Annotated in this window: 97 protein-coding genes and 2 tRNA genes (2 of these 99 running past the window's edge); 60 read left to right on the top strand and 39 right to left on the bottom strand. The window is 59.9% G+C overall.

The window, feature by feature from the left end; all coding sequences use genetic code 11:
* The 4 genes from ACVWSC_RS07375 to ACVWSC_RS07390 all read left to right on the top strand — a co-directional run.
* On the top strand, positions 1-181 hold the final stretch of the coding sequence (locus tag ACVWSC_RS07375) for a MarR family winged helix-turn-helix transcriptional regulator (RefSeq protein ID WP_442112803.1). It extends 224 nt beyond the left edge of the window; 181 of the gene's 405 nt are visible here — the last part of the coding sequence; its start codon lies off the left edge, out of view; it ends in the stop codon at positions 179-181.
* A gap of 64 nt (positions 182-245) precedes the next feature.
* Positions 246-1448: an MFS transporter gene (locus ACVWSC_RS07380; RefSeq protein ID WP_442112805.1), complete on the top strand. Its 1203-nt coding sequence runs from the start codon at positions 246-248 to the stop codon at positions 1446-1448.
* Positions 1445-1567, top strand: coding sequence for a hypothetical protein (locus tag ACVWSC_RS07385; protein WP_442112807.1), 123 nt, complete (start codon positions 1445-1447; stop codon positions 1565-1567). The genes ACVWSC_RS07380 and ACVWSC_RS07385 overlap by 4 nt, the downstream gene beginning before the upstream one ends.
* A gap of 43 nt (positions 1568-1610) precedes the next feature.
* The gene (locus ACVWSC_RS07390) at positions 1611-2168 is read left to right on the top strand and encodes a glutathione peroxidase (protein ID WP_442112809.1); all 558 of its coding nucleotides are present in this window, start codon (positions 1611-1613) and stop codon (positions 2166-2168) included.
* Positions 2169-2225: 57 nt separating this feature from the next.
* Here ACVWSC_RS07390 and ACVWSC_RS07395 read toward each other — a convergent pair whose 3' ends face one another.
* The 3 genes from ACVWSC_RS07395 to ACVWSC_RS07405 form a co-directional block, all read right to left on the bottom strand.
* Positions 2226-3485, bottom strand: coding sequence for an OmpP1/FadL family transporter (locus ACVWSC_RS07395; RefSeq protein ID WP_442112811.1), 1260 nt, complete (start codon positions 3483-3485; stop codon positions 2226-2228).
* A gap of 146 nt (positions 3486-3631) precedes the next feature.
* Positions 3632-4114: a hypothetical protein gene (locus ACVWSC_RS07400; RefSeq protein ID WP_442112813.1), complete on the bottom strand. Its 483-nt coding sequence runs from the start codon at positions 4112-4114 to the stop codon at positions 3632-3634.
* A gap of 312 nt (positions 4115-4426) precedes the next feature.
* Positions 4427-4651, bottom strand: coding sequence for a hypothetical protein (locus ACVWSC_RS07405; protein WP_442112815.1), 225 nt, complete (start codon positions 4649-4651; stop codon positions 4427-4429).
* Between the two features lie 954 nt (positions 4652-5605).
* Here ACVWSC_RS07405 and ACVWSC_RS07410 point away from each other — a divergent pair.
* Together ACVWSC_RS07410 and ACVWSC_RS07415 are read left to right on the top strand one after the other, a co-directional pair.
* Positions 5606-6034: a tetratricopeptide repeat protein gene (locus tag ACVWSC_RS07410; protein WP_442112817.1), complete on the top strand. Its 429-nt coding sequence runs from the start codon at positions 5606-5608 to the stop codon at positions 6032-6034.
* Between the two features lie 179 nt (positions 6035-6213).
* On the top strand, positions 6214-7602 hold the full coding sequence (locus tag ACVWSC_RS07415) for a DNA recombination protein RmuC (protein ID WP_442114268.1): 1389 nt from the start codon (positions 6214-6216) through the stop codon (positions 7600-7602).
* On the opposite strand, the gene ACVWSC_RS07420 is transcribed toward ACVWSC_RS07415, so the two are convergent.
* Entirely contained in the window at positions 7574-11047 is a 3474-nt protein-coding gene (locus ACVWSC_RS07420; RefSeq protein WP_442112819.1) for a hybrid sensor histidine kinase/response regulator, read from the bottom strand. The two genes, ACVWSC_RS07415 and ACVWSC_RS07420, sit on opposite strands and share 29 nt — an antisense overlap.
* Before the next feature lie 366 nt (positions 11048-11413).
* Here ACVWSC_RS07420 and ACVWSC_RS07425 point away from each other — a divergent pair, with 366 nt between their 5' ends.
* The 5 genes from ACVWSC_RS07425 to ACVWSC_RS07445 all read left to right on the top strand — a co-directional run bounded on the left by ACVWSC_RS07425 (position 11414) and on the right by ACVWSC_RS07445 (position 18019).
* Positions 11414-14896 (top strand): T6SS effector BTH_I2691 family protein, encoded by a 3483-nt coding sequence (locus tag ACVWSC_RS07425; protein ID WP_442112821.1) that lies wholly within the window; start codon positions 11414-11416, stop codon positions 14894-14896.
* A gap of 106 nt (positions 14897-15002) precedes the next feature.
* Positions 15003-15965, top strand: a complete 963-nt coding sequence (locus ACVWSC_RS07430; RefSeq protein WP_442107591.1) for an IS30-like element ISPsme1 family transposase — start codon at positions 15003-15005, stop codon at positions 15963-15965.
* Positions 15966-15973: 8 nt separating this feature from the next.
* Positions 15974-16726, top strand: a complete 753-nt coding sequence (locus tag ACVWSC_RS07435) for a hypothetical protein (RefSeq protein WP_442112823.1) — start codon at positions 15974-15976, stop codon at positions 16724-16726.
* A gap of 49 nt (positions 16727-16775) precedes the next feature.
* Positions 16776-17264 carry a hypothetical protein gene (locus ACVWSC_RS07440; RefSeq protein WP_442112825.1) on the top strand — a complete coding sequence of 163 codons (489 nt, stop codon included), beginning with the start codon at positions 16776-16778 and terminating at the stop codon, positions 17262-17264.
* Between the two features lie 8 nt (positions 17265-17272).
* The gene (locus tag ACVWSC_RS07445; RefSeq protein ID WP_442112827.1) at positions 17273-18019 is read left to right on the top strand and encodes a hypothetical protein; all 747 of its coding nucleotides are present in this window, start codon (positions 17273-17275) and stop codon (positions 18017-18019) included.
* Between the two features lie 117 nt (positions 18020-18136).
* Here ACVWSC_RS07445 and ACVWSC_RS07450 read toward each other — a convergent pair whose 3' ends face one another.
* Positions 18137-19312, bottom strand: coding sequence for an MFS transporter (locus ACVWSC_RS07450; RefSeq protein ID WP_442112829.1), 1176 nt, complete (start codon positions 19310-19312; stop codon positions 18137-18139).
* A 186-nt stretch (positions 19313-19498) separates the two neighbouring features.
* Here ACVWSC_RS07450 and ACVWSC_RS07455 point away from each other — a divergent pair, with 186 nt between their 5' ends.
* Positions 19499-20644 (top strand): TDT family transporter, encoded by a 1146-nt coding sequence (locus tag ACVWSC_RS07455; RefSeq protein WP_442112831.1) that lies wholly within the window; start codon positions 19499-19501, stop codon positions 20642-20644.
* Positions 20645-20723: 79 nt separating this feature from the next.
* Positions 20724-22598, top strand: a complete 1875-nt coding sequence (locus ACVWSC_RS07460) for an MFS transporter (RefSeq protein ID WP_442114269.1) — start codon at positions 20724-20726, stop codon at positions 22596-22598.
* 15 nt (positions 22599-22613) lie between these two features.
* Here ACVWSC_RS07460 and sugE read toward each other — a convergent pair whose 3' ends face one another.
* Positions 22614-22931, bottom strand: coding sequence for a quaternary ammonium compound efflux SMR transporter SugE (gene sugE / locus ACVWSC_RS07465; RefSeq protein ID WP_442112833.1), 318 nt, complete (start codon positions 22929-22931; stop codon positions 22614-22616).
* Between the two features lie 256 nt (positions 22932-23187).
* On the bottom strand, positions 23188-24108 hold the full coding sequence (gene rdgC / locus ACVWSC_RS07470; RefSeq protein WP_442112835.1) for a recombination-associated protein RdgC: 921 nt from the start codon (positions 24106-24108) through the stop codon (positions 23188-23190).
* Positions 24109-24267: 159 nt separating this feature from the next.
* Here rdgC and ACVWSC_RS07475 point away from each other — a divergent pair.
* The 3 genes from ACVWSC_RS07475 to ACVWSC_RS07485 all read left to right on the top strand — a co-directional run bounded on the left by ACVWSC_RS07475 (position 24268) and on the right by ACVWSC_RS07485 (position 26283).
* Positions 24268-24343: transfer RNA gene (locus ACVWSC_RS07475), tRNA-Val, on the top strand.
* Positions 24344-24359: 16 nt separating this feature from the next.
* Positions 24360-24436: transfer RNA gene (locus ACVWSC_RS07480), tRNA-Asp, on the top strand.
* Positions 24437-24591: 155 nt separating this feature from the next.
* Positions 24592-26283, top strand: a complete 1692-nt coding sequence (locus ACVWSC_RS07485) for an Hsp70 family protein (protein WP_442112837.1) — start codon at positions 24592-24594, stop codon at positions 26281-26283.
* Here ACVWSC_RS07485 and ACVWSC_RS07490 read toward each other — a convergent pair.
* On the bottom strand, positions 26280-28952 hold the full coding sequence (locus ACVWSC_RS07490) for a DUF805 domain-containing protein (protein WP_442112839.1): 2673 nt from the start codon (positions 28950-28952) through the stop codon (positions 26280-26282). The genes ACVWSC_RS07485 and ACVWSC_RS07490 overlap by 4 nt on opposite strands.
* On the bottom strand, positions 28949-29647 hold the full coding sequence (locus ACVWSC_RS07495) for a DUF1266 domain-containing protein (RefSeq protein ID WP_442112841.1): 699 nt from the start codon (positions 29645-29647) through the stop codon (positions 28949-28951). Before ACVWSC_RS07495 ends, ACVWSC_RS07490 begins: the two co-directional genes overlap by 4 nt.
* A 326-nt stretch (positions 29648-29973) precedes the next feature.
* Between ACVWSC_RS07495 and ACVWSC_RS07500 the strand changes: the two genes are divergently transcribed.
* Positions 29974-34017, top strand: a complete 4044-nt coding sequence (locus ACVWSC_RS07500) for a bifunctional nitrate reductase/sulfite reductase flavoprotein subunit alpha (RefSeq protein WP_442112843.1) — start codon at positions 29974-29976, stop codon at positions 34015-34017.
* A gap of 38 nt (positions 34018-34055) precedes the next feature.
* On the opposite strand, the gene ACVWSC_RS07505 is transcribed toward ACVWSC_RS07500, so the two are convergent.
* Positions 34056-34262, bottom strand: a complete 207-nt coding sequence (locus tag ACVWSC_RS07505) for a hypothetical protein (RefSeq protein ID WP_442112845.1) — start codon at positions 34260-34262, stop codon at positions 34056-34058.
* Between the two features lie 28 nt (positions 34263-34290).
* On the opposite strand from ACVWSC_RS07505, the gene nirB reads away from it, so the two are divergent.
* From nirB to ACVWSC_RS07540, 7 genes are all read left to right on the top strand, one after another.
* Positions 34291-36849 carry a nitrite reductase large subunit NirB gene (nirB, locus tag ACVWSC_RS07510; RefSeq protein WP_442112847.1) on the top strand — a complete coding sequence of 853 codons (2559 nt, stop codon included), beginning with the start codon at positions 34291-34293 and terminating at the stop codon, positions 36847-36849.
* Positions 36849-37211 carry a nitrite reductase small subunit NirD gene (gene nirD, locus ACVWSC_RS07515; RefSeq protein ID WP_442112849.1) on the top strand — a complete coding sequence of 121 codons (363 nt, stop codon included), beginning with the start codon at positions 36849-36851 and terminating at the stop codon, positions 37209-37211. The genes nirB and nirD overlap by 1 nt, the downstream gene beginning before the upstream one ends.
* Before the next feature lie 176 nt (positions 37212-37387).
* Positions 37388-38320, top strand: coding sequence for a pca operon transcription factor PcaQ (gene pcaQ, locus ACVWSC_RS07520; RefSeq protein WP_442112851.1), 933 nt, complete (start codon positions 37388-37390; stop codon positions 38318-38320).
* A gap of 227 nt (positions 38321-38547) precedes the next feature.
* Complete coding sequence (locus ACVWSC_RS07525) at positions 38548-39270, top strand: FKBP-type peptidyl-prolyl cis-trans isomerase (RefSeq protein ID WP_442112853.1); 723 nt, start codon at positions 38548-38550, stop codon at positions 39268-39270.
* A 283-nt stretch (positions 39271-39553) separates the two neighbouring features.
* Positions 39554-39994 carry a YkvA family protein gene (locus tag ACVWSC_RS07530; RefSeq protein WP_442112855.1) on the top strand — a complete coding sequence of 147 codons (441 nt, stop codon included), beginning with the start codon at positions 39554-39556 and terminating at the stop codon, positions 39992-39994.
* A 99-nt stretch (positions 39995-40093) separates the two neighbouring features.
* Positions 40094-40432, top strand: a complete 339-nt coding sequence (locus ACVWSC_RS07535) for a helix-turn-helix domain-containing protein (protein ID WP_442112857.1) — start codon at positions 40094-40096, stop codon at positions 40430-40432.
* Positions 40429-40803, top strand: a complete 375-nt coding sequence (locus ACVWSC_RS07540) for a hypothetical protein (RefSeq protein WP_133215943.1) — start codon at positions 40429-40431, stop codon at positions 40801-40803. Before ACVWSC_RS07535 ends, ACVWSC_RS07540 begins: the two co-directional genes overlap by 4 nt.
* Here the strand turns inward: ACVWSC_RS07540 and ACVWSC_RS07545 are convergent.
* Both ACVWSC_RS07545 and ACVWSC_RS07550 read right to left on the bottom strand, forming a co-directional pair.
* Entirely contained in the window at positions 40779-42557 is a 1779-nt protein-coding gene (locus ACVWSC_RS07545) for a bifunctional diguanylate cyclase/phosphodiesterase (protein ID WP_442112860.1), read from the bottom strand. The genes ACVWSC_RS07540 and ACVWSC_RS07545 overlap by 25 nt on opposite strands.
* Positions 42558-42680: 123 nt before the next feature.
* A complete protein-coding gene (locus tag ACVWSC_RS07550; RefSeq protein WP_442112862.1) occupies positions 42681-44768 on the bottom strand; it encodes a carboxy terminal-processing peptidase in 2088 nt (695 codons plus the stop codon).
* Between the two features lie 139 nt (positions 44769-44907).
* Here ACVWSC_RS07550 and ACVWSC_RS07555 point away from each other — a divergent pair, with 139 nt between their 5' ends.
* On the top strand, positions 44908-45870 hold the full coding sequence (locus ACVWSC_RS07555) for an NAD(P)H-quinone oxidoreductase (RefSeq protein ID WP_442112864.1): 963 nt from the start codon (positions 44908-44910) through the stop codon (positions 45868-45870).
* Between the two features lie 827 nt (positions 45871-46697).
* Here ACVWSC_RS07555 and ACVWSC_RS07560 read toward each other — a convergent pair.
* From ACVWSC_RS07560 to ACVWSC_RS07585, 6 genes are all read right to left on the bottom strand, one after another.
* Positions 46698-47351 carry an HAD family hydrolase gene (locus ACVWSC_RS07560; RefSeq protein ID WP_442112866.1) on the bottom strand — a complete coding sequence of 218 codons (654 nt, stop codon included), beginning with the start codon at positions 47349-47351 and terminating at the stop codon, positions 46698-46700.
* 25 nt (positions 47352-47376) lie between these two features.
* A complete protein-coding gene (locus ACVWSC_RS07565; RefSeq protein ID WP_442112868.1) occupies positions 47377-48366 on the bottom strand; it encodes an ABC transporter ATP-binding protein in 990 nt (329 codons plus the stop codon).
* A 1-nt stretch (position 48367) separates the two neighbouring features.
* Complete coding sequence (locus ACVWSC_RS07570; protein ID WP_442112870.1) at positions 48368-49165, bottom strand: ABC transporter permease; 798 nt, start codon at positions 49163-49165, stop codon at positions 48368-48370.
* Entirely contained in the window at positions 49152-49985 is an 834-nt protein-coding gene (locus ACVWSC_RS07575; protein WP_442114270.1) for an ABC transporter permease, read from the bottom strand. Before ACVWSC_RS07575 ends, ACVWSC_RS07570 begins: the two co-directional genes overlap by 14 nt.
* Positions 49986-49990: 5 nt before the next feature.
* On the bottom strand, positions 49991-50797 hold the full coding sequence (locus ACVWSC_RS07580; RefSeq protein ID WP_442112872.1) for an alkaline phosphatase family protein: 807 nt from the start codon (positions 50795-50797) through the stop codon (positions 49991-49993).
* 94 nt (positions 50798-50891) lie between these two features.
* Positions 50892-51956 carry an ABC transporter substrate-binding protein gene (locus ACVWSC_RS07585; RefSeq protein WP_442112874.1) on the bottom strand — a complete coding sequence of 355 codons (1065 nt, stop codon included), beginning with the start codon at positions 51954-51956 and terminating at the stop codon, positions 50892-50894.
* Between the two features lie 357 nt (positions 51957-52313).
* Here ACVWSC_RS07585 and phnR point away from each other — a divergent pair, with 357 nt between their 5' ends.
* On the top strand, positions 52314-53027 hold the full coding sequence (gene phnR / locus ACVWSC_RS07590) for a phosphonate utilization transcriptional regulator PhnR (RefSeq protein ID WP_442112876.1): 714 nt from the start codon (positions 52314-52316) through the stop codon (positions 53025-53027).
* Between the two features lie 73 nt (positions 53028-53100).
* Here the strand turns inward: phnR and ACVWSC_RS07595 are convergent, their stop codons facing one another.
* The 7 genes from ACVWSC_RS07595 to minC all read right to left on the bottom strand — a co-directional run bounded on the left by ACVWSC_RS07595 (position 53101) and on the right by minC (position 59758).
* Positions 53101-55248, bottom strand: coding sequence for a mechanosensitive ion channel family protein (locus ACVWSC_RS07595; protein ID WP_442112878.1), 2148 nt, complete (start codon positions 55246-55248; stop codon positions 53101-53103).
* 48 nt (positions 55249-55296) lie between these two features.
* Positions 55297-55461: a hypothetical protein gene (locus ACVWSC_RS07600; RefSeq protein ID WP_442112880.1), complete on the bottom strand. Its 165-nt coding sequence runs from the start codon at positions 55459-55461 to the stop codon at positions 55297-55299.
* Between the two features lie 145 nt (positions 55462-55606).
* Positions 55607-56896, bottom strand: a complete 1290-nt coding sequence (locus ACVWSC_RS07605; RefSeq protein WP_442112882.1) for a M18 family aminopeptidase — start codon at positions 56894-56896, stop codon at positions 55607-55609.
* Positions 56897-57030: 134 nt separating this feature from the next.
* Positions 57031-57666, bottom strand: a complete 636-nt coding sequence (locus ACVWSC_RS07610) for an RluA family pseudouridine synthase (protein ID WP_442112884.1) — start codon at positions 57664-57666, stop codon at positions 57031-57033.
* 158 nt (positions 57667-57824) lie between these two features.
* Positions 57825-58079: a cell division topological specificity factor MinE gene (minE, locus tag ACVWSC_RS07615; protein WP_010224188.1), complete on the bottom strand. Its 255-nt coding sequence runs from the start codon at positions 58077-58079 to the stop codon at positions 57825-57827.
* Positions 58080-58082: 3 nt separating this feature from the next.
* Complete coding sequence (minD, locus tag ACVWSC_RS07620; protein WP_128325848.1) at positions 58083-58895, bottom strand: septum site-determining protein MinD; 813 nt, start codon at positions 58893-58895, stop codon at positions 58083-58085.
* Positions 58896-58993: 98 nt separating this feature from the next.
* Positions 58994-59758 carry a septum site-determining protein MinC gene (gene minC / locus ACVWSC_RS07625; RefSeq protein ID WP_442112887.1) on the bottom strand — a complete coding sequence of 255 codons (765 nt, stop codon included), beginning with the start codon at positions 59756-59758 and terminating at the stop codon, positions 58994-58996.
* A 111-nt stretch (positions 59759-59869) separates the two neighbouring features.
* Between minC and ACVWSC_RS07630 the strand changes: the two genes are divergently transcribed.
* Together ACVWSC_RS07630 and ACVWSC_RS07635 are read left to right on the top strand one after the other, a co-directional pair.
* Complete coding sequence (locus ACVWSC_RS07630; RefSeq protein ID WP_442112889.1) at positions 59870-60802, top strand: lipid A biosynthesis lauroyl acyltransferase; 933 nt, start codon at positions 59870-59872, stop codon at positions 60800-60802.
* 69 nt (positions 60803-60871) lie between these two features.
* The gene (locus ACVWSC_RS07635) at positions 60872-62017 is read left to right on the top strand and encodes a patatin-like phospholipase family protein (protein ID WP_442112891.1); all 1146 of its coding nucleotides are present in this window, start codon (positions 60872-60874) and stop codon (positions 62015-62017) included.
* 72 nt (positions 62018-62089) lie between these two features.
* On the opposite strand, the gene ACVWSC_RS07640 is transcribed toward ACVWSC_RS07635, so the two are convergent.
* Together ACVWSC_RS07640 and ACVWSC_RS07645 are read right to left on the bottom strand one after the other, a co-directional pair.
* Positions 62090-62875, bottom strand: a complete 786-nt coding sequence (locus ACVWSC_RS07640; RefSeq protein ID WP_442112893.1) for an MlaA family lipoprotein — start codon at positions 62873-62875, stop codon at positions 62090-62092.
* On the bottom strand, positions 62868-64166 hold the full coding sequence (locus ACVWSC_RS07645) for a serine/threonine protein kinase (protein ID WP_442112895.1): 1299 nt from the start codon (positions 64164-64166) through the stop codon (positions 62868-62870). The genes ACVWSC_RS07640 and ACVWSC_RS07645 overlap by 8 nt, the downstream gene beginning before the upstream one ends.
* Positions 64167-64409: 243 nt before the next feature.
* Between ACVWSC_RS07645 and ACVWSC_RS07650 the strand changes: the two genes are divergently transcribed.
* A complete protein-coding gene (locus ACVWSC_RS07650) occupies positions 64410-64766 on the top strand; it encodes a hypothetical protein (protein ID WP_442112897.1) in 357 nt (118 codons plus the stop codon).
* A gap of 93 nt (positions 64767-64859) precedes the next feature.
* Here ACVWSC_RS07650 and ACVWSC_RS07655 read toward each other — a convergent pair whose 3' ends face one another.
* Positions 64860-66407: a glycoside hydrolase family 17 protein gene (locus ACVWSC_RS07655; RefSeq protein ID WP_442112899.1), complete on the bottom strand. Its 1548-nt coding sequence runs from the start codon at positions 66405-66407 to the stop codon at positions 64860-64862.
* 225 nt (positions 66408-66632) lie between these two features.
* Between ACVWSC_RS07655 and ACVWSC_RS07660 the strand changes: the two genes are divergently transcribed.
* From ACVWSC_RS07660 to ACVWSC_RS07670, 3 genes are all read left to right on the top strand, one after another.
* Positions 66633-67481, top strand: a complete 849-nt coding sequence (locus ACVWSC_RS07660; RefSeq protein ID WP_442112901.1) for a glycine betaine ABC transporter substrate-binding protein — start codon at positions 66633-66635, stop codon at positions 67479-67481.
* A 191-nt stretch (positions 67482-67672) separates the two neighbouring features.
* Positions 67673-67984, top strand: a complete 312-nt coding sequence (locus ACVWSC_RS07665; RefSeq protein ID WP_442112903.1) for a DUF485 domain-containing protein — start codon at positions 67673-67675, stop codon at positions 67982-67984.
* On the top strand, positions 67981-69639 hold the full coding sequence (locus tag ACVWSC_RS07670; RefSeq protein ID WP_442112905.1) for a cation acetate symporter: 1659 nt from the start codon (positions 67981-67983) through the stop codon (positions 69637-69639). Before ACVWSC_RS07665 ends, ACVWSC_RS07670 begins: the two co-directional genes overlap by 4 nt.
* Positions 69640-69744: 105 nt before the next feature.
* Here the strand turns inward: ACVWSC_RS07670 and ACVWSC_RS07675 are convergent, their stop codons facing one another.
* Positions 69745-69897: a DUF3309 family protein gene (locus tag ACVWSC_RS07675; protein ID WP_010224169.1), complete on the bottom strand. Its 153-nt coding sequence runs from the start codon at positions 69895-69897 to the stop codon at positions 69745-69747.
* Between the two features lie 228 nt (positions 69898-70125).
* Between ACVWSC_RS07675 and ACVWSC_RS07680 the strand changes: the two genes are divergently transcribed.
* The 3 genes from ACVWSC_RS07680 (at position 70126) to csrA (ending at position 71733) form a co-directional block, all read left to right on the top strand.
* Positions 70126-70938, top strand: coding sequence for an SDR family oxidoreductase (locus tag ACVWSC_RS07680; protein ID WP_442112907.1), 813 nt, complete (start codon positions 70126-70128; stop codon positions 70936-70938).
* A 144-nt stretch (positions 70939-71082) separates the two neighbouring features.
* Complete coding sequence (locus ACVWSC_RS07685; RefSeq protein ID WP_442112909.1) at positions 71083-71415, top strand: YnfA family protein; 333 nt, start codon at positions 71083-71085, stop codon at positions 71413-71415.
* Between the two features lie 135 nt (positions 71416-71550).
* Complete coding sequence (csrA, locus tag ACVWSC_RS07690; protein ID WP_442112911.1) at positions 71551-71733, top strand: carbon storage regulator CsrA; 183 nt, start codon at positions 71551-71553, stop codon at positions 71731-71733.
* On the opposite strand, the gene ACVWSC_RS07695 is transcribed toward csrA, so the two are convergent.
* From ACVWSC_RS07695 to mnmC, 5 genes are all read right to left on the bottom strand, one after another.
* Positions 71734-71961, bottom strand: coding sequence for a YheU family protein (locus ACVWSC_RS07695; RefSeq protein WP_442112913.1), 228 nt, complete (start codon positions 71959-71961; stop codon positions 71734-71736).
* Between the two features lie 65 nt (positions 71962-72026).
* Positions 72027-73211, bottom strand: a complete 1185-nt coding sequence (locus ACVWSC_RS07700) for an osmoprotectant NAGGN system M42 family peptidase (protein ID WP_442112915.1) — start codon at positions 73209-73211, stop codon at positions 72027-72029.
* A gap of 14 nt (positions 73212-73225) precedes the next feature.
* Complete coding sequence (gene ngg / locus ACVWSC_RS07705) at positions 73226-74971, bottom strand: N-acetylglutaminylglutamine synthetase (protein WP_442112917.1); 1746 nt, start codon at positions 74969-74971, stop codon at positions 73226-73228.
* A gap of 3 nt (positions 74972-74974) precedes the next feature.
* A complete protein-coding gene (locus ACVWSC_RS07710) occupies positions 74975-76762 on the bottom strand; it encodes an N-acetylglutaminylglutamine amidotransferase (RefSeq protein WP_442112919.1) in 1788 nt (595 codons plus the stop codon).
* Positions 76763-76865: 103 nt separating this feature from the next.
* Entirely contained in the window at positions 76866-78857 is a 1992-nt protein-coding gene (gene mnmC / locus ACVWSC_RS07715) for a bifunctional tRNA (5-methylaminomethyl-2-thiouridine)(34)-methyltransferase MnmC2/FAD-dependent 5-carboxymethylaminomethyl-2-thiouridine(34) oxidoreductase MnmC1 (protein ID WP_442112921.1), read from the bottom strand.
* Positions 78858-78952: 95 nt separating this feature from the next.
* On the opposite strand from mnmC, the gene pap reads away from it, so the two are divergent.
* Both pap and ACVWSC_RS07725 read left to right on the top strand, forming a co-directional pair.
* Entirely contained in the window at positions 78953-80449 is a 1497-nt protein-coding gene (pap, locus tag ACVWSC_RS07720) for a polyphosphate:AMP phosphotransferase (RefSeq protein WP_442112923.1), read from the top strand.
* 184 nt (positions 80450-80633) lie between these two features.
* Positions 80634-81590, top strand: a complete 957-nt coding sequence (locus ACVWSC_RS07725; RefSeq protein WP_442112925.1) for a DMT family transporter — start codon at positions 80634-80636, stop codon at positions 81588-81590.
* 1 nt (position 81591) lies between these two features.
* On the opposite strand, the gene ACVWSC_RS07730 is transcribed toward ACVWSC_RS07725, so the two are convergent.
* Positions 81592-82986 (bottom strand): class II fumarate hydratase, encoded by a 1395-nt coding sequence (locus ACVWSC_RS07730; RefSeq protein ID WP_442112927.1) that lies wholly within the window; start codon positions 82984-82986, stop codon positions 81592-81594.
* A gap of 156 nt (positions 82987-83142) precedes the next feature.
* Between ACVWSC_RS07730 and ACVWSC_RS07735 the strand changes: the two genes are divergently transcribed.
* The 7 genes from ACVWSC_RS07735 (at position 83143) to ACVWSC_RS07765 (ending at position 90874) form a co-directional block, all read left to right on the top strand.
* A complete protein-coding gene (locus ACVWSC_RS07735; RefSeq protein ID WP_133215979.1) occupies positions 83143-83664 on the top strand; it encodes a DUF2059 domain-containing protein in 522 nt (173 codons plus the stop codon).
* A gap of 14 nt (positions 83665-83678) precedes the next feature.
* Positions 83679-83978, top strand: a complete 300-nt coding sequence (locus tag ACVWSC_RS07740) for a BolA family protein (RefSeq protein WP_442112930.1) — start codon at positions 83679-83681, stop codon at positions 83976-83978.
* Positions 83979-84085: 107 nt separating this feature from the next.
* Positions 84086-85024 carry an oxygen-dependent tRNA uridine(34) hydroxylase TrhO gene (trhO, locus tag ACVWSC_RS07745; RefSeq protein WP_442112932.1) on the top strand — a complete coding sequence of 313 codons (939 nt, stop codon included), beginning with the start codon at positions 84086-84088 and terminating at the stop codon, positions 85022-85024.
* 3 nt (positions 85025-85027) lie between these two features.
* Complete coding sequence (locus tag ACVWSC_RS07750; RefSeq protein WP_442112934.1) at positions 85028-85660, top strand: DsbA family protein; 633 nt, start codon at positions 85028-85030, stop codon at positions 85658-85660.
* On the top strand, positions 85653-87485 hold the full coding sequence (locus tag ACVWSC_RS07755) for an ABC transporter ATP-binding protein (RefSeq protein WP_442112938.1): 1833 nt from the start codon (positions 85653-85655) through the stop codon (positions 87483-87485). Before ACVWSC_RS07750 ends, ACVWSC_RS07755 begins: the two co-directional genes overlap by 8 nt.
* Positions 87486-87592: 107 nt before the next feature.
* Complete coding sequence (locus tag ACVWSC_RS07760) at positions 87593-90049, top strand: EAL domain-containing protein (RefSeq protein ID WP_442112940.1); 2457 nt, start codon at positions 87593-87595, stop codon at positions 90047-90049.
* Between the two features lie 72 nt (positions 90050-90121).
* Positions 90122-90874 carry a TenA family transcriptional regulator gene (locus ACVWSC_RS07765; RefSeq protein ID WP_442114271.1) on the top strand — a complete coding sequence of 251 codons (753 nt, stop codon included), beginning with the start codon at positions 90122-90124 and terminating at the stop codon, positions 90872-90874.
* A gap of 2 nt (positions 90875-90876) precedes the next feature.
* Here the strand turns inward: ACVWSC_RS07765 and ACVWSC_RS07770 are convergent, their stop codons facing one another.
* The 4 genes from ACVWSC_RS07770 to ACVWSC_RS07785 form a co-directional block, all read right to left on the bottom strand.
* Positions 90877-91617, bottom strand: coding sequence for a YciK family oxidoreductase (locus ACVWSC_RS07770; protein ID WP_442112942.1), 741 nt, complete (start codon positions 91615-91617; stop codon positions 90877-90879).
* A 98-nt stretch (positions 91618-91715) separates the two neighbouring features.
* Positions 91716-92387 carry an N-acetylmuramic acid 6-phosphate phosphatase MupP gene (mupP, locus tag ACVWSC_RS07775; protein WP_442112944.1) on the bottom strand — a complete coding sequence of 224 codons (672 nt, stop codon included), beginning with the start codon at positions 92385-92387 and terminating at the stop codon, positions 91716-91718.
* A 2-nt stretch (positions 92388-92389) separates the two neighbouring features.
* Entirely contained in the window at positions 92390-93088 is a 699-nt protein-coding gene (gene ubiG / locus ACVWSC_RS07780; protein ID WP_442112946.1) for a bifunctional 2-polyprenyl-6-hydroxyphenol methylase/3-demethylubiquinol 3-O-methyltransferase UbiG, read from the bottom strand.
* Between the two features lie 63 nt (positions 93089-93151).
* Positions 93152-94483 carry a TRZ/ATZ family hydrolase gene (locus ACVWSC_RS07785; RefSeq protein ID WP_442112948.1) on the bottom strand — a complete coding sequence of 444 codons (1332 nt, stop codon included), beginning with the start codon at positions 94481-94483 and terminating at the stop codon, positions 93152-93154.
* A gap of 108 nt (positions 94484-94591) precedes the next feature.
* On the opposite strand from ACVWSC_RS07785, the gene mtnA reads away from it, so the two are divergent.
* The 16 genes from mtnA to rfbB all read left to right on the top strand — a co-directional run.
* Complete coding sequence (mtnA, locus tag ACVWSC_RS07790; RefSeq protein WP_442112950.1) at positions 94592-95668, top strand: S-methyl-5-thioribose-1-phosphate isomerase; 1077 nt, start codon at positions 94592-94594, stop codon at positions 95666-95668.
* A gap of 278 nt (positions 95669-95946) precedes the next feature.
* Positions 95947-98574 (top strand): DNA gyrase subunit A, encoded by a 2628-nt coding sequence (gene gyrA, locus ACVWSC_RS07795; RefSeq protein WP_442112952.1) that lies wholly within the window; start codon positions 95947-95949, stop codon positions 98572-98574.
* 96 nt (positions 98575-98670) lie between these two features.
* The gene (gene serC, locus ACVWSC_RS07800; protein ID WP_442112954.1) at positions 98671-99756 is read left to right on the top strand and encodes a 3-phosphoserine/phosphohydroxythreonine transaminase; all 1086 of its coding nucleotides are present in this window, start codon (positions 98671-98673) and stop codon (positions 99754-99756) included.
* Positions 99756-100850, top strand: coding sequence for a prephenate dehydratase (gene pheA, locus ACVWSC_RS07805; RefSeq protein ID WP_442112956.1), 1095 nt, complete (start codon positions 99756-99758; stop codon positions 100848-100850). Before serC ends, pheA begins: the two co-directional genes overlap by 1 nt.
* Positions 100851-100894: 44 nt before the next feature.
* Positions 100895-103135, top strand: a complete 2241-nt coding sequence (locus ACVWSC_RS07810) for a bifunctional prephenate dehydrogenase/3-phosphoshikimate 1-carboxyvinyltransferase (protein ID WP_442112958.1) — start codon at positions 100895-100897, stop codon at positions 103133-103135.
* Entirely contained in the window at positions 103132-103818 is a 687-nt protein-coding gene (cmk, locus tag ACVWSC_RS07815) for a (d)CMP kinase (RefSeq protein WP_442112960.1), read from the top strand. Before ACVWSC_RS07810 ends, cmk begins: the two co-directional genes overlap by 4 nt.
* A gap of 125 nt (positions 103819-103943) precedes the next feature.
* Positions 103944-105620: a 30S ribosomal protein S1 gene (gene rpsA, locus ACVWSC_RS07820; RefSeq protein WP_045180061.1), complete on the top strand. Its 1677-nt coding sequence runs from the start codon at positions 103944-103946 to the stop codon at positions 105618-105620.
* A 283-nt stretch (positions 105621-105903) separates the two neighbouring features.
* Complete coding sequence (gene ihfB, locus ACVWSC_RS07825; protein ID WP_442112962.1) at positions 105904-106203, top strand: integration host factor subunit beta; 300 nt, start codon at positions 105904-105906, stop codon at positions 106201-106203.
* A 17-nt stretch (positions 106204-106220) separates the two neighbouring features.
* Complete coding sequence (locus tag ACVWSC_RS07830; RefSeq protein WP_442112964.1) at positions 106221-106460, top strand: LapA family protein; 240 nt, start codon at positions 106221-106223, stop codon at positions 106458-106460.
* A gap of 121 nt (positions 106461-106581) precedes the next feature.
* Positions 106582-108048 (top strand): MBL fold metallo-hydrolase RNA specificity domain-containing protein, encoded by a 1467-nt coding sequence (locus ACVWSC_RS07835; RefSeq protein ID WP_442112966.1) that lies wholly within the window; start codon positions 106582-106584, stop codon positions 108046-108048.
* A 261-nt stretch (positions 108049-108309) separates the two neighbouring features.
* The gene (locus ACVWSC_RS07840) at positions 108310-109368 is read left to right on the top strand and encodes an LPS O-antigen chain length determinant protein WzzB (RefSeq protein ID WP_442112968.1); all 1059 of its coding nucleotides are present in this window, start codon (positions 108310-108312) and stop codon (positions 109366-109368) included.
* A 152-nt stretch (positions 109369-109520) separates the two neighbouring features.
* Complete coding sequence (locus ACVWSC_RS07845; protein WP_442107591.1) at positions 109521-110483, top strand: IS30-like element ISPsme1 family transposase; 963 nt, start codon at positions 109521-109523, stop codon at positions 110481-110483.
* 40 nt (positions 110484-110523) lie between these two features.
* On the top strand, positions 110524-111966 hold the full coding sequence (locus ACVWSC_RS07850; RefSeq protein ID WP_442112970.1) for a Wzz/FepE/Etk N-terminal domain-containing protein: 1443 nt from the start codon (positions 110524-110526) through the stop codon (positions 111964-111966).
* Positions 111967-112397: 431 nt separating this feature from the next.
* Entirely contained in the window at positions 112398-113675 is a 1278-nt protein-coding gene (gene tviB, locus ACVWSC_RS07855; protein WP_442112972.1) for a Vi polysaccharide biosynthesis UDP-N-acetylglucosamine C-6 dehydrogenase TviB, read from the top strand.
* Positions 113676-113733: 58 nt separating this feature from the next.
* Positions 113734-114759: an NAD-dependent epimerase/dehydratase family protein gene (locus ACVWSC_RS07860; RefSeq protein ID WP_442112974.1), complete on the top strand. Its 1026-nt coding sequence runs from the start codon at positions 113734-113736 to the stop codon at positions 114757-114759.
* A gap of 100 nt (positions 114760-114859) precedes the next feature.
* A protein-coding gene (gene rfbB, locus ACVWSC_RS07865) for a dTDP-glucose 4,6-dehydratase (RefSeq protein ID WP_442112976.1) crosses the window boundary here: on the top strand, positions 114860-115343 show its beginning. Its footprint extends 608 nt past the window's final position; only the first 484 of its 1092 coding nucleotides appear in the window; it begins with the start codon at positions 114860-114862; the stop codon falls past the right edge of the window.

Consider the following 115343-nt stretch of genomic DNA (forward strand, 5'->3'; position numbering starts at 1 on the left):
GCTGGTGGCCTTAGCCGAAGGCCGTGATTTGCGTAATCGTCTGGTATTGCTGACAGCGCAGGGCCATGAACGTCTGTGCCTGGCAGAGCCAGCGTGGGAAAAGGCGCAGATCAGTTTGATCGACACCTTGGGTGAAGGCCAGCGTGATGAGCTGGTGCGTTTGCTGGAGCTGCTTGCTTGAGCTTTTTCCGACCTAAAGCGGGTATATACCCGCATAACCTTGCGGTGCTGTGGAGAAAACAATAATGACATCGGTATGGCGAACCAGTGGGTGGATTCTCCTCGGCGCAGCGTTGATTCTGGCGCTGTCGCTGGGCGTGCGGCATGGCTTCGGCCTGTTTCTGGCGCCGATGAGTGCCGAGTTTGGCTGGGGGCGTGAAGTGTTCGCCTTCGCCATAGCCTTGCAGAACCTGATCTGGGGCCTGGCGCAACCCTTTGCCGGAGCCCTGGCTGATCGCCTGGGCGCGGCGAAAGTAGTGATGGTCGGCGGCATTCTCTACGCCACCGGGCTGGTGCTGATGGGCATGTCCGATTCGGCGCTCACCCTGTCATTGAGCGCTGGCTTGTTGATTGGTATTGGCCTGTCCGGCACCTCGTTTTCGGTGATTCTCGGTGTGGTTGGCCGCGCGGTACCGGCGGAGAAACGCAGCATGGCCATGGGTATTGCCAGCGCGGCGGGGTCGTTCGGTCAGTTCGCCATGTTGCCGGGCACCCTTGGCCTGATTGGTTGGCTGGGCTGGTCGGCGGCCTTGCTGGTGCTGGGCTTGCTGGTGGCGTTCATTGTGCCGATGGTGAGCTTGTTGAAAGACCGTCCACTGCCGAGCAACGGTGCCGAGCAGAGCCTTGGTCAGGCGCTGCGTGAAGCCTGTTCGCATTCCGGCTTCTGGCTGCTGGCGCTGGGCTTTTTCGTTTGTGGTTTCCAGGTGGTGTTCATCGGTGTCCACCTACCGGCCTACTTGGTCGATCAGCACCTGCCGGCCACCATTGGTACCACGGTGCTGGCCTTGGTGGGGCTGTTCAATATTGTCGGCACCTACACCGCAGGTTGGCTGGGCGGGCGGATGTCCAAGCCGCGCCTGCTGACGGCGCTTTATCTGTTGCGCGCGGTAGTGATTGTGTTGTTCCTGTGGGCGCCGGTGACACAGTTCAGCGCTTACCTGTTCGGCATTGCCATGGGCTTGCTGTGGCTGTCGACCGTGCCGCTGACCAACGGTACAGTCGCCACGCTGTTCGGCGTGCGCAACCTGTCGATGCTCGGCGGTATCGTGTTCCTGTTCCATCAATTGGGGGCATTTCTGGGCGGTTGGCTGGGTGGCGTGGTGTACGACCAGACCGGCAACTACGACCTGGTCTGGCAGATCTCGATCCTGCTCAGCCTGTTGGCCGCAGCGCTTAACTGGCCGGTGCGGGAGCGTCCGGTGGCGCGCTTGCAGGCGCAAGCGGCATGAGCCGCGTGGCGCTGCGCGGGCTGCTGGCCCTGGCCGCACTGCTGCTACTGCTGCTGGTGTGGTGGGGCTGGCAAGAGGGCGGCCTGGCGTTGATGCAGTTGGGCATGGGCGTGTGCTAAGCGTATCCTCAATGGCAGATGCCGGCTCAAAGGAGAGACAACAATGCGCACACGCTGGATATTGGTTCCGCTGTTCACCCTGATGGCTGCGGCAGGCGCGCAGGCGGCTGGGTGTCCAGCGCTGTATGAAACGCAAGGCAGCCTGCCGGAACTGCGGGGCAAGGAGCAGCTCGACCTGTGCAAACGCTTTGCCGGTAAGCCGCTGGTGGTGGTCAATACCGCCAGCTATTGCGGTTTCGCGCCTCAGTTCGAAGGCCTGGAAAGTGTCTACAAGGCTTATCATGAGCAGGGTCTGGAAATGCTTGGGGTGCCGTCCAATGACTTCAAGCAAGAGGACACTGACGCCGAAAAAACTGCCAAGGTGTGTTATGCCAACTACGGCGTAACCTTCACCATGACCAAGGCCCAGCCGGTGCGGGGCAGTGACGCCATTCCACTGTTCAAGAAGCTCGCCGACCAGAGCAGCGCGCCGAAGTGGAACTTCTACAAGTATGTGGTCGATCGCCAGGGCAAGGTGGTTGCCAGTTTTTCCAGCCTGACCAAGCCGGACGACCCTGAGTTTACCGCCGCGATCGAGAAAGCCATTGCTTCGCAGCCCTGACATCCGCATATAAAAAAACCGCCGATATCGGCGGTTTTTTGTGTTGCCAGCGTTGAATCAGAAGCGGTAGGTGAGCGACGCACCCAGGCCGTGAGCGCTGTTCTCGTACTTGGCCTTGTAGGTGCCCTTGGTTTGGCTGGCCAGGTTGACCTTGGTGTCTTCTTCCCACAGGTAGGAGTAGGCCAGGTCGATGGTCATGTCTTCGTTCGGGCTGTAGCCGGCACCGAAGCTGATGACCTTGCGGTCGCCAGTTGGAATGCGTGGCGAACGGTCGTGGTTGTTGGTTGGCGACTGGTCGACGGTGAAACCGGTGCGCAGTACCCACTCTTTGTTCAGCTTGTACGAAGCACCGATGGCGTGAGCCCAGGTGTCGTGCCAGTTCTGGTCTTCGCTGATGGTGCCGAACTGAGGATTCAGTGGCGCAGGCACATCGTTGTTTACCGTGATCGCTTCCAGGCGGCTCCAGCGAGTCCAGGTGCTGCCCGCGTAGAGGGTCCACTGATCATCCAGCTCGTGGGTGACCGACATGTCGACCGACTCTGGGGTTTTGATCTTCAGCTCAGCGTCGAACTTGCTGCCGCTGAACGGGCCGATCAGGGCGTTGTTGATCTTGGTGTTACCTTCGAGCTTGTAATCGACCATCGAGTGGTAGGTCAGGCCGACGCGGGTTTTGTCGGTGGCCTGGACGAGCACACCGATGTTGTAACCAACGGCGGTATCGTCACCTTTGATCTTCACTTCACCATCATTGGAACCCGGGGTGAAGGGGTTGATGGTGTTGGAGCTCAGCTCGCCCTTGATCTTGTTGATGGTCGGGCCGAAACCGATCGACACCTTGTCGTTGAAGGCGTAGCTGACGGTTGGCTGGAAGGTGACGACTTCAACGTAGCTTTTCTTGCCGTAGTAGCGGCTGGCAGCAGTGCTTTCGTAGTCGGTTACCAGGCCGAATGGGACGTAGACACCGAAGCCGACGCTCCAGTTGTCATCCAGCGGCTTGACGTAGTAACCCATAGGCACGCCCACGAAAGGCACCATGTCGCCATCGGTAGTGCCGCCTGGGAAGCCGCCACCGGAGATGTCGGACTTGGCAATCACGGCTGCGCCACCAACGGTAACCTGTTCACGTTTCAGGCGCGACATACCGGCAGGGTTGCCGAATACGGTGCTGGCATCATCGGCAGAAGACGAACGCCCCGCGAAACCTGTGCCCATGCCGCTGACGCTTTGTTCGTTAAGGGCAAAGCCGCTGGCGAACAGTTGAGTCGAGGCAAGAGTGATGGCGAGGCCGAGAGACGATTTGAGCATTACTTTTTTCATTATTAGAACTCCTTGGGATCTCCGGGGCGAAAATTACCAACATTTCGCCCGCAGCGCTATAGGCTGTATCGCAGGAGATAGAGCGGTTTTGTAGGACAATCCAACCAGATTGGTAGGAGTTTTCCGAATGTGGGTTTCAGTGACTATCAGCAGGCCTGAAGAGTCACAGGGGCGATGCAGGTTTGCCAGGCGCAAGTGAAATCGCGCAGGCGTCCCTGAGGTTGGAAAGTCTGGCGCCAGATACGTGCCAGACCGAGCAGATCGTCGGCATCGGGGAGTTGCGGGGCTTGTTCTTCGATCAGCATCCAGGCGATGGCCGTGGCGTAGCGCAGGTTGACGGTCAGTTCCAGGTGCGGGCCGCTGAGGAAGGCGTGCTGGCTGGCCAGGCCGCGCACCAGGCTGGCCAGTTCCGGGTCACGGGCCAGAAATTGGTCCCAGATACTTTGGTGGCGCAACTCGCCAATTCGGTACAGCCCGTGGCCGCGTCGATCATGCAGGGCAGAGCCTAGTGCTGACTGGCTGGCTGCAACACCGAGCAACAAAGCTTCGGCGCTTGCGCAGTGGCGGCCCAGGTAGATCAGGGTCGGGCGGATGACAAATTGGCTTAACTCGCTCGCGGCGATACCCATAACACCCTCGAACTTGAATTTGACCGGCGGACGCTGGAGCTTGGCAGCTGGAGAGTCGGTCAGGTCCGCCGGAAGCGGTGCTGGCCGCTTGAGTTGAAGTGTAGTGTCATCTTCGCGCTGTAAAGGGCTGTTTTTAAAACATTTGCGGCTTTTAGTTATAAATCATATGCCGTGGAGTGATTAGCTTTGGCTTAGTGGGCTGTCCCTTTCGCGGCGCAAGGCCGCTCCCACAGTGACTGTGAATCGGCTCGAACACAGGTAATAAAAAGCCCCGCACAGTGGCGGGGCTTGAGCTGTTGCAGCGAAGCGCGATCAGGCGGTCAGGGCCTGACGGGTGCGCTCGATGACCGCTTGAAGCGGCTCGGATTGGCTGTACTGCTCGGGGTACAGTCGCTCGCTGTGACGGGCAATGCCGTGCTCGTTGACCAGGGTGAAGCTGAAGCCGCCTTTGCGCGACGCCAGGATCAAGCAGTTCAATGGGGCAAATGCCTGGGAAAGGGTGCGAATCGCAGCCTGAGTATGGATAGAGTGAGTCATAGTTATTAGATGTTCCTGCAATAGACACGGATTCGATCCGTGCACACTTAAAACGTTCCAGTAACGCCCGGATTTAGCCGTGGCGAAGAACCTGACTGGAACAGGGCAGCCAGTTTTGGGCGCATTTATAGGTGGCGCTGGGGCTGACTGGTAGGTACGTCGGAGGACAGGCAACACGCCGGGTCGAGGTTCTATGCCACGGGGTGAAGATCCTGATCATTCTGCAGGTTGGCTCGGTCAGCGTAAGAAGTGATTTACGTGGGAGCCATCAAGTGGGCCGGTCCTGGTTTCAACAGGCGCTGTTCCAAGGTGGAGCAGGGCGCTGTAAGGACTGCTTTGGCCAGAATTGACTTTCAGCTTGGTACTAACGGCGGCAAGACTACAGCACAAGCCATCAGTTGGCAAGGAATGCTGACTTGTCGTTCGAGGAGCCGGCCAGTATCTCGTGTTTTTCCCGGGTTGGGAAGGGCCTGCGCAGGAGGGAAACGCAGGGAACGTGCCAAATTCGTGCAACGAAGTGCCTTCCTTTGGGGCGGTTGTACACACTTGGCGCAATCGATGTTACAGCCCTGCAACACTCCCTGGTTAGGCTGTCGATGACTTGGCTGAGGTCTTAAGTCAATGAAAAAAAACACTTATTTTAGCTGGTGAAAAAATCGACAGTTTGAGCCGGAGCCCCATTCTATGGGGGTTTGCGGGGTCTTGGAGGGGGTTGTCCACCGAGTTATCCACAGCTTCTGTGGATTGTCCCGAGCGCTTGCTCTAGGACGGGCGTGCTAGGTTTTTCCGATGTGTCCGACAATCGTCGAACAGACTTCTGGTGGAGAAAATTTCCGTCATCGAGGTCAACAAAAAAAGCTGAAATATTTTGAAAAAAGTATCGGCCCAACTCGGGCCATTGGTCGAAAAAAGGAGTAGAGTGGCGCGCCTCTCGAGTTGCCTTCGCTGTTGGTTATGAAGTTCCGCGCCAAAATTCCTGCAATTTCTTCCACACCACCCCCTTTGCCCGAGCCCAAGCGCTTTTCGTTGAAAGTAGCCTTGTGGCTGCTCGATAGCCCTCGGCTGGGCGACAACCCTAACGTCAAACATTTTGCCGGGCGCCTGCTCAAGCAACCTGCGCGTCAGGGTGTGGTGGTTGCGCAAAGCCGTCTTGGGCAGATGCTCTGTCGTGACTGTGGCAATGCCCGCGACCGGCGTATCGGTCACGACCTGTTGCGTCAGGCTGCCCGTGCCGGCGACCGGCGTGCCCAACTCGAATACGGTCGGCTATGCGCTCAAGCGCAGATCAATGAGCCCGAACAAGCCCGCTACTGGCTGGAGCTGGCAGCGTCGCAGGGCTCGCAGGAAGCGCGACGTTTGCTCAAGCAACTGCCCGACGCCTGACTGCAGCAAGCTGACAAGGCTGATAAGCTCAGGCGTTGAATGGAGCCGGGGGAATTGGGGTGGCAATAGCGTTTGATCTGACCAGCATTGTGCTGGGCATGGTGGTGGCCGCAGTGCCAACCCTGGGCTGGGTGTTTCAACAGCAACGGCGCCTGGCCGCCCGTGAGGCGCAGGCCGCGTTGCTTGAGGAGCGCCTGAGCAGCGCGCAGATGGCTCAAGAGGGTGTGCTCGCCCAACTCGATGCCAGTCGCGACGAAATCAGCGACCTGAGCCAGGCCAATGCCGCCAAGCAAGCCACGCTGGCAGCACAGGCGCGTGAACTGGAGCTGTTGCATATCGACCGCGACAATGCCCGCGATGCCGCGCATGCCTGGCAGCTCGAGCGTACGGCGCGCGAGGCTGAATTGCGGCGTCTGGATGCACAGAGTGCAGCCCTGAGTGCCGAGCTGCGCGAGCAGCAAGACAGTCATCAGCAGCGTCTGGATGACCTGCAAGGCTCGCGTGACGAGCTGCGCGCCCAGTTCGCCGAAATGGCGACGAAAATCTTTGATGAGCGCGAGCAGCGTTTCGCCCAGACCAGCCAGCAGCATCTGGGGCAACTGCTTGACCCGCTCAAAGAGCGCATTCAGGCATTTGAAAAGCGTGTTGAAGACAGCTACCAGCAAGAGGCCAGGGAGCGTTTCTCGTTGGCCAAGGAGCTGGAGCGCCTGCAGCAACTGAACCTGCGCCTGAGCGATGAAGCGACCAACCTGACCCAGGCGCTGAAAGGCCAGAAAACCCAAGGTAACTGGGGTGAGCTGATTCTGGAGCGTGTGCTGGAGCATGCAGGCCTGGAGAAGGGCCGCGAATACCAGACCCAGGTCAGTCTCAAGAGCGCCGACGGTGAGCGCTTCCAGCCAGACGTGCTGATTATGTTGCCTGGCGATAAACAGGTGGTCGTCGATTCCAAGGTCAGCCTGACGGCCTATCAGCAGTATGTTGCCGCCGATGACAGTGAAATTGCCCAGGCGGCACTGAAGCAGCATGTGCTGTCGCTGCGTAATCATGTCAAAGGATTGTCGGGCAAGGATTACAACCGCCTGGAAGGCTTGCACAGCCTCGATTTCGTCCTCCTCTTCGTACCGATCGAGGCGGCGTTCTCGGCAGCGCTGCAGGCCGAGCCGAACCTGTTTCAGGAAGCCTTTGACCGGCAAATCGTGATTGTCAGCCCGACCACCTTGCTTGCCACGCTAAGGGTGATCGACAGCTTGTGGAAACAGGAGCGCCAGAGCCAGAACGCCCGGGAAATCGCCGAGCGTGCGGGCTGGCTCTACGACAAGTTCGTGCTGTTCATCCAGGACCTGGACGAACTGGGTAGCCGTTTGCAGCAGGTCGATAAAGCCTACAGTGCAGCGCGCAATAAGCTGTGTGAAGGGCGTGGCAACCTGATCAGCCGTAGCGAGCAGCTCAAGTTGTTGGGGGCCAGGGCCAGCAAGAGTCTGCCGGCCGATTTGCTTGAGCGCGCAATGAGCGAAGGCGACCCGCTGGCCGCCAGCGCCCTTACTGGACCAGGCTCAGATGCCGATTGAGCAGGGCGCGCAAGGCGGCCGGCTTGACCGGCTTGGCCAGAAAGTCGAGGCCGGCGGCGTGCACCTGGGCCACGGTTTCGCTACGGCCGTCGGCACTGATTACCACGCCGGGAACCGGCTCGCCCAGGCGGGTGCGTAGCCAGGCCATCAACTCGGTACCGGTTTCGCCATCGTCCAGATGGTAATCCACCAAGGCCAGGTGAGGGCGCATGCCCTTGTTCAGCAAGGCATCGCACTCTTGTTGATTGCGCGCGGTCCAGACCTGGCAACCCCAGCGACTGAGCAGGCTGTTCATGCCGATCAGGATGCTGTCTTCGTTATCGACACACAGCACCTGCATGCCCGCCAGCGGCTGACCGGCTTGTTCGGCAGGCGTTGCGGCCACGGCGGCCGGGGCGGTGGCCAGCGGCACGCTGACACGGAACACGCTGCCTTTGCCGGGCCAGGAGCGCACTTCCAGTGAGTGACCGAGTACCCGGCACAAGCCATCGGCGATCGCCAGGCCCAGGCCCAGGCCTTTTTCGGCACGGGTCTGGTGGCTGTCCAGGCGTTTGAATTCTTCGAAGATCACCTGCAGCTTGTCATCGGCAATGCCCGGGCCACGGTCCCAGACTTCCAGCCACAGCTTGCCCTGGGTGCGGCGTACGCCCAGGAGGATCGGGCTTTTGCCATAGCGGAAAGCGTTGGTGAGGAAGTTCTGCAAAATCCGCCGCAGCAGCTTCATGTCGCTGTGCACCCGCAAACGGCTGCCACGCACACGGAAGTCCAGGCCCTGTTGCTGGGCCAGCACCTTGAATTCGGCGCCCAGGGTGTCGAACAGCTCGTTAAGGGCGAAGGGCTTTGGATCAGGGGTGATCTTGCCGTTTTCCAGGCGCGAGATGTCGAGCAGGTCGCTGATCAGTTCTTCGGCAGAACGCAGCGAGCTGTCCAGGTGCTGGACCAGTTGCTGGGCGTCGGCCGAAAGCCCGTCGCCCTGGTGCGAGAGGGCGGCGGAGAACAGCCGGGCAGCGTTCAGCGGTTGCATCAAGTCATGGCTGACGGCCGCCAGGAAGCGGGTTTTCGATTGGTTGGCGGCCTCGGCGTGGCTCTTGGCTTCGGTTAGTGCCTGGTTCAGCTGCGACAGTTCCTGGGTACGTTCAGCAACCCGCTGTTCGAGGCCCTCGTTGGCATCCTTGAGCGCTTGTTCGGCTTCGCGGAACGGGGTGATGTCGGTGAAGCTCATCACGAAACCACCGCCGGGCATGGGGTTGCCGATCAGTTCGATCACCCGGCCGTTGGGGAACAGTCGCTCAGAAGTGTGGGCGCGGCCCTGGCGCATCCAGTGCAGACGGCGCGCCACATGCACCTGGGCTTCGCCCGGTCCGCACAGGCCGCGTTCGGCGTTGTAGCGGATGATGTCGGCAATCGGGCGGCCAACGCTGATCAAGCCATCCGGGTAATTGAACAGCTCCAGATAACGACGGTTCCACGCCACCAGGTGCAGGTTCTGGTCGACCACACTGATGCCCTGGCTGATGTTCTCGATCGCGCCTTGCAACAGGGCGCGGTTGAACTGCAGCACTTCCGAGGCTTCGTCGGCGATGCGCACCACGTCTTCCAGCTGCATGTCGCGGCCTTCGATCGCCGCCTTGACCACCGCACGCGTCGAAGAAGCGCCGAGGACACCGGCGAGCAAGCGTTCGGTGTGTTCGATCCAGTCACCGTCAGCGTTCTGGTTGGGGTTGAAGCCTTTGCCTTGTCGATAGGCAAAGCGGATGAAACTTTGCCGAGCGCGTTCTTCCCCGACAAAGCGGGCGGCCAGTTCAAGCAGGTCTTCGATCTGCACCGCCAGCAATGAGCGGCTGTTGGGTCGGGCGCTGGTTTGTTGGCCAATGAAACGGCCGGCTTGCCAGTGTTCGGAGACTCGGGTGCGCGACAGGATCGAGACCCAGGCGAACAGGGTGAAGTTGCCCGCCAGTGACAGTACAACGCCCTGGGTCAGCGGGGTGATTGGCAAGTCCAGCGGGTTGCCGTGCAGCCAGGCCAGGCCCGGGAACAGGTCCAGTGACCAGCCAACGCTGTGGGCGGCAATCGGCAGCACCAGGGTGTAGAACCACAGGAAGATGCCGGCCGCCAGACCGGCAAACACGCCACGGCGGTTGGCCTGTTTCCAGTACAGTGCGCCGAGCATGGCCGGGGTCAACTGGGTAACCGCAGCAAAGGCGACCTGGCCAATGGTGGCCAGGCTGGCGGTAGAGCCAAGCAGGCGGTAGCTGACATAAGCCAGCAGCAAAATCACCACGATGGTCACCCGGCGTACCGAGAGCATCCAGTGGCGGAACACTTCGAACGGCCGCTCGGCGTTGTTGCGTCGCAGCAACCATGGCAGCAACATGTCGTTGGAAACCATGGTCGACAGCGCCACCGCCTCAACAATCACCATGCCGGTAGCGGCCGAGGCACCGCCAATGAATGCCAGCAAGGCCAGCGCCGGATGGGCCTCAGCCAGCGGCAGGCTGATGACGTAAGAGTCCGGGATGACGCCCGGCAAGAGCATCTGCCCGGCCAGGGCAATGGGCACCACAAACAGTGCTGCCAGAATCAGATAGGTCGGAAACACCCAGCGGGCCAGGCGCAGATCCTGTGGCTCGATGTTCTCTACCACGGTGACATGGAACTGACGCGGCAGACAGATAATCGCCATCATCGCCACGCCAGTCTGCACAATCATCGACGGCCAATTGATGGTCTCTTTCCAGAAACCTTCCAGGCGTGGTGCCAGATGCGCTTTGCTGAACAGGTCTTCGAATCCGTTATACAGGCCGAAGGTAATGAAGGCGCCAACGGCCAGAAACGCCAACAGCTTGACCAGCGATTCGAAAGCAATCGCCAGCACCATACCGCGGTGGTGCTCGGTCACGTCCAGGCTGCGGGTACCAAACACAATCGAGAACAGCGCCAGCACCAGCGACACCACCAATGCCGTGTCTTGAACGCGGCTGCCAGTGGCGTCGGCGCTGGCACCGATCAGCAGGTTGACGCCGAGCACAATGCCTTTGAGCTGCAAAGCGATATAGGGCAGCACACCGACCAGGCAGATCAGCGCCACCACCACCGCCAGTGATTGCGACTTGCCGTAACGGGCAGCGATGAAGTCGGCAATCGAGGTGATGTTCTCCTGCTTGCTGATCAGCACCATCTTCTGCAAGACCCAGGGCGCGAACAGCAACAACAGCACCGGGCCTAAATAGATCGGCAGGAACGCCCAGAGTTGTTCGGCGGACTGGCCAACAGCGCCGAAGAAGGTCCAGCTGGTGCAGTACACCGCCAGCGACAGGCTGTACACCCATGCGCGCAGACGCGGTGGCAGCGGCGTTTTACGGCGGTCACCATAGAATGCGATAGCGAACATGATGGCCATATAGGCCAGGGCGACCATAGCGATCAGCCCACTGGACAGCGACATGACAACTCCGAAACAGAAAAATGCAGCGAACCTCGATCAATCAGTCTGGCACGCCGTTGACGCTTCGTCAGCGCCGACCATGGTAGCAGTGGCAGAGCGTCGCAGGTTGGAGGAGCGGCGTGCCTTGCGAACACGGACGAAGACCGTGCCATTCACCGCAGTGCCCGCTTCTACAGAGTCTTTATTTCCAAGTGGGAGCGGGCTTGCCCCGCGATACGGTGTGGCTGAACGATCGCTATCGCGGGGCAAGCCCGCTCCCACCGAGAGCATTTTCAGACGCGTCTGACATCAATTTTTTTTTGCACCCTGTAGCGTTTCCGTTGGCTTTGCTCAGCCCGTCCCGCAAATCGTCAACAAGGAAGCGCTATGTACCCGCCCGTAACAGAAGCCGAACTGAACCAGGCCCGGCGCAACCAGGAATTCACCAACGCGCCGCTGGGCATCGGTAAATGCGCCTTCCGCCACCCCGACGTGTCGATTTTCCCGGTGCGCTATGCACTGGACGAATCACCGCACAGCAAAGGCAGCAACCAAGGGCCCAACCCGCTGCCCAAGGGCTGGACAGGCAAACTGCCGGAACTGCATACCCGCAGCTACACCCTGCGCCAGTTGCGCGATGGCTGGCTGTATGTGTGGAACAACAGCGACCAGACCTTCCATGAATACCAGGTCAGCGCAGAGCGTTTCACCCGCCACCTGTGGACCGACGCCCAGCTGTATCAGGATGCCCGCCACAACCCGGGCGAAACCCAGCCGTACCTGCTGTACCCGCGGCGCAGCCAACTGCGCATCGCCTACTCGCCAGTGCAATGGACCTGGCGGATGTGCGAACTGATGCGCAGCAACCCTGCTGCCCAAAGCCGGTGGATGCGCGCCCTTGATCTGCCGGCCTATTGTGCCAACGGCAAAACCGAGCACGGCGGCAAGTTGACCGGATTGGGCAACAGTGTCGCGGACATTTACGTGTTCGGCGCCAGCGCACCAACCTTCACCAGCACACTGTTGCCGACCATCGCCGGCGCGCCGGGCCAGCCGTATAAACCGGCCTTCGAAGAAGCCTTGGTGCGCGGCCGGGTGCCTGAGCAAGACACCGCGCTGTACATCGCCCTGGACGACCCGTTGGCCCTGATCGACGACCTGAGCATGAACCTCTCCGGTCGCCTGCAGGAACAGCAGGCGTTCGACAGCGTGCACCAAGCCAGCCTGGAAAGCGCCCTGGCCGTCGAGCGCTTGTGTGGTTTCGATACCGAAGCCTTTATCCCCGAAACCCTGCACGACCCGCTGCAGCGCCAGGCCTACAGCGACGACCTGTACCGCCTGCTGGGCACCTTTGACGAGCTTGAACGCGCCAAGGACATGGTCCCGGCCGAGGAGGAACAGCTGGTGATGATGGGCGCGGCCAAGGAAGTCAGCGCCGCCCAGGCCCGCTTCAAGCAGACTTGGGGGCATCTGCCGGCCCACGCGGATTGGCAAGCCGCCCTGGAAGAATGGAACGCCAAGCGCTTATGGCGCGAAGACGTGCGCTTTGATGACCTGCGTCGTTACCTGAGCGAGGTCCGCGTCGAGGCGCAACAACTGCAAGCGCATTGCCAGCGCAGCGAAGCCGACCTGCTCACCTGGCTCAATCGCCTCAGCCCCAGCGCCGAAGCGGTGTACCACGACACCTGCAATCGCGAGCAGGCCCGCCAGTTGCTGGAAACCGCGCACATGCTCTACACCTTGCTCGGCAATGGCCAGCAAGGGCAACAGTGGCTGTGCCAGCAGGCCGAGCGCCCGAGCACCCTGTTTGGCCTGGCACTGTTCAACTTCAACGCGGAACTGGCCAGCCTGATCCGCACCCTGTCGCACAACTTCACCACCTACGGCACCCTTGACGACCAGGGCCGTCAAGGCGATGGCAGCAGCGGGGCGCTGACGCCGTCTTCGTCGGGCGACGCCACCAGCATGACCACCCGCGTCAATGAACTGAAATCGGTGTTCGACCTCGAAAGCGTGCGCAACAGCCGGCTGTACCAGGCCGTGAGCAGTGTCACCCGCGAGGCCATGAGCAGCCTGATCGAGGTCGCCAACCACCAGGCCCGTGAGGCCTGGCATGGCCTGAGCGGCCTGCTGCTGCCGGCGATGAAACAGCACACGGCGTTTGCACTCGTCGCGACCCAGGTACTGATCTCCACGGAAATCGCCAGCACCACCCAACTGCTGTTCAACCCCGCCTACCCGCGTGCGTTCCAAGCCTGGTTGCTGCACGTGCAAGCCCTGAATAACCAGATCGCTGGCGTCAAACGTGTGCTGCACACCCCCGGACAGGTGTACGACCAGCGCGCCGCGCGTCGATCGCTGCAGATCCTTGAACAACAGCGGCAAGCGCGGTTCCTCGAACGCCCGATCCAGATCATCGCCAAAGCCTCGGGCAGCACCCGCCTGGAAGTCAGCCTGTGGCAAATCAACCACTGGTTCGAAAACCTCGGCCAGAACGAAGTGACGGCACAACTGAAACTGCTGGGCACACGTGAATACCTGACGCGGACCAAAGCCTGGATGGCGCAGAACCTCGGCAGTGCCCTGCCGACGGTGCTGGTGGGCCTGAACGCGTGGAACCTGTGGAGCAGTGCCCAACAGGCGCAAAACGACGGGCAGTTCACTGCGGATGAATGGCGGGTGATGGGGGCGAATGCGGCGTATGCGGGGAATGCGCTGGCGGCGTTGTGGGTTGGGCCGGCTTGGAGTCGGGCGGGGGGGATGGTTGGGAAGTTGAGCGATGAAACGCTGAAAGTTGCCCAGGCAAGCTACTCGGCATGGATTGCAAAGTACAAAGCTGCCTCCGCAGGGAGCGCCCAAGCTGCGGCGGCAAACGAGCTTGCTACGGTGTCGAAAGGTCTGATTTTACGCACTGTGACGTGGGCTGCTTTGGGGGCTGTTGCGGCAGGTCTTGAGGCCTGGCAGATCTTCGAAGACGCAGGCAATGCCGCTAGTGAGATAGAAAGCTCACTACTTTGGACGAAGCTTGGTGTCGTCTCACTAATGGCCCTGGTTGCAGGCATACAAACTATCGGTGCAGGCCTCGGCTATTGGTTGGGTTTCTCCTGGGTAATGTCGACGCCAGTGACGATCATTATTGCGCTGCTGGGTATTGCCTATTTTCTGGTCTCCATGGCCGCCAACCGTTTCAAGCGCGAGGGCCTGCGTTTGTGGCTGTACCGTTGCAGTTGGGGGCGCGGGTCAATCCCAGAATGGCGAGGCGATGGCAATCATCTCAAGCAGATGCACGCGTTGCTGGAAACCTTGCAGCGCCCGACGGTAGTGGGAAGAGCTTTTTATAAAGACGGTGAGCGTGCTCTCAGGAGGTGGCTGGGCTTCTGGGTGCAGATTCAAGTGCCGGTAGCGTTGGCGGGTAAAGAGTTGACCCTACAACCGACGGTCGTGAACCGGTGGACATTGGAAGAAAACCTCACGGACTTCGAGCACAACAGGTTTTACGATCAGTTTCTAAATGGCCATTGGGTCGATCCGAAGCTACTGGGAGAGTTGCCCAGTGTTCCGGGCAGCAGCCTGCGCTTAACCGATTTCACTTACGCCCCGCAGGATCAACACCGCCTATGGCAAGTTTGGATCAATGATCCGACGGATAACCCGCTTCTTGAGCTAGAGGTTAAATACCCGTCCGGTGTGTGGCAGGGCTCAAGCGGCCACAGTTACATGTTCCGGTTGGCACTGAAATGGGCGGCGAGTGAAGCTGACCGAGTCAACGCTGCCGTAAGCGGGGAGTTGCGGGAAAAAGACCGTGTTGTGATCTATAGCCCGTGCAGCAAGCTGTTGAAGTTGTCAGTCCCCAATTCAAGTGATGGTTGAGTCTAAACATCCTGAATTCATAGAATAAGTGCAACGTTTGAAACGATAGGCAGAGAGTCAGCCACCGGTAGAATCCAGGCTCTCACACCGAAGGATTCAAGCGCAGATGACTACGCATTACCGGCAGCTGACTCAGGGCCAACGTTACCAGATTGAGGCCGGTCTGAGCGCCGGAAAAAGCCAGGCAAGCATCGCGAAACAGGTTGGCGTACATCCCTCGACGATCAGTCGTGAGGTTCGCCGCAACAGCTCCCAGAAGACCTACAAAGCGGTTGCTGCGACCCATGAAAGTGATGCCCGTCGAGCGCAGGCGCGCAAGCACTGCAAGCCATTAACGTGGTTCAGCCATTATCTGCCGCTCTGGCTAAAACACGGTATGAGCCCGGAGCAGATTGCTCAGCGCCTGAAGCAAGAGCAGCCGGAGCGCGCGGTCAGTCACGAGTGGATTTATCGGTTTATCGCCACCGACAAACACGCAGGTGGCGAGTTATACAAGTATTTGCGGCACCGCAGGAAGCTGTACCGAAAACGCTACGGAAGCCACGACCGGCGCGGACAGTTGCGTAATCGCGTATCGATAACCGAGCGCCCTGCTGAGGTCGAAGCCCGCGAGCGTCTAGGTGATTGGGAGGGTGACACGGTGCATGGCGTAGGCGGCAATCTGGTCACGCTGGTTGATCGTAAAAGCGGCTACCTGAGCGCCTATCCGGTCAAGCGCAGGACGCGCCGGCAGGTAACGCGGGCGATCAATCTGTTGCTCAAGGGGCATGCTGTTCACACGCTGACGCTGGATAACGGGAAGGAGTTTGCCGGGCATGAACGCATTGCGCATCGGAGCCAGTGCCAAGTCTTTTTTGCAGAACCCTATTCATCCTGGCAGCGAGGCACTAATGAAAATACCAACGGCCTGCTCCGGCAGTATTTTCCCAAGGGCGGCGACTTCAGCAAGCTGACCGTCGAGGCGGTCAGTCGCGTGGTAACGAAGATCAATTTACGCCCGCGAAAACGCCTGGGCTGGAAGACGCCGTACGAAGTTTATGCAGGGGCGAGCGTTGCACTTATGTGTTGAATTCAGGCATGTTTATTTTTAATAAGCCCCTTGAGCTACCGCCGCAGCTGGAGTGGAAATTTGCGCATGAGCCTGAGTTGATGGCGTGGACGATTCGGGCGCGTGATTACAATACATTTGTGGCTAATGGCATGTTTGTGGGGGTGGCTTTTTTGTCGGCTACTGTTACGTATGCACTCTACTCAGCGTACGAGGGGGTGGAGCAGCCTTGGCGAACATTATCATGTATTGTTTTTTATTTGATTGCATTGTTTGTGACGTTAACTATGACTCATCAGAGAGTGAATTTTGCCTACCGAATTGCTGAATCTGGAGTTGAGTATTGTGTTTGGAAGGATTTCCCAGAGTGGGCTTTAAAATTTTTAAAATGGATTGCAGGAATAACGGCGGTAATTTTTCTTTTCATAGCGACTATCGATCCTTCATTTTTGTTGGGTGCGTTGTTAGGTCCAGGGGGGATGGGGTTGACGTACCTCTCGATGGCGCACTCAAAAAATTACCGGGAAATGCATACCCGATACCATAATTATGCATTTAAATGGGGGGATTTTACGCAGCTTGCCATTGCAAGCAATCGAGAGGTAGTCGATTTGAAATACACAATAACCATGGAAGGCGATGACTTTGAAACCCGTTGGAGCCTGAACGTTTTTTGCAGGAGAAAGCAGAAAGAAAAAGTAGCGGAGCTCATAAGGCCTTATCTTTCTCCGGACGTTCCTTTTATCAGGGCCAAGGTCAACGTTCCGCTCAGTACTGATTGATGGAACAAACACTCCAAATGGGTACGCCACGAAGGCGACTGATTTCTGGGTGCAGATTCAAGTACCGGCAGCGTTGACCGGTAAAGAGTTGACCTTACAACCGACGGTCGTGAACCGGTGGACACTGGAGGAAAACCTCACGGACTTCGAGCACAACAGGTTTTACGATCAGTTTCTAAATGGCCATTGGGTCGATCCGAAACTACTGGGAGAGTTGCCCAATGTTCCGGGCAACAACCTGCGCTTAACCGACTTCACTTACACCCCGCAGGATCAGCATCGCCTATGGCAGGTTTGGGTCAATGATCCGACGGATAACCCGCTTCTTGAGATGGAGGTCAAATATCCGTCCGGTGTGTGGCAGGGTTCAAGCGGTCACAGTTACATGTTCCGGTTGGCACTGAAGTGGGCGGCGAGTGAAGCTGATCGAGTCAATGCTGCCGTAAGCGGGGAGTTGCGGGAAAAAGACCGTGTTGTGATCTATAGCCCGTGCAGCAAGCTGTTGAAGTTGTCAGTCCCCAATTCAAGCGATGGTTGAGTCTAAACATGTTTATTTTTAATAAGCCCCTTGAGCTACCGCCGCAGCTGGAGTGGAAATTTGCGCATGAGCCTGAGTTGATGTCGTGGACGATTAAGGCGCGGAATTACAATATATTTGTGGCTAATGGCATGTTTTTGTTCATGGCTATTTTCATACTGGGATGTGCATTCATTATGTACTCTGTGTATGAGGAGATGGATCAGCCTTGGCGAACATTATCCTGTATCGTTTTTGGCGTTATTATGTTGTCGGTGATTTCATCTATGACTCATCAGCGTATGAACTTTGCCTTTCGCTTTACTAGGTCTGGATTTGAGCACTGTAAGTGGAAAGACTTTCCGGAATGGGCGCTCACATTTTTGAAGTGGCTGGCTGGGGTGACGGCAATTATTTTTCTTTTTTTGGCAACTATAGACCCTTCGCTCCTGCTCGGGGCACTGATAGGCCCCGGCGGGATAGGTTTGACGTATTTGTCGATGGCGTGTTCGAAGAATTACCGAGAGTTGCATACTCACTACCACCACTACGCATTTGAGTGGAAAGAACTTACTCAGCTTGCCGTTGTGATCAATAGAGAGATTGTTGATTTGAAATACAGTGTGATCCAAGAGGGGGAGGATCATATAACCAAAGGAGGTATTAATATTTTTTGCAAGCGTAAACAAAAAGAAAAAGTGGCTGAGTTTATCAAGCCTTATCTGTCTCCAGATGTTCCTTGCATAAAAATCAAGGCCGACGTTCCGCAGTATTGATGGCAAAGCTGCTGCAACGACTGAAGGCAATGGGACGACCTTTTCTCATAGCGGCGGTAATACCCAGGGAGGTAGCTGTGCTTCTGCAGGCTCCAGCACCTCCCCAATCGCTGACACTCAGCGCCGAGCTCCCAGGTAATAGAACAACGCCGCCAGCACCACCGCAGCAATCAACAGATAGAAAGTCGCCACCGGCACCAGATGGGCCAGGGCAAAGCCGCAGATCACCGGCCCCAGCGCCGCCCCCAGGTTAGACAGGTTCTGCGCCCCGTAATACACCCCGCGCAGATGTTCCGGGGCGATGCTGTCGATGAACATGTATTCGGCGGGAATGACGATGATTTCGCCGAGGGTGAAGACCAGCATCGCCAGGCACCAGACCAGCAGTGTCTGCGCCACGGAGAAGCCCAGCAAACCGACCAGGAACAGCGCCATGCCGGCCAGCAGCCAGGGCATCAGCTGGCGGCTGCTGATGCGGCGGCCGATGACATACTGCAGGGCGATGACGGTGACCGCGTTGGTCGCCACCAGGTAGCTGATGTAACGCGCGGCCTCGCTGGGATTGCTGGTTACCACCAGGTACTGCGACAGGTACGCGGTGAACTGGCCGAACACCACGGCGCTGAGGGCGCCGCCGAGGGTGAAGCAGATCAAGCGGCGATCCTTGAGCAGTTGCCCGCCAATGCTGAGAAAGCCGGCTTGCGGGTTGCCTTCCAACTGAGCCCGCGCCGAGCGTTCACCCCAATGCCGGTAGCACAGGCATATCAGCAGGCCCAAGGCGGCTGAGAGCAAGAAGGGCAGGTGGCCGTCCAGTGTCACCAGCGCTACGCCAATAAAGGGGCCAACCGCATAGGCGACGTTGCTCAGGGTGTACTTGATCGAGAACACCTCGGAGCGTTCTTCCAAGGGTAACAGCGCGCAAAAACCGGCCTTGGCGGCAATGTCGACCACTGCCAGGGTCAGGTTGATCAGAACCAGGCTGATGAAGAACAGGCTCAGCTCGCGGCTGGCGATCGCGGCAATGAAGGCCAAGGTAAACACCAGGGTCGAAACAATGATCACCGTGTAGCTGCGCAGGGTATCGATCAGGTAGCCGCCATACAGGCTCAGCAGCGAGGCGACGATCAGCGCGCCGCCGATCATCAAGCCGATGCCACTGATGTCCAGGGCGAAATTTTCTGCCAGGTAAACCACCAGGTAGGGCAGGGTGATCGCCCGCGCCAGGGTCAGCACGAAGGTGGTGGCCAGCAGCAGGCGCACTTGGGGTGCATAGCGCTTTACGGCGTCGAGCATGTCACGTCCTTGTTGTGTAATTGCGTTGGGCCGTTCGCCGCCAAGCATACGCCTGGTTAGGAAGCTGGGACAATATTGGATCCATATCTATGTAATAGATAACAGATAGAGAAAATACCCGTTATATGGATATTCTTTGTGAGCATAAGATGGTCATACGTCACTGGACTACAGGAGACCCCGACCATGCCCTGCTTACAACAAACCACTTCGCCCCTGCGGCCGCTGAGCCATCTGGCTCACCCGCGGGAAGTCATTCGCCAGTTCACCCCCAATTGGTTCGCTGCAACCATGGGTACCGGCGTGTTGGCCCTGGCCCTGATGCAGATCGGCATCGACAGCCTGCATGGGCTGGCAGAATCGCTGTGGTGGCTGACCATTGCCTTGTTCGTGCTGTTCACGGCGCTGTATACCGCGCGCTGGGTGATGTTCTTCCACGAAGCCCGGCAGATTTTTGCCCACTCCACCGTGTCGATGTTCTTCGGCACCATCCCTATGGGCCTGGCGACGATTCTCAATGGTTTCTTGCTGTTCGGCATCAATCGCTGGGGTGAGGGGATCGTGCCGTGGATCGAAGCCCTGTGGTGGTTCGATGTCGGTCTTGCCCTGCTGTGCGGGGTGGCGATTCCTTATCTGATGTTCACCCGTCAGGAGCACAGCATCGACCAGATGACTGCCGTTTGGCTGCTGCCGGTGGTTGCCGCCGAGGTCGCCGCCGCCAGCGGTGGCCAGTTGGCGCCGCACCTGGTCGATGCCCATAGCCAGTTTCTGGTGCTGATTACCAGCTATGTGCTGTGGGCGGTGTCGCTGCCGGTGGCCTTCAGTATCCTGACCATCCTCATGCTGCGCATGGCCTTGCACAAACTGCCGCACGCCAACATGGCCGCCTCGAGCTGGCTGGCGCTGGGGCCGATCGGTACCGGTGCCTTGGGTATGCTGCTGCTGGGTGCAGACGCTCCGGCGATCTTTGCCGCCAATGGTTTCGGTGAACTGGGTGAAATTGCCAAAGGCCTTGGCCTGGTCGCCGGGATTGTGTTGTGGGGCGCAGGCCTGTGGTGGTTGCTCACCGCTGTGCTGATCACCTTGCGCTACATCCGCCACGGCATGCCGTTCAACCTCGGCTGGTGGGGGTTCACCTTCCCCCTGGGTGTTTATACCCTGGCGACCCTGAAGCTGGGCGCCTGGCTGGGTCTGGCGTTCTTCCAGCACATGGGCGTGGTACTGGTGGTGGCACTGGCCGGCTTGTGGATGATGGTCACTACCCTGACCGTGCGCGGTGCCTGGCGCGGTGAGCTGTTTGTGTCGCCGTGTATTGCCGGGTTGAACAAGTAGATTGCAATTACCTGAGTGATTGTGGCTTTGTGCGCGTTGGATGCCTCCAATGCTAAAGCCCCACTCAGGTACACGGATGATGAGTCAAACCTCGCAATTCAGCCTTCTTGGCAAGCAGCGGTTTTTGCCCTTCTTTATTACCCAGTCGCTGGGTGCGTTCAACGACAACCTGTTCAAGCAGTCGTTGATCCTGGCCATTCTCTACAAGCTGGCCATCGACGGTGATCGCTCGATCTGGATCAACCTCTGCGCGCTGCTGTTCATTCTGCCGTTCTTCCTGTTTTCGGCGCTGGCCGGGCAGTTCGGTGAAAAATACCCCAAGGATGCTTTGATCCGTCTGATCAAGCTGGCGGAAATCGGCATCATGGCCGTTGGTGCGATCGGTTTTTTGACCAATCATCTCGCGTTGATGTTGCTGGCACTGTTTGCCATGGGGACCCACTCGGCCCTGTTCGGCCCGGTCAAGTACTCGATCTTGCCGCAAGCCCTGCATGAGCAGGAATTGGTCGGTGGTAACGGGCTGGTGGAGATGGGCACGTTCCTGGCTATTCTGGCCGGCACCATTGGTGCCGGGGTGATGATGTCCAGCAGTCACTATGCACCTGTGGTGGCCTGTGCCGTGGTTGCCGTGGCGGTGCTGGGCTACCTCTCCAGTCAGTGGATTCCACGGGCCAGCGCGGCGTCGCCGCAGATGAAGCTGGACTGGAACATCTTTACCCAGTCCTGGGCCACCTTGCGCCTCGGGCTGGGGCAGACCCCAGCGGTATCGCGTTCGATCGTCGGCAACTCCTGGTTCTGGTTTGTCGGGGCCATTTACCTCACCCAGATTCCGGCCTACGCCAAAGACTGGCTGCACGGCGACGAAACCGTCGTCACCCTGGTACTGACCTTGTTTTCAGTGGGGATCGCCCTCGGCTCTCTGCTCTGTGAGCGCCTCAGCGGCCATAAAGTGGAAATCGGCCTGGTGCCGTTTGGCTCGTTCGGCCTGACCCTGTTCGGTTTGCTGTGGTGGTGGCATTCCGGCGATGTTCCGGCGGCGGCAACCCCTTACGACTGGTTGGCCTTGCTGGGCATGGCCAAGGCCTGGTGGATCTTGCTGTCGATTGTCGGCCTGGGCGTGTTTGGCGGCTTCTATATTGTGCCGCTGTATGCCTTGATTCAGTCGCGTACGCCCGAGCAGGAGCGCTCGCGGGTCATCGCCGCCAACAACATTCTCAATGCGCTGTTCATGGTGGTGTCGGCGATTGTCACCATCGTGCTGTTGAGCGTGGTGGAGTTGAGCATTCCCCAGCTGTTCCTGGTGGTGTCGCTGTTGAACATTGGCGTTAACACCTACATCTTCAGGATCGTTCCCGAGTTCACCATGCGCTTCATGATCTGGCTGCTCAGCCACTCCATGTACCGGGTCGAACACCGTGACTTGCAGCAGATCCCCGAGGAGGGCGCGGCACTGTTGGTGTGCAACCATGTGTCGTTCGTGGATGCGCTGTTGATCGGCGGCGCGGTGCGGCGGCCGATTCGCTTTGTCATGTACTACAAGATTTACCAGCTGCCGGTGCTCAATTTCATCTTCCGCACGGCGGGTACCATCCCGATTGCCGGACGCAATGAAGACGCCGAGATTTACGAGCGTGCTTTCAAGCAGATCGCCGCGTATCTGGCAGACGGCGAACTGGTGTGCATCTTCCCAGAGGGCAAGCTGACCAGTGACGGCGAAATTGATGAATTCAAAGGCGGGCTGAGCCGGATTCTTGAGCAAACCCCAGTGCCGGTGATTCCGTTGGCGTTGCAGGGGTTGTGGGGGAGCTTTTTCAGCCGCGATCCGGCCAAGGGCTTTTTCCGTCGGTTGTGGTCGCGGGTCACCTTGGTTGCCGGGGCCGCCATCCCGGTAGAGGCAGCGGCGCCGGCGATGTTGCGCGAGCGGGTCAGCCAGTTGCGTGGCGACGCTCGCTGAAGGGGCAGGGCAAGGTCAGCTGGCGCTGACCTTGAGGCCTACCAGGCCAGTCACAATCAAGGCCACGCTGGCCAGGCGCACCAGCGCCATGGATTCACCGAACAGGATAATGCCGGCGATCACCGTGCCAACGGCGCCGACACCGGTCCAGATCGCGTAGGCCGTGCCCAGCGGTAGCTCTTTCATGGCCAGGCCCAGCAGGCCGAGGCTGATAACCATGGCGCCGACCGTCAGCAGCGTGGGCAACGGACGGGTAAAGCCGTCGGTGTATTTCAGGCCAACCGCCCAGCCTACTTCGAACAGGCCAGCGAAAAACAGGATGATCCAGGACATGCAGGGTCTCCATCAGGGTGATGGGGCCGTCCCCGAAATGGTCACGCAAAGCGTCGTGAGGCCGTCCTCACTGGGAGGGTAGGGTAAAGTTGCACGCTTCAAGCTGCAAGCGGCAAGTAAAAGCACAGGGCTCGGTGGGGTGGGGGCGGGCTTGCCCCGCGATAGCGATCTGTCAGGCAAATCGCATCGCGGGGCAAGCCCGCTCCCACCGGGTGCTGCATTAATAGCCCGATAGCCTGGCCATCACGGGCACCGTTTAAACCCCTTGCGGAATCTCTTCGCCGCCCAGCGCTTCGAACAGCGCTGGCAGGAACTCGCCAAAGGTCAGCATCATCAGGGTGAAGCTGGCGTCCAGTTGGCCCAGGGCTTCGTCGCCGCCGTCTTCTTCTGCCTGATCCTGCAGCAGTTCCTCAAAGCGCAAGCGCTTGATCACCATCTTGTCGTCCAGCACGAACGACAGTTTGTCTTGCCAGGCCAGGGACAGTTGAGTCACCACCTTGCCGGTACCCAGGTGCAACTGGATCTCGTCGCTGGTCAGGTCCTGGCGTTTGCAGCGCACGATGCCGCCGTCTTCGTGGGTGTCACGCAGTTCGCATTCGTCCAGCACAAAGAAGTCTGGCGCCGCTTGCTGGGTCTTTACCCAGTCGGTCATGGTCGCGCTTGGGGCGATTTTTACGGTGACCGGGCGCACCGGCAGCGAGCCCATCACTTCACGCAGGGTCGAGAGCAGGTCTTCGGCGCGTTTGGCACTGGCCGAGTTGACCAGGATCAGGCCCTGCTTGGGGGCGATAGCGGCGAAGATCATCGAGCGGCGAATAAAGGCACGCGGCAGGAAGGCCTGGATGATCTCATCCTTGATCTGGTCGCGCTCCTTCTTATAGACCTTGCGCATTTGTTCGGCTTCGATCTCGTCGACCTTCTCTTTGACTGCATCACGCACCACGCTGCCAGGCAGAATGCGTTCTTCTTTACGCGCGGCAATCAGCAGGAAGTCACCGCTGACATGAACCAGCGGGGCATCTTCACCTTTACCGAATGGCGCGACGAAACCGTAGGTGGTCAACTCCTGGCTGGCGCAAGGGCGTGCAGGCTTGCTGGCCAGAGCGGTTTCCAGTGCTTCGGGGTCGAACGGGACTTCCTGGGTCAGGCGATAGGTCAGCAGGTTTTTGAACCACATGGGGTGAATCTCTCCTTACATATAAGGAGGGCATTATTCTCCGAGCGGGTGCTTGAGGCCAAGCCTGCTAAGTCGTTGGAACGCCTGAAAAAATTTTTTAAAAAAGTGCTTGCCAGAGTGTTCGGTGCTCCGTAGAATGCGCGCCACACCGAGACGAAAGGGTGATTAGCTCAGCCGGGAGAGCATCTGCCTTACAAGCAGAGGGTCGGCGGTTCGATCCCGTCATCACCCACCACTTCTCAGTGTATCGCGCAGCGGTAGTTCAGTCGGTTAGAATACCGGCCTGTCACGCCGGGGGTCGCGGGTTCGAGTCCCGTCCGCTGCGCCATATTTAGCTTCCAGGGCCCACTGAACACCCGGAAGCAACAAAGAAAGCGACCTTAGGGTCGCTTTTTTTGTTTCTGGCATTCGTCCAGAATCCACCAGCACGCTGGTACGTCGCTGCTTTCTCGGTGCCAGCCCCTACTGAGCAAGAGATCAATCATGCAGGATGCAAACAACACCCCAGCGCCTTTGCTGGGTATCGACCTGGGAACCACCAACAGCCTGGTCGCTGTCTGGCGCGATGGCCAGGCGCAATTGATCCCCAACGCCCTTGGCGATGTCCTCACCCCTTCGGTTGTCAGCCTCGATGAAGACGGCAGCATTCTGGTCGGGGCGGCAGCGCGAGCGCGCCTGACCACGCACCCTGATCGCACCGTCGCTGCCTTCAAGCGTTTCATGGGCAGTGATAAAAAACTGGAACTGGGTCAGCAGTCGTTCAGCCCCGAAGAACTCTCGGCGTTGGTGCTTGGCGCCTTGAAAGCAGACGCTGAGGCCTTTCTCGGTTGCCCGGTGAGTGAGGCGGTGATTTCGGTACCGGCGTATTTCAGTGACGAGCAGCGTAAACGCACCAGTTTTGCCGCCGAGCTTGCCGGGCTCAGCGTGCAGCGCTTGATCAACGAGCCGACTGCGGCAGCCATGGCCTACGGCCTGCATGAAAAGAAGTTCGAGCGCACGCTGATCTTCGATCTGGGCGGCGGCACCTTTGACGTTACCGTGCTGGAGTACGCGCTGCCGCTGATCGAGGTGCATGCGTCGACCGGCGATAACTTTCTCGGCGGTGAAGACTTCACTGCGGCGCTGCTGCAAGCCTGTCTGCAGGACTGGCAGCTCAAATCGTCAGCGCTGACGCCACAAGCATTGTCCAGCCTGGCCGATGCCATCGAACAGCTCAAGTGCAAGCTGGGCGAGGGTGAGCAGCAGCTGAGTTGGGACGGCGCCGGTGAAAATCGCCAATGGTCACTGGATGAAGCGCGTGCGCAAAAAATCTGGGCCGGGCTGCTGGCGCGCATTCGCGCCCCGATCGAGCAGGCCATGCGTGATGCCCGGGTCAGCCCCAAAGACCTCGACAGTCTGGTGCTGGTTGGCGGCGCCACGCGGATGCCGGCGGTACAGCAAATGGTTGCCACGCTGTTCGGCCGTTTGCCGTACCGGCACTTGGATCCGGACACCATCGTCGCCCTCGGCGCCGCCACCCAGGCGGCGTGCAAGGCCCGTGACGAGGCGATCGAAGAGCTGATTCTCACCGATGTCTGCCCGTATACCCTGGGCATCAGTGCCATGCGCGGCGAGGAAGCCGTCGGTGTGTTTGCACCGATCATCGAGCGCAATACGGTGATCCCGACGTCCAGGGTCAAGCGGTTCTACAGCACCCATGCCGATCAAACGATGATTCGTATCGAGGTGTACCAGGGCGAGCGACCGTGGGTGCGTGACAATATCTTTGTCGACGCGTTCGACATTCCACTGCTACCCAATGGCGCGATCCAGAGCCTGGATGTGCGCTTCAGCTACGATATCAACGGCTTGCTGGAAGTGGATGTAACCCTGCTCGCCACCGGCAAAAAGCTCAGCCACAGCATTGATCGCAGCCCCACAGGGCTTGATCAGAAGGCCCGCAAGGCCAGCCATGCACGGCTGGCGGAGCTGAAAATCCATCCCCGTGATGCATTGCCCAACCGCACCCTGCTGGCCCGCCTGGAGCGCGCCTGGATGCAGAGTCTGGGTGAGGATCGAGAGCAGATCGGCGGCTGGCTGGACGAGTTTTCCACGGCCTTGGCCAGCCAGCAACCGGAGCAGATCAAGCGTCAGCGCCAGCGCCTCACAGAGGCGCTGGAACATCTGCGGTTCTAGCCGTTCAAGCGTCGCAATGCAGCTTGCAGGCCGCCCTGCAGGTTGTCTTGCGAGGCGTTTTGCGGCGGTAAACCGTAGCGATTGGGCAGCGGTTCACCGCGCAACATCAGCAGCACCAGCGGCAGAAAGGGCAGGAACGGCGTCAGCGCTGCGAACACGATCAGCGTTGGGATTCCCCGGCCGATGTCGTGCAGGCGGCGCAGGCTGGCACTGACGAGCAGAGCGATGAACAGCACGCCGCAGAGCAGCTGCATCGACGCATTGGGCGCCATCAATGTCAGTATCGGGCCGAGGAGGATGCTGCCCAGCACTTGCGCGGCATAGCCCTTGCGACCGAGGCGGCTGCCCAGTTTCCACACGTGTGAGGCGGGTGCCGCCAGACGGCCGGATTTCTCCGCCAGCAACCGCTCAGACCACGACAACAACGCCATCATGGCGGCACGAATGCCGGTGTCCATGCCGGGGAAGTCTTTGGCCCGTTGCAGTTCCATGAGCACTTTGACCTGCGGCACACCGGCATGGCCGTAGCGGGCCAGGTTCTTCAAGGTGTCGAGCGCGGAGTAGATCAAGTCACTGTTGAGTAGAAAGTCTTTTTCGAGGATGTTGCTGGGTGGGCGTACCGGTTCGCCTTTGATCAGGCCATCGCGGAACGGCTCGAACCAGTCCCCGGAGCAAGTCAGGTTGGCGATGCGTTGCAGCACGTCGCGGTGCTGCTCGGCGTTCAGGCTTGGGTCGTGATAGAGCACGGCGCACAGTAGCAACAGCCCGAGCATGTCGTCTTCGAAGGCGACAGGGTCGCGTTCAAGGCAGGCGTACAGCTGCTGGTTGCTTGGCAAGATGCTGCTGTCCAGCGCTTGTTGCACGTTCGACAAGCGTTCGCCTATCAACCGCTGCAGTGGGTCGTTCTGGTCCAGCCAGCCCAGCAAGCCGTTGAGGTTACCCTGCTGCGCTTGCAGTTGCAGCATCACCTGCTGCAGGGGCATAAAGGGGTGATCTGCCGGGTAGGGCATGGCCAGCAAAGCCGGTGATGTCATGTCCAGCCAACGTTCCGGCTGATCGATCAAGGTCAGCATGAACAGATTTTGTTGGTGCCAGGTCCACACGTCGCCCTCGGCAGGCAAGGGCGGCAGTTCGACACCCGCTGCCGCCAGTTGCGCGATCAACGCAAGGCCGTACGGCGCCGGGAACAGCGATCCCGGATTGATCTCCTCGGTCAGTTGCAGCACGCCCGCAGCAGGGTAACTGCGCATACGCCGCATCCACTCGCGACACACGGCCCGGGCATTGCCTTGGAGCAACGCTTCGGGCAGCTGTGCTTGCGCAAAGGGTGGATTGATGAAGTCGGTCAGGGTCAGGGCAATCGGCGATTCGCCGAGCCAGTGCAGCTGCTGTGTGGCCTGATACTGGAAGCCTTCGATGATCAGCGCGTCGAGCGGGTCATCGCCGAGCGCCTGGTCTTTGACCTGGCGCAGTAGCTTGATGTCGCCGCGATGCAATGCCCAGGCATGACGGTACAGGTGCTGCAGGTGCGGGTCGGGGTGTTCATCCAGTAACCAGGCCAACAACGGCTGTTCATCGTTAGCGTACAAGCGCCAGCGGACGAAGGTGCCCGCAATGTCAGGCAACTCCAGGCGAGCGGCTTCGAACCAGCGTGTCAGGGTTTCCGGGCACTGCGATGGGCTGCCCCAGATCTGTTCTTCGGCGTCCAGCGCTTCTGGCCAGGTACGCACCGGCTGCAGCCGGTCGAAAGCTTGAATCAGCAGTGGCAAACGTTGTGGCTGGTGCGTGCGGCAGAGGTCCAGCAGCCAGCGTGCAGCCCGCGGATGCTGATGTTCTCGCCACAGGCGGGTCCAGCACTGGCGCGCCAGCGCTTCCTGACCACAGGCGCTGCTCTGGCAGGCCAGCAGGTACAACAGGTCGACATCGTCCGGGGCCTGGCGTTGCTGTTCGGCCACCAGGGCGCACAAGGTCGGGCTGCCAATACCGGCCTGGCTGAACTGCACCAGCACACGCTGGATAAAGCTGGCATCGTCGGGCAACGCCACGCAAGTGTGCATCGATACGAAGTGTTTGTACTCGGACAGTGGCCGATGATGGAACAGGTGTTCAAGGGAGCGGGCGTACCACAGGGTTTCCACTTGAGCTTCTGCCGACCAGTCTTTCATCAGCGAGGTGTCGAAGGGGTCTGATTCGGCGATACGCTCAAGGAAGGCTTCCACCTGCTCCGGTTGCTCCAGGTACAGCAACTGGCTGGCCCAACCCATGCGTGCGGCCAGCAACTGCACGCAGTTGTGCGACAACGGACTGGTGTGCATCAAGTCGTTCAGTAGCGGCCAACGAACCTGCTCCAGCTCATCCAGCGACAACTGATCGAGCTGTTCGATAAAGGCATGCCAGGCGGCCAGGTTGAAGCGCTGGGCCGGGTCGTTGAGCAGCTGTTTGAAGGCCGCTTTGCTGCGCTCGTGCGGTCGTTCCTCGCGGGGCGACGCGTCGTCGGTTGCTTGTTGCTCACGGGCCTGCTGCAACGCTGTTTCATAGGCCTGGCGCAGGGCCTGGAAACCTTCCGGGTCGGTTTCCGGATGGTGCTCTGGCAGGCGCGCGCGGTAGGCGCCACGAATCACGTCGGGGTCGGTGGTCGGCTCAATGCCCAGGTGGATCCAGCAACTCATGACCAGGCATCCTCTTCCAGCGTGTCAGGGCGTTCAGGCAGGTTCAACGGCAGGTCCCAGGGCAGGTTGGCGAGCAGTTCACCGGCACCGTTGTAAAGGTTGTTGAGCAGGCAGCGGTTCCAGTGCTCGTCACCTTGACGCATGAGGGTCTGGGCCAGCTCGGCGTCGTTGGCTTCCGAGCAATTCCACAGGGCCTTGCCGAAGAGGTAGCCAGCGATATAGGCGTTCCAGCTGCTGTAGTAATGCCGTGCACGCAGGGCCAGGCGACCTTGTAGCCAGAGGCTTTCATGGAGACTGATAAAGCCTTTGCGCAGACCGCTGCGCAGCAAGAAGCCCATGCGCCCCAGGTCCCACGCGCGTACGCCGCCCGGGCCGCATTCGGCCAGGGTGCGGTAGGCGAATTGGTACTGGATCTGCTGGCGCGGCTCCAGTTGCGCCACAGCCTCCTGCCACTCGCTGGGCAGGCAGCGCCCGGCTTGCCAATAGGCGTTGTTAAGCTCGGTGGCATGACCGTTGTCGGCCATGGACAGCATGTCGAGCAATTGCCGGCGATTGGTGATGCCCCACCATTTCTGCAAGTCCGCTTCGTCTTCGTCTTCGACGGCGTAATAGGTGGCGGCGGTGTAGCTGGCGCCATTGAGGGCGGCCATGGGCGCGGAAAGGGCGAAAAGCCAGTGCTGCTCTATTTCTTCCATGAAAAAACTCCGGGGCCGGGAGGCGAAGGTGCGGGGCCGGCCAAAGTGGCGTGAATTGTAAAGTCCTACAGGCTGTGCGGCAAATTCGCTATGAGCTGCCTTGGTGCAGGCACACCCAAGACGGTGCGCAGCTGACACAGCGCTGCTGCGCGCAAGCCCGCAACAGCGGGCTTCTGCTGTTCTGGCGCGGCCCTTGCAACGGCTTGCGCATTCGGCAATCAACGCAGATTGCCCCGATCACGACAAAGGCGCCGTGTTGCCCAGCTTGTTAATACAAGCCGGGGCAGCAGGGCGCCTTTTTGTTTGCGCAAGCAGGAGGTAGGCAGATGAGCAGCACTCAAGTGCGCAGTGTTTGCCCGTATTGTGGTGTGGGCTGCGGTATTGTCATGACGGTTGAGGGTAACCGGGTGAGCAAAGTCAGCGGTGACAAGCAGCATCCGAGCAACGTGGGTCGCTTGTGTACCAAGGGGCTGACCGCGCATCAACCGCTGCGCGAGTCCGGACGTATGGAGCATGCTTACCTGCGTGAACTGCGTCAGCGTGACCCGGTGCAAAGCGCAATGGATGCAGCAATCGAGCAGACTGCCCAGCGTTTGCGCGCAACTCTTGAGGCGCATGGCCCAGATGCCCTGGCGTTCTATGTGTCCGGGCAGATGTCGCTGGAAGCCCAATACCTGATCAACAAACTGGCCAAGGGCTTTATTCGCAGCCGTCACATCGAGTCCAACTCGCGCCTGTGCATGGCCAGCGCCAGCAGTGGCTACAAATTGTCGTTGGGGGCCGACGGCCCGCCCGGCAGCTACCAGGACTTCGAGCGCGCCGAGGTGTTTTTCGTCATCGGTGCGAACATGGCCGACTGTCATCCAATCCTCTTCTTGCGCCTGCTCGACCGCCGCAAGGCCGGTGCCAAGTTGATCGTGGTTGACCCCCGACGCACCGCCAGCGCCGACAAGGCCGACCTGTTCCTGCAGATCAAGCCAGGCACCGACCTGGCGCTGCTCAATGGCCTGTTGTACCTGCTAAGGCTCAACGGCCACTGCGACGCGGATTTCATCGCGCGCTACACCGAAGGCTGGCCCGCGTTGGACGAGTTTCTCGATGACTACACCCCGGAGCGGGTCGCGGCCATCACCGGGCTTGCCGAAGCGGATATCCGCCAGGCGGCCGAGTGGATTGGCCAGGCGCCGGAATGGATGAGCTGCTGGACCATGGGCCTGAACCAGAGCATCCATGGCACCTGGCACACCAATGCCGTGTGCAACCTGCACCTGGCCACCGGGGCGATCTGTCGGCCAGGCAGCGGGCCGTTTTCCCTGACCGGCCAGCCCAACGCCATGGGCGGGCGCGAGATGGGCTACATGGGCCCCGGCCTGCCTGGCCAGCGCTCGGCCCTGGTCGACAGTGACCGCGCCTTCGTCGAGCAGCTCTGGCACATCCCCGCTGGCAGCCTGCGCCGTGAAAGCAGTGACGGCACAGTGGCGCTGTTCGAGCAGATGGCGGCCGGGCAGATCAAGGCCTGCTGGATCATTTGCAGCAACCCGGTGGCCAGTGTCAGCAACCGCCAACAGGTGATCGACGGCCTGCAGCGAGCAGAGCTGGTGATCACCCAGGATGCTTTTCTCGACACCGAGACCAATCGCTACGCCGATGTGCTGTTACCTGCCGCGCTCTGGGCCGAGGGTGAAGGGGTGATGATCAACTCCGAGCGCAACCTCACGCTGATGGGCAAAGCCATCGAACCACCGGGTGAAGCATTGCCCGACTGGCAGATCATTGCCCGGGTCGCCTGCGCCATGGGCTACGCCGAAGCGTTCAGCTACAGCAGCGCCGAGGCCGTGTTCGAGGAAATCCGCCAGGCTTGGAACCCCGCCACCGGTTACGACATGCGCGGTATCAGCTATGCCGGCTTGCGCCAGGCGCCGCAGCAATGGCCTAGCGCGCCTGGTCGCCGCGACACGCGCAGCCCGGTGCGCTATCTCAACGATGGCAGCAGCCAAACGCTGCACCGCGACGCGGATGGCCAGGCACCGGCCATCGCCTTTGCCACACCCACCGGCAAAGCGCGGTTTTTCGCCCGGCCTTGGCTGCCCAGTGCAGAACTACCTGACGATGAGTATGCGCTGGTGCTCAACACCGGACGCGTCCAGCACCAATGGCACACCCTGACCAAGACCGGCAAAGTCGCGACCTTGAACAAGCTCGATCCCGGCCCTTACGTGGAACTGCATCCCGACGATGCCCAGCGTCTGGGCATTGCCGAGCATGATCAGGTCCAGGTGCGGTCGCGCCGAGGCCAGGCGCTGTTGCCGGCACGCATCAGCACGCGGGTGTTGCCGGGTAACTGTTTTGCGCCGTTTCACTGGAACGATGTCTACGGCGACAACCTGGCGATCAACGCGGTCACCAGTGATGCCATCGACCCGCTGTCGCTGCAGCCTGCGTTCAAGTATTGCGCGGTGGCCTTGAGCCGGGTCGCAGGTCCACGAATCCCCGCCACACCGATTGATCAGGAGTACGCCCCGATGCCGACCGACCCCCTGAGCCGCTTGCTCGGCCTGGAAAGCAGCGTTGAACTGGTGCTGGCTGAGGATGAAAAACACTACATGCACGGCTTTGCCCTTGGCTTGCGCAGTGCACAGACGAGCGTAGCGGGTGTGCCCACCTTGCCGCTCAGCGCGCCCTTTACCGCGGCACGGCGGCTGCTGATCGATGGGCTGCTGGCAGGCTTGTACTCGCGTTGCGCTGAACCACAAATGCCGACACTTGAAGCGCCCCGGCAGTCGCGGCATTGGCTGCTCTGGGCCTCGCAAACCGGCAACGCTCAGGCCTTGGCAGAACAGAGCGCCGAGCACCTGCGCAACGCGGGCTTTGCCGTGCAATTGAGTTGCATGGAGGCGGTCACCCTCGAACAATTGCAGGACGCCGCCAGCCTGTTGCTGATTGCCAGCACTTTTGGTGACGGTGACGCCCCCGACAGCGGTGCAGCGTTCTGGCAGGCGTTGCAGGGCCAGCAGGCTGCTCGCTGCGCAGGCGTGCCCTATGCCGTGCTGGCGCTGGGCGATTCCAGCTACGACCAGTTCTGCGGCTTTGGTCGCAAACTTGATCAGCGTCTGGCTGAGCTGGGTGGGCAGCGCTTGCTCGAGCGGGTCGAGTGCGAGGGGGACATCGAAGCGCCCACGGCGCAGTGGCTACAAGCGCTGCTCGACAAACTGGGAAGTACCACCTCGGTGGCTCCAGCGCCCAAGCCGGTCGCCGCCGCATCGGCTTTCAGCAAGCAGCAACCGCTGCAGGCACGGCTGTTGGAAAACCGCGTGCTCAACAGCCCGGGCGCCAGCAAAGAGACTCGGCAGATCGTGTTTGAACTGGCCGACAGTGGCTTCAGTTATCAAGCGGGTGATGCCCTGGGGGTGTGGCCGCGCAACTGCCCGGCGCTGGTCGACGAACTGCTGACAGCGGCTAATCTGCACGGCGGCGCAGCGGTCAGCCTCAAGGGCCATGCCGACATGCCGCTGGCCAAGGCCTTGAGCGATCATCTGGAGATCGCCCGGATTACCCCGGTAATGCTCGAGCACTTTGCGCAAAACCGTGCTGACAGCGTGCTGCACGACTTGCTCAGACCGCAGAACAAAGCAGCGCTCAAGGACTGGCTATGGGGCAAGCAACTGATCGACCTGGTACACACCGTCAAGCCTGAGCTCGATCTCGACACCTGGCTGAGCCTGCTCAAGCCCTTGCAACCACGGTTGTATTCGATCAGTTCCAGTCCTAAATGCCACCCGGATCAGGTGCACCTGACCCTGTCCACCGTGCGCTATGGCCAGCGCAAAGGTGTTTGCTCCAGCTACCTGGCCGACCGTGCGGCGCAGGCTGAAGTGGCCATTTTTACCCAGTCCAGCGCGCACTTTCGCTTGCCCAAGGACAGTAATGCGCCAGTGATCATGGTCGGCCCCGGTACCGGCATCGCGCCGTTTCGGGCGTTCTTGCAGGAGCGTCAGGCCGAGGGCGCCAAGGGGCGTAACTGGCTGCTGTTCGGCGAGCAAAAAGCGGCCAGTGATTTCTACTACCGTGATGAACTGCTGGCCTGGCAACGCGAGGGGCATCTTACCCGACTGGATACCGCGTTTTCACGTGACCAGCCGCAAAAGATCTATGTGCAACAACGCATGCTCGAACACGGCGCCGAACTCTGGCGCTGGCTGCAAGAGGGTGGCCACTTCTATGTGTGTGGCGATGCCGAGCGTATGGCCCGCGATGTCGATGCCGCCCTCAAGCAGGTGGTCGCTGCGTACGGTGACTTGAGCGCTGAGCAGGCCGACGCCTATGTGACGGAGCTGAGTCGCAGTAAACGCTACGTACGCGATGTGTACTGAGCGCCCCATAACAGGGAACGCTGCACCAGGCTGGGTCGTCATTGACTGGCTGAAACAGTAGAAACCGCCGTTTTAAAGGCTTTGGCAGTTGGCACGCTCCCTGCTTTTGTACCGTTACAACGTTCCCGCAGGTCAATGGCGATCTGCAGGTGGAACCACATAAAACGACCAGGCAAAGGCGCCTGGAGCTTCGGCTCCAGGCGCCTTTTTTGTTTTTTCGGGGCACGCCCCAGCAGCACCGCCACCGTGAATGGCCTTGAGTGAGGATCGGCTATGAATGCAGCAACAACCATCGCCCAACGGCAAAAACTGATCATCGTCGGCAACGGCATGGTTGGGCATCACTGCGTCGAACAATTGATCGAGCGGGGCGCCTTGAGTCGCTACGAACTGCGGGTGTTCGGTGAAGAGCCTCAGCGTGCCTACGACCGTGTTCACCTGTCTGAGTACTTCAGCGGCAAAGACGCTGAAACCCTGGCCCTGAGCAGTGCCGGGTTGTATGCCGAGCATGGCGTTACCCTGCACCTGAACGAAGCGGTGCTGGAAATTGATCGCCAGCGCCGCGAGGTGCTGACCTCGCGGGGGCGCTACCGGTACGACCAACTGATTCTGGCTACCGGCTCTTATCCCTTTGTGCCACCGATCGATGGCTGCGAGGGGGCGTCGCGTCTGGTGTATCGCACCCTTGATGACCTCGATGCCATCCGCGCAGCGGCAGCCAACGCCCGGCGTGGGGTGGTGGTCGGCGGTGGTCTGCTTGGCCTGGAGGCGGCCAATGCGCTGAAGTCGTTGGGCCTGCAAGCCCATGTGGTGGAGTTCGCCCCGCGTTTGATGCCGGTGCAACTGGACGCTGAAGGTGGCGCGGCCTTGCGGGCGCAGATCGAGGCGCTGGGCGTCGGCGTACACGTATCGCGGGCGACCCAGGCCGTGGTGGCAGGTGACGAGTATCGCTACCGCATGAACTTTGAGGGCGGCGAATTTATCGAGACTGACCTGATCGTGTTTTCCGCCGGTATTCGCCCGCAAGATGCCCTGGGCCGCAGCAGCGGCCTGGAAGTGGCCGCCCGCGGCGGCGTGGTGATCGACAGCGACTGTCGCAGCAGCGATCCGCGCATCTACGCCATCGGTGAGTGCGCCTCATGGAACGGCAGTGTGTTTGGCCTGGTGGCGCCCGGCTACAGCATGGCCCGCAATGTCGCTGCAGCCTTGGCCGGTGAGAGCGGCGCCGGTTTTGCAGGCGCCGATATGTCGACCAAGCTCAAACTGCTGGGCGTCGACGTTGGTTCGATTGGTGATGCCCATGGCGCAACACCGGGGGCGCGCAGCTACCGATTCATCGACGAAGCCAATGCGGCTTACCGCCGCCTAGTGGTCGATGCCAGCGGTAAACGCGTGCTCGGTGCGGTACTGGTGGGCGACAACAGCTACTACGACACGCTGTTGCAGTACGTCCAAAACGGCATTGCCCTGCCAGCAGATCCAGCCGCCTTGATCCTGCCGCAAACCGCCGGCGCCCCTGCGCTGGGGGCCGACGCGTTGCCGGACACTGCCACCATCTGCTCCTGCCATAACGTCAGCAAAGGCGCGATCTGCAGCGCCATCGACAACGGTTGTGGTGAGTTGGCAGCGCTCAAACAGCAAACCAAGGCCTGCACCGGTTGTGGCGGTTGTGCGGCATTGCTCAAGCAGGTCTTCGAACATGAACTGATTGCCCGTGGGGTCAGCGTCGATAAGAGCCTGTGCGAGCACTTCGCCTACACCCGGCAAGAGCTCTATGCCTTGGTGCGGGTCGAAGGCATCCTTAGCTTCGACGAGATGCTCGCCCGCCATGGTCGCGGCCACGTCGGCTGCGATATCTGCAAGCCCACCATCGGCTCGATCCTCGCCTCGTGCTGGAACCAGCCGATCATGGACCCATCGCTGGTGCCGTTGCAGGACACCAACGACACCTTCATGGCCAACATGCAGAAAAACGGCACCTACTCGGTGGTGCCGAGGATTCCTGGTGGCGAGATCACCCCGGAGAAACTGATCGTTATCGGTCAGGTGGCGAAAAAATACGACCTCTACACCAAGATCACCGGTGGCCAGCGCATCGACCTGTTTGGCGCGCAACTGCACGAATTGCCGGCGATCTGGAGCGAGCTGATCGACGCCGGTTTTGAAACCGGTCATGCCTACGGCAAGTCCACGCGCACGGTGAAGTCCTGCGTTGGTAGCACCTGGTGCCGTTACGGCGTGCAAGACAGCGTACAAATGGCCCTGACCCTGGAAGACCGCTACAAGGGCTTGCGCTCACCGCACAAACTCAAGTTCGCCGTCTCCGGCTGTACCCGTGAATGCGCTGAAGCGCAGAGCAAGGACATCGGCGTGATTGCCACCGAAAAAGGCTGGAACCTGTACATCTGCGGCAATGGCGGCATGCGTCCGCGGCATGCCGAGCTGTTCGCCACCGACCTGGATGATGCCGGGCTGATTCGCCTGATTGACCGGCTGCTGATGTTCTACATCCGCACCGCCGACAAACTGCAGCGCACCTCGGTATGGCGCGAGAGCCTGGAAGGCGGGCTGGGCTACCTCAAGCAGGTGATCATCGACGACAGCCTGGGCCTGGGCGCCGAGCTTGAGACGCAGATGCAACTGGTGGTCGATCGTTACGAGTGCGAATGGGCCAACGCCCTTAAAGACCCGGAAAAGCTCAAGCGCTTCAGAACCTTCGTCAACGACCAACGGCCAGACCCTGGTGTGCATTTTGTCCGTGAACGCGGCCAGCGCAGGCCGATAGCGGCGGCTGAACTGCATTTGATTCCAACCACTGAAGAGGTGCTGTGATGAGCCTGTCCACTGTTGCTGTAAACCTGCAAACGCATGACTGGCAAGTGGTCTGTAGCCGCCAGGATCTGGTTGCGCAATCGGGGGTGGTGGTGTGGTTTGAAGGCCGTCAAGTCGCGCTGTTCTACCTGCCGGAGCAGGACACGCCGGTGTTTGCGATCGATAACCAAGACCCCAAGTCCGGGGCCAATGTCATCGGCCGTGGCCTGGTTGGCCAGCTCAAGGGCGAACTGGTGGTAGCCGCGCCGTTGTACAAACAGCATTTCAGCCTGAACGATGGGCATTGCCTGGAAGATCCGCAGCAGGCCTTGCAGGTCTGGCCGGTACGGATCACCGGCGAGCAAGTAGAAATCGCCCTGTAGGCGCAACTACTGGTGGGAGCGGGCTTGCCCCGCGATTGCAGTGCGGCAGGCATATAGCATCGCGGGGCAAGCCCGCTCCCACAATTATCGGTGTGTAGGAGCCGGCCTTGTCGGCGATTGGGTCAGTGCAAGGCAGTTGCTCCCACAGTGGTGCATGCTCCTATAGACTCTGGGGCATGAACCTCGATACCCGCATCAAATTCCGCCATCTGCTGTGCTTTCTCGAAATTGCCCGCCAGGGCAGTTTCGCCAAGGCGGCAGATGCCATGGCGATTAGTCAGCCGGCGATTTCCAAAACCCTCAAGGAGCTTGAGGACCTGCTGCAAACCCGGCTGTTCGAACGCAGCAAGCAGGGCGTCGAATTGACCGCTGCCGGGGTGCATTTCATGCGCTACGCCGGGCCCAGCGTGCAAGCCTTGCGCGAAGGCGTAAGCAGCTTGCGCGGTGAACAGCATGCACCGCCGCAGGTGCGGATCGGCGTGCTGTCTACCGTCGAAAGTCTGCTGATGCCAGAGGTGCTGTGCCGCCTGCATCAACGCCATGAGCAACTGGTGGTGAGTGTCGCGACCGGGCCGAGTGCCCACCTGTTGGCACAATTGCACGTCGGCGAGCTGGATCTGGTCATCGGGCGCATGACCGACAGCCCGCAAATTCAGGGCCTGATGTTCGAGCACCTGTACAGTGAATCGATGTCGCTGGTGGTGCGCCCCGGGCATCCATTGCTGTCCCACAAGCCAATCGAGCGCAGTCTGCTCGGGCGTTATCCGCTGGTGCTGCCATTGGCCGGCACCACCATTCGCAAGCATGCCGACAGCCTGTTCGTGCAGTGCGCCATCGAACAGCCTGCGCAACGCCTGGAAACCCTTTCGCCGGCCTTGAGCCGCCGCTATGTACAAAGCAGCGACGCAGTCTGGGTGGCGCCGCGTGATGCGGTGCGTGTCGATCTGGGCCGTGGCGAGTTGTGCGAGCTGGACCTGGGCGTCCAGGAACCGGGCGGTTCGGTGGGTATTTGTAGCAACGCTGCGCTGCCGCAGAGCCTGGCGGCGCGCTGGTTGTGCGAGGTGCTGCGGGAAGTGGCGGGGCAGTACCGCGACGGCAGCTATCCATGAAAGAGAGGCAATCTTACAAACAGCTACAAAACCTCGGTAATCAAGTTGCCCAACGGCGTTGTCCCGTCAATACTGGCCACTGGCTGCAGCTCGGTATGAAGAAGGTTTTACCTGGCTGAACTTATCCGGCTTTTCTTGCTCTCATGCCGGTAGCCATTGGTTGTGGCCGCCTGATAAGCTCGCGGCTTTACTCGATTGCCCTATTGGCGCATGAACAAGGAAATAGCATGAAACAGCATCGGTTGGCGGCTGCGGTTGCCCTGGTTGGTCTGGTCCTGGCGGGTTGCGATTCGCAGACCAGCGTAGAGCTCAAGACGCCGGCACAGAAAGCCTCCTACGGTATTGGCCTGAACATGGGCAAAAGCCTGGCTCAGGAAGGCATGGACGACCTTGATTCAAAAGCGGTTGCTCAAGGCATCGAAGATGCTGTCGGCAAGAAAGAGCAGAAGATCAAGGACGAAGAACTGGTTGAAGCCTTTGCTGCCCTGCAAAAGCGCGCTGAAGAGCGCCTGGCCAAGATGAGCGAAGAGTCGGCTGCCGCCGGCAAGAAGTTCCTAGAAGAAAACGGCAAGAAAGCCGGTGTCGTTACCACCGCTTCCGGTCTGCAGTATGAAGTGATCAAGAAGGCCGATGGCGCTCAGCCAAAGCCGACTGACGTGGTCACCGTTCACTACGAAGGCAAGCTGATCGATGGCAAGGTCTTCGACAGCTCGGTTGAGCGTGGCAGCCCGATCGACCTGCCGGTCAGCGGCGTGATTCCAGGTTGGGTTGAAGGCCTGCAACTGATGCACGTTGGCGAGAAGTACAAGCTGTTCATCCCGTCTGACCTGGCGTACGGCGCTCAAAGCCCAAGCCCGATGATTCCGGCCAACTCGGTCCTGGTTTTCGAACTGGAACTGCTGGGTATCAAGGATCAGGGCAAGCCTGAAGCCGATAGCGCTGCCGAGTAATCTGCGCGCTGTTCAGACAACGCCCCGTCTCGACGGGGCGTTGTCGTTTCTGTAACCGCCTCGAACCCATGGGGGCAACAGCGGTCAGAACTGCTGCAAGTGCCACGGAAAAGGTGCAGGATGGGTAAAACGTTTGCGCCATTGAAACAGGTGTGTAAAAAACGCCCGATTTAAGCCCAGCCCTTGCCCGGCGGGCGCCCTGAGCTGCAAAAGTGGCTCTGTTCACAAGGTTATCCACAAATAATGTGGATAACATTTCCCCCGTGTCGGCCCAGGAGGCTGTATGAAAGCACCGTGGAACTTCGCCCGTTTTCTACCGCTGGCTGAGCGACTGCTTAGCCGGGGTCGTCTGCCGGCACTGATTTTTGCCGTGGCGCGTAAAGGGCCCCGGCTCGGCAAGCTGCGTGAAGACGTGCGTCTGATGCAGGCGCTGTGCCTGGCTTGGTGGCGCGGCGAGTACCGCACCATCAGCCCCAAAGCATTGGTCACCGTGGTCGCCGGGCTGCTGTATTTTGTCAGCCCGATCGATGCCATCCCAGACTGGTTGCTGGGTGTCGGCCTTCTCGATGACATCGCGGTACTGGCCTGGGTCCTCAAGGCCGTGTCTGATGAATTGGCCGCTTTCAGCGCCTGGCGCAATCGTCAGGCGCCAGAAAAACTGCGGGTGGTTGAACGCCTGCCCGCCACCCCGGAAGCCCTGCGTCTGGAGCAGCCAAAAGGCTAATTACATCAGGCCCCTGCACACCTCTGTTGGCTGGTAATATAATTGGCATAAGGATTATGCCTACAGATTACATCCAGTAATCCTACAAGAGGGGTTGTAATGGGTATTCAGGTCATCAGCCGGGACGGTCAACCCGAGTATGCGGTTGTACCCTGGGAGCAGTATCAGGCATTACTGAAAGCCGCTGGCCAGCTTGAGCCAGCGGTTGTTGCACAGACACCGCCAGCCCCTCCAGAAAGCGCCAGCTTGCCGAACTTCAGCGAGCTGGCGCGTTTGCGTGAGGGCAAAGGGCTGAGCGCCGAGCAACTGGCGCGCAGCGTCGGTATCAGCCCGGTGTATCTGGCCCTGATCGAAAGCGGCGAGCGTCAGCCGGATGCCGCGATTCGCCGCAGCCTGGCCTGGGAGCTAGGCGTCGTCGGCTGGAGTGAGCCATCGTGAGTAGCGTACGGATCAGCCGCCAGCACTGGGAGGGCTTGCTGGGCGAACTGGACCTGGCCCGTCGCCAACGCCATCTTCTTACCTACCGCGCCCTGCTCGAGCGCCTGCAGTTGCCCAGCCCCGCCATGCAGACGCTCACCGCCGCGCTGGAGCATCTGGCGGCGCTGGATGCCCGTGCCGAGCAACCGCTGCGCAGCTCGTTGGTTATCAGCCAGGGGGCCAGCCGTTTGCCGCGCACCGGCTTCTTCGAGTGCGTTGAGCGCCTCGGACGTTTTTCCGGGCCCTCGGATGGTATGGCGGCGGCTTCCTGGCACGCTTCGGAAGTGGTCAGGGTGTTCGAGTACAGCTACCCGGAAAAAGAAGAGGCCTGAGCGGTTGCTGCGGTATCGATCAGGTACAGGCTGAAACCGGCATGGTCTTTGGCGTGGTGCTTGGCCTTTGACGCCAGTTCCGCCAGATGCCCGGCATCGAGGCTGGCGCAGGCTTCTGCGCGCAATTTCACGACACCAATCGACAGCGACAGCAGGGCGAACTCCTGACGCTGCCCTTGGCGGTTGAGCGCAACAAAACAGCCCGCCTGCACATGCTCGGGGCGGTAGAAGCGTCGGCACTGCTTCTGAAAGTCTTCCAGTAGCATTTGCAACCTGAGCTCCCAGTCCGCAGAGCTGAGCACCAGCATGAAGTCGTCGCCACCGATATGACCGACAAAGTCATGATTGGGGTCGACCCGTTCGTTCAAGCACTGGGCCAGGCACAGCAAGACCTCATCGCCGCGGGCGTAGCCGTAGATGTCATTGAAGGGCTTGAAGCTGTCGATATCCACATAGCAGATGGCGGCCTCGCGTTGCTGTTGCAGCAAACGGCTCAGGCATTGCTGGATCGGCACGTTGCCAGGCAGCAAGGTAAGCGGGTTGGCGTAGCGTGCTTGCTGGATCTTCTGTTCGGTAATCAGCTTGAGCACATCGATGACCCGGCCCAGGCCCAGGTAGCGACCGTTGTGGATGATGATGAAATCTTCTTCGATGCGCTGGCGTGCGCGGCTGGTGAGCAGGCGGCTGACCTGTTGCAGCGACTGCGTCAGCTCCACGGCGAGAAAGTCGTCGCTCATCAGCCGACTGATCGGCTTGCGGGCGAACAAGTCGGTAGCGAACGGCTTGAGCAGGGCATCAGACAGCGAGTGGCGATGGACGATGCCGCAGGGTTGGCGGCGTTCGTTGAGCACCGCCATGGAGTTGAGGTTGGCCTGGCGTCGAAACAGCTCCAGCACCTGTGCCGTCGGGGTGTCCTGAGTGACAGCAGGTTGTTCGTTGAGCAGCGCCGCGAGGTTGCCGGTGTCCTCGTTGAGCACCTGAACGCCACGGTCCGGGGTGCCGAGCATCTGCTGGATATCCCGCGAGGGATGCTCTTGCGGGCGACCCAGCAAGTAGCCTTGAACCAGGTCGACGCCCATCTCGGTCAGCACCTTGAGCTCTTCGGCCAGCTCGATGCCCTCGGCGATTACCTGGGCCCGTGAGGCACGGGCTATTTGCAAAATAGAGCCGACGAACTCGCGCTTGACCGCATCCAGGTGAATACCGTCGATGAAGTGGCGATCGATCTTGACGTAGTCCGGGCGCAGCTCCGACCACAAACGCAGGCTTGAATAGCCAGCACCCAGGTCATCCAGGGCAATGGAAAAACCCATGTCTCGGTAGTGGTGCAGGGCATTGAACAGTAGCTGGAAATCGTCGGTGGGGGTTTGCTCGGTCAGCTCAATGACCACCCGGCTGGGTGGCAGGCCCATGTCGTGGAGCATTTTCAGGGTGCGCCCGGATTGGTACTGGGGTTCGAGCAGCGATTCTGGCGAGACGTTGAGAAACAGCTTGCCCTCCAGCTGTTGCTGGCTGAAGCGGCGGCAGGCGCTTTCCCGGCAGGCCACTTCCAGGTCGGTCAGGCGCCCGGCCTGGCGGGCCACCGCAAACAGATTGATCGGTGAGTGCAGCGGGCTGTTGGACGGGCCGCGGCTCAAGGCTTCGTAACCGAGGATGCGCCGCTCAGACAAGCATACGATCGGCTGGAACAGGCTATGCACGCTGCTTTGAGCAAGAATGGTGCTCAACGCGCTGAGCTGTTCGGTCACGGTCATGGCGGCACTACCTTGAAAAAAAGGGACTGAGGCCAGCGGCGCTCAGTCCCTTATTTCACGACAGAATCGTGACTGTTTAATGACGCAATAGAGGCACAGTCACATTATTTTGCCATCACCTGTTTACGGGTTGTTCTTTGCTACTGCCGCGTTCAGCCCCAGGTAGTCGAGCAAGATCCGCCCCGACTCCGCCAGGTAGGCGTCGTCTTCCGGTTTGGTATCGTCCGGCTCGGCGGGCAGCGCGTCTTCGTCTTCCTTCTTCAGTTCCTTGAGCGGCTCTTCGCCCTTGGCCTTACGGCGGGTGTTTTCCAGGGCCAGTTGCTTGCTTTCGATATCCGCGTGCTGGGCACGGCGCTCGACTTCATTGAGGCTGACGGTTTTTTCATTCATCAGCTTCTGGGTCAGCGCCAGGCGATCGCGGATGTAGACGAACTCCGGATCTTTTGCGGTGCGGCTGTCATGCCGTGCCTTGAGCTGGGCCAGGAACGGCTTGAATGGATCGACCGCAGGTTTGATCGCCGGGCGGATGGTGTCCCATGGCATGGCTTCAGGCAGGGCGCTTTCGCCAATTTCCTTGGTGTCGATGATCGACGGGTAGTCGATGTCTGGCAACACGCCCTGGTGCTGGGTGCTCTGCCCGGAAACCCGGTAGAACTTGGCCAGGGTCAGCTTCAGCTCACCATGGTTGAGTGGCTGAATGGTTTGCACCGTGCCCTTGCCGAAGGTCTGGCCGCCGAGGATCAAGGCGCGATGGTAGTCCTGCATGGCACCGGCGAAAATTTCCGACGCCGAGGCCGACAGGCGGTTGACCACCAAGGCCAGCGGGCCTTTGTAGAACGCGCCAGGGTTTTCGTCTTCCAGCACGTCGACGCGGCCATCGCTGTTGCGTACCAGTACGGTTGGGCCTTTGTCGATGAACAGGCTGGTCAGTTCGGTAGCCTCCTGCAGGGAGCCGCCGCCGTTGTTGCGCAGGTCAATGACCACGCCGTCGACTTTTTCTTTCTGCAGCTCGGTAAGCAGCTTCTTCACGTCACGGGTGGTGCTCTTGTACTCAGGATCGCCGGCACGGAACGCTTTGAAGTCGAGGTAGAAGGCCGGGATCTCGATGATACCCAGCTTGTACTCGCGGCCATCCTGCTTGAGTTTCAGCACGGATTTTTTCGCCGCTTGTTCTTCCAGCTTCACCGCCTCGCGGGTGATTGGCACGATCTTGCTGGTCTGGTCGTTCGGGGCGTTGCTGGCCGGGATCACTTCCAGGCGTACCACCGACCCTTTCGGCCCGCGGATCAGCTTGACCACTTCATCCAGGCGCCAGCCAATCACGTCGACCATTTCTTTGTCGCCCTGGGCAACGCCGATGATCTTGTCAGCCGGGGCCACTTGCTTGGTCTTGGCGGCAGGGCCAGCCGGCACCAGGCGGACGATCTTGACCTGATCGTTGTCGCTTTGCAGCACGGCGCCGATACCTTCGAGCGACAAGCTCATGTTGATATCGAAGTTTTCCGCGCTGTCGGGCGACAGGTAGTTGGTGTGCGGGTCGTAAGACTGGGCAAAGGTGTTGATGTAGGTCTGGAAGATGTCTTCAGCGCGGGTCTGATCCAGGCGCGTCAGCTGGTTCTTGTAGCGCTTGGTCAGCAGTTCCTGGATCGCCTTGGGCTCTTTGCCGGCGATCTTCAGGCGCAGTACTTCGTCTTTGACACGTTTGCGCCACAGGTCGTCGAGTTCGGCCTGGGTTTTGATCCACGGCGCGTCTTTGCGGTCGACCAGCAGTGTTTCTTTGGTGGTGAAGTCGAAGTTATCGACACCTTTGTTCAGCTCGGCCAGGGCGAAGTCCAGACGCGATTTGACCCGGTCCAGGTAGCGCTTGTAGATGGTGAATCCGGGGTCGAGATTGCCGCTTTTGAGGAAATCGTCGAACTGGGTTTTCCACTTGTCGAACTCGGCGATGTCACTGGCCAGGAAGTAGCTGCGGGCCGGGTCGAGCAGCTTGATGTAGCTGTCGTAGATGATCACCGAGCGCGCATCGTTGAGCGGCGGCTTGCTGTAGTGGTGGCGCTTGAGCAGCTCAACGACGTTGAGGCTGGCGACGACTTCGTCGCGATCGGGCTGGAGTTTATCCCAGCTGTTGCTGGCCCATGCAGTGCCTGCCAATGGCAGGGTGCCCAGTCCGATCAACAGTGCGAGGGTGGTGCTTGGCAAAAAATGCTTCATGCTGATTCGACGTAGGGACAATTGATCACGCATATTAGGCCGTCTTTGAATTCGCCAGTTCCAGAAGAACTGGACGCATAATGCAAAAAGCCCGGGGCTACAGCTTCGGGCTCAGTCATGACTCAACTATGGAGGCACTGTGAAGGCATTGCAAGGCGTTGACGGACATGTGGAGTGGGTTGCGACGACAAGTCCAGCTTGCGATATCGGTCAAGTACGAATTCGAGTGGCTGCCGCAGGCCTCAATCGTGCCGATCTGCTGCAGCGGGCCGGGCTCTATCCACCACCGCCAGGGGCCAGCGAGTTTCTTGGCCTGGAGTGTTCCGGGGTGATCACCGAAGTCGGGGCGGGTTCGTCCTGGCAGGTGGGTGATCGGGTCTGTGCGCTGCTGGCGGGTGGCGGCATGGCTGAAGAAGTGGTGGTGGATGGCCGTCATGTGCTGCCGGTGCCTGAAGGCCTGAGCCTGCAGGAAGCGGCGGCGATCCCGGAGGTGTACGCCACGGCCTGGCTCAATGTGTTCCAGCTGGCCGCGCTGAAGCCTGGCGAGAAAGTGTTGCTGCATGCCGGTGCCAGTGGCGTAGGGTCGGCGGCGATCCAGCTGTGCAAGGCCTTTGGCAGCCCGTGCTGGGTCAGTGTCGGCTCGGCTGAGCGCTTGGCCTACTGCGAAGGGTTGGGCGCCACTGCTGGCGTGGTGCGGGGTGAAGACCTGAACAGCCTGAGCGATTTCGGGCCATTCGATGTCATTCTCGACCCGGTCGGTGCCAACTACGCCGAGCTCAACCTCAAACTGCTGGCGCGCGATGGCCGTTGGGTGATCATTGGTCTGATGGGCGGGCGCAAGGCTGAACTGGACCTGGCGCAACTGCTGAGCAAGCGCGTGCAGGTGGTGGGCTCGACGCTGCGTACTCGTGATGATCAGTTCAAGGCTGACTTGCTCAGCGACCTGGGTCAGCAGGTGTGGCCGTTGTTCGCTGAAGGCCGGCTCAAGCCGCAACTGGCCAAAGCGTTCCCGATCAAGGATGCCGAAGCGGCGTTTGCCGAGCTTGCGAGCAATCAGGTGTCGGGCAAGCTGGTGTTGGTGATCGACGACAGCCTGGTGTAGTTGGTAGGAGCGGGCTTGCCCCGCGATTGCGGTGTGTCAGGTATACCGCAATCGCGGGGCAAGCCCGCACAACAAGCCCGCTCTGTAATGCTGTTCACTTAGGTGGAACAACTGTACGGGTGGCCTATTGTTGTGTGGGCTTATCCATTGGTACCACTGGCCCTTCCGCCTTTACGGCGGGTCCCTTTTGTCTTGGCAAAAGGAACCAAAACCGCCGGCTCCTGCATCCGGCCCTACGCTTCGCTCCGGGTCCCCTCGGCTCCGGTGCCTTCCAGGCCCGCGCGGCCTACGACTTGCTTCGCAAGTCTACATCTCGCGCCTTCGGCTAAGCCGAAGGGTGCTGCGCACCTGGCCCTCCAGTCACCTCCACCCGGCCTCCTGAAGTCGCTAAGTTACGGGCGGCGCCTGGGTTGACGTTAGCTTCGCTAGTGACGGCTGGGGGACTTGTAGGTTTGTCGCTTGTCGCTTTGCTTTTGCTTTGCGTGCGCGTTAGTTCAGGCGCCGCGATTTGCGACTTCAGGAGGCTGAGTGGAGGTATTGCGTAGTGAGGTGACGGGCAGGAACCCGTCAAGCGCTTCGGGCCATGGATGGCCCGTTAGCGCGGTCCTCACGGGAGCAATGCCGGAGCGAAGGAACCCGAAGCGCAGCGTAGGGCCGGATGCAGGAGCGAGCGGTTTTGCCTCCTTTTTCCAAGAAAAAAGGAGGTCGCCGTAAAGGCGGAAGGGGCCAGCACAGTCACCACAGCAAATGGATAAGCTCAAAGATCCAGCACCAACCTCGGCCGTAAATGCTTAAGTGAACAGCATTAAGCTCCCATCGGGAGGCAATCAGCTCCAGTTATGGATCGGCCAGCCATTTTTCTCGGCTTCTTCGCGCAATGCCGGGTCCGGGTTGACCACATGCGGGAAGTCCACCTTACGCAACAGCGGCAGGTCGTTGCGTGAGTCCGAATAGAAACTCGCGCCTTCGAGGTTCTCTTCTTCCTGATCCAGCCATTCCAACAAGCGCGTGATCTTGCCTTCACGGTAGGTCAGTACGCCCTCGGTCTTGCCGGTGTAAACGCCGCCCTCAACCTGCAATTCGATGCCAAGGATTTCATCGATGCCCAGACGCGCGGCAATCGGCCGTACCAGGTGTGTGCCGGATGCCGAAATCACCAGAATGCGATCACCGTCATGGCGGTGCTTGGCGATGGCTTGGGTCGCGTCACTGAAGATGATCGGTTCGATGAAGTCTTCCACCCACGGTTCTACCAGGTGTTCAACTTCTTCCGGGGTACGCCCGATCAGGGGTTCCAGGCTGAAGGTCATATAGTCCTCCATGGCCAGCAGCCCTTTGCTGTAGGCGTCCATCAGCTCTTTGTCTTGGCGCAGGAACGCTTCGCCATCGACCCAGCCCAGGCGGGCCATCTGCGCGCTCCATAGCGAAGCGCAGTCACCGTGAATCAGCGTTTCATCCAGATCGAAAATCGCGAGTGCCATGTTCTGAAAAACTCCTGTGCAACCCTCAGGCGACTTCGCGGAGGGCGGTGGGATCGATCGACAAGGATACCCGCTGGCCGTCCGGGTGCAGATCGGCGGACGAGCGGTTGAGTACATCGACCAACAATTCTACGCCACGGGCTTCGACCCGGTAGCGGATGACGTTGCCAAGCAGGCTGTGGCTGCGCACCAGGCCGTCCAGCTCGCCGCTGAGGCTCAGGGCGATAGCTTCCGGACGAATCGCCAGGCGGCCGCTTACCGGGCGTTGCAGCAAGCGGCTGGCGCTGTCGGCATCGAGCAGGTTGTAGTTGCCGATAAAGCCGGCGGCGAACGCGTCTACCGGTGCGGTGTAGAGGGTTTCGGCATCGCCGCTCTGGACGATGCGGCCCTGGTTCATCAGGAAAATGCGGTCTGACAGGGTCAGCGCTTCTTCCTGGTCATGGGTCACGAAGATGGTGGTCAGGCCCAGCTCACGCTGGATCTGGCGGATCTGATCGCGCAGGTGCTTGCGAATCCTCGCATCCAGTGCCGACAGCGGCTCGTCGAGCAGCAGCAGGCGTGGCCGGGTCACCAGTGAGCGGGCCAGGGCCACGCGCTGGCATTGGCCGCCGGACAACTGATGCGGGTAGCGGCTGGCGAAGTCTTGCAGTTCCACCATGTGCAAGGCTTCGCGCACACGGCTGCGGCTGTCATCGGCGTTGACCTTCTGCATGCGCAGGCCAAAGGCGACGTTCTGTTCCACGGTCATGTTGGGGAACAGGGCATAGCTCTGGAACACCATGCCGATCCCGCGTTTTTGCGGGCTCAGTGGCACCAGGTCGTTGCCGTCGAGGAGGATCTTGCCGCTGTCGACCGATGTCAGGCCGGCGATGCAGCGTAGCAGGGTGGACTTGCCGCAACCGGAAGGGCCGAGCAGGGTGACGAACTCGCCGCGCTGGATCTGGCAGTTGATGTCGTTGAACACCGGGCTGCCGCCATAGCTTTTCTGCAGATTCTGTACGCTGACAAAACTCATATCAGGACTTGTCCTTGTTCAGGCGGTTGGCGGCCCAGGTCAGCACCAGCACAAAAAGGAAATAGGAAATCACCAGGGCGCTGTTGAAGTGGCCGCTGCTGTTGCGCATGTTGTTCAGGTACACCTGCAGGGTTTCGTAGCGGGTGCCGACCAGCAGGTTGGCGAACACGAACTCGCCGAACAGGAACGAGAACGACAACAGCAAGGCGACCAGCAGGCCCTTGCGCAGGTTGGGCAGCACCACCAGGAACGCCGCCTGGAAGGTGCTGGCGCCGAGGAGCTGGGCGGCGTCCATCAGGTCGCGCAGGTTGATCGCTTGCAGGTTGTTGGTAATGGCGCGGTACATGAACGGCAGGGCGACGGTGAAGTAGCAGCCGATCAGGATCCACGGCGTGCCGACCATGGCCATCGGGCCAGAGCCATACAGCTGCAGCAGGCCCACCGAAGACACCACCGGCGGCACCGCAAAGGGCAGCAGGATGAGGATGTTCATCAGCGCATCCAGGCGCGGGAAGTGGTAATGCACCACGAACAGCAGCGGCAGGATCAGTACAACCGACAGTACCAAGGCGCCAACGCAGACCAGCAGCGATTGACCGAAGGCGGCCAGAAAGCGCGGATCACTCCACAGCGCCAGGTACCATTTGAAGGTCAGGCCACTGGGTAACAGGCTCGCCGACCAACTGGTGGCCAATGAATACAGAAGGGTGCCAGCCAGCGGTAACAACAGGATGATGAACAGCAGGTACACCACCAGGTGATGGTAGAGGCGGCTGCTGCCGGGTTCAGCGCGCGACATGGTAGCTCCTCTTCAACAGCCATTGATGGACGACGGTCACCAGGGTCATCAAGCCCACCAGAATCATCGCCAGGGCGCTGGCCAGGTTAGGGTCCAGGGAAATATCGCCGGCCACCAGCGCGGCAATGCGGATCGGCAGCACGTTGAAGTTGCCGGTGGTCAAGGCGTATACCGTGGCGTAGGCGCCCAGGGCATTGGCCAACAGGATCACGAAGGTACCCAGTAGAGCGGGTGTCAGCACCGGCAGGCCGATGTGCCGCCAGTATTCCCAGGCGTTGGCGCCGAGCAGTGCGGCCGACTCGCGCCAGTCTTCGCGCAAGGCGTCAAATGCCGGGTAGAGCAGCAGTACGCCGAGCGGAATCTGGAAGTAGGTATAGAGAATGATCAGCCCGGTTTTCGAATAGAGGTTGAAGTCCTCGATGATGCCGGCCTGCTTCAGCAGCAGGGTCAAGGCGCCGTTGAAACCAAGCAGGATGATGAAGGCAAAGGCCAGCGGCACTCCGGAAAAGTTGCTGGTCATGTTGGCAAAGGCGTTGACGAAATCACGCAGGCGCGAATCGACCTTGCGCAACGAATAGCTGCCGAGAATGGCGATGAGGATGCCGAACAGGCTCGACCAGAAGCTGATCTCCAGGCTGTGCTGGATGGCCTGGCGATAGAACCTGGATTCGAACACCTTGGTGAAGTTGGCCAAGCCCCAGCCACTCTCAGCCTGCAGGCTGTGGATCGCCACCCAGGCCAGTGGCGCGATCTGGAAAATGATGAAGAACAGCGCAAACGGCAGCAGGCACAGCGCCGCCAGCCACTTGGCGCGTTTGATTGAATTCACTTGAGCAGCTCCCGGCACACCGGTTTGTCGTGGGGCACACCGAGCAGTTCGCAGACGGTGCCGCACAGTTCGGTTTGCAGCGGTTTGGCCGCAGGGTCCAGGCTGAAGGCATCACCGAAGACGAACAGCGGAACCTCGCGCTCTTCGGCCAGCAGGCCGTTGTGCGAGCGGTCGTTGTTCATGCCGTGGTCGGCGGTGACCAGTACTTGATAGCCGTCTTGCAACCAGGTGTGCAGGTAGTCGGCCAGAAGAATGTCGGCGCTGCGCGCGCTGTTACGGTACTGGCTGCTGTCCAGACCGTGGCGGTGACCGGCGTCGTCAATGTTCATCGGGTGCACCAGCAGGAAATTCGGCGCATGACGACGGCGCAGGTATTCGGCATCGGCGAACAAGTGCGAGTCCGGGTAATGGTCGGCGTAGTAGAACAGGCCGTGCTGGATCGGCAACTTGGGTGCATGGGTGTGGCGGTCGCGCACGGGGTCGAAGGGCGAGCGGTTGTACAGCTCGCTCATCCAGTGATAGGCCGCCGCCGCAGTGCCCAGCCCCGCTTCACGGGCGTAGTGGAAGATGCTGCGCTGGTTGGACAGGCGGTTGACGTTGTTATGCACGATGCCGCTGTCGATAGGCGTTACGCCCGTGAGGATGCATTCGTACAGCGGGCGCGACAGTGCCGGTAGTTCGCATTCCAGGCGGTACAAGGCCGCACGGTCGGCCTCGACATAGGCGTGCAGATGACCCATGGCGTGGTGGGCGACCTGATGGTTGAGACCATCGAGCAGGACCAGGATGACGTTGTGGTTCATGGCTTCTCCGCAATGCTGTGGTGGCCTTGTCGCGGGGCAAGCCCGCTCCCACATATCTTCTCGAGTGGGAGCGGGCTTGCCCCGCGATCAAGAATCACTCCATCTCGATAATCACTTGCTCCTGCCACATTTGTGGCAGCTTCTTGGAGGTCGCTTCCCAGGCCGCGGCGTCTTTGATCGGCTGCACTGCTTTGTATTGCTCATTCGGCAGCAGTTTGGCCTGTACATCGGCTGGCAGGGTCAGGTGCTCGGCGCGTATTGGGCGGGCATGCCCCTTGGCCAGGTTGATTTGCCCGGCATCGCTGAAGATGTACTCGCGGGTCAGTTTGGCGGCGTTCGGGTGCTTGGCGTATTTGTTGATGATGGTGGTGTAGCCGGAAATCACCGAGCCGTCAGAGGGGATCAGCACCTCAAAGCGCTTGGGGTCGATCTGCTGGCGATAGCTCAGACCGTTGAAGTCCCAGACCACACCCACTTCGATTTCACCCTTTTCCAGGGTCTGGATGGTCGGGTTGGCCAGCGACAGGCGCTTTTGTTGCGCCAATTTGGTGAACAACTGCAAGCCCGGCTCGATGTTCTTTTCGTCGCCCTTGTAGGCAATGGCCGCTGCCAGCACGCCGTTGGCTGCCTGGGCGGCGGTGCTGACGTCACCAATGGCGACCTTGTATTTGCCTTTCTCCAGGTCGTGCCAGGTTTTAGGCATGTCGGCTTCCTTCACCAACTGCTTGTTGATGATGAAAGCGATGGAACCGGTATAGGCCAGGGCCCAGTGACCGTCTTTATCCTTGGCCCACTCCGGGATCTGCTCCCAGGTGCTGGGTTTGTACGCCTGGGTCACGCCTTTGGCCACGGCAATCGGCCCGAAGGCGGCGCCGACGTCACCGATGTCGGCGCTGGCGTTGTCTTTTTCAGCATCGAACTTGGCCACTTCCTGGGCCGAGCTCATGTCGGTGTCCATGTGCTTGAGGCCGTACTTTTTCGCCAGGTCTTCCCAAGTGCCTTTCCAGTTGGCCCAGGCATCGGGCATGCCCACGCTGTTGACGGTGCCTTCTTTACGGGCGGCGTCTTCCAGGGCTTTGAGGTCGGTGTCGGCGGCCATGGCCGAAGTGCACAGGGCGATGGTTGAACCTAACAGTGATGCCAGAAAAAGCTGTTTCATCCGAAGCTCCTTGGTGGGTGCCTTGCAAAACGCGAATGGTTGTTGGACGTCGTTGCGATTCGGTTGGTCTAGGTCAGCAATACCCGAGCCAAGGTAGGCGTGTTGCATGACAGTTTGATGTCGAAGGTTCGTTTTCAGGCTCGTCTGTCAACCCTGGAAATAGAGCTTAGACCAGTTTCAAGTGCTTGATCCGCAAGGTCTTGGCATGCTTGTTGTAAGAAATTTCATCACTGATATCAGCGGTCCTGTCATCGGACGTTCATCTGCGCAACCTAGGCTTGCACTATTCTCAGAGCCCTGGTGTCGCGCGTTTGTGCGCTTTGTTGGGGCTGGACTAGTCCAGATAGGTAACCTTTGATGCAATCACTGCCACCGCGAGCAGTAACAGCTATCTGCCATGCCCTGCAGGAACAGATTGAGCATGGCCTGTTGGCGCCTGGCTGCAAGTTGCCTGCTGAGCGCAAATTGAGCGAGGTGTTCGACACCACGCGCATCACCCTGCGCGAGGCCTTGGTGCAACTGGAGGCGCGTGGCTTGATTTACCGCGAAGAGCGGCGCGGCTGGTTCGTGGCCCCCGAGCGATTGACCTACGATTTGATTGAGCGCAGTCATTTTCATGCCATGGTGCGCGCCCAGGGCCGAGAGGCGGCGACCGAACTGCTGTCGGCTCGCCTGCAACCGGCGACTGCAGCGGTGTGCGCGCGCTTGCAGTTGCCGCCGTTGTCCAGCGTGATCCAGATTTGCCGCTTGCGGCGCATAGACGGGCGGGCCGTGTTGTATGCCGAGCATTACCTGAACCCTGAGTTTTTCCCCGGGATTCTGGCGTGTGATCTGAGCCAGTCACTGACCGAACTGTATGAGCGGCACTACGCGATTCGCTATGGCCAGGTGCGCTTCGAAATCCTGCCCACCGCGTTGCCGGTGGCTGCGGCCCAGGCTTTGAAGGTATCAGCGGGTAGTCCGGGGTTGCACATCACCCGGGTCAACAGCGACCAGCATGGGCGCCTGATCGACTGTGACCTGGAGTATTGGCGCCACGACGCCATTCGCATCCGCGCCGAGGCGGGCTGACATCTCAGTGGGAGCGAGCTTGCCCCGCGATTGTGGTTTGCCTAACACATTGCATCGCGGGGCAAGCTCGCTCCTACCCGGCCGCATCCCCCGTGCTTCCTCCGCCCGCCGTAATCACTTGCACCGACAACCGCGGCGTCGCCAGATCCAGCCCGGCCTCATCAAGCTGGCGCTTGAGCGCCAGGTTGAACGCCCGTGACACCTCCCACTGCTTGATCGGCGCAGTCTTGAAGCGCGCCCGCAGAATCGCCGACCCGGATTCGAAGCTTTCCACCCCTTGCAGCTCCAGCGGCGACCAGATGTTGCGGCGCATCAACGGATCGTTGCGCAGCTTCTGACCAACATCGCGAATCAGGCTGATGGCCTGGTCGATGTTCATGCTGTGCGGGATCGCCACGCGGAAGATCGCGTAGCCGAACTCGCGGGAGTAGTTCTTGATGCTTTTGATTTCGCTGAACGGGATGGTGTGGACGATGCCGTCAATATCGCGCAGGCGCACGGTACGGATGGTCAGGCCCTCGACCGTGCCGAGGTGGCCGCCGACATCGACATAGTCGTCAATGGCCAGGGAGTCTTCGATGATGATGAAAAGGCCGGTGATCAGGTCGGCGACCAGCGATTGGGCGCCGAAGCCGATGGCCAGACCGATCACGCCGGCACCGGCCAGCAGCGGGGTGACGTTCATGCCCATGTTGGCCAGGGCAACGATCACCGCAATGATGAAGATGGCCACGAACAGCACGTTGCGGATCAGCGGCATCATGGTTTGCGCGCGGGTATTGGCCAGGCCTTTGCGCGAGCGGGTCAAGGCATGGTGAACGGCGGTGTCGGCGAGAATCCACACCAACCAGGCGGCGATCAGGGTGCCGGCCAGACCGAGCAGGCGGACGGCGACTTCATGGCCTTCGCCTTCGGTGAAGCCGATCAGAGAGAAGCCCCAAACGCGCAGGCCCAGCTCGATGAACACCAGCCAGATGGCCATGTGCACCAGGGTATAGCCGAAGTTGCGCAGGCGTTCGCCATACACTGCATGGCGGCGGTTGGCGCGCTGTGGTTTGAGCCCATGGCGGCGCACCAGGCCGTTGATGACCATGCACAGAATCAGCAACACGGTGCACATCAGCGACTGGCGCAGCGCGGTGCTGGTATCACCTGCGGAGATGAAGGTGGCAAACAGCGAGATCGCTACCAGCACCAGGGCCGGCAGGTACCAGAAGGTGCCGAGGATTTCGATGGTATCGCTCAGGGCGCGCCGGGTCAGGCGCCGGGACAGTGGCTGATTGCGGATCAGGTGGGCAATGGGGCGGCGGAAACGCAGGATGAACAGCCCGGTAGACAGCGCGGCGAGGATATTGGCCAGCGTTGCCAGGGTATGTGCCAGGTGATCGCCCAGCGCGCCAGCCATGCGTGGATCATTCATCGCTTCGCCAAAGGCGGCGAAGCTGCCGATCAGCCACAGCGGGCGGAAGGCCTGATGGCGGAGGATATGCAAGGCGCGATGGCGATGCGGGCCATCGAGTAATGAAAAGGCGATCACGCAGATGGCTGAGAAGCATGTACCCACGACCAGGGCGTAGGCCAGCACCATGGCCATTGACTTACCCAGCGAGGAGGGCAGGGCGAAGCTCAGGTATACGGTGATGACCAGGGCGACCAGCCAGGGCCCGAGTTTACGCAAGGCAAAGCGCACCAGGTCCCAGGTACTGGGGTGTTGCGGCAATTCTTCGGTCAGGCCAAAACGCAGGCGTACCTGATGGCCGATCCAGTTCAAGGCATAGGCCAGCAGGCTCCACAGGGCAATGATTGCCGCAAAGCCGAACAGGATCGGCGGTAACTCCTTGATCGGTACCAGGCGTGCGTCGAATTCGATCTTGGCCAGTTCAAGTTCCCGGCCCCAGCGGGTGAGCGGGCTGGCGTCGCCACTGAATTGTTTTTCCAGCTCAGAGAAGGTGGTGCCGATCAGCCCCAGCACACCTTGTTCGGCAGCCGGCTGCGCCTGTTTGGTGCTGTCGCGCAGCTTTTTCAGGTCGGCCAGCAGCTTGCTGCGTTGCTGGTCGTTCTCCAGGTTCTTGATGACTTCGTCCAGCGACTGGGCCAGAGGCTCAGTCGCTTCGGGCTGAGTTTTACTCCCGCCGAGCAGGCTCGGCAGGCCTGCGGCGTGGGCCGGGGCCAGGATCAATAACGCCAGGCAAACAGTCAGAACACGGAAAAAAGCGGACACCGGACAATCAACCTCACAACGATCAATCGCCCGAGTGTAGTGTATTTGTCAGTTGAGTTTCTCGAGGATCTTCCAGCACATGATGCCAATCATGCCAAGGGTACCGATCCACATCATGAACACGCCGATGTTGCGGTCGCGCATGCTGAAACCAACGGTCAGCAGAATCAGGCCGGCGATGACCGGAAGGAACAGGGATTGAAAAGCTGACATGCGGCAAGGTCCTTGGGTACGGATTTATGCTGCAAGCATAGCGGGTATCGGTGTGGGGGAGGCTGACTGAGGTCAGTAGAGGTCTCTATCGCGGGGCAAGCCCGCTCCTACATTGCGGTAGGAGCGGGCTTGCCCCGCGATAACTTCAAGGCAAATCGCGACTACGGTAGAACGCCGTCAACACCTTGACCAGGTGCGCCAGGTCATGGCTGCCGCACAGCTCGCGGATCGAGTGCATGGCGAAGGTCGGCAGGCCGATATCCACAGTACGCACACCCAGGTGGCTGGCGGTGATCGGGCCGATGGTCGAGCCGCAACCCATGTCGCTGCGCACCACGAAACTCTGTACTGGCACTTCTTCGGCCATGCACAGATGACGGAAGAAGCCCGCCGTCTCGCTGTTGGTGGCGTAGCGCTGGTTGTTGTTGACCTTGATCACCGGCCCGGCATTGAGCTTGGGCCCATGGTTGCCGTCGTGCTTGTCGGCATAGTTGGGGTGCACGCCGTGGGCGTTGTCGGCCGAAACCAGCAGCGAGCGCTGGATGGCGCGGACGAAGTCGTCACCATCGGGCATCAGGCGGCGCAGGGTTTGCTCCAGCATCGGGCCATCGGCGCCACAGGCAGAGCAGGAACCGACTTCTTCGTGGTCGTTGCACACCAGTACGCAGGTTTCGTCGCTGTCGGCGTTGAGCAGGGCCTGCAGGCCGGCGTAGCACGACAGCAGGTTATCGAGACGGGCGCCAGCGATGAACTCACCGTTCAGGCCGATCACGGCGGCGCTTTGGGTGTCGTAGAAGCTCAGCTCGTAGTCCAGCACCACGTCGGCGTTCAGATCATGCTCGCGCGCCAGTTGGTCGGTCAGCAGAGCACGGAAGTCGACGCGCTCGTCACCGGCAACCTGGGCCAGGATTGGCGGCAGCTCGGTCTGCGGATTGATCGGCCAGCCTTCGTTGGCGGTGCGGTTGAGGTGAATCGCCAGGTTGGGGATCACCGCAATCGGTAGTTTGAAGTCGACCAGCTGGCTTTCAACCTTACCGTCGCGGCGGAAGGTAACGCGCCCGGCCAGCGACAGGTCGCGGTCGAACCACGGCGCCAGCAAGGCACCGCCGTAGACTTCCACGCCCAGCTGCCAGAAACCCTGGCGCTGCAGCTCTGGCTGCGGCTTGACCCGCAGGCACGGGCTGTCGGTGTGGGCACCAACCAGACGAATACCATCGAGCAGCGGCGAATGGCGACCGAGCTTGAAGGCGATGATCGATGAGTCGTTGCGGGTCAGGTAATAACGACCGCCGGCCACCGTGGCCCAGCTGTCGCGCTCGTCCAGGCGCTGGTAACCGGCGGCTTCCAGGCGCTGGGCCAGGGCCGCGGTGGCATGAAACGGCGTAGGGGAGGCTTTGAGAAAGTCGATCAGGCCTTGGTTCAGTGCATCACGCATAGGTCACTCCAGACAGCAGTGGCGCGAGTTTAACGTACTTGGGCGCTCTGCCGGTAGGAGCGGGCTTGCCCCGCGATTGCGGTCTGTCTGTCGCAGCGCATCGCGGGGCAAGCCCGCTTCCACCGGGTTGTGAATCAGAACGGCGCCGGGCACTCGAAGCGCAGGCGCTCACCGGACACCGGGTGGGTGAAGCTGAGCATGCTTGCATGCAAGCACAAGCGCTCATGGGCGGCGAGGGCTTCGGGGTATGCGTACAGCCGGTCGCCAAGCAGCGGGTGACCAATCGAAAGCATGTGCACGCGCAACTGGTGCGAGCGGCCGGTGATCGGCGTCAGTTCGACGCGGCAGTGATCGCCGCAGCGTTCGACGATGCGCCAGAAGGTCAGGGCATGCTTGCCGTGTTCATGGTCGACCACATGGCGGGGTTTGGTCGGCGGATCGTAGCGCAAGGGCAGGTCGATGCTGCCGCTGTCGAGCGACGGCTGGCCCCAGCACAAAGCGGTATAGGCCTTCTCGGTTTCGCGGTCATGGAACTGTCGTGACAGTTCACGGTGACTGTCAGCGTTGCGAGCGAGCAGGATGATCCCTGAGGTTTCCCAGTCCAGGCGATGGACGATCAGGGCATCGGGATAGCCGTTTTCCTGCAGGCGAGTGATCAGGCAATCCTTGTTGTCTTCGGCCCGCCCGGGCACCGACAACAGCAGGGTCGGTTTATTGATCACCAGGATGGCGTCATCCTCATAGAGGACGTGAACATTGGACAGCGGCATTGCGAGTTCTCTGCAAACGCCAACGGCGACGGATGACACCAATGTGGGAGCGGGCTTGCCCCGCGATGACGATTGTTCAAAGACATCGTCATCGCGGGGCAAGCCCGCTCCTACACCAGCCCCAACCGTCGCCGTGGCAGGTTACCCGTGTGCGCCGATCAACGATCGGGCAGGGTGATGTTGAGTTCCAGGATCGAGCAGCTGCCCTGGTTTTCCAGAGCGACCTGCACATCATCGGAGCCGATGTTGACGTACTTGCGGATTACCTCCACCAGTTCCTTCTGCAGGGCTGGCAGGTAGTCCGGAGTACTGCGCTGACCGCGCTCATGCGCCACGATGATCTGTAGACGCTCTTTCGCGACCGAGGCGGTGCTTACTTTTTTGCTGGCACGAAAGAAGTCAAAAAGGTTCATTGGTTAGTTGCCTCCAAACAGGCGCTCGAAGAATCCCTTCTTCTTCACATCAAGGAACCGATGTTCCACATTTTTGCCCAGCAGGCGATCTACGGTGTCGCTGTAGGCCTGGCCGGCGTCGCTCTGATCGTCGAGGATCACCGGCACACCCTGGTTGGATGCCTTGAGCACCGCCTGGGATTCCGGAATCACACCCAGCAGGGCAACCGAGAGGATTTCCTTGACGTCTTCGACGCCCAGCATTTCGCCCTGGCTGACGCGCTCTGGATGGTAGCGGGTAATCAGCAGGTGTTCTTTGATCGGGTCTTCGTTGCGTTCGGCGCGGCGCGATTTGCTCGCCAGCAGGCCGAGCATGCGGTCCGAGTCACGTACCGAGGAGACTTCCGGGTTGGTCACGACAATCGCTTCGTCAGCGAAGTACATGGCCAGGTGAGCACCTTTCTCGATACCGGCCGGGGAGTCGCAGACCACGTATTCGAATTGCTCCTTGAGCTCCATCAGGACTTTTTCCACGCCTTCCTGGGTCAGCGCGTCTTTGTCACGGGTCTGGCTGGCGGCCAGCACGTAGAGGTTCTCAAGGCGCTTGTCCTTGATCAGGGCCTGCTGCAGGTTGGCTTCGCCGTTGACCACGTTGACGAAGTCGTACACCACGCGGCGTTCGCAGCCCATGATCAGGTCGAGGTTACGCAGGCCGACGTCGAAGTCGACGATGACTGTCTTGTGACCGCGCAGCGCGAGGCCGGTACCAATAGCGGCGCTGGTGGTGGTCTTACCCACACCACCCTTGCCGGATGTAACCACGAGAATCTTGGCCAAGGTGTTTCACCCCTAATGAAAAAGGACGTCGAGTCCCAAAAAATACAAAAAACGGCAACATATAGAAAAGTTGCGCTAAAAATGGTGGCAAGTATCCGTTAAAGACGAGTGATGTTCAACACGTCACCAGACAGGCTGATCTGCACACCCATCCCCCACAAAGGATCACGGCGCAGGTCTTCGGAGACCTTGTATTGCCCGGCGATCGAGACCATCTCGGCAGTCAGCTGCTGGCAGAAGATCCGTGCCCGGGTATTGCCCTTGATGCCGGCCAGCGCTCGTCCACGCATTGCACCGTACACATGGATGTTGCCATCGGCGAGAAGTTCCGCGCCCGGGCTGACCGACGACACCACCACCAGGTCGCCACCTTGGGCATAGATCTGCTGGCCGCCGCGCACTGGCGTGGTAATGATTTTGGTCGGTTTGATCGCAGGTTCCGGTGCGGGTGCAGGCACTGGCGCCGGTGCCGGTTCGACCTTCTTGACCTCGGGCTCAGGCTCGACCGGCCGCTCGCGCGCACCCGACGGTGGCAGTACGGGCAGGTCGATGGCGATCGCCGCGGCAATGTCTTCGATGCGGCTGGCGCGAATGGCCAAGGTGCGCAGGCCATGATGGCGGCAGACGCGCATCAGCCCTGGCAGGTCAATCGGGCCTTCGCCTGCGGGAAGCTTGTCGAGGGCCAGCACCAGCGGTGTGTTGCTGAAGAAATTCGGCGCCTGGGCAACTTTGGCCGCCAACTGCCGGTCGAGGCCTTCAAGGTTGTTCCGGGCAAGCTCGAGCACGGTAATGGCGAGCATGCTGCCCTTGAGCTGGAACACGGGGTCTTGGTCTGGCGTTTGGGTTTGGCTCATGGTCTGCATAGGGCGACTTGTTGCGAAAAAGTGCACAGACTTATAACGAGAACGCCGGTTAGCCGCAACCCGTGCCGAACCGTTGTAGAATGCCCGGCCAATGTCTTTCCGGAATCTTTAATGGATCGCCCGCGTTTTCGTCTCTATTTTCTGCACCCACGCTTCTGGCCGCTGTGGCTGGGCCTTGGGCTGCTGTGGCTGATCGTACAGCTGCCGTACCGGGTATTGCTGGTGATCGGCCGCATCCTCGGTGCTTTGATGTACCGGGTTGCCGGGGAGCGCCGCTATATTGCGGGGCGCAACCTGGAACTGTGCTTCCCGCAGCTACCGTCCGTCGAACGTAAGCGTTTGCTGAAAGAAAATTTCGCTTCCACCGGCATCGCCTTCTTCGAAATGGCCATGAGTTGGTGGTGGCCAAAGGCCCGCTTGGCGCGCCTGGCGCACATCGAAGGCCTGGAGCACCTGCAGGCTGCCCAGCGCGATGGCCAAGGGGCGATTCTCATGGCCCTGCACTTCACCACCCTGGAAATCGGTGCGGCCCTGCTTGGCCAGGAGCACACCATCGACGGCATGTACCGTGAGCACGGTAACCCGCTGTTCGACTACGTCCAGCGCCGTGGGCGTGAGCGGCATAACCTCGATTCGCTGGCTGTCGAGCGTGAGGACGTGCGCGGCATGCTCAAATTACTGCGCGCCGGGCGAGCGATCTGGTACGCACCAGACCAGGACTACGGCGCCAAGCAAAGCCTGTTCGTGCCGTTGTTCGGCATCCAGGCGGCCACGGTTACCGCCACCACCAAGTTTGCCCGCCTGGGCAAGGCGCGGGTGATTCCCTTCACCCAGCAGCGCCTGGCCGATGGCAGCGGTTACAAGCTGGTGATTCATCCGCCGCTGGCCGATTTCCCCGGTGAGACCGAAGAAGCAGACTGCCTGCGCATCAACCAATGGATTGAACAGGCCTTGCGCGAGTGCCCCGAGCAGTACCTGTGGGCGCACCGGCGCTTCAAATCGCGTCCGCCGGGAGAGCCCAAGCTCTACGAAAAGCGGCGTTGAGCCCATCGTGGGGCAGTGAGAGCGGGCTTGCCCCGCGATCCATTCACCACACATGTCCAGGATGATTTGATGTCAGCACCGATCACAGGATTGATCCTCTCCGGCGGTGGCGCTCGCGCCGCCTACCAGGTCGGCGTGCTGGCGGGTATTGCCGACCTGCTGCCACCCGGTGCGGCCAATCCTTTTCCGGTGATCGTTGGTACTTCGGCCGGGGCGATCAACGCCGTGACTCTGGCCAGTGGCGCGATGCACTTTGCCGATGCCGTCCGCCGCCTGACCGCCTTCTGGCAAGGTTTTCGCAGCCATCAGGTGTTGCGCAGCGACTGGCCCGGGGTGATTCGCCAGGCCAGTCGCTTTGTCGGTCATAGCTTGCTCGGCCTGGGGGCACCGGTGCCGGTAGCGCTGCTCGACAGTTCACCACTGCGCCACCTGCTCAATATGCATCTGGACCTAAATGGCATAGCCTGTGCGCTGGAACAGCAGCACCTGCATGCCGTGGCGGTGACGGCGTTCGGTTACGAGTCCGGTCAGGCGGTGACCTTCTATCAAGGCAGGGGGGCGATCGATCCCTGGCTGCGTCACCGGCGAATCGGCCTGCCGACCCGTTTGAGTGTCGAGCACTTGCTGGCCAGCTCGGCAATTCCGCTGTTGTTTGCGCCGGTCAAACTGGGCGAGGAGTACTTTGGCGATGGCGCGGTGCGCCAGTCGGCGCCGATTAGCCCGGCCCTGCACCTGGGGGCCAGTCGCGTGCTGGTGGTCGGGGTCAGCGGCAACCCGCAGCGCCCGGTCGAAGGCGAGCCACGGGCGCGGATCTTCAGTGGCCAGCAGCCGAGCCTGGCGCAAATCGGTGGGCACATGCTCAACAGCACGTTCATTGACAGCCTGGAAGACGACATCGAGCTGTTGCAGCGCCTCAACCACCTCAGCCACCTGATGCCCGAGCACCTGGAACGGCGGCGCCTGGGACTGGCGCCGGTGGAGGTATTGGTGGTTGCGCCGAGCCAGCCCTTGGATGAGATCGCCGCACGTCACCGTCGCGAACTGCCTGCCGCCTTGCGCTTGTTCTTGCGCGGCCCGGGCGCGACCAAAACCAGCGGTGCCGGGGTGCTCAGCTATTTGCTGTTCGAGGCCGGCTACTGCAGTGAACTGATCGAACTGGGGCGGCGCGACGCCCTGGCCAAACGCCGCGAGCTGTGCAACTTCCTCGGCCTGTAGGAGCGGGCTTGCCCCGCGATTGCAATCCATCTGACAAATCGCTATCGCGGGGCAAGCCCGCTCCTACAGGGATTACTCGGCTATCTGCAGTTTGCGCGCTTCGGTGTAGACGTAGCGGACTTTCTCGTACTCGAACGGTGAGTTCAGCTGGCCGTAGCGGAAGCGGGTGGTGTAGCGCTTGTCCACCGCCCGCAGTACCACCACTTCCGGGTGATTGCTGCTGACTTCGGCAACATTGAGGAAGTTGATCGCGTTTTCGGCGCTGAAGTCCACCGCCAGTCCGCCGGTATCGCGGATGTTCGACGGGCCGAGGATCGGCAGCATCAGGTAAGGGCCGTCGGGTACGCCATAAAAGCCCAAGGTCTGGCCGAAGTCTTCACTCTGGTGGGGCAAGCCCATTTTGCTCGCCGGGTCCCAGAGGCCGGCAACGCCAATGGTGGTGTTGAGGATCAGGCGCGCGGTGATCTCCATCGAGCGCTTGCCTTTGAACTGCAGCAGACTGTTGAGCAGGTTGGGCACATCGCCCAGGTTGCTGAAAAAGTTGCTCACACCGCTGCGAACAAAGCCTGGCGTGATGTAGCGGTAGCCATCGACCACCGGCAGGAACACCCATTGGTCGAAGCGGTAGTTGAAGTGGTAGATCCGCCGGTTCATTGATTCCCAGGGGTCGTAGACGTTCAGTGCCGCTAAGGTCGAGCGTTCGAACTCACGCTGGTCCAGGCCCGGGTTGAACTTCAGCTCGTTGAGTGGCTCGGTGAAACCATCGGCGTCAACCACGCTGGCACGCGGAGCGGTTTCTTCAGCCTGGGCCAGTCCGCTGGCCAGTAATGCAGTGACAATCAATAGGCGTTTAACCACGGAAAAACTCCAGCATGGCGTCGCTGTTGACGCGATAGTTGATGTTGCCGCAATGGCCGCCATGGGGGTAAAGGGTCAAGCGATCACCAAAGGTCTTGCGCAGAAAACCAATATCGCCAGGGCCGAGGATGACGTCGTCGGCGTTGTGCATCACGGCAATCTTGCTGCTTTGCTTCAGGTAATCCTGCAGGGCGTAGAGGCTGACCTGATCGATCAACTGCAGCAGGCTGCCGCCATCGGTGCGGGCGCGCCACATCGGGATGACCTGTTCGGTCATGTAGCAATCGAAGTCGCACTGCAAGGCCCGTTTGAAGAACGGGGTCAGGCTGCTGCTTTCAGTGATCGGGTATTTGGGCGGGATGATCAGCCCGCGACGGTTGATCAAGTCGGAGGTGAAGGCGATGTCGGCTGCCGAGAAGCGGAACGAGGTGCCGATGATCATGGCCATCTGTTCATTGGACAGGTGCTGACGTGACTGCTGGAAGTCGTAGAGCAGGGCGTCGTTGAGGTCGATGTAACCTTTTTGCTGGAAGTAGCGGGTCAGCTTGTTCAGCACCAGTTCGTAAAAGGTCGTGCTGCTGGTGACGCCTTTGACTTCGGTCTGCACCAGTTTGTCGAGGTTGGTGACCGAGGTGTAGAGGTTGACCGGTGGGTTGAGCAACAGCACCCGCTTGAAGTTGAAACTGCGCCGGGTTTCGTCCAGATGGCTGACAAACGCTGCATCCAGGGCGCCCAGGCTGTAACCGCTGAGGTAATACTCAGTGACCGGCAAGCGCGGGTGTTGGGCACGCACCGCTTGCATCACCCGGTACAGGTCTTCGGCGTCGTCACGGGTAACCCCGGGGGTGGCATAGCGCGAGGCGGAAGTGATGAAGTCGAAGCTGGTCGGTGAAGACAGCTGCACAACGTGGTAGCCGGCCTTGTAGAACAACTTCTTGAGGTATTCGTTGAGGCTACTGGTATAGGGCGCTCCGGTGCCGGCGATGAGGAAGATCAGCGGTGCCGGATGGTCTTGGCGGGCAATCCGGTATTTGAGTTTTTTCACCGCCCAGAAATTGTCGGGCAGGGTGAAGGCGCGCTCCGGGCGCATGTTCAGGCTGTAGTCGGACTGGTTGATCTCATCGTCGCTGGGCAACTGCGGGCGCAAGTCGGGCGGCGTGGAGGCGATCGTCGCCTCGAAAGGGTTGGTCAGCGGGTAGCCGTAACTGGCGGCATCGATATCTTGTGCCCAAGTGCACGCACTCAGGATGAGGCCGCCAGACAAGGCGGCTAGGCGTAGTAATCGAAGCATGACGGGTCCCCAAAAAAAGCAGCAGCAAAGTGCGTTACGCAGGCTAGGACCATAGTGTCCCTGGCAAAGTTGCCTGGCGCTCCAGCATTTATGACCCAAGATGTTGCCGTTTCCCCACATATCACAGCAACAATTGGTTCCATTTATCTTCTGTTCAAAGTAGCCGAGACTGGCGCTTTTGCCTTGCATAGACGGCCCGGCGCATTATGCTGGGCGCCGATTTCGAAGATTCCGGAGCCTTGCATGTCTCGCCGTTTGCCGCTGATCACTTTGTTGCTGTTTTTGCCGTTGTGGCTGGCGGCCAGTTACGGGGTGCGTTATGGCCTGATGGAAGACGCGCAGTGGGTTGGCATTTGTGCTGAGCAGGCGCAGGTGTGGCAATGCCAGGCGCGTTCGACCCTGGGTTTGCTCATTCATTTTCGGGTAATTGCCTGGACGGCGTTGGGCCTGGCATTGCTGGCCCAAGTGATTCCTGCACGGGCCGGTTGGCGTCTGGCGGTGCTGGCGCTGGTATTCGGGATTCCAGCGTTGGTGCTGTACAGCGCCAGCATCGCGGTGTTTGTCGTGGTGCTGGCGGGGTTGCGGCTGGTCCGGCGTTAACGTCTCTGCCGTCAGTGGGAGCGGGCTTGCCCCGCGATCGCGATATACCTGATACACCGCTATCGCGGGGCAAGCCCGCTCCTACCTGGTCATTCAGCGCAGGCGCAGGCTGCGCCACAGCGCACCGACCATCAGCACACTGACCGCGGCCCAGACCAGCGCCTGCTGGTTGCTCAGACCTTCACGGTACAGTTGCGGGGCGATGCCGGCGCCAACGATGAAGGCCAGCAGGCCAATTTCGGCGCGCCGTCCACGTACCGGACGCAATAGGTAAACCACCGCCGGCAACACCAGGGCAGCGCTCGGGAAACTGCGGTAGCGCGGGTCGAATACCAGCGCCAGCATGCTCACTGCTGCGGCAAAACCTGCTGCCAGCAACCACCAGCCCGCCCGTGCTTCAAGCCAGGCGAAGGCCCGCTCGCGCCAGCCTTGGCGTTGCGCCAGGGCCAAGGCCGCGTGGGCCAATACGATGAAGTTCAACGCCGCCAGCAGGCCTGCCCAGATCCACTCACCGGCAAAGCGGCTGTTGATGCGCACCAGCTCACCCCACAACCCCAGGCTAGTGGCGCCCAGAGCAGCCAGCAGCGGCAACAGCAGGGCTGCACGCGTACCTTGAACGCGACCGGCCAGCAGCAAGGTTGCACCGAACAGCACGCTGCAGGCGATCAACCACTGTGGCCAGAACACCAGGTTGCTCACCGGTCCTTCGAGAATGCCCTTGTCCTGGCGGTCGGCGTCGTACAAGCCCCAATAGCCACCCACCGCACCTTCACTGGCACGCTTCCATGGCTGGTCAAAGGCTTCAATCAGGTTGTAGTGCCAGCCGTGTTGTTCAGCCATGGTCACAAAGCCACGAATGAAGCGCGCTTCGTTGACCCGGCTGGGCAGGGCGGTTTCGCGCTGGCGGCCTTCACTGGGCCAGCCCGTTTCGCCAATGACAATGTCTTTGGGCGCAAAGCGGTTGCCGAACACCTGTCGAATCTCGCCGACATGCACCAGGGCGTCGTCGATGCCTCGTGGATCATCTTCCCAGTAAGGCAGCAGGTGAATGGTCAGGAAGTCCACCGCCGGGGCGATTTCCGGGTGCTGCAGCCAGAACTCCCAGACATCGGCGTAGGTGACCGGCACGCTGACCTGGCTCTTCACCTGATTGATCAAGGCTGCCAGTTGCGGGCCGGTGACTTCTTTGCGCAGCAGGGTTTCATTACCGACAATCACCGCCTTGACCACATCCGGGTTGGCGTTGGCCGACGCGATCAGCGCCTTGACCTCTTTCTGGGTGTCCACCGGGTTGGCGTTGATCCAGGCACCGAGCATGACCTTCAAGCCGTGTTTGCGCGCCAGTTCCGGGATGGCTTCAAGCCCGGTCATCGAGTAGGTACGGATACATTCGAAGCGCTGGGCGAGCAGTTCCAGGTCGGCATCCATGCGTGCCGGGCGCAATTGAAAGGGCTGGTCGAAGGGCGACTGGTCTTTGTCGAATGGCGTGTAGGACGCGCACTGCAGCTTGTGCGAGGCACTGGCGGCATCAGGCAGCACGACTGGCTTGCCCAGCCCATACCAGAGCCCCCCCAGCGCAAACAGGCCAAGCAGGCAGGCAAATAGATAAGGCAGCAGGGGGAAGCGGGCAGTCGGGTGCATGGATCAGACCGTCAGGGAGCAAAGCCGCCAATAGTACCTGCAAATGGCACGGTCTAAAGCCTTGGCTGGTAAAGTTAGCGGCGGTGGATGTTGCTTGATGTAACGGCACAGGTGGCTGGCGATGTGATGTCGCTTCTCGCGTTGCTGGAGGTCGCTGTCAGAGCAGGTCAGGGCGGGGCAGCGGTTAATGATGCAGCTTCCGTGACGTGACGAGGGGAAGCTTTGATGAAAATGCGACGACTCCTGGGGGTAGGCACCGCGCTGGCGTTGGCCGTGGCTGCTGCGCAAGCGACGGCCAAGGAAGTGAGCATCGGCTATGTCGATGGCTGGTCCGACAGTGTGGCGACCACCCATGTGGCTGCTGAAGTGATCAAGCAAAAGCTCGGCTACGACGTCAAACTGATGCCGGTGGCCACCGGCATCATGTGGCAGGGCGTGGCGACCGGCAAGCTGGATGCCATGCTGTCGGCCTGGTTGCCAGTGACCCACGGTGACTACTGGGCCAAGAACAAGGACAACGTGGTCGATTATGGCCCGAATTTCAAAGACGCCAGAATCGGCTTGATTGTCCCCGAGTACGTCAAGGCGCAATCGCTGGCTGATCTGAAGACAGACGACAGCTTCAAGAAAAAAATCGTCGGGATCGATGCCGGTTCCGGGGTAATGCTCAAAACCGATCAGGTCATCAAAGACTACGACCTCAGTGGTTACAAGCTGCAAGCCAGCTCTGGCGCAGCCATGACCTCGGAGCTCGGCCGCGCCTATGCCAAGCATCAATCGATTGCCGTTACCGGCTGGGTGCCGCACTGGATGTTCGCCAAGTGGAAGCTCAAATTCCTTGAAGACCCTAAAGGCGTGTACGGCGCTGCAGAAACCGTCAACAGCATCGGCAGCAAGGAACTGGCGAGCAAGGCGCCCGAGGTGGCGGGCTTCCTGAAAAAATTCAACTGGCAGTCCAAGGACGAGATCGGTGAGGTCATGTTGGCCATTCAAGAGGGCGCAAAACCCGAAGCTGCGGCCAAGGACTGGGTCGCCAAACACCCCGAGCGTGTCGCCGAATGGACTGCTCAATAAACGCTTGAAGCTTCTAGCGCGCGTCTTTCAGGGCCATCGCTCCGAGCAGGGGGCGATGGCCCTGTGTTTTTTGGCTGTTACCGAATCGGTAAAACAGTTTTGCATCTAAGACTAAGGTCGTCTGGAGTGCGTCCAAAGGCAGCATAAAGTGGAGCGGGTACTACCTAATCTGTGCTGCGAGGACAAAAACAATGAACGACAGCATTTATCTCTCGATACAAAACAGCTCGCGGTTCAAAGAGCTGGTGTCAAAACGTGAACGTTTCGCCTGGATTCTCTCGGCGATCATGCTCGGCCTCTACTCCGCTTTCATTTTGTTGATCGCCTATGGCCCGCAGGTATTGGGTGCCAAGCTTAGCCCTGAGTCTTCGGTTACCTGGGGGATTCCTCTGGGGGTTGGCTTGATTCTCTCGGCATTCGTACTGACCGGCATTTATGTGCGTCGCGCCAACGGTGAGTTCGATGAGATGAACAAAGCGATCCTCAAGGAGGTTCAGCAATGATCCGGCGTCTACTGGCAACTCTGGCCTTCGGCATTTTCGCACCCGCCGTGTGGGCCGCCGACGCCCTCACCGGCGAGGTGCATAAACAACCCTTGAACCTGTCGGCGATCCTCATGTTCGTCGCCTTCGTCGGTGGCACGCTGTGCATCACCTATTGGGCTTCCAAGCGCAATAACTCGGCATCCGACTACTATGCTGCTGGCGGCAAAATCACCGGTTTCCAGAATGGCCTGGCGATCGCCGGTGACTACATGTCGGCGGCCTCGTTCCTGGGTATTTCCGCGCTGGTGTTCACTTCCGGCTACGACGGCCTGATCTACTCGATCGGCTTTCTGGTGGGCTGGCCAATCATCCTGTTCCTGATCGCTGAGCGCCTGCGTAACCTCGGTAAATACACCTTTGCCGACGTTGCCTCGTATCGCCTGGGGCAGAAGGAAATCCGCACCCTGTCGGCCTCTGGCTCGCTGGTGGTGGTGGCGTTCTACCTGATTGCGCAGATGGTCGGTGCGGGCAAGCTGATTCAGCTTCTGTTCGGCCTGGACTATCAGGTTGCAGTCATCCTGGTGGGTATCCTGATGTGCCTGTACGTGCTGTTCGGCGGCATGCTGGCTACCACCTGGGTACAGATCATCAAGGCAGTGCTGCTGCTCTCCGGTGCCAGCTTCATGGCGCTGATGGTGATGAAACACGTCAACTTCGACTTCAACGCGCTGTTCTCCGAGGCCATCAAGGTTCACCCCAAAGGTGAGGCGATCATGAGCCCTGGCGGTCTGGTCAAAGACCCGATCTCGGCCTTCTCCCTGGGCCTGGCGCTGATGTTCGGTACCGCTGGCCTGCCGCACATCCTGATGCGCTTCTTCACCGTTAGCGATGCTAAAGAAGCACGTAAGAGCGTGTTCTATGCAACCGGCTTCATTGGTTACTTCTACATCCTGACCTTCATCATTGGCTTCGGCGCAATCCTGCTGGTCAGCACCAACCCCGATTTCAAAGACGCCGCTGGCGCTCTGATCGGTGGTAACAACATGGCAGCGGTACACCTGGCCAACGCCGTTGGCGGCAGTGTGTTCCTCGGCTTCATCTCGGCAGTAGCGTTCGCGACTATCCTGGCGGTGGTGGCCGGCCTGACCCTGGCCGGTGCTTCGGCGGTATCGCATGACCTGTACGCCAGTGTGATCAAGAAAGGTAAAGCCAACGAGAAGGACGAGATTCGCGTCTCGAAAATCACCACCATCGCTTTGGCTGTGCTGGCTATCGCACTGGGTATTCTGTTTGAAAGCCAGAACATTGCCTTCATGGTTGGCCTGGCGTTCTCGATTGCTGCCAGCTGCAACTTCCCGGTTCTGCTGCTCTCGATGTACTGGAAGAAACTCACCACCCGTGGCGCCATGATCGGCGGCTGGATGGGGCTGGTCAGTGCGGTGGCGTTGATGGTTCTCGGCCCAACCATCTGGGTACAGATCCTTGGCCACGAGAAAGCGATCTACCCGTACGAGTACCCGGCGCTGTTCTCGATGCTCATCGCGTTTGCAGGGATCTGGTTCTTCTCGATCACTGACAAGTCCAAGGCGGCTGATGAAGAACGTGCGCTGTTCTTCCCGCAGTTCGTTCGCTCGCAAACTGGCCTGGGTGCCAGCGGGGCGGTGTCGCACTAAGGCGCAAGGCAGCCTTTGGCTGCCTTGCTAGCGGCAAGCTTTAAGCTCAAAGCCGCAAGTTGGAGCAGTATGCGTACTGCTTTGGCTTGCGGCTTTTTGCTGCTTCTAGATTTTTCCCAGTAACAACAAGATCAACAGGATGATCAGCACGGTACCGATAATGCCGGAGGGGCCATAACCCCAACTTCTGGAGTGTGGGAACACAGGTAAGCCACCGATCAACAGCAGTATCAGAATGATGATGAGAATGGTGCCCATGGCAGTATCCTTGTTTGACTTGGGGGAGTAGGCCGGTCAGTACGATCCTGTTGTCCGGTCATGCTTTTCACGACCGCCTGTTAATTCCGACTGCTGCCCGCAGCGAAAAGTTTAATCCCCGTTTCACCAGCGTTTGCCCGAGCCATTCAGCATCCTGATACAGCGTGGGTGGCCGGCTTGGCTTCGCTACACTGGCGATACCTTGGAAAACGGATAAGGCATCGGTCTATGCAAAATCGCATGATGATTACTGGCGCAGGCTCGGGGCTGGGCCGTGAGATGGCGCTGCGCTGGGCCCGTGAGGGGTGGCAACTGGCGTTGGCGGATGTCAATGAAGTGGGCCTGAAGGAAACCCTGGCGCTGGTCCGGGAAGCCGGTGGTCAGGGCTTTGTGCAACGCTGTGATGTACGTGACTACAGCCAGTTGACCGCCTTGGCCCAAGCCTGTGAAGAGAAGTTCGGCGGCATCGATGTGATCGTCAACAACGCCGGGGTCGCTGCTGGCGGCTTCTTCGCCGAGCTGTCGCTGGAAGACTGGGAGTGGCAGCTGTCGATCAACCTGATGGGCGTGGTCAAAGGGTGTAAGGCCTTCCTGCCGCTGCTTGAACGCAGCAAGGGCCGGATCATCAACATCGCTTCGATGGCCGCCTTGATGCAGGGGCCGGCGATGAGCAACTACAACGTGGCCAAAGCTGGTGTGCTGGCACTGTCCGAGAGTCTGCTGATCGAGCTGCGACAGCAGCAGGTGGCGGTGCATGTGGTGTGCCCCTCGTTCTTCCAGACCAACCTGCTCGACTCGTTCCGCGGGCCGACGCCAGCGATGAAAGCGCAAGTGGGCAAGCTCCTGGAAAACTCGCCAATCAGCGCTGCCGATATCGCCGACTATATCTACCGGCAGGTTGCCGATGAGCAGTTCCTGATTCTGCCCCATGAGCTGGGACGCGAAGCCTGGCAGGTCAAGCAGCGTGACCCGCAGCGGATCTACGATGAGATGGCCAGCATGGCCGAGAAAATGCGCGCCAAGGCAAAGCCCGCGTCGTAAACACTTTCTGGTGGGAGCCTTGCACCACCTGTAGGAGCGGGCTTGCCCCGCGATTGTGATTTGCCTGGCACACCACAATCGCGGGGCAAGCCCGCTCCTACCGAGCTATCCTAGGCGCCTTTTTTGCGGACCTGGATGCCTGGCGTGATCAATTACTTGTGGTTCTTCCTCGCGGCGGTCTTCGAGATCGCCGGCTGTTACGCCTTTTACATGTGGTTGCGCTTGGGCAAGAGCGGCTGGTGGATTGCCCCAGCGTTGCTGAGCCTGACCCTGTTCGCCCTGATCCTCACCCGCGTCGAGGCCGCCTACGCCGGGCGTGCGTATGCCGCTTACGGTGGCATCTATATCGTTACTTCGTTGCTCTGGCTGGCACTGGTCGAACGGGTGCGGCCGCTGGGCAGTGACTGGATCGGTGCGCTGCTGTGTGTGCTGGGGGCCAGCATCATTGTGTTCGGGCCGCGCCTTCAGAGTGCTTGAACGAGCGGAGGTGGCGAAAAGCTGTAGGCAAATTCGTCAGCTTTAGTAGGACTGGTCTATTTGAAAGGCCGCGCATTGAAGCCGCCTGACACCGCGTGCAGTCTCTAAGTCCTCAGCAGAGCGGAGGATTTGAACATGCTGGTTATAGGACGCGAAGTCGGCGAAGTCATCGCCATCGATGAGCACATCAAGATCAAGGTGATTTCGGTGGAGGGCAACGTGGTGCGTTTCGGCATCAGCGCACCCCGTGAAGTTGAAGTGCACCGCGCCGAAATCTACCGGCGTATTACCGAGCAGGCCGCCAAGGATCTGAGCTGATCAGTCGAACAGTTCCTTGGGGATATCGTGCTTGGCCAGTAGTTGGCACTGCTGGCTTTCCAGGTCGAACAGAATGAACGCCTGCTTTTTCGCCAGGGCCTGGCGCACACGCAGCACACGGGTTTCCAGTGGCGTATCGTCGCCGTTGTCGGTGCCGTCGCGGGTGACGAAATCCTCGATCAGGCGGGTGAGGGTTTCGGCTTCCAGTTGGTCGTAGGGAATCAGCATAAACAGGACAGGTTTGGCGAAGTGTGTCGCTATGCTACGCGAAACCTGTCCAGGCTGTGTAGGCGCTAGTGCTTGTTACCGACCAGGCTGTCCACTGCGGGCACCCGCGTGTCGCTGGCCATTTGTGTTTCATGTTCCAGTTGATGGCTGAAGCTTTCCAACGAGCTGCCAGTGGCCTGCGAGTCGCTGGCAAACACCGGCGGGCTGAGCAGGTAGGCGGTCAGCAGGCGGCTCAACGCTGCCAGGCTGTCGATGTGGGTGCGTTCGTAGCCGTGGGTGGCGTCGCAACCAAAGGCCAGCAGGGCGGTGCGAATGTCATGGCCGGCAGTGATGGCTGAGTGAGCATCGCTGAAGTAATAGCGAAACACATCGCGCCGTGCTGGCAGTTCATGCTCGCGGGCCAGTTTGAGCAAATGCCGCGTCAGGTGATAGTCGTAGGGTCCGGCCGAGTCCTGCATGGCCACGCTGACGGCATGCTCGCTGGAATGCTGGCCAGGGGCGACCGGGGCAATATCAATACCGACAAATTCGCTGACATCCCACGGCAAGGCGGCGGCTGCGCCCGAGCCGGTCTCTTCGGTGATGGTGAACAGCGGGTGACAGTCGATCAAGGGCTGCGCGCCACTGTCGATTACCGCTTTGAGTGAGGCCAGTAGTGCGGCAACCCCGGCTTTGTCATCCAGGTGACGCGCACTGATATGGCCGCTCTCGGTGAACTCCGGCAGCGGATCGAAGGCGACGAAGTCACCGATATCCACGCCCAAAGTCTGGCAGTCGGCGCGGGTGGCGCAGTAGGCGTCCAGGCGCAACTCGATGTGCTCCCAACTGACCGGCATCTGATCGATGGCGGTGTTGAACGCATGCCCGCTGGCCATCAGCGGCAAGACGCTGCCGCGCAGCACACCGCTATCGGTAAACACGCTGACCCGGCTGCCCTCGGCAAAGCGGCTGGACCAACAGCCCACCGGCGCCAGCGACAACCGGCCATTGTCCTGAATAGCGCGGACACTGGCGCCGATGGTATCCAGATGCGCTGAAACGGCGCGGTCAGGCGAGCTTTTGCGGCCTTTGAGGGTGGCGCGGATGGTGCCACGACGGGTCAGCTCAAAGGGGATGCCGAGCTCTTCCAGGCGTTCGGCAACATAGCGCACGATGGTGTCGGTAAAGCCGGTAGGGCTGGGGATGGCGAGCATCTCCAGCAAGACTTTCTGCAGGTAGTTGAGGTCTGGCTCCGGGAGTTGTTCAGTCATGCGGCCTCCTGTGTTCAGGCGAGCGACCGGCTGTGTGGAAACAGCAGGTCGACAAAGCGTTCGGCGGTGGGCTGTGGGTCGTGGTTGGCCAGGCCGACGCGTTCATTGGCTTCGATAAACACGTGTTCTGGTTGGTCGGCGGCGGTCACTATCAGGTCCAGGCCGACCACCGGGATATCCAGCGCGCGGGCGGCGCGAATGGCCGCCTCGGCCAGGGCCGGATGCAAACGCGCGGTGACATCTTCCAGGCAACCGCCGGTGTGCAGGTTGGCGGTACGGCGCACGGCCAGGCGCTGGCTGGCAGGCAGGACGCTGTCGTAATCGACGCCAGCCGCGTGCAGGGTGCGTTGGGTTTCGTCATCCAGCGGAATACGGCTCTCGCCGCCGGTGGCCGCCTGACGCCGGCGGCTATGGGCTTCGATCAGGGCGCCGATGCTGTGCTGGCCGTCACCGACAATCTCGGCCGGGTGGCGGATGGCGGCGGCCACTACTTCAAAGCCGATGACCACGATGCGCAGGTCAAGGCCCTGGTGGTAGCTCTCCAGCAACACGCGGCTGTCAACACGGCGGGCGCTGTCGATGGCCCGATTGATGTCTTCAAGGCTGGTGAGGTTCACCGCCACGCCCTGACCTTGCTCACCGTCCAGCGGTTTGACCACCACGGCACCGTGGTCTTCCAGAAAGGCCAGGTTGTCATCGGCATTGCCTGCCAGTTGCTGGGCTGGCAGTTGCAGGCCGGCGCTTTTCAAGACCTTGTGGGTCAGGCTTTTGTCCTGGCACAGGGTCATGCTCACAGCGCTGGTGAGGTCGCTCAATGACTCGCGACAGCGCACCCGCCGCCCGCCGAAACTGAGGCTGAACAGCCCGGCTTCAGCGTCATCGACCTGGACCTCGATGCCCCGCCGATAGGCTTCGTCGACGATGATCCGGGCATAGGGATTAAGCCCGGTTTTGGGGCTGGGTCCGAGGAACAGCGGTTGGTTGATGCCATTTTTGCGTTTGATCGCGAAGGTCGGCAGGGTGCGAAAGCCCAGCTTGGCATACAGGCGCTTGGCCTGACGGTTGTCGTGCAGCACCGAGAGGTCCAGGCAACTCAGGCCACGGCTCTTGAAGTGCTCGATCAGGTGCCGTACCAGTACTTCACCGACACCGGGGCGGGTGCACTGTGGGTCGACTGCCAGGCACCAGAGGCTGCTGCCATGTTCGGGGTCGGCAAAGGCCTTGTGATGGTTCAGGCCCATGACGCTGCCGATCACCGCGCCGCTGTCGTCGTCTTCGGCCAGCCAGTACACCGGGCCGCCGAGGTGGCGTGGCGTCAACAGCGCCGGGTCGACCGGCAGCATGCCGCGGGCCAGGTACAGGGCGTTGATCGCCTGCCAGTCGCTACTGCTCTGCGCGCGACGAATGCGAAAACCGCGAAACACCCGCTGCGCCGGGCGGTAGTCACTGAACCACAAGCGCAGGGTATCGGAAGGGTCGAGGAACAACTGTTGCGGGGCCTGGGCCAGCACCTGCTGCGGTGCGGCAACGTACAAGGCGATGTCACGCTCTCCAGGCTGTTCGTCTTGCAAGGCCGTGGCCAGGCTTGTCGCGTCGGGGTAAGTGTGGCCGATCAGCAGGCGGCCCCAACCGCAGTGCAGTGCGCGCGGTTGGTCGTGGGGGTCGTTGCCATCGCCGGCCAGTTGCGCCTGCAAGCGCTCATAGGACGGCACCTGGCCGCGCAGCAGGCGCTGGCCATAAGGTGAGGTGTGGGCTTTCATCGGTCAGATTCCTTGTTCGCTGAGCCACAGGTTCAAGGCTGCCAGTTGCCACAGCTTTGAACCGCGCAGCGGCGTGAGCTGGCCGTGCGGGTCGCTGAGCAGGCGATCCAGCGCTGCGGGTTCGAACAGGCCGCGGTCCTGGCTCGGGTCCAGCAGCAGTTCACGCACCCAGTCCAGGGTCGCGCCTTGCAGGTGCTTGAGGCCCGGCACCGGGAAGTACCCTTTTTTGCGATCGATCACCTCGGCGGGGATGACCAGGCGCGCCGCCTCCTTGAGCACCTGTTTGCCGCCGTCCGGCAGTTTGAAGCGTGCTGGAATACGCGCCGACAGCTCCACCAGGCGGTAGTCGAGAAACGGCGTGCGGGCTTCCAGGCCCCAGGCCATGGTCATGTTGTCGACGCGTTTGACCGGGTCATCGACCAGCATCACCGTGCTGTCCAGGCGCAGGGCTTTGTCCACCGCCGCAGCGGCGCCGGGTTGGGCGAAATGCGCGCGGACAAAATCGCCCGCAGCGTCATGATTCACCTGCCAGGGGTGCTGGACGGTCGCGCGGTAGTCTTCAACACTGCGATCGAAGAACGCCTCGCGGTAAGCGCCAAACGGGTTTTGCGCGCCTTCAACGTGCGGGTACCAGTGATAACCAGCAAACAGCTCATCGGCGCCCTGGCCGCTTTGCACCACCTTGCAGTGTTTGGCGACCTCGCGCGACAGCAGGTAGAAGGCGATGCAGTCATGGCTGACCATCGGCTCGCTCATGGCGCGGAACGCGGCGGGCAATTGCTCGATGATCTCGCGCTCGTCGATGCGCAACTGATGATGGCGGGTACCGTAGTGGCGGGCGATCAGGTCGGAGTACTGGAACTCGTCACCGCGTTCGCCACCGGCATCTTCGAAGCCGATCGAGAAGGTCGACAGTTCCTCGACACCCACCTCACGCAACAGGCCGACCAGCAAGCTGGAATCGACCCCGCCAGACAACAGCACACCCACATCCACCGCAGCACGTTGACGAATCGCCACCGCTTCCCGGGTACTGTCCAACACCTGGTCGCGCCAGTCTTCCAGGCTCAGGTGCTGCTCGTCGCTGCGCGGGCCGTAGTGCAGTTGCCACCACACCTGCTGCTCAACGCGGCCTTGGGCATCCACGCGCATCCAGGTCGCAGGCGGCAGTTTCTCGATATTGGCCAGCAGGGTGCGTGGCGCTGGCACTACCGCATGAAAGTTGAGGTAGTGGTTCAGCGCGACCGGGTCGAGCACCGGGTTGATGTCGCCGCCTTGCAGCAGCGCCGGCAGGCTCGAGGCGAAGCGCAGGCGCTCGCCGTTGCGCGACAGGTACAGCGGTTTGACGCCCAGACGGTCACGGGCGAGAAACAGCTGTTGGCTGTCGCGTTCCCAGATCGCCAGGGCAAACATGCCATTCAGACGCGGCAACAAGTCGGCGCCCCAGGCGTGGTAGCCCTTGAGCAGCACTTCGGTGTCGCCGCCGGAATAGAAGGCATAGCCCAGGCTTTCCAGCTCACTGCGCAGTTCCGGGAAGTTGTAGATAGCGCCATTGAAGGCCAGCGACAGGCCCAGCTGATTATCGACCATCGGCTGCGCCGAGCCGTCAGACAAGTCCATGATTTTCAGGCGGCGATGGCCCAGGGCAATCGGCCCCTGGCTATGAAAACCCCAAGCGTCGGGGCCGCGAGGTGCCAGGTGGTGGGTTATTCGCTCGACGGCAGCGAGGTCTGCCGGGCGTGGTGGGTGGGCAATCGGGGTGAAACGAAACTCTCCAGCTAATCCGCACATAAGTCCTTACCGGTTTTGCCGTTGGGGAAGGTGCCCGAGTGTGGGCACCTAGGTAGTGACCGGTGCGGTTGGTGAGAGTTTTAGATCGATCAGTTATAAGGGCTTAGCTGCGTTTGCCCTTGCCGCGTATCAGCTCACGCAGCATGAAGCGGTTCGGGTGGCAGGCTTCGGCGACATCGCGCGGCACGGGAAGCGGGGCGTTATCGATCCAGGCGGCAATCAACTCGCCCGCCAACGGCGCCGTGATCAGCCCGCGCGAACCATGACCGCTGTTGATGTACAAGCCTTCAAACCAGGGGCAGGGCGTGTCGGGCAACTGGCGCGCGTCCTTGGCCAACACCGCGTAGTGCTGGTTGAACGTTGCCTGGTCTGCCAAGGGGCCGACGATGGGCAGGTAGTCGGGACTGGTGCAGCGAAACGCTGCCCGCCCTTGCAGGGTGTGTGGGTCAATCTGGTGGGCATCGAGGCGTTCGGCCAGGTCGCTGGAAATTTCTTCCAACAGGCGTAGGTTGCCGATGTGCTCACCGGCAGTGGGGGTAAGGTCGGTGCTATGGAAATCGAAACTGGCGCCCAGGGTGTGTTCGCCAGCGCGTGGAGGCGCCACGTAGCCGTCGGCACACACCACCGCTTTCAGCGTTTGGCTGTCTGCCGTGGCGGGCAGGCGAGTGATCTGCCCGCGTATGCGCTTGAGTGGCAGCGCTGCACAGGGGGCAAAGCGCTGAATCTCGGCAGCGGTGGCCAGCACCACCACAGGCGCACTGGCCAGGCACTTTTCACTTTCCCAGGCTTGCCACAGGCCGTCGACCTTGCGCAGTTCCATCACCTGGTGGTGAGTCAGCACGGTGATGTTCGGGTGCTGCAGTTGTGCCTGGCACAAGGCCGGTGGATGGACCCAGCCCGCCTCGGGATAAAACAGCCCACCGCTGGCCAGCGCCACCCCGGCCACGGATTCGGCCTGCTGACGATCCAGCAGGTGCAGCAGTTGTGGGTCGAAGGCGTTGGCCAGCAGCGCTTGGCGTTGTGCTTCCTTGGCGTCGAAAGCCAGTTGCAGCACGCCGCAGCTGTCCCAGTCCTGTCCGCGCTGCAGGGTTTCGAGCAGGCGTCGGGTGTAGCCGAAGCCACAGAGGATCAAGCGTGACAAGGCCGTGCCGTGGGCCGAGAGCTTCAGGTAAAGCACCCCTTGCGGATTACCCGAGGCTTCGGCCGCCACGCTGGCGTGGCGCTCCAGCACGGTGACCTGCCAGCCTCGGGTCGCCAGGCTCAAGGCGCTGGCGCAACCGGCCAGGCCGGCGCCGATCACCAGTGCCTGGCGCGGGCCGGGCAGGGGCGTGGGGCGGGCGAACCAGGGGGCGACCGCCGGGGCTGCAAGCGCTTCCGGCGGGGTGCCACGGAATATGCCGCGCAACACTTCCCACTTCTTGCCAATACCGGGAATGCGCTTCATCTCAAAGCCCACGGCGATCAGGCCGCGACGCACCCAGCCGGTGCTGGTGAAGGTGCCCAAGGTGGCGTTGGCGGCAGACAGGCGGCCAATCTGGGTGAACAGCTCAGGGGTCCACATTTGCGGGTTTTTCGCCGGGGCAAAACCGTCAAGAAACCAGGCGTCGACCTGTGCATCGAGCTGTGGCAATTGCTCCAGGGCGTCACCGATCATCAAGGTCAGGCGTACTCGGCCCTGATCGAAGACGAAGGTCTGGAAACCGTCATGTACCGCCACGTACTGCTTTAACAGTTGCGTGCTGAAGGGCGCCAGTTCCGGCCACAGCGCCAGGGCGCGGGACAGGTCGGCGTGGCTGAGCGGGTATTTTTCAACGCTGACGAAATGCAGGCGCGCCTGAGCATTGGCGCACTCGTTGAACAGTTGCCAGGCACAGAAGAAGTTCAGCCCGGTGCCGAAACCGGTTTCACCAATCACCAGGCACTGGCCGGACGGCAGCGCGCTCATGCGTTGGCGCAGGTCATTCTGGTCGATGAAGACGTGACGGGTTTCTTCCAGGCTCTGGTCCTTGGAGAAGTAGATGTCATCGAACTGGCGTGAATGGGGGCGGCCCTGGTCGTCCCAGTCGATCTGGGCGTAGCGGGTTTCTTCGGTCATGGTCGGCTCAGGTCAGGCTAGAGCGGCATTTTAGCTTACCCGGACAAACTCTACCCGGATCCGCTAGTCTTGCTTATCCATGTAGGGAGCCTGGTATGTTCGAATCCGCTGAAATTGGTCACGCCATCGACAAAGAAACCTACGATGCTGAAGTTCCGGCATTACGTGAAGCCTTGCTCGAGGCGCAGTTCGAGCTCAAGCAACAGGCGCGTTTTCCGGTCATTGTGCTGATCAACGGCATCGAAGGCGCTGGCAAGGGCGAGACCGTCAAGCTGCTCAACGAATGGATGGACCCGCGCCTGATCGAAGTGCGCACCTTTGACCAGCAGACCGACGAAGAGCTGGCCCGCCCTCCCGCCTGGCGCTATTGGCGCGCATTGCCGGCCAAGGGCCGAATCGGCGTGTTTTTCGGTAACTGGTACAGCCAGATGCTTCAGGGCCGAGTCCACGGCGTGTTCAAGGATGCGGTGCTCGACCAGGCCATTCGCGGTGCTGAGCGTCTGGAAGAGATGCTCTGCGACGAAGGCGCTCTGATTTTCAAATTCTGGTTTCACCTGTCGAAAAAACAGATGAAAGCCCGGCTCAAGGCGCTCAAGGACGACCCGCTGCACAGCTGGCGTATCAGCCCGCTGGACTGGCAGCAATCGGAAACCTACGACCGTTTCGTCCGCTTCGGTGAGCGGGTATTGCGCCAGACCAGCCGTGACTACGCGCCCTGGCATGTAATCGAAGGTGCTGATCCGCACTACCGCAGCCTGGCGGTCGGGCGCATTTTGCTTGAAGGCCTGCAAACCGCGCTCAAAGCGCAGCATGCGCCGATCCATCAGGCCAACATTGCGCCATTGGGGCAGAGTATCGACCAGCGCACCTTGCTCGGCAGCCTGGATTTGACCCTGCGCCTGGACAAGAACGACTACCAGGAGCAATTGATCACCGAACAAGCGCGTCTGGCCGGTTTGTTACGCGACAAGCGTATGCGCCGTCATGCCCTGGTGGCGGTGTTTGAAGGCAACGACGCCGCCGGCAAGGGCGGCGCCATCCGCCGCGTGGCTGCGGCACTCGACCCGCGTCAGTACCGCATCGTGCCGATTGCCGCGCCTACCGAGGAAGAGCGTGCGCAACCCTACCTGTGGCGTTTCTGGCGGCATGTCCCGGCGCGTGGCAAGTTCACCGTGTTCGACCGTTCCTGGTACGGCCGGGTGCTGGTTGAGCGGGTCGAGGGCTTCTGCACCCAGGCCGACTGGATGCGCGCCTATGGCGAGATCAACGACTTCGAAGAGCAACTGACCAACGCCGGTGTGGTGCTGGTCAAGTTCTGGTTGTCGATCGATGAGCAAACTCAGCTGGAGCGTTTCAAAGAGCGAGAGCAAATCCCGTTCAAGCGCTTCAAGATTACCGAGGAAGACTGGCGCAATCGCGACAAGTGGGGGCAGTACGCTGCCGCAGTGGAAGACATGGTCGACCGCACCAGTACCGAGATCGCACCCTGGACGCTGGTGGAAGCCAATGACAAGCGTTGGGCGCGGGTCAAAGTGTTGCGCACCATCAACGATGCGTTGGAAGCTGCATTCAAACGTGACAGCAAGAAGTAGCTGCTGATCGCGGGGCAAGCCCGCTCCTACACCGGTAGGAGCGGGCTTGCCCCGCGATCATCGCTCTACCACAGGACTTCTGGGAATGATGTGCTGAAATCTTTTCCACAATTGTACCTGTCGGCCCCCCGCACCCAACCCGTAGAATTCAGCTTCCCCCCACCACAGGGCTATTGAGGCTGGTATGCACATTTCTTCCGGACGCTGGGTCTATGGCCTTTGCCTTTCGCTATTGACCGCTTTGCTCTGGGGCATCCTGCCGATCAAGCTCAAGCAAGTACTGCAGGTAATGGACCCGATCACCGTTACCTGGTTTCGCCTGTCGGTGTCTGGCGGCCTGCTGCTGGCCTGGCTGGCGGCAAGCAAACAACTGCCGTCGTTCGGCCGCCTCGGGCGCAAGGGCTGGGGGTTGGTGGCGCTGGCCACCGGAGGCCTGGTCGGCAACTACGTGCTGTACCTGATGGGCTTGAACCTGCTCAGCCCCGGCACTGCGCAACTGGTTGTGCAGCTTGGCCCGGTCATGTTGCTGGTAGCCAGTGTGTTCCTGTTCAAGGAGCGCTTCAGCGTCGGTCAGGGAATCGGCCTGGCAATCCTGCTGTTGGGTTTTGGGCTGTTCTTCAATCAGCGTCTGGAAGAACTGCTGACGTCGCTGAGCGTTTACACCACCGGTGTCTTGACCATAATCCTGGCCACCACCATCTGGGTGTTCTATGCCCTGAGCCAGAAGCAGTTGCTGACGGTATGGAATTCGATGCAGGTGATGATGGTGATCTACCTGTGTTGCGCGGTGCTGCTGACGCCCTGGGTGCATCCACTTGAAGCGCTGCAGTTAACCCCTGTGCAAGGCTGGTTGCTGCTGGCGTGCTGCTTGAACACCTTGGTGGCCTATGGTGCATTCGCTGAAGCACTGGCGCACTGGGAGGCGTCGAAAGTCAGTGCGACGCTGGCGCTGACCCCGTTGGTGACTTTCGTTGCCGTTGCGCTGGCGGCCTGGTTCTGGCCTGACTTCGTGCATGCCGAACAGATCAATTCACTGGGCTACCTTGGCGCGATGGTGGTGGTGCTGGGTTCCATCCTGACTGCGTTGGGCCCTTCACTGGTGGCCGGCTGGCGGGCCAGACGCGTGCGCCTGGCCCGTTGATTCAGCCTTTCTTGCCGGGTTCGAGCATGTCTTGCGGGCGCACCCACTGATCGAATTGCTGGTTGGTGAGGTAGCCCAGGGTCAGCGCCGCCTCGCGTAAGGTGGTGCCTTCGCTGTAGGCCTTTTTGGCAATCTCCGCGGCTTTGTCATAGCCGATGTGCGGGTTCAGGGCGGTGACCAGCATCAGCCCGCGCTCCAGGTGCGCGGCCATCTGCTCGGCGTCGGGTTCGATGCCAGCGACGCAATGCTGCTGGAAGTTGCTGCAGCCGTCGGCCAATAGCTCGATCGACTGCAGCAGGTTGTGGATGATCACCGGCTTGAACACGTTCAACTGCAGGTGCCCCTGGCTGGCGGCAAAGCCGATCGCGGTGTCGTTGCCCAGCACCTGGCAGGCCAGCATCGACAGTGCTTCACACTGGGTCGGGTTGACCTTGCCGGGCATGATCGAGCTGCCCGGTTCGTTGGCCGGCAAACGCACTTCAGCCAGGCCAGCACGCGGACCGGAGCCGAGCAGGCGCAGGTCGTTGGCCAGCTTCATCAGCGCCACAGCGAGGGTTTTCAGGCCACCGGCGAGGGTGGTCAGCGGCTCATGCCCGGCGAGGGCGGCGAACTTGTTCGGCGCGGTGACGAACGGCAGCCCGGAGAGTGCCGCCAGCTCAGCGGCAACGGCTTCGGCGAACCCGTGCGGGGCATTGAGCCCGGTACCCACGGCCGTGCCGCCCTGGGCCAGTTCGCACACCGCAGGCAAGGCGGAGCGGATTGCCCGTTGGGCGTAGTCGAGCTGGGCAACATAAGCCGAGAGTTCCTGGCCAAAGGTGATCGGTGTGGCATCCATCATATGGGTGCGACCGGTCTTGACCAGGTGCTGATGACGGGCCGACAGCTCCGCCAGCCCCGCCGACAACTCTGCAATCGCCGGCAGCAAGTGATGCTGCACCGCCTGGGCGGCGGCAATGTGCATGGCGGTGGGGAAGCAATCGTTGGAGCTTTGCGAGCGGTTGACGTGGTCATTGGGGTGTACCGGGACCTTGCCGCCACGGCCCTTGCCGGCCAACTCATTGGCGCGCCCGGCAATCACTTCATTGACGTTCATGTTGCTCTGGGTGCCGCTGCCGGTTTGCCAGACGACGAGTGGAAACTGATCGTCGAGCTGGCCGTCGAGCACTTCGTCGGCAGCCTGTTCAATCAGCCGGGCAATTTCCGCGGGAAGGTCTCCGTTGCGGTTATTGACCCGGGCAGCGGCTTTTTTGATCAGCGCCAGGGCATGCAGGACGGCAAGCGGCATGCGCTCTTTGCCAATGGCGAAGTTGATCAGCGAGCGTTGCGTCTGGGCACCCCAGTAGGCCTGTTCAGGAACTTCGACCGGCCCCAGGCTGTCAGTTTCGATGCGGCTCATGCTGCGCTCACTCCCTTGTGGTCTGAATTCGCAGTTTAGGTCCCTTTTTGTCGCAGCGGTTCCATCGCTCGTCGACCCACTTGAGTGCCGTACCCTGGTCGGCGCAGAATGCTCTACTCTGGGGTACTACCTCCTCTGTCTAATGAAGGAATTACGATGACCCGTCTTCGCGCCCTTTGCACTGCTGTTGCGCTGGTCTGCGCCAGCGGCCAGGTGCTTGCCGATACCGCTAGCCACAATGCCAGTGCCGAAAAATTCCTCATGATGGCGCACGCTGACAAGCTGGGCACCCCTGTGTACATGCAGGTGCAACAGATGTTTGCCCAGCGTTTCGAGCAAACCAAGGCCCCGGCTTCGAAGAAGTCCGTGCTCGACAGCTACCAGGCCAAGGCGAATGCCGCCCTGGACCAGGCGATCGGCTGGAACAAGCTCAAGCCGGACATGGTCAAGCTCTACACCACCACCTTCACCGAGCAAGAACTGAAGGACCTGGTTGCCTTCTATCAATCGCCACTGGGCAAGAAAGTCCTGGAAAAAATGCCGCAGGTGACCCAGCAATCGGCCCAGCTGACTCAGCAGAAGCTGGAAAGCGCCGTGCCTGTGGTCAACAAGCTGTTGGCTGATATGACCAAGGAACTTGACCCTAACGCCGGCAAAGCCGCGCCAGCGAAGAAGTAATCGCGGAGTTGTCCATGTCGATGCAGCAAAAAATTGAACAGAGCCTGGCCGCGCTGGCGCCGCAGCACCTGTCGGTGCTCGACGAAAGCCACATGCACAGCCGTGGGCAAGAGACCCACTACAAGGCGGTGCTGGTCAGTGAGCTGTTCGAGGGCCTCAATAGCGTTAAACGCCATCAGAAGGTCTACGCCACCCTGGGTGACTTGATGGGGCAGTTCCATGCCCTGGCCCTGCACACCTACACCCCCGAAGAATGGCAGAAGATCGGCGCAGCGCCTGCTTCGCCGACCTGTGCCGGTGGTAGCAAACACTGATTTCATCATCAGGTATTTGCTAGAATGTGCAACGCGCCGCTCGTCGGCGCGTTTTTTTTGCTATCCGGTCCGCCCTTTGCGAGGGTGACCACCTGGAGATTTACTGCATGAGTCACCCTATCGTCGTTGCGGCGCTGTACAAATTCGTCACCCTTAAAGATTACGTCGAGCTGCGCGAGCCGCTGCTTGAAACCATGCTGGCCAATGACGTCAAGGGCACCTTGCTGCTTGCCGAAGAAGGCATCAACGGCACCGTTTCCGCCAGCCGTGAAGGCATCGATGGCCTGCTGGCCTGGCTGCGCAGCGATGCCCGCCTGGTGGATATCGACCACAAGGAATCGTACTGCGACGAACAACCGTTCTATCGCACCAAGGTCAAGCTCAAGAAAGAGATCGTTACCCTGGGCGTGCCGGGCGTAGACCCGAACCACACGGTGGGTACCTACGTCGAGCCGCAGGACTGGAACGCGCTGATCAGCGATCCTGAAGTGCTGCTGATCGATACCCGCAATGACTACGAAGTGGCGATTGGTACTTTCGAAGGTGCGATCGACCCGAAAACCACCACGTTCCGTGAGTTCCCCGAGTACATCAAGGCCAACTTCGACCCGGCACGCCACAAAAAGGTGGCGATGTTCTGCACTGGTGGTATTCGCTGCGAGAAAGCTTCCAGCTACATGCTCGGTGAAGGTTTCGAAGAGGTCTATCATCTTAAGGGCGGGATCCTGAAATACCTCGAAGAGGTGCCTCAGGATGAAAGCCGCTGGCAGGGCGACTGCTTCGTGTTCGACAACCGGGTCACCGTGCGTCATGACCTCAGCGAAGGCGACTACGACCAGTGCCATGCCTGCCGTACCCCGATCAGCGTCGAGGAGCGCGCGTCCGAACACTACTCGCCAGGCATCAGTTGCCCACATTGCTGGGACAGCCTGAGCGAAAAGACCCGACGCAGCGCCATCGACCGGCAGAAGCAGATTGAGCTGGCCAAGGCCCGCAACATGCCGCACCCGATCGGCCACAACTACCGCAAAGCAGCCGAGGCCTGATAGATGTCTGCACGCCTGCTCTATGTGATGGACCCGATGTGCTCGTGGTGCTGGGGGTTTGCGCCAGTGGCCCAGGCCTTGATCGCCCAGGCCCGCGACGCCGGGATCGACACCCAGTTGGTGCCCGGCGGCCTGCGCACCGGCAGCAGCGCGCTGGACGCATCGACCCGTGGTTACATCCTTGAGCATTGGCAAGCGGTCAACCAGGCCACTGGCCAGCCTTTCACCCTGGAAGGGGCGATGCCGGACGGTTTTGTCTATGACACTGAACCTGCCTGCCGGGCGCTGGTGGCAGCCCGCGGGCTCGACCGGCAGCGCACTTGGGCGTTGCTGGCGGCGATTCAGCAGGCGTTCTATCAGGGCGGCGAAGACGTCACCCGTGCGCCCGCGTTGGTAGAGCTGGCCGAGCAGGTCGGCTTTGAGCGGGCGCTGTTTGCCGAACGCTTTGCCAGTGCCGAAGTACGTTCGGCCACCGCGTCTGATTTCACTTGGGTTCAGGACCTGGGCATTGCCGGCTTCCCCACCTTGTTGGCCGAGCGTAACGGCCAACTGGCGTTGCTGACCAATGGCTATCAGTCGCTCGACGCCTTGAGTCCGCTGCTCGGCCGTTGGCTGCAGCAGGCTGCCTGTGCTTGATCTTCCCGGGTCACCCGACCCTGTGCCGGGGCCTGCCCCGGTTGCTGCCGATCGGTTGAGCTGGGCGGAAATTCGCCGCTTGGCCCTGCACCATAAAAAAGCCTTGTGGATTGCCAACGGTGTCGCGGTATTGGCGGCGCTGTGCAGTGTGCCGATTCCTTTGCTGCTGCCATTGCTGGTTGATGAAGTCTTGCTCGGGCATGGCGATGCGGCACTCAAATGGATGAATCAGCTGCTGCCCGACAGTTGGCAGGTGGCAGCGGGCTACATCGGTCTGATGCTGGTGGTGACGCTCTGCCTGCGCTGCGCGGCGCTGGCTTTCAACGTGATTCAGGCCAAGCTGTTCGCCGGCCTTGCCAAAGACATTGTCTATCGCCTGCGCATCCGCCTGATCGAACGGCTCAAGCGAATTTCCCTGAAGGAATACGAAAGCCTGGGCAGTGGCACGGTCACCACGCACCTGGTCACCGACCTGGACACGTTGGACAAGTTCGTCGGTGAAACCCTCAGCCGTTTCCTCGTCGCCATGCTGACCCTGACCGGCACAGCGGCCATTCTCATGTGGATGCACTGGAAGCTGGCGCTGTTGATCTTGCTGTTCAACCCCTTGGTGATTTTTGCCACGGTGCAGTTGGGCAAACGGGTCAAACACCTGAAAAAGCTCGAGAACGACAGCACCTCGCGCTTTACCCAGGCGCTGAGCGAAACCCTGGACGCCATTCAGGAAATTCGTGCCAGCAATCGCCAGGGCTATTTCCTCGGGCGCCTGGGCTTGCGCGCGCAGGAAGTGCGTAACTATGCAGTAGCCTCGCAGTGGAAAAGCGATGCCAGTGGCCGGGCCAGCGGCCTGCTGTTCCAGTTCGGCATTGATATCTTCCGCGCCGCAGCGATGTTGACCGTGTTGTTCTCCGACCTGTCGATTGGCCAGATGCTGGCGGTGTTCAGCTACCTGTGGTTCATGATCGGTCCGGTGGAGCAGTTGTTGAACCTGCAATATGCCTACTACGCCGCTGGCGGTGCGCTGACCCGGCTCAATGAGTTGCTGGCGCGTGCCGACGAGCCGCAGTACCCCGGTGGTATCGATCCGTTCAAGGGGCGTGACACCGTCGGTATCGAAGTGCAGGGACTGCGCTTTGCCTATGCCGATGAGCCGGTGCTCGACCAGTTGAACCTGTCTATCGCGCCGGGCGAGAAGGTTGCGATTGTGGGCGCCAGTGGTGGCGGCAAGAGCACCCTGGTGCAATTGCTGCTTGGGCTTTACAGCGCTCAGGCCGGCAGCATCCGCTTCGGTGGCTCGACCTTGCAGGAGATCGGTCTGGAAACCCTGCGTGAACATGTTGCGGTGGTGCTCCAGCACCCGTCGCTGTTCAACGACACCGTGCGCGCCAACCTGACCATGGGCCGTGACTGCAGCGACGAGGCGTGTTGGCAGGCGTTGGGCGTTGCCCAGCTCGAGAGCACCGTCGCGGCCATGCCACGCGGGCTTGATACCGTGGTCGGGCGCTCGGGTGTTCGCTTGTCAGGTGGTCAGCGCCAGCGTCTGGCGATTGCGCGCATGGTGCTGGCGGAGCCGAAAGTGGTGATTCTCGATGAGGCCACCTCAGCGCTCGATGCAGCCACTGAATACAACCTGCATCAGGCCCTGGCGCGCTTCCTCAGTGCACGTACTACGTTGATCATTGCCCACCGCTTGTCTGCCGTTAAGCAGGCCGACCGTGTGCTGGTTTTCGATGGTGGGCATGTGGCCGAGGATGGCGATCATCAGCAGTTGATTGCCGACGGTGGGTTGTACGCCAAACTGTACGGACATTTGCAACAGAGCTGAGAGTAATACACCGGGGAAATGAGAAAAGCGCTCTAGTCGGGCGCAAATAGCCTAGGCTGTGCATTTATAAAATAAAGAATCATTCGGCTCTTTGTGAAAGGGACCTCATGAAGCACACACGGACTTCCGAAGCCCCGAATCTGTTGGGCATCATCTGGCCATTTGTTGCCGTGGTGCTGTTCCAGGCGCTGTTGGGGGGCATTAGCTTGTACGCCTTGTCTGCCGTGCGCGGTTACGTGGCGGGCGAGAGCCTTTGGTCCAAGGGCCAGAAAGACGCCATCTATTACCTCAACCTGTACGCCGACAGCCACGATGAAGCGGTGTTTCGCAAGTATCAAAAGGCCTTCGCGGTGCCGCAGGGTGGGCATGAATTGCGCGCCGCCCTGGATTTGCCTTCACCGGATCTTGAGGCTGCACGCCGCGGTATCCTGCAGGGCGGCAACCACCCTGATGACGTTTCCAGCCTGATCTGGCTCTATCTGAATTTTCGTCACGTCAGCTACATGGGCAAAGCCATTGAGCTGTGGGCCGTGGGCGATAGTTTTCTCGTTCAACTGGACCAGCTTGCCCAGCAGATGCATGAAGGCTTTCGCTCCGGGACGGCAACGGCTCAGAACGTGGCCGAGTGGAAGTCACGCATTGCCACCATCAACGACGGCGTAACGCCCGCCGCCAGGGCTTTCAGTGATGCGTTGGGCGAGGGCTCGCGGGTACTGTTGCGGGTACTGTTGCTGACCAACCTTGCCACAGCCCTGTTCTTGATTGCCCTGGCCTGGAGGCGCTCAAGCAAGTTGCTGGCGCAACGTCAGGCGTTTGCCAATGCGTTGCAGGTAGAAAAAGAACGGGCGCAGATCACCCTTGAGTCGATTGGCGACGGCGTGATCACCACCGACGTCGAAGGCTGCATCGCCTATATGAACCCGGCAGCCGAACAGCTGACCCATTGGCATGCCGCTCAGGCTCAGGGGTTGCCGTTGGCGTCGTTGTTCAGTCTGCTGGATGACAATGCCGAGAAAGACAGCCAGACACTGGTCGAGCGCATCCTCAGTGGCGGTCTCAAGAGCGGCAGCGACCACACCCAATTGATCCAGCGCCTTGATGGCAGCACGGTGTCGGTCACCTTGGTCGGTGCGCCGATCATGGCTGAAGGGCAGATCAGCGGCATCGTGCTGGTGCTCCACGACATGACCCAGGAGCGCCAATACATCGCCAACCTGTCCTGGCAGGCAACGCATGATGCCCTGACCGGGCTGGCCAACCGCCGGGAGTTCGAGTATCGCCTGGAACAGGCCCTCAATGCCCTGGCGCGCAAACCCTCACAACATGCCTTGATGTTTCTCGACCTCGATCAGTTCAAGTTGGTCAACGATACCTGCGGGCATGCGGCCGGTGACGAACTGCTTCGGCACATCTGTGCCGTGCTACAGGCCGGTTTGCGCGACGGCGATACCTTGGCACGGCTCGGTGGCGATGAATTCGGCATCCTGCTGGAGAACTGTCCACAGGAGCAGGCTGAACGCATTGCCGAGGGACTGCGCCAGGCGGTGCAAAGCCTGCACTTCGTCTGGAAGGGAAGGCCGTTCATGACCACGGTGAGCCTCGGCCTGGTACACATTGCGCAGGCACCTACCACCCTGGAAGCCTCCCTGCGGGCGGCTGATATGGCCTGCTACATGGCCAAAGAGAAGGGTCGCAACCGGGTGCAGGTGTACCATACTGACGACAGTGAGTTGTCCATCCGCTTCGGTGAAATGGCCTGGATTCAACGCCTTCACGTGGCGCTGGAAGAAAACCGCTTTTGTCTGTACGCCCAGGAAATCGCCGCCCTGGGCACTGATAACGGGGCTGGGCACATTGAGATCCTGCTGCGTCTGCAAGATGAAAACGGACGCATCATTCTGCCTGACAGTTTCATTCCTGCCGCTGAGCGTTACGGGCTGATGACGGCCCTGGACCGCTGGGTGGTGCGCAGTGTGTTCAAGGTTATCCGTCAATGTCTGGATGAGCGGCACGAGGGGCCGCTGGCGATGTGCGCGATCAACTTGTCCGGCAGCAGTATTGGTGATGACAAGTTCCTGGAGTACCTGAAGCGTCTGTTTGGTGAGTATGCGATCCCACCCCACATGATTTGTTTCGAAATCACCGAAACTAGCGCCATCGCGAACCTGGGGAGTGCGATACGCTTCATCAACGAACTCAAAAGCCTGGGGTGCCGGTTCTCCCTGGATGACTTCTGTGCCGGGATGTCGTCGTTCGCGTATTTGAAGCATTTACCCGTAGACTTCCTGAAAATCGACGGAAGTTTTGTCAAAGACATGCTCGACGACCCGGTTAACCGCGCTATGGTAGAGGTCATCAATCACATTGGTCATGTCATGGGCAAGCGCACCATTGCCGAGTTCGTTGAAACGCCGATGATCGAACAGGCGCTGCAGGACATAGGCGTCGACTACGCCCAGGGGTACCTGATCGAGCGACCGCAGGTGTTTACCTGTGAAAGCCTGCAGCGCCAACGGATTGTTGCGAGACCCTTGCTGTTCAAGGCACCCGGGACCTTTCGCTGAACATCCGCACAATAATCACAAGGAATTAAGGAGCAGACAGTGATTGACGCGTTTATCCGTACGGGCCCGTTGATGGACCCGACCAGCTACCCGCTGTGGGCTCAACAGTTGATCAAGGACTGTTTCGAGAGCAAGCGCCGGGTGGTGGAGCACGAACTCTATCAACGCATGCGCGATGGCCGGCTCAGTGCCCGCACCATGCGCCAGTACCTGGTGGGCGGCTGGCCAGTGGTCGAGCAGTTCTCCTTGTACATGGCCACCAACCTGACCAAAACCCGCTATGCCCGCCACCCCGGCGAAGACATGGCGCGTCGCTGGCTGATGCGCAACATCCGCGTTGAACTCAATCATGCCGACTACTGGCTGTACTGGAGCCAGGCCCATGGTGTGAGCCTGGAAGACCTGCAGGCCCAGGATGTGCCGACCGAGCTCAACGGCCTGAGTGACTGGTGCTGGCATACCTGTGCAGCCGACTCGCTGGTTGTTGCTGTCGCGGCTACTAACTATGCGATTGAAGGGGCGACGGGGGAGTGGTCGGCGGTGGTCTGTTCAACCGGCGTGTATGCCCAGGGCTTTCCGGAGGAAGGGCGCAAGCGTGCGATGAAGTGGCTGAAGATGCATGCCCAGTACGACGATGCCCACCCTTGGGAGGCATTGGAAATTGTCTGCACGCTGGCGGGCAATAACCCGACGCAGGCGCTGCAGGCCGAATTGCGCCGGGCTATTTGCAAGAGCTACGACTACATGTATCTGTTCCTGGAGCGCTGCATGCAGCTGGAACAGCGCCAGCCCACCCGTGCTCAGGCGGAGCTGGTCGAAGGCTGAACTTACTGGGCGTTGAAGGCCTGGCCGTTGACGCCAGTGCTGTCGGGGCCCATCAAGTACAGGTACACCGGCATGATCTGCTCGGGCAGCGGGTTGTTCTCCGGGTTCTCGCCCGGATAGGCCTGCGCACGCATGCTGGTGCGGGTCGCGCCAGGGTTGATGCTGTTGGCACGTACCGGCGCGACACCTTCCAGCTCGTCAGCGAGGGTTTGCATCAGGCCCTCGGTGGCGAATTTGGAGACGCCATAAGCGCCCCAGTAGGCCCGGCCTTTGCGCCCGACGCTGCTGGAGGTGAAGATCACCGACGCATCCTGAGACAGCTTGAGCAGTGGCAGCAGGGTGCTGGTGAGCATGAACATGGCATTCACGTTGATTTGCATGACGCGCATGAAGTTGTCGCCCGACAGCTGCTCCAGCGGCGTACGCGGGCCGATGATCGAGGCGTTGTGCAGCAGGCCGTCGATATGGCCGAACTCGCTTTCGATCATGGCCGCCAGTTCGTCGTACTGATGCGGCAGGGCGGTTTCCAGGTTGAACGGGATGACCGCAGGCTTCGGATGGCCGGCCGCTTCGATCTCGTCGTAGACCTGGCTCAGGTTGGCTTCGGTTTTGCCCAGCAGCAGTACGGTAGCGCCGTGGGCGGCGTAGGCTTTGGCAGCCGCTGCGCCGATTCCGCGACCAGCGCCGGTGACCATGATGGTCCGGCCTTTGAGCAGGTCGGGGCGGGCGGAGTAATCGAACATGGGGTTACCTTGGGGGAATGGGGTGATTTTTATCGCGGGGCAAGCCCGCTCCCACCGTGACCTTGTGGGAGCGGGTTTGCCCCGCGATGCCTGTCAAATCAGCAGCCGCAAAGCGCGCTATCAAGCACCTTGCGCAGCTCCAGCGGATGATCGACCACCACATCCGCACCCCAGTTGTTGGGGTTGTCGTCTGGATGAATATAGCCGTAGCGAACTGCCGCCGTACGGGTGCCGGCATCGCGGCCAGACTCGATATCGCGCAGGTCGTCACCGACGAACAGCACGCTGGCAGGGTCCAGGTTCAGGGTCTTGCAGGCGAGGATCAGCGGCTCGGGATCCGGTTTGCTGTTTTTCACGTGATCCGGGCAAATCAGCAGTGCCGAGCGTTCGGCCAGGCCGAGTTGCTGCATGATTGGCTCAGCGAAGCGCACTGGCTTGTTGGTCACCACGCCCCACAGCAGGTTGCCTTTCTCGATATCGGCCAGCAGTTCGGCCATACCGTCGTAGAGCTTGCTGTGAATCGCGCAGCCTTGCTGGTAGCGCTCAAGGAACTCCAGGCGCAAGGCTTCAAATTCCGCAGCCTCCGGATCGAGGTTGAAGGTGACCGAAACCATCGCTTTGGCGCCCCCGGAAACCACATCGCGAATGCGCTGGTCGTCGATGGCCGGCAAGCCGCGCTCGGCAAGCATCGCCTGGCAAATGGCAATGAAATCCGGCGCCGTGTCGAGCAGGGTGCCGTCCATGTCAAAAAGTACTGCTCTAAGGCGCATGCTTATTCCTCGCGCAAGGTCTGGATCATGTAGTTGACGTCAACGTCGTTGGCCAGCTTGTAGTGCTTGGTCAGCGGGTTGTAGGTCAGGCCGATGATGTCCTTGACGTTCAGACCGGCTTCACGGCTCCAGGCACCCAGCTCGGAAGGGCGGATGAATTTCTTGAAGTCATGGGTGCCGCGCGGCAGCAGCTTCATGATGTATTCGGCGCCGATGATCGCGAACAGGTAGGCCTTGGGATTACGGTTGATGGTCGAGAAAAACACCTGGCCGCCCGGTTTGACCATGCGGTAGCAGGCGCGGATCACCGACGACGGGTCGGGTACGTGCTCAAGCATTTCCAGGCAGGTGACTACGTCGAATTGCTCGGGCATTTCTTCGGCCAGGGCTTCGGCAGTGATCTGCCGGTATTCGACTTGCACGCCGGATTCGAGCTGGTGCAACTGAGCTACCGCCAGTGGCGCTTCGCCCATGTCGATGCCGGTGACCGTGGCGCCGCGCTGGGCCATGGCTTCGCTGAGGATGCCGCCACCGCAGCCAACGTCGAGGACTTTTTTGCCGGCCAGCTTGACCCGCTCATCGATCCAGTTGACCCGCAGCGGGTTGATGTCGTGCAGCGGCTTGAACTCGCTTTCGCGGTCCCACCAGCGGTGGGCCAGGGCTTCGAACTTGGCGATTTCGGCGTGGTCGACGTTGCTCATGGAACGGTCCTCTGAAACTTTGATTAAAGGTGTTACGGGCGGACAGCCAACGCTGCCCGCCGGTTATTCGGTGTGCTCGCCAATGCGCTGGCCCCAGTTGCTGGCAGTGGCGTGCAGTGCCTGTTCGTCCATACGGGTCAGGCGGCGCTCGTCGAGCAATTGCTTGCCTGCGACCCAGACGTGCTTCACGCAGTCGCGGCCGCAGGTGTAAATCAGTTGTGAAACCGGCTCGTAGATCGGTTGCTGAGCCAGGCCGGACAGGTCGAATGCCACCAGGTCGGCGGCCTTGCCTATTTCCAGCGATCCAGTCAGTGCTTCCAGCCCCAGCGCTCGGGCGCCATTGAGCGTCGCCATGCGCAATGCCCGATGGGCATCCAGCGCCGCTGCCGAACCGGCCACGGCCTTGGCCAACAAGGCCGCCGTGCGGGTTTCGCCGAGCAGATCAAGGTCGTTGTTGCTGGCTGCGCCATCGGTGCCGACGGCCACATTGACACCCGCCTGCCACAGGCGTTCGACCGGGCAGAAGCCGCTGGCCAGCTTGAGGTTGGATTCCGGGCAATGCACCACACTGGTGTTGCTTTCTACCAGCAGGGCCAGGTCGTCGTCGCTGACCTGGGTCATGTGTACCGCCTGCAGGCGCGGTCCGAGCAGGCCGAGACGGGCCAGGCGCTCCAGAGGGCGCTCGTTGCGGGTTGCCAGCGATTGCTCAACCTCGTAGGCGGTTTCATGGATGTGCATGTGAATCGGCGCATCCAACTCCTCGGCAATCACCCGGATTTTTTCCAGGTTCTCGTCACTGACGGTATAGGGCGCATGCGGGCCCATGGCGACGGTGATGCGCGGGTGGTGGCGCAAGTCGCCGAACAGCTCGACCGCCTGGTGCAGGCCTTCCTCGGTGCTGCGGGCGCCCGGGATCGGGAAATCCAGTAGCGGCACGGCGATCTGGGCACGGATACCACTGTTGTGCACCCGTTCAGTGGCGATCCTGGGGAAAAAGTACATGTCGGCAAAACAGGTGATACCACCTTTGATTTGCTCGGCAATCGCCAGGTCCGTGCCGTCGCGCACGAAGTCTTCATCGACCCAGCGGCCTTCGGCGGGCCAGATATGTTGCTCAAGCCAGGTCATCAGCGGTAGATCGTCAGCCAGGCCGCGAAATAGTGTCATGGCCGCGTGGCCGTGAGCGTTGATCAGGCCGGGGCTGAGCAGGCAGCCTGGCAGCTCCCGGGTTTCGGCCGCTACGTAGCGTTCGGCTTCGGCCCGAGGGCCGATGAACACAATCTGGCCATCGCGAATGCCCAGGCCATGATCCTTCAATACCACCCCGGCAGGTTCGACAGGCACCAGCCAGCTAGGCAGGAGCAGCAAGTCGAGCGGCGTAGCGGGTTTGGGCATGGCAGGATTTCCCTGGGCACTTGGACTGAGGGCGAAGTATACCCGAGCGTCTGCGCCCGGGGCTCGCTATAATCGTACGCTTTTGATGTCCGGATGATGGAGTGAGGCATGCGCGATCGGTTACTGGCGGCAGACACGGTGAAAGCCATCGATTGGCGCGACGGTGTCCTGTACCTGCTCGACCAGCGCGCGCTGCCGTCGCAACACCTCTGGCACGCCTGCGCCGATGCTGCGCAAGTGGCCCAGGCTATTCGCGCCATGGTGGTGCGCGGGGCGTCCGCCATTGGCATCAGTGCGGCCTACGGCCTGGCCATGGCGGTACGCCAGCGCCTGGCGCAGGGTGACGATTGGGAAATGGCTCTGGAGGAAGATTTTGACCTGCTGGTGCATGCACGCCCCACCGGTGCCAACTTGTTCTGGGCGCTCAACCGCATGCGTGAGCGCTTGCTGCGGGTCAAGGAAGGCGAGGATGTGGCGGCAATCATGCTTGCCGAGGCAGTGGCCATCCACGACAGCGACCGCGAAGCCAATCTGACCATGGCGCAGTTGGGGGTCGAGCTGATGCGCAAGCATCAGGGCAATGAACAGGCGATCCTGACGCACGGCAATACCGGTGCGCTGGCGACCGGGGGCGTGGGGACCGCGCTGGGCGTGATCCGCGCAGCGCACCTGGAGGGCATGGTCGAGCGGGTGTATGTCGATGAAACCCGACCCTGGCTGCAGGGCTCGCGCCTGACGGCCTGGGAATTGGAGGGGGCGGGCATTGCGGTAACGGTCAATGCGGATTCCGCCGCTGCGCACCTGATGAAAACCAAGGGTATTACCTGGGTTATCGTTGGTGCCGACCGCATTACCGCCAATGGCGATGTGGCCAGCAAAATCGGCACTTATCAGTTGGCGGTCAACGCCATGCACCACGGCGTGCGTTTCATGGTCGTGGCCTCCAGTTCCAGCATTGATATGAATCTGGAGAACGGCGAAGACATTTTGCTCGAAGAGCGCAGCGCCAGTGAGTTGCTGGACTTCGGCGACAAGTGCCTGGGGGCAGCAGTCGAAGCCTTTAACCCGGTGTTTGACGTCACGCCGGCTGACCTGATCGATGTCATAGTGACCGAGAAAGGTATCGTCGAGCGGCCCGACACCGTCAAGCTGGCTCAATTGATGTGTCGCAAGCGTTTGCATTGACTGTTTACACCCGTCTGGCGCCTGTTGTGGCGATTAGCGGGCGTTACTGACGAGCAGTAGGGTAGTAGTGCCGCAGGCTACTCCCACCGTCTGGGCGATTGTGGTAACATCCGACGGTTTCCAAGGCAGCCCAAGAAGGCTGTCTTTACTGCGCAGATCCATGGCTTAACTCGTTGATTTGTCGTAAGTCGCTGCAAGGAGTCGCTTTGCAGCGGCGAGCTTCGTTCGTCCCATATGGATGTGACGAGGTTTCACCAGAAAAAGGAATCAGGCTTCTCATGGGCGAACTGGCCAAAGAAATCCTCCCGGTCAATATCGAAGACGAACTGAGACAGTCCTACCTCGACTACGCGATGAGCGTCATTGTCGGGCGTGCACTGCCCGATGCGCGTGATGGCTTGAAGCCCGTGCATCGCCGCGTTCTGTATGCGATGAGCGAACTGGGTAACGACTGGAACAAACCGTACAAGAAATCCGCCCGTGTGGTCGGTGACGTGATCGGTAAGTACCACCCGCATGGTGATATCGCCGTTTACGACACCATCGTACGTATGGCTCAGCCGTTCTCGCTGCGTTACCTGCTGGTCGACGGCCAGGGTAACTTCGGTTCGGTGGATGGCGACAACGCCGCTGCCATGCGATACACCGAAGTGCGCATGACCAAGCTGGCTCATGAACTGCTGGCGGACCTGCACAAAGAAACCGTCGACTGGGTGCCCAACTACGACGGCACCGAGCAGATCCCGGCGGTCATGCCGACCAAGATCCCCAACCTGCTGGTCAACGGTTCCAGCGGTATCGCCGTGGGCATGGCGACCAACATTCCGCCACATAACCTCGGTGAAGTCATCGACGGCTGCCTGGCGCTGATCGATAACGCCGATATCACGGTTGATGAGCTCATGGAGTTCATCCCGGGGCCGGATTTCCCGACGGCTGCCATCATCAACGGCCGCCAGGGCATCATCGAGGCTTACCGTACCGGCCGCGGGCGCATTTACATGCGTGCGCGCTCCACGATCGAAGACATCGACAAGGTTGGTGGCCGCCAGCAGATCGTCGTTACCGAGCTGCCTTACCAGCTGAACAAAGCGCGCCTGATCGAAAAGATCGCCGAGCTGGTCAAGGAAAAGAAACTCGAAGGCATCACTGAACTGCGCGACGAGTCCGACAAAGACGGTATGCGTATCGTCATTGAGCTGCGTCGTGGCGAAGTGCCAGAGGTGATTCTCAACAACCTCTACGCCCAGACTCAGCTGCAGGCAGTGTTCGGCATCAACATCGTTGCGCTGATCGACGGCCGCCCGCGTGTCCTCAACCTCAAGGACCTGCTCGAAGCGTTCGTTCGCCATCGCCGCGAAGTGGTTACCCGTCGTACTGTGTTCGAGCTGCGCAAGGCGCGTGAACGTGGCCATATCCTTGAAGGTCAGGCGGTTGCGCTGTCCAACATCGATCCGGTCATCGCCCTGATCAAGGCCTCGCCGACCCCGTCGGAAGCCAAGGAAGCACTGATCAGCACACCGTGGGAATCCAGCGCAGTGCAGGTCATGGTCGAGCGCGCCGGTGCCGACTCCTGCCGTCCGGAAAACCTCGACGAGCAGTACGGCCTGCGTGATGGCAAGTACTTCCTCTCGCCAGAGCAGGCCCAGGCCATTCTGGACTTGCGCTTGCACCGCCTGACCGGTCTCGAGCACGAGAAGCTGCTGGCCGAATACCAGGAGATTCTCAACCAGATCGGCGAGCTGATCCGCATCCTCAACAGCGCCGAGCGCCTGATGGAAGTGATCCGCGAAGAGCTCGAGCTGATCCGCGCTGAATACGGCGACGTGCGCCGCACCGAAATTCTCGATGCGCGTCTGGACTTGACCCTGGGTGACATGATTCCGGAAGAAGACCGGGTTGTGACCATCTCCCATGGCGGCTACGCCAAGACCCAGCCGCTGGCGGCCTACCAGGCCCAGCGTCGTGGTGGTAAAGGTAAATCGGCTACCGGCGTCAAGGACGAGGACTACATCTCGCACCTGCTGGTCGCCAACAGTCACACCACGCTGCTGCTGTTCTCCAGCAAGGGCAAGGTGTACTGGCTCAAAACCTATGAAATCCCTGAAGCTTCCCGTGCCGCACGTGGTCGACCGCTGGTCAACCTGTTGCCGCTGGACGAAGGTGAGTACATCTCGACCATGTTGCCGGTCGAAGAGTACACCGAAGGTCACTTCATCTTCATGGCCACCGCTAACGGTACTGTGAAGAAGACCCCGCTGGAGTCCTTCAGCCGTCAGCGCAGCGTCGGTCTGATCGCGCTGGAACTGGACGAAGGTGACGTGCTGATTTCCGCCGCCATTACCGATGGTGAGCGCGAGGTCATGCTGTTCTCCGACGCCGGTAAGGTCACTCGCTTCAAAGAGTCCGACGTGCGCGCCATGGGCCGTACCGCTCGCGGTGTCCGCGGTATGCGACTGGGCGAAGGGCAGAAGTTGATCTCGATGATCATTCCGGAGGAGGGCAGCCAGATCCTCACCGCTTCCGAGCGTGGCTATGGCAAGCGTACCGAGATCGGCGAGTTCCCTGAGTACAAGCGTGGCGGCCAAGGTGTAATTGCCATGGTCAGCAACGAGCGTAACGGTCGTCTGGTGGGTGCTGTACAGGTGCAGGATGGCGAAGAAATCATGCTGATTTCCGACCAGGGCACCCTGGTACGTACCCGTGTCGGCGAAGTGTCCAGCCTGGGGCGTAACACCCAGGGCGTGACCCTGATCAAGCTGGCCAGCGACGAAACCCTGGTAGGTCTGGAGCGTGTCCAGGAGCCGTCCGAAGAGGAAGGTGACGAGGACTACGAAGAAGAGGCGGGCGCCATTGATGCACCAGAGGCTCAGGCCGCTGGCGATGAAGAGGCACCGCAGGAATAAACAACGCAGTAGCGTAACCCTGGTGGGGTGGTCGTCGCGGTGCATTGTGCGCCGCCGACCACCGCCACGGACATCAAGAGCAGAGCGAGAGTGGATGTGAGCAAACGAGCCTTTAACTTCTGCGCAGGCCCTGCTGCGCTCCCTGACGCTGTCCTGCAGCGCGCCCAGGCCGAAATGCTGGACTGGAACGGTAAGGGTCTGTCCGTGATGGAAATGAGCCATCGTAGCGACGACTACGTAGCCATTGCCGAGAAGGCCGAGCAAGACCTGCGCGACCTGATGTCCATTCCCGCCAATTACAAAGTGTTGTTCCTGCAGGGCGGTGCGAGCCAGCAATTCGCTGAGATCCCGCTGAACCTGCTGCCTGAAAGCGGCACTGCCGACTACATCGAAACCGGTATCTGGTCGAAGAAGGCCATCGACGAAGCGCGTCGCTATGGCAACATCAATATCGCGGCCAGCGCCAAGCCTTACGACTACCTGAGCATTCCTGGTCAGAACGAGTGGAACCTGACCCCGGGCGCCGCCTACGTGCATTACGCTACCAACGAGACTATCGGAGGTCTGCAATTTGACTGGGTGCCGCAAACCGGTGACGTACCGCTGGTCGCCGACATGTCCTCGGACATTCTGTCTCGTCCGATCGACGTCAGCGACTTTGGCCTGATCTATGCCGGCGCACAAAAGAACATCGGCCCGAGCGGCCTGGTGGTGGCGATCGTGCGTGAAGACCTGCTCGGTCGTGCCCGTAGCAGCTGCCCGACCATGCTTGACTACAAAATCGCGGCCGACAACGGCTCGATGTACAACACTCCAGCGACCTATTCCTGGTACCTCTCCGGCCTGGTGTTCGAGTGGCTGAAGGAGCAGGGTGGGGTGGCGGCCATCGAGCAGCGCAACCGCGCCAAGAAAGACCGTCTGTACGGCTTTATCGACAGCAGCGACTTCTACAGCAACCCGATCAGTGTCAACGCCCGCTCCTGGATGAACGTTCCGTTCCGTCTGGCGGACGAGCGCCTGGACAAAGCCTTCCTCGCCGGCGCTGATGCCCGTGGTCTGCTCAACCTCAAGGGTCACCGTTCGGTAGGCGGCATGCGTGCCTCGATCTACAACGCGCTGGGCCTGGACGCTGTGGAGGCACTGGTGGCCTACATGGCTGAATTCGAGAAGGAGCACGGCTGATGTCGGAGCAGGAACTCAAGGCGCTGCGGGTGCGCATTGACAGTCTCGACGAGAAGATTCTCGAGCTGATCAGTGATCGCGCGCGCTGTGCCCAGGAAGTGGCGCGGGTCAAAATGGCTGCGCTGCCTGCAGGCGAAGAGCCGATTTTCTATCGCCCGGAGCGTGAAGCCCAAGTGCTCAAGCGTGTCATGGAGCGTAACCAGGGGCCGCTCGGCAACGAGGAAATGGCCCGTTTGTTCCGTGAGATCATGTCGTCGTGCCTGGCGCTTGAGCAGCCGCTCAAGGTCGCTTACCTGGGGCCTGAGGGTACCTTTACCCAGGCGGCCGCCATGAAGCACTTCGGTCATGCGGTGATCAGCAAGCCTATGGCCGCCATCGACGAAGTGTTCCGCGAAGTGGCGGCCGGTGCGGTCAACTTTGGCGTGGTACCGGTGGAAAACTCTACCGAAGGTGCGGTCAACCACACCCTCGACAGTTTCCTCGAGCACGACATGGTGATCTGTGGTGAAGTCGAGTTGCGTATTCACCACCACTTGCTGGTGGGCGAAAACACCAAGACCGACAGCATCAGCCGTATCTACTCCCACGCCCAGTCGCTGGCGCAGTGCCGTAAGTGGCTGGATGCCCATTACCCGAACGTTGAGCGTGTTGCTGTATCGAGCAACGCCGAGGCGGCCAAGCGGGTCAAGGGTGAGTGGAACTCGGCAGCTATCGCCGGTGATATGGCCGCAGGCCTTTACGGCCTGACGCGTCTGGCCGAGAAGATCGAAGACCGTCCGGACAACTCTACGCGCTTCCTGATGATCGGTAATCAGGAAGTGCCGCCGACCGGCGACGACAAGACCTCGATCATCGTCTCCATGAGCAACAAGCCGGGCGCCTTGCACGAGTTGCTGGTGCCGTTCCATGAGAACGGTATCGACCTGACCCGTATCGAGACGCGTCCATCGCGCAGTGGCAAGTGGACCTACGTGTTCTTCATCGATTTCATGGGCCATCACCGCGACCCGTTGATCAAGGCTGTTCTGGAGAAAATCAGCCAGGAAGCCGTGGCCCTCAAAGTATTGGGTTCCTATCCCAAAGCGGTGCTGTGAAGCAATGAGTGGCATGCATGCAGATTTGAATAGGGTCCTGCTCCGTGGTTGAAGTCGTGGTGAACAAGGTCGAGCCGCTTATCGGGCGGCTGGTGGTGGTCGGTCTCGGTCTGATTGGCGGTTCGTTCGCCAAAGGCCTGCGAGAAAGCGGCCTGTGCCGTGAAGTGGTCGGTGTCGACCTCGATCCGCAGTCGCGCAAGCTGGCGGTGGAGTTGGGTGTTGTCGATCGCTGCGAAGAAGACCTGGCTGCCGCCTGCGTGGGCGCTGACGTCATTCAGTTGGCCGTGCCCATTCTGGCCATGGAAAAGCTGCTGGCGCGCCTGGCGCAACTGGACCTGGGGCATGCAGTACTGACCGATGTTGGCAGTGCCAAGGGCAATGTAGTGCGCGCGGCCCGCGAGGCGTTTGCCGAGCACCTGCCGTTCTTCGTGCCTGGGCACCCGATTGCCGGCTCCGAGCAGAGCGGGGTGGAGGCGTCCAATGCGGCGCTGTTCCGTCGCCACAAGGTCATCCTCACGCCGCTGGCTGAAACCGATCCGGCGGCGCTGGCCGTGGTTGACCGGCTTTGGCGTGCGCTCGATGCCGATGTCGAGCACATGCAGGTCGAGCGCCATGACGAAGTCCTGGCGGCAACCAGCCACCTGCCGCACCTATTGGCGTTTGGCCTGGTCGACTCGCTGGCCAAGCGCAATGAAAACCTGGATATCTTCCGTTACGCTGCCGGAGGTTTCCGCGATTTCACAAGAATCGCCGGAAGCGACCCGGTCATGTGGCACGACATATTTCTCGCCAACCGCGAAGCTGTTCTGCGCACACTCGATACATATCGCAGCGACCTCGACGCCTTGCGCGACGCGGTCGATGCAGGGGATGGGCACCAGCTGCTGGGTGTATTCACCCGCGCCCGGGTTGCCCGCGAGCATTTCAGTAAAATCCTGGCCCGCCGGGCCTATGTGGACGCTATGAACTCCAACGACCTGATTTTCCTGGCAAATCCTGGTGGCCAACTGTCTGGCCGAATTCGCGTACCAGGCGACAAATCGATTTCCCATCGCTCGATCATGCTGGGCTCCCTGGCTGAAGGCACCACTGAAGTCGAAGGCTTCCTTGAGGGTGAAGACGCGCTGGCAACCTTGCAGGCGTTCCGCGACATGGGCGTGGTCATCGAAGGCCCGCACCATGGTCGGGTGACCATTCACGGCGTGGGCCTCAATGGCCTGAAGCCGCCTCCGGGGCCGATCTACCTGGGTAACTCCGGTACCTCCATGCGCCTGCTGTCCGGTCTGCTGGCGGCACAGCCGTTCGATACCGTGCTGACCGGTGATGCCTCGCTGTCCAAGCGTCCGATGAACCGCGTTGCCAACCCGCTGCGGGAAATGGGCGCAGTCATCGAAACCGCCGCCGAAGGCCGTCCGCCGATGACCATCCGTGGTGGCCACAAGCTCAAGGCGCTGACCTACACCCTGCCAATGGCCAGTGCCCAGGTGAAGTCCTGCCTGCTGCTGGCGGGTCTGTATGCCGAAGGCAAGACGACCGTCACCGAGCCTGCGCCGACCCGTGACCACACCGAGCGTATGCTGCGCGGCTTTGGCTACAGCGTAAACGTTGATGGCCCGACAGCTTCCCTGGAGGCTGGCGGCAAGCTGACTGCGACCCATATCGAAGTGCCTGCGGATATCTCTTCGGCAGCGTTCTTCCTGGTCGCGGCGTCGATTGCCGAGGGTTCCGAGCTGGTGCTCGAGCACGTGGGCATCAACCCGACCCGTACCGGTGTCATCGATATCCTCAACCTGATGGGCGGCAACATCACCCTGGAAAACCAACGTGAAGTGGGCGGCGAGCCGGTTGCCGACCTGCGCGTGCGTGGGGCTAAACTCAAGGGTATCGAGATTCCTGAGCACCTGGTGCCGCTGGCCATCGACGAATTCCCGGTGTTGTTCGTCGCAGCTGCCTGCGCTGAAGGGCGTACCGTACTGCGTGGCGCGGAAGAGCTGCGGGTCAAGGAATCCGACCGCATCCAGGTCATGGCCGACGGCCTGCTGACCCTGGGTGTGAAGTGCGAACCGACTCCGGACGGCATCATCATCGATGGTGGTCCGATCGGTGGTGGCGAAGTTCATGGGCATGGTGATCATCGTATTGCCATGGCATTCAGCGTTGCTTCGTTGCGTGCTTCGGCGCCGATCCGTATCCATGATTGCGCCAACGTCGCGACCTCGTTCCCGAACTTCCTGGCACTGTGCGCCGAAGTCGGTATTCGTGTTGCAGAAGAGGGCAAGTCGTGAGTGTGAACGCGCCAGTCATTACCATCGACGGTCCAAGCGGCTCGGGCAAAGGCACCGTTGCCGGCCTGCTGGCGCGCGAGCTGGGCTGGAAGTTGCTGGATTCGGGTGCGCTGTATCGTTTGCTGGCTTTTGCTGCGGGCAACCATGGCGTCGATCTGACCAACGAAGAACTGCTGGTGAAGCTGGCTGCCCACCTCGACGTGCAGTTCATTGCCGCCGAGCCCGGTAAGCTGCAGCAGATCATTCTCGAGGGTGAGGATGTCAGCAATGTGATCCGCACCGAGACAGTCGGGGCTGGTGCCTCGATGGTCGCCTCACTGCCGGCGGTGCGCGATGCCTTGCTGCAGCGCCAGCGGGCCTTCCAGGAGGCGCCTGGGCTGATTGCCGATGGTCGTGACATGGGCACCGTGGTGTTCCCGGATGCACCCTTGAAGGTTTTTCTGACCGCCAGCGCCGAAGAGCGTGCTCGCCGCCGATACTTGCAGTTGAAGGCGAAAGGCGAAGATGTTAGTCTGTCGAGTCTGCTAGATGAGATTCGTGCGCGTGATGAGCGCGACACCCAGCGCGCGGTGGCCCCGCTTAAACCGGCGGCCGATGCGATACAGCTGGATTCCACGGAGTTGTCCATCGAGCAGGTGTTGGAACGCATCAAGAGCGAGCTCGCCCTGCGCGATATCGCCTGATGACCAGGAAGGCAGGCAGGGGCACCAGTCAACGTCCTGTCGGCTTTCCTTTATATGAACGAAACCCACATTGTCTGGAATGTGGCTGATGGGCGTATGTCTCGCCCTAATCTACAGGAATTAAAATGAGCGAAAGCTTTGCAGAACTCTTTGAAGAAAGCCTGAAAACCCTCAATCTTCAGCCGGGTGCAATCATCACCGGTATCGTTGTCGACATCGACGGCGACTGGGTTACCGTACACGCTGGCCTGAAGTCCGAGGGCGTCATCCCGCTCGAGCAGTTCTACAACGAAGCTGGCGAGCTGACCATCAAGGTCGGTGACGAAGTTCACGTTGCGCTGGACGCGGTCGAAGACGGCTTTGGCGAAACCAAACTGTCCCGTGAAAAAGCCAAGCGCGCCGAGTGCTGGATTGTTCTGGAAGCAGCTTTCGCCGCCGAAGAAGTGGTCAAGGGCGTTATCAACGGTAAGGTTAAAGGCGGCTTCACTGTCGACGTTAACGGTATCCGTGCGTTCCTGCCGGGCTCCCTGGTTGATGTCCGCCCAGTGCGCGACACCACCCACCTGGAAGGCAAAGAGCTGGAATTCAAGGTCATCAAGCTGGACCAGAAGCGCAACAACGTTGTCGTTTCCCGTCGCAGCGTCCTGGAAGCCGAAAACAGCGCCGAGCGCGAAGCTCTGCTGGAATCGCTGCAGGAAGGCCAGCAAGTCAAAGGTATCGTCAAGAACCTCACCGACTACGGCGCATTCGTTGACCTGGGCGGCGTTGATGGCCTGCTGCACATCACCGACATGGCCTGGAAGCGCATCAAGCACCCATCGGAAATCGTCAACGTTGGCGACGAGATCGATGTCAAGGTTCTGAAGTACGATCGCGAGCGTAACCGTGTATCCCTGGGCCTGAAGCAACTGGGTGAAGACCCATGGGTTGCTATCAAAGCTCGTTACCCAGAAAGCACTCGCGTTATGGCGCGCGTCACCAACCTGACCGACTACGGCTGCTTCGCAGAGCTGGAAGAAGGCGTGGAAGGTCTGGTACACGTTTCCGAAATGGACTGGACCAACAAAAACATCCACCCTTCGAAAGTCGTACAAGTCGGCGACGAAGTGGAAGTTATGGTTCTGGACATCGACGAAGAGCGTCGTCGTATCTCCCTGGGCATCAAACAGTGCAAGTCCAACCCATGGGAAGACTTCTCTGGCCAGTTCAACAAGGGCGACAAGATCTCCGGCACCATCAAGTCGATCACCGATTTCGGTATCTTCATTGGTCTGGACGGCGGCATCGACGGTCTGGTTCACCTGTCCGACATCTCCTGGAACGAAGTGGGCGAAGAAGCCGTACGTCGCTTCAAGAAGGGCGACGAGCTGGACACTGTGATCCTGTCCGTAGATCCAGAGCGTGAGCGTATCTCCCTGGGCATCAAGCAACTGGAAGACGATCCGTTCTCCAACTACGTTGCTGTCAACGACAAAGGCGCTATCGTCAAAGGTACCGTTAAAGAAGTTGACGCCAAGGGCGCTATCATCACCCTGGCCGACGACATCGAAGCCACTCTGAAAGCTTCTGAAATCAGCCGTGACCGCGTTGAAGACGCGCGTAACGTCCTGAAAGAAGGCGAAGAGATCGAAGCCAAGATCATCAGCGTTGACCGTAAGAGCCGTGTCATCAGCCTCTCCATCAAGTCGAAAGACGACGCTGAAGAGAAAGAAGCTATCCAGAGCCTGAAAGAAACTGCTCCGGAAGCTGCTGATACCACCATGGCCGCGCTGCTGCGTCAGGCAATGGCCAAACAGAACTAAGTTCTGCTTGGATAAAAAAAAGGGCGACTTCGGTCGCCCTTTTTTGTGCCCGTAAAAACCTCCCTCGAGGTAAAGGCATTGGTCTGTAGGAGCGGGCTTGCCCCGCGATGCAATCTGACAGCCAGACTGCAATCGCGAGGCAAGCCCGCTCCCACCTGGTTCCTCTGGCAGCAGGTCATACAAGATTCTTCGATTAAGTCAATAACCACCCTGTTCAAATCCCTCAGGTCATGCTAAAAACAATGAAGCAATGATCTAGCTGCTTGATAAAGAAGGGAAAAATATGACGAAGTCGGAGCTGATCGAACGTATTGTCACCCATCAAGGGCTGCTCTCATCCAAGGATGTCGAGCTGGCCATCAAGACTATGCTTGAACAGATGTCCCAGTGCCTGGCGACCGGAGATCGCATCGAGATCCGTGGCTTTGGCAGCTTCTCCTTGCACTACCGTGCCCCACGGGTAGGGCGCAATCCCAAGACTGGTCAATCCGTCAGTCTCGACGGCAAATTCGTACCGCACTTCAAGCCAGGCAAAGAACTGCGCGACCGCGTCAATGAAGACGAGCAGCATGAAAGCCAGTAATTCCCAGGGAGTGACTCATGCGTAATCTGAAGCGCGCCTTGGTGCTGCTGTTTGTTCTGGCATTGGCGGCATTGGTACTGTTTTTCGTGCTTGAAAATCAGCAAACCGTTGCCTTGGTCATGTTCGGCTGGTCGGCTCCGGCGATGCCGGTGGCGGTGCCTGTGCTGGTGGCCTTGCTAGTAGGGCTGGCGGTTGGTCCGTTGCTAGGCGCTTATGGTGTGCTGCGCAGTAAGCGTCGGTTGCGGCGCGCACCTTAAAAGAGCTTCTCGTTTCGCAGTGTTGAATTTTCCTACGCGCTGCGGCGGTTTGTCTGGCTTGGGTTCTTTGGGGGGTGTGGGAGCATAGCGCTTCTTTCCTCCAGCTTGGAGCATGCCTCTCATGAGGGGTTATCCTTTTCTGTCCCACCATGGTGCCACCCGAGGTGTCACCGGCTCTTGTCACCAACTTCACCTTGATGCTCACTGTAGCCTTCTTGTCGACTGCGGCCTGGAACAAGGCGCGGATGTTCAGTCACCCATTGATGGGCTGAGTCTGGGTTTTGAGATTCAGGGCATCGAAGCGCTGATCATTACCCATGTTCACCTTGATCACGTCGGCCGAATCCCGGCCCTGCTGGCCGCGGGCTTTCGTGGTCCGATTATTTGCAGTGAGCCTTCCGCTCGCCTGCTACCGCTAGTGCTCGAAGACGCTTACCGATTGAGCGTTACTAGTGAGCCGACAGAAGTGGCTCGCTACGTGGCGTTGCTTGAACGGCTCATCGTCCCGCTAGCCTTTGGTCAGTGGCATTCGCTTGTGCAGCGGGAAGCCGTCCACTGCCGAATTCGATTGCAACGTGCCGGCCACTTGCTGGGTTCTGCCTACGTCGAGTGCGACGTGCAAGATGTTGTTAACTCAAGTGACACGCGCATTGTGTTCTCCGGTGACCTCGGCGCGTCCAGCAACCCCTTATTGCGCGATGTGCAACCGCCCGAGCGCGCCGACATCCTCGTACTGGAAAGCACCTACGGCGATCGCTTGCACGCGGATCGCAGTCAGCGCCAGCAGCGGCTGGAGGCAGTCATTGATCGAGCGCTGAAGGATCAGGGGACGATCATGATCCCCGCGTTCAGCCTGGGTCGCACACAGGAGCTGCTCTACGAGATCGAAGACATCCTCCACCGCAAAGCCCTGTTGCGCCACGAAGAAGATGGCGAGCTCGATAGCGAGCTTGACCCCGTCAATGCCATTGACTGGTCGCAGCTTCCGATCATTCTCGACTCCCCCTTGGTCCAGCGAATTACCCAGGTTTACCGCGACTTGCACGCCTACTGGAACGATGAAGCACGGCAACGCCTGAGTCAGGGGCGCACGCCGCTGGGTTTTCGGCAGCTCATCAGCGTCGATAGCCACGCCAAGCACCAGCAGGTCGTCAACTACCTGAAAAGCACAGGGCGCCCGGCCATTGTCATTGCTGGCAACGGCATGTGCTCCGGCGGTCGTATCGTCAATTACCTCAAAGCCATGCTCGGTGACCCGCGGCATGAGGTGGTATTTGTCGGGCATCAGGTCAAAGGTACGCCGGGCGCCGTTATCCAGGCGAGCGAAGGGGCTGAGGGCTTTGTCATGATCGATCTGGATGCGCAGATGTATGAAGTGCGTGCAAAGGTCATCACCCTGGAAGGCTATTCCGGGCATGCGGATCAGGCGGGGTTGGTCGAATTTGCGATGGGTGTGAATGAGTCGGCCAAAGAGGTGCTGTTGGTGCATGGGGAGCGGAAGGCAAAGCGTCTTTTGGCTGAAGCGTTGCAGCAGCGTTATGCGCAGGCGGGGCAGGAGGTGAGGGTCACCATTCCCGGCCTTGGTTGACCGTTTGGCGGTGAGAAAATCGTTAGTCGGAAGTGATGGAACTTATTGTGTTTTCAGCTGCTCTATTACAAATTATTGTTCCGGGCCCGTGATGCCGGTGAACAGGAAGCGCAGCTCGTGAGCATATTGGCGAAATGCCGCTACGCTTCAGGGTTAAGCGGGTGACATCCGCTGACTCTGGGTGCAGGGAGCGGTCAGGCACGACCATGGCGCACCTTAAGTACGAATACAGTTAGACGGACCCAAGGAAAATTAGAATAAATGCGCAATGAATCTGAGCGCCGTGTTGCTGATGACGAGATTGATCTGTTTGAGTTGCTGGGGGGGTTGTGGAAGCAAAAGCTGCTGATCATTTTGACGACGGTGGTGGTGACGGGTGGTGCGGTGGCGTATGCGCTGCTGGCGACGCCGATCTATGAGGCCAAGGTGGTTGTGCAGCCGCCCTCGCAGAGCAATATTTCGCAGTTGAACTATGGGCGGGGTGGGGACACAGGGTTAGCCATGCTGTCGGTAAGAGACGTCTATGAGGTTTACCTGCGAAACCTTCAGTCTGAATCGTTAAGGCGTGAGTTTTTCCGCAAGGTGTACCTGCCGAGCTTGCCTGAAGAGGCTCGCAAGGGGTCGCAGGATGATTTGTACGGTAGATTCAACAGTGTCTTGACTGTCGCGTTGACCAGTAAAGATTCGCCAAATCGTTACTACGTCATGGCCAGCTTGCCTTTTGCGCAGCAAGCAGCTGATTGGGTGGTGCGCTTTGTGCAAATGGCAGGTGAGCAGACCAAGCGTGAAGTGATAAGGGATGTACGTGGTGATGCAATGATCAAGGCGAATAACCTTGAACAGCAAATCAACGCCGCCCGTGAGAGTGCGCGTAAGCAGCGGGAGGACCAGATCGTACAGTTGACAGAAGCATTGCGTATTGCTGATTCGATCGGTTTGGAAAAGCCTCCCATTATCTCGAATAACCTTTCGAATGAAGTCTCTGCTGGTATGGATGGTTCGCTTACCTACATGCGAGGCAGTAAGGCGTTGCGAGCTGAGATCGAGAACCTACGGAACCGAGTTTCAGATGACCCTTTCATCGTTAATTTGAGGCAGCGCCAAGAAGCGATCGCTTTCTACCGCTCTTTACAGATTGATTCCGAGGTGATCGAGGTGTATCGCCAAGATGGGGCGATCGAGTCGCCGGATAAGCCGGTGAAGCCCAAGAGGCTGATCATTGTAGTGCTGGGGGCTTTTTTGGGGGCGACATTGGGTGTTTTCGTTGCCTTGATTAGGCATGGTTGGGGTAAGCGGCATCGTAAAAGCACCTTTGCATAGTCGGTATGAAACGTTGCTAACGGTGGGGCATGGAGAAAGTTCGCAGTTGATGTCACCCTGAATTCATAGAATAAGTGCAACGTTTGAAACGATAGGCAGAGAGTCAGCCACCGGTAGAATCCAGGCTCTCACACCGAAGGATTCAAGCGCAGATGACTACGCATTACCGGCAGCTGACTCAGGGCCAACGTTACCAGATTGAGGCCGGTCTGAGCGCCGGAAAAAGCCAGGCAAGCATCGCGAAACAGGTTGGCGTACATCCCTCGACGATCAGTCGTGAGGTTCGCCGCAACAGCTCCCAGAAGACCTACAAAGCGGTTGCTGCGACCCATGAAAGTGATGCCCGTCGAGCGCAGGCGCGCAAGCACTGCAAGCCATTAACGTGGTTCAGCCATTATCTGCCGCTCTGGCTAAAACACGGTATGAGCCCGGAGCAGATTGCTCAGCGCCTGAAGCAAGAGCAGCCGGAGCGCGCGGTCAGTCACGAGTGGATTTATCGGTTTATCGCCACCGACAAACACGCAGGTGGCGAGTTATACAAGTATTTGCGGCACCGCAGGAAGCTGTACCGAAAACGCTACGGAAGCCACGACCGGCGCGGACAGTTGCGTAATCGCGTATCGATAACCGAGCGCCCTGCTGAGGTCGAAGCCCGCGAGCGTCTAGGTGATTGGGAGGGTGACACGGTGCATGGCGTAGGCGGCAATCTGGTCACGCTGGTTGATCGTAAAAGCGGCTACCTGAGCGCCTATCCGGTCAAGCGCAGGACGCGCCGGCAGGTAACGCGGGCGATCAATCTGTTGCTCAAGGGGCATGCTGTTCACACGCTGACGCTGGATAACGGGAAGGAGTTTGCCGGGCATGAACGCATTGCGCATCGGAGCCAGTGCCAAGTCTTTTTTGCAGAACCCTATTCATCCTGGCAGCGAGGCACTAATGAAAATACCAACGGCCTGCTCCGGCAGTATTTTCCCAAGGGCGGCGACTTCAGCAAGCTGACCGTCGAGGCGGTCAGTCGCGTGGTAACGAAGATCAATTTACGCCCGCGAAAACGCCTGGGCTGGAAGACGCCGTACGAAGTTTATGCAGGGGCGAGCGTTGCACTTATGTGTTGAATTCAGGCACAATGATGCTTGTTCGTTTCTTTGGACAGGGATGGTTCTGCTGGTTGTTGAGGCTCAGGATGCAGCCGTGATAACGAAGGCGCTGGCCCTGTCAAGAGTATGTTTTCTTCGACAGACAGGCACTGGTGTGACTAGCATTTCTCCTATCCCCCCCGTAGTACCTCATGATGAGATAGATGTTCTGGCGATGCTTCAATCGCTATGGCGGCAAAAGGTGTTGATTTTGGCCTCGGCATTGCTGTTTGCGGTGCTGGCACTGGTCTATGCCTATTCCATCACGCCTGAATATGAAGTCAGTACGATTCTACGACCGGTTGCTCTGAATGACTTGGACGCTTTGAATCGGTCGAAGGTCTATTCGCTTCCACCAAGCAAGGCCCTGGTTCGCGTCGGAGCAGCGCTAGATTCTTACGAGACGCGCTTGGGGTACTTTCGTTCCAACATGGAGTTGCAAGCGGCGTACAGCAAGTCTGGGCGTAGTGCGGAGCAGGCTTTCGAAGCCTTCAATCGCGATGCATTGAAGCTGGTTCAGCCGGACCCCAAAAAAACGGACTTGTTGAGCGCCTTTATTGGCTTGGAAATGCGTTACTCGCAGGGTATCAATGGGAAGGATGCACTCAACGGTTTGGTAAAGTACGCCATCGAAAGTGAGCGACAGAAGATATCTGCAGACCTCAAGGTGATGATTGATAATCGTGTCAAGGAGGTTGATGACAAGTTGGTTGCTCTGCGTGTCAAGTATAACGCGGGGAAAGAGGGGCAAATTGCTAGCTTGTTGGAAGCAGATAATCTCAAACGAGCTCAGCTCAACGACGAACTGAAAGCTTTGCGGGTACAACTCAAGTTGCGTCGTGAGGATCGAGTGGCTCAATTGAATGAGGCGATCTCCATTGCGCGATCTCTCGGTCTGAAAAAGCCTACGACCCCCTCGGCCATGGGGCGCAGCGAGGTTGAGGTCACTGGCAACGTCATTACTGAAGTCAACAATCAGCAATTCCCGCTTTACTTCATGGGGACGGATGCTCTGGAGGCCGAACAACAGGTATTGCGCAAGCGTGCCTCGGACGACTTTGTAGACCCACGGATTGCTCAAATCCGTAAGGAGCTGTTGCTTTTGAGCAACAATCGACAGATTCAGATGTTGAAGCAGCGTGAAAATGAAGACCTGTTTGTTAAGGGGATTGAAGCCCTGAGGGCGCAGCGTACTGAATTGTTGAACATACCTACGGATATGAGCGGCTTGAGCTTAGTCAGCATTGATCGCCTGGCTGTAGAGCCTGTCAGCCCTGTCAAGCCCAGAAAATCGCTTTTTGCCGCGCTGGGCGCGATTTTAGGTGGAGTCATTGGATGTATTATCGTTCTGCTACGTCTCGCATTCAAAAAGCGACGCCGTGAGCAGGCTCGTATCAGCTTATCGTCTGTGCCGAAAAAACTCGAAACCGAATTCACCTCGCCACCTGTCGTGGTGAGGTGAGGTACACATTCGGTATGTCGCTCTCTCGACTTGCGAGCCTGCCCAGAGGTGTTAAGGTCTGTTCAGGTTCAAGCCGTTAGCACACTAGGGTGTTTCGGTATGATCGAGACGACTAGGGAAGGTCGTGCAGCTCATGTAAACTCTAACGATCAGAATTGATTGTTACTGCTCTCGGGAGTCGTAAGCAGAAGGCATGAGGCCTATGGCTATCACTTTTTTAGGCTATGGGAGTCCCCTCAGTCATGCTGCCTTGCATCTCGGTCGGCTCAAGTGAGCTAAATTCAACCGCCCACCGTTCTCAGGTGAGAGGCGAATAGGGCACGTATATGCTGGGTGCAACGTCCATCTGGCCGAAGGGTCGGCCAAACTAGGACCGGGCTATCAACGCACCAGCCCTAAGTTTAAAAATCGTGATTATCTTGGAATGACTCATGCTCTCATTGAAAGACATCAAACTCGCTGTGATTGGTCTTGGCTACGTTGGCTTACCGTTGGCCGTTGAATTTGGTAAACAGCGTAACGTTGTCGGGTTTGACATCAATCAGGCGCGCATCGATGCCTTGAATGAGGGGCACGATGCAACGCTTGAAGTCAGTGATGAAGAACTGCTAGAAGCCAAAGGTCTTCAATACAGTGCAAATCTGGAAGATTTGCGAGGCTGCAATACCTTCATCGTGACCGTGCCAACGCCTATTGATGAGTACAAGCAACCTGATCTTACGCCGTTGATTAAAGCTTCCGAAACGATCGGTAAGGTACTCAAGCAGGGCGACATCGTGATTTATGAGTCGACTGTTTATCCTGGCGCTACAGAAGAGGATTGTGTACCTGTTCTGGAAAGGGTTTCTGGCTTGGCCTTCAATCGTGACTTCTTTGCGGGATACAGCCCGGAGCGCATCAACCCGGGTGACAAGGAGCACCGGGTCACTACGATCAAGAAAGTGACTTCAGGTTCTACTCCAGCGGTAGCCGATCTGGTCGACGATTTGTATCGTGAGATCATTGTTGCTGGTACGCATAAGGCCAGTAGCATCAGGGTGGCTGAAGCGGCCAAAGTGATCGAAAATACCCAGCGTGATCTTAATATTGCATTGATCAATGAGTTGGCAGTTATTTTTAACAAAATGGGTATCGACACCGAAGCAGTGTTGAAAGCTGCAGGAACGAAGTGGAACTTCCTTCCCTTTCGACCGGGCCTTGTTGGCGGACACTGCATAGGTGTCGACCCTTATTACCTGACGCATAAAGCGCAGAGTATCGGCTATCATCCGGAAATTATACTGGCTGGCCGCCGTCTGAATGACAGTATGGGAGCATACGTCGTTTCACAACTTGTCAAAGGTATGGTCAAAAAGCGTATTCATGTCGATGGTGCGCGAGTTCTGATTATGGGGTTGACGTTCAAAGAAAACTGCCCAGATCTGCGCAATACTAAGGTTGTGGATATTGTCAAGGAGCTGCAAGAGTACAATATCCAAGTGGACGTTCATGATCCATGGGTCAGTGTTGAAGAGTCGCAGCACGAGTATGGTATTACTCCGGTTCAGATGCCTCAAACAGGGGCCTATGACGCAGTGATCCTGGCTGTTGCCCATCAGCAGTTTAAAGACTTGGGCGTTGAGAGCATTCGTGCACTAGGAAAGGCTCAGCATGTACTGTACGACTTAAAGTATCTGTTGGCAGCAGAGGATTCTGATCTGCGTCTGTGATCCACACGTGGAGGCGCTACGCGCCTCCAGCCCTATCTTTCCTATGTGGTGTACCTCCATGACTGCTTACCAAGTCCTTGTCGAAGCTTTGCCTCGCGCTCCTCGAACCTGGTTGATCACCGGCGTAGCTGGCTTCATTGGCTCAAACCTGTTGGAAACCTTGTTGAAGCTCGATCAACGGGTGGTTGGGCTGGATAACTTTGCTACTGGGCATCAACGCAATTTGGATGAAGTCCAGAGTCAAGTATCGCCGGAACAATGGTCAGCTTTTAAATTTATTCAGGGTGACATCAGAAAGCTGGAAGACTGCCAGCTTGCATGTGCTGGTGTGGAATATGTTTTGCATCAAGCAGCCTTGGGGTCTGTACCGCGCTCCATTAACGACCCAATCACGACTAATGGGACCAATATTGACGGTTTTTTAAATATGTTGGTCGCTGCCCGAGACGCAGCAGTTACAAGTTTTACTTATGCTGCAAGCAGTTCTACCTACGGGGACCATCCTGGCTTGCCGAAGGTCGAAGACACTATTGGTAAGCCGCTTTCACCTTATGCCGTTACTAAGTATGTAAATGAACTATATGCTGAGGTTTTTGCGCGGACTTATGGGTTCAAAACTATTGGTCTTCGTTATTTCAACGTGTTTGGTAAGCGTCAGGACCCCAACGGAGCTTATGCGGCTGTGATACCCAAGTGGACTGCTGCAATGATCAATGGTGAGGATGTCTTCATCAATGGTGATGGCGAGACCAGTCGCGATTTTTGCTACATAGAGAACACAGTTCAAGCGAATCTGTTGGCAGCGACAACAACCTGCGAAGCAGCACGTGATCAGGTTTACAATGTGGCAGTGAGTGGTCGCACTGATTTGAACCAGCTTTTTACTGCTTTGCGTCAAACATTGAATGAAAATGGCGTCAGCTATGCCAAGGACCCGGTATACCGGGATTTCCGTGCAGGTGATGTGCGTCATTCACAGGCCGACATTGGCAAAATACGTCGATTGCTTGGTTACGACCCACAGTTTGATATCACCAGAGGTATCGTACAAGCGATGCCTTGGTATATTCGGTTTTTGAAATAATAGCCAAATCATCTGAGGGCGCATTGTTTCGATGTCTCTCTGGTTCAGTTCCCGCACTTGCTGTGGGGCTGTTGAGTAAAGTCTGGATTATCTTTAACACATGAAAATACTTGTCACTGGTGGCGCAGGTTTTATCGGATCAGCGGTGATCCGTCATATCATATGCAATACCACTGAGAGCGTAATAAATCTCGATAAGCTGACCTATGCAGGCAATCTTGAGTCATTAGTCGACGTGGCTGATAGCGAACGCTATTGCTTCGAACGGGTAGATATATGTAACCGTTCTGAGCTGGATAGAGTTCTTCAATGTCATCAACCTGATGCGGTGATGCACCTCGCCGCTGAATCTCATGTTGATCGCTCAATCGATGGCCCAGCTGCCTTTATAGAGACGAATATTGTTGGCACCTACACTCTCCTTGAGGCGGTACGAGCGTACTGGCAGAATTTGGATGAAGAGCGCAAGACACACTTTCGTTTTCATCACATATCGACCGATGAAGTGTACGGTGACCTGGAGAAGCCTGATGAGTTCTTCACAGAATCAACTCCTTATGCCCCGAGTTCACCATACTCAGCAA

This window comes from Pseudomonas sp. NUPR-002, assembly GCF_056322725.1.

Excerpts from the sequence above, each read along its gene's own strand:
- ACVWSC_RS07490 (WP_442112839.1), bottom strand. The coding sequence starts at position 28,952 with ATGAGTTGCTGGATCCACCTGGGCATTGAGCCGACCACCGACCCCGAC.
- ACVWSC_RS07495 (WP_442112841.1), bottom strand. The coding sequence starts at position 29,647 with ATGGAAGAAATAGAGCAGCACTGGCTTTTCGCCCTTTCCGCGCCCATG.
- ACVWSC_RS07670 (WP_442112905.1), top strand. The coding sequence starts at position 67,981 with ATGATCCGGCGTCTACTGGCAACTCTGGCCTTCGGCATTTTCGCACCC.
- tviB (WP_442112972.1), top strand. The coding sequence starts at position 112,398 with ATGCTCTCATTGAAAGACATCAAACTCGCTGTGATTGGTCTTGGCTAC.
- ACVWSC_RS07405 (WP_442112815.1), bottom strand. The coding sequence starts at position 4,651 with ATGACTCACTCTATCCATACTCAGGCTGCGATTCGCACCCTTTCCCAG.
- ACVWSC_RS07680 (WP_442112907.1), top strand. The coding sequence starts at position 70,126 with ATGCAAAATCGCATGATGATTACTGGCGCAGGCTCGGGGCTGGGCCGT.
- ACVWSC_RS07600 (WP_442112880.1), bottom strand. The coding sequence starts at position 55,461 with ATGTCAGCTTTTCAATCCCTGTTCCTTCCGGTCATCGCCGGCCTGATT.
- ACVWSC_RS07420 (WP_442112819.1), bottom strand. The coding sequence starts at position 11,047 with ATGTCGCTGTCCAGTGGGCTGATCGCTATGGTCGCCCTGGCCTATATG.
- ACVWSC_RS07760 (WP_442112940.1), top strand. The coding sequence starts at position 87,593 with ATGAAGCACACACGGACTTCCGAAGCCCCGAATCTGTTGGGCATCATC.
- ACVWSC_RS07725 (WP_442112925.1), top strand. The coding sequence starts at position 80,634 with ATGCACATTTCTTCCGGACGCTGGGTCTATGGCCTTTGCCTTTCGCTA.
- pcaQ (WP_442112851.1), top strand. The coding sequence starts at position 37,388 with ATGAACCTCGATACCCGCATCAAATTCCGCCATCTGCTGTGCTTTCTC.
- sugE (WP_442112833.1), bottom strand. The coding sequence starts at position 22,931 with ATGTCCTGGATCATCCTGTTTTTCGCTGGCCTGTTCGAAGTAGGCTGG.
- ACVWSC_RS07765 (WP_442114271.1), top strand. The coding sequence starts at position 90,122 with ATGGACCCGACCAGCTACCCGCTGTGGGCTCAACAGTTGATCAAGGAC.
- ACVWSC_RS07655 (WP_442112899.1), bottom strand. The coding sequence starts at position 66,407 with ATGCACCCGACTGCCCGCTTCCCCCTGCTGCCTTATCTATTTGCCTGC.
- ACVWSC_RS07545 (WP_442112860.1), bottom strand. The coding sequence starts at position 42,557 with ATGACCGTGACCGAACAGCTCAGCGCGTTGAGCACCATTCTTGCTCAA.
- ACVWSC_RS07400 (WP_442112813.1), bottom strand. The coding sequence starts at position 4,114 with ATGGGTATCGCCGCGAGCGAGTTAAGCCAATTTGTCATCCGCCCGACC.
- ACVWSC_RS07530 (WP_442112855.1), top strand. The coding sequence starts at position 39,554 with ATGAAAGCACCGTGGAACTTCGCCCGTTTTCTACCGCTGGCTGAGCGA.
- ACVWSC_RS07535 (WP_442112857.1), top strand. The coding sequence starts at position 40,094 with ATGGGTATTCAGGTCATCAGCCGGGACGGTCAACCCGAGTATGCGGTT.
- ACVWSC_RS07425 (WP_442112821.1), top strand. The coding sequence starts at position 11,414 with ATGTACCCGCCCGTAACAGAAGCCGAACTGAACCAGGCCCGGCGCAAC.
- ACVWSC_RS07845 (WP_442107591.1), top strand. The coding sequence starts at position 109,521 with ATGACTACGCATTACCGGCAGCTGACTCAGGGCCAACGTTACCAGATT.
- nirD (WP_442112849.1), top strand. The coding sequence starts at position 36,849 with ATGAGCCTGTCCACTGTTGCTGTAAACCTGCAAACGCATGACTGGCAA.
- ACVWSC_RS07695 (WP_442112913.1), bottom strand. The coding sequence starts at position 71,961 with ATGCTGATTCCCTACGACCAACTGGAAGCCGAAACCCTCACCCGCCTG.
- ACVWSC_RS07410 (WP_442112817.1), top strand. The coding sequence starts at position 5,606 with ATGAAGTTCCGCGCCAAAATTCCTGCAATTTCTTCCACACCACCCCCT.
- ihfB (WP_442112962.1), top strand. The coding sequence starts at position 105,904 with ATGACGAAGTCGGAGCTGATCGAACGTATTGTCACCCATCAAGGGCTG.
- ACVWSC_RS07730 (WP_442112927.1), bottom strand. The coding sequence starts at position 82,986 with ATGAGCCGCATCGAAACTGACAGCCTGGGGCCGGTCGAAGTTCCTGAA.
- ACVWSC_RS07645 (WP_442112895.1), bottom strand. The coding sequence starts at position 64,166 with ATGCTTCGATTACTACGCCTAGCCGCCTTGTCTGGCGGCCTCATCCTG.
- ACVWSC_RS07610 (WP_442112884.1), bottom strand. The coding sequence starts at position 57,666 with ATGCCGCTGTCCAATGTTCACGTCCTCTATGAGGATGACGCCATCCTG.
- pheA (WP_442112956.1), top strand. The coding sequence starts at position 99,756 with ATGTCGGAGCAGGAACTCAAGGCGCTGCGGGTGCGCATTGACAGTCTC.
- ngg (WP_442112917.1), bottom strand. The coding sequence starts at position 74,971 with ATGAAAGCCCACACCTCACCTTATGGCCAGCGCCTGCTGCGCGGCCAG.
- ACVWSC_RS07710 (WP_442112919.1), bottom strand. The coding sequence starts at position 76,762 with ATGTGCGGATTAGCTGGAGAGTTTCGTTTCACCCCGATTGCCCACCCA.
- ACVWSC_RS07385 (WP_442112807.1), top strand. The coding sequence starts at position 1,445 with ATGAGCCGCGTGGCGCTGCGCGGGCTGCTGGCCCTGGCCGCACTGCTG.
- ACVWSC_RS07450 (WP_442112829.1), bottom strand. The coding sequence starts at position 19,312 with ATGCTCGACGCCGTAAAGCGCTATGCACCCCAAGTGCGCCTGCTGCTG.
- ACVWSC_RS07430 (WP_442107591.1), top strand. The coding sequence starts at position 15,003 with ATGACTACGCATTACCGGCAGCTGACTCAGGGCCAACGTTACCAGATT.
- ACVWSC_RS07570 (WP_442112870.1), bottom strand. The coding sequence starts at position 49,165 with ATGTCGCGCGCTGAACCCGGCAGCAGCCGCCTCTACCATCACCTGGTG.
- rpsA (WP_045180061.1), top strand. The coding sequence starts at position 103,944 with ATGAGCGAAAGCTTTGCAGAACTCTTTGAAGAAAGCCTGAAAACCCTC.
- ACVWSC_RS07550 (WP_442112862.1), bottom strand. The coding sequence starts at position 44,768 with ATGAAGCATTTTTTGCCAAGCACCACCCTCGCACTGTTGATCGGACTG.
- ACVWSC_RS07580 (WP_442112872.1), bottom strand. The coding sequence starts at position 50,797 with ATGAACCACAACGTCATCCTGGTCCTGCTCGATGGTCTCAACCATCAG.
- ACVWSC_RS07565 (WP_442112868.1), bottom strand. The coding sequence starts at position 48,366 with ATGAGTTTTGTCAGCGTACAGAATCTGCAGAAAAGCTATGGCGGCAGC.
- ACVWSC_RS07740 (WP_442112930.1), top strand. The coding sequence starts at position 83,679 with ATGTCGATGCAGCAAAAAATTGAACAGAGCCTGGCCGCGCTGGCGCCG.
- ACVWSC_RS07665 (WP_442112903.1), top strand. The coding sequence starts at position 67,673 with ATGAACGACAGCATTTATCTCTCGATACAAAACAGCTCGCGGTTCAAA.
- pap (WP_442112923.1), top strand. The coding sequence starts at position 78,953 with ATGTTCGAATCCGCTGAAATTGGTCACGCCATCGACAAAGAAACCTAC.
- ACVWSC_RS07395 (WP_442112811.1), bottom strand. The coding sequence starts at position 3,485 with ATGAAAAAAGTAATGCTCAAATCGTCTCTCGGCCTCGCCATCACTCTT.
- ACVWSC_RS07390 (WP_442112809.1), top strand. The coding sequence starts at position 1,611 with ATGCGCACACGCTGGATATTGGTTCCGCTGTTCACCCTGATGGCTGCG.
- ACVWSC_RS07660 (WP_442112901.1), top strand. The coding sequence starts at position 66,633 with ATGAAAATGCGACGACTCCTGGGGGTAGGCACCGCGCTGGCGTTGGCC.
- ACVWSC_RS07840 (WP_442112968.1), top strand. The coding sequence starts at position 108,310 with ATGCGCAATGAATCTGAGCGCCGTGTTGCTGATGACGAGATTGATCTG.
- minC (WP_442112887.1), bottom strand. The coding sequence starts at position 59,758 with ATGCAGACCATGAGCCAAACCCAAACGCCAGACCAAGACCCCGTGTTC.
- ACVWSC_RS07835 (WP_442112966.1), top strand. The coding sequence starts at position 106,582 with ATGAGGGGTTATCCTTTTCTGTCCCACCATGGTGCCACCCGAGGTGTC.
- ACVWSC_RS07830 (WP_442112964.1), top strand. The coding sequence starts at position 106,221 with ATGCGTAATCTGAAGCGCGCCTTGGTGCTGCTGTTTGTTCTGGCATTG.
- ACVWSC_RS07850 (WP_442112970.1), top strand. The coding sequence starts at position 110,524 with ATGGTTCTGCTGGTTGTTGAGGCTCAGGATGCAGCCGTGATAACGAAG.
- ubiG (WP_442112946.1), bottom strand. The coding sequence starts at position 93,088 with ATGAGCAACGTCGACCACGCCGAAATCGCCAAGTTCGAAGCCCTGGCC.
- mnmC (WP_442112921.1), bottom strand. The coding sequence starts at position 78,857 with ATGACCGAAGAAACCCGCTACGCCCAGATCGACTGGGACGACCAGGGC.
- ACVWSC_RS07785 (WP_442112948.1), bottom strand. The coding sequence starts at position 94,483 with ATGCCCAAACCCGCTACGCCGCTCGACTTGCTGCTCCTGCCTAGCTGG.
- minE (WP_010224188.1), bottom strand. The coding sequence starts at position 58,079 with ATGAACCTTTTTGACTTCTTTCGTGCCAGCAAAAAAGTAAGCACCGCC.
- ACVWSC_RS07605 (WP_442112882.1), bottom strand. The coding sequence starts at position 56,896 with ATGCGTGATGCACTGAACCAAGGCCTGATCGACTTTCTCAAAGCCTCC.
- ACVWSC_RS07735 (WP_133215979.1), top strand. The coding sequence starts at position 83,143 with ATGACCCGTCTTCGCGCCCTTTGCACTGCTGTTGCGCTGGTCTGCGCC.
- ACVWSC_RS07460 (WP_442114269.1), top strand. The coding sequence starts at position 20,724 with ATGAGTCAAACCTCGCAATTCAGCCTTCTTGGCAAGCAGCGGTTTTTG.
- trhO (WP_442112932.1), top strand. The coding sequence starts at position 84,086 with ATGAGTCACCCTATCGTCGTTGCGGCGCTGTACAAATTCGTCACCCTT.
- ACVWSC_RS07750 (WP_442112934.1), top strand. The coding sequence starts at position 85,028 with ATGTCTGCACGCCTGCTCTATGTGATGGACCCGATGTGCTCGTGGTGC.
- rdgC (WP_442112835.1), bottom strand. The coding sequence starts at position 24,108 with ATGTGGTTCAAAAACCTGCTGACCTATCGCCTGACCCAGGAAGTCCCG.
- ACVWSC_RS07675 (WP_010224169.1), bottom strand. The coding sequence starts at position 69,897 with ATGGGCACCATTCTCATCATCATTCTGATACTGCTGTTGATCGGTGGC.
- nirB (WP_442112847.1), top strand. The coding sequence starts at position 34,291 with ATGAATGCAGCAACAACCATCGCCCAACGGCAAAAACTGATCATCGTC.
- ACVWSC_RS07455 (WP_442112831.1), top strand. The coding sequence starts at position 19,499 with ATGCCCTGCTTACAACAAACCACTTCGCCCCTGCGGCCGCTGAGCCAT.
- ACVWSC_RS07445 (WP_442112827.1), top strand. The coding sequence starts at position 17,273 with ATGTTTATTTTTAATAAGCCCCTTGAGCTACCGCCGCAGCTGGAGTGG.
- ACVWSC_RS07585 (WP_442112874.1), bottom strand. The coding sequence starts at position 51,956 with ATGAAACAGCTTTTTCTGGCATCACTGTTAGGTTCAACCATCGCCCTG.
- ACVWSC_RS07635 (WP_442112891.1), top strand. The coding sequence starts at position 60,872 with ATGTCAGCACCGATCACAGGATTGATCCTCTCCGGCGGTGGCGCTCGC.
- ACVWSC_RS07860 (WP_442112974.1), top strand. The coding sequence starts at position 113,734 with ATGACTGCTTACCAAGTCCTTGTCGAAGCTTTGCCTCGCGCTCCTCGA.
- ACVWSC_RS07700 (WP_442112915.1), bottom strand. The coding sequence starts at position 73,211 with ATGACTGAACAACTCCCGGAGCCAGACCTCAACTACCTGCAGAAAGTC.
- ACVWSC_RS07380 (WP_442112805.1), top strand. The coding sequence starts at position 246 with ATGACATCGGTATGGCGAACCAGTGGGTGGATTCTCCTCGGCGCAGCG.
- ACVWSC_RS07770 (WP_442112942.1), bottom strand. The coding sequence starts at position 91,617 with ATGTTCGATTACTCCGCCCGCCCCGACCTGCTCAAAGGCCGGACCATC.
- phnR (WP_442112876.1), top strand. The coding sequence starts at position 52,314 with ATGCAATCACTGCCACCGCGAGCAGTAACAGCTATCTGCCATGCCCTG.
- ACVWSC_RS07435 (WP_442112823.1), top strand. The coding sequence starts at position 15,974 with ATGTTTATTTTTAATAAGCCCCTTGAGCTACCGCCGCAGCTGGAGTGG.
- mupP (WP_442112944.1), bottom strand. The coding sequence starts at position 92,387 with ATGCGCCTTAGAGCAGTACTTTTTGACATGGACGGCACCCTGCTCGAC.
- ACVWSC_RS07485 (WP_442112837.1), top strand. The coding sequence starts at position 24,592 with ATGCAGGATGCAAACAACACCCCAGCGCCTTTGCTGGGTATCGACCTG.
- ACVWSC_RS07650 (WP_442112897.1), top strand. The coding sequence starts at position 64,410 with ATGTCTCGCCGTTTGCCGCTGATCACTTTGTTGCTGTTTTTGCCGTTG.
- gyrA (WP_442112952.1), top strand. The coding sequence starts at position 95,947 with ATGGGCGAACTGGCCAAAGAAATCCTCCCGGTCAATATCGAAGACGAA.
- ACVWSC_RS07525 (WP_442112853.1), top strand. The coding sequence starts at position 38,548 with ATGAAACAGCATCGGTTGGCGGCTGCGGTTGCCCTGGTTGGTCTGGTC.
- ACVWSC_RS07560 (WP_442112866.1), bottom strand. The coding sequence starts at position 47,351 with ATGGCACTCGCGATTTTCGATCTGGATGAAACGCTGATTCACGGTGAC.
- csrA (WP_442112911.1), top strand. The coding sequence starts at position 71,551 with ATGCTGGTTATAGGACGCGAAGTCGGCGAAGTCATCGCCATCGATGAG.
- ACVWSC_RS07500 (WP_442112843.1), top strand. The coding sequence starts at position 29,974 with ATGAGCAGCACTCAAGTGCGCAGTGTTTGCCCGTATTGTGGTGTGGGC.
- ACVWSC_RS07630 (WP_442112889.1), top strand. The coding sequence starts at position 59,870 with ATGGATCGCCCGCGTTTTCGTCTCTATTTTCTGCACCCACGCTTCTGG.
- mtnA (WP_442112950.1), top strand. The coding sequence starts at position 94,592 with ATGCGCGATCGGTTACTGGCGGCAGACACGGTGAAAGCCATCGATTGG.